We start from the raw sequence: 115,343 nt of genomic DNA, 5'->3' as shown, positions 1-115,343 counted from the left end.
CGTGCCGGCCGGCGCGACCGGCGTGGCGCTGGCGCGGCTCGACCGGCTGATCGCGGCGCATCGGCCGGCCTCGATCGTGTTTCTCGGTGATCTGCTGCACGCGCGCGAAGCGCATGCCGACGAGCTGCTGGGCGCGCTGCGTAGGTGGCGCGGGCGGCACGCGGCACTGCGGCTCGTGCTCGTCGAGGGCAATCATGACCGGCATGCCGGCGCGCTGCCGGCCGAGTTCGGCGTCGAGCCCGTGAGCGAGCCGTATCGGTTCGGGCCTTGGGCGCTTTGCCATCATCCGGGTGGGGTGGACGGCGCTTATGCGCTGGCGGGGCACGAGCATCCGGTGCTGCGGCTCGCGGCGGGCGCTGATCGCGTGCGCCTGCCGTGCTTCCGGTTCGGCGCGCGGGCCGGCGTGCTGCCGGCCTTCGGCGAATTCACCGGCGGCTTCGAGGTGGGCGCGGCGGCGCGGGCGGCGGGCGAGGCCGTGTACGTGGTGGCCGGCGACCGCGTGCTGGCCGTGCCGCGCTGAACGGCCGGCGGCGGCCGGCTGCCCTGGCTCCTCATACGGGACGTTCGCGACCGTTCAGGCTGGAGCCGGCCGGCACGCCGGGCACGGCGCGGAGCGGTCGTGCCGGCCGCTATCGATCAGGCCACGCGCGTTACGCCGCGCCGTCCGTCGAACGGCTCAGCGCTTCCCAGGCATCGATTTCCTCGGCCATCGACGCCAGCTTGCCGCGCACCAGCGCGAGCGCGTCGCTGCCGAGCAGCAGATGCGCGGGCGGCGTGTCGCTGTCGATCGCGGTCAGCATCGCGCGGGCGGCCTTCACCGGGTCGCCGAGCTGCTTGCCGCTCTTTTCCTCGCGCGCGGCGCGGATCGGATCGAACAGCGCGTCGTAGTCGGCAATCGTGCGCGGTGTGCGCACCATCGAGCGGCCCGCCCAGTCGGTGCGGAACGAGCCCGGCGCCACCGCCGTCACGGCGATGCCGAACGGCGCGACTTCCTTGCCGAGCACCTCGGAGATGCCTTCCAGCGCGAACTTGCTGCCGCAGTAATAGGCGATGCCCGGCATCGTGATGAAGCCGCCCATCGAGGTGATGTTGAGGATGTGCCCGCGCCGCCGGGCGCGCATGAACGGCAGCACGGCCTTCGTCATGGCCACCGCGCCGAACACGTTGACGTCGAACTGCCGGCGCATCTCGTCGAGCGACGATTCTTCCATGACGCCTTCGTGGCCGTAGCCGGCGTTGTTGACGAGCACGTCCACCGGGGCGACGTTCGCCTCGATGTCGGCCACCACGCCGTCGATCGCGTCGAAATCGGTCACGTCGAGCAGGCGGGCCACCGCGCGGGCCGGATCGAGCGCCTCGAACGCCTGCCGCGCCGCCTCGTTGCGCACCGTGCCGACCACGCGATGGCCGGCCGCGAGCGCCTCGCGCGCCAGCGCCTGGCCGAACCCGCTGCTGACGCCGGTAATGAGCAGAGTCTTGGGGGAGGACATGGCAACGACTCCTGGAAAATTGAATGAGCTTGCATGCTATTCTCCTGAGCCGAGCTTTTGCAGGCCCGTTATTCTGCTTTTCTTGCCTATTTCTATGAGGCCACCCGATCCACGATGAAACCGCCGAGCCCCGCCGCCGCCCGGCCCGGCGACCGGCAGCGCATGGTGACGCTGCTGCGCTCGCTCGCGCCCGCCGAAGGCTACAACCTGACGCCGCTGCCCGACGTGCGCGTGTTGCGCTCTGACCGCCCGCTCGCGCGCACGCCGGTGCTCTACGATCCCGGCATCGTGATCGTCTGCCAGGGCCGCAAGCGCGGCTATTTCGGCGATGAAGTCTATCTGTACGACGAGCAGCACTATCTGGCGGTGGCCGTGCCGGTGCCGTTCACGATGGAGACCGACGCCACGCCCGCGCGCCCGCTGCTCGCGCTGTATCTGCACCTCGATTTCCAGGTGGCGGCCGAGCTGATGATCCAGATCGATCGCCAGCCCGCGCCGGCGCGCGCCGAGGCGCCGCGCAGCATGATGTCGAGCCCGATGGACGCGCCGCTGCGCGCCACCGTGCTGCGCTTCCTGGAGGCGATGCAGCGGCCGCTCGATGCGGCGATCCTCGGCCCGTCGCTGGTGCGCGAGCTGTATTTCCGCGTGCTGACCGGCGCGCAGGGCGACGCGATGCGCGCCGCGCTGGCGATGCAGGGCCAGTTCGGCAAGATCGGCAAGGCGCTGCGCCGGATCCACGCCACCTACGCGCAGCCGCTCGACCTGTCGCTGCTGGCCGACGAGGCCGGCATGAGCGTGCCCACCTTCCACAGCCACTTCAAGGCCATCACGCAGACCTCGCCGATGCAGTACGTGAAGTCGACGCGCCTGCATCAGGCACGGCTGCTGATGGTGCGCCAGGACATGACGGCCGAGGCCGCCTGCCATGCCGTCGGCTACGCGAGCGCCTCGCAGTTCAACCGCGAATTCAAACGGCTGTTCGGCGCGACGCCGGCCGCCGAGACGAGGCGCATGCGCGAGAGTTTCGCGCTGCCGCCGCCGTTTGCCGGCTCCGAATACGTTTCATCGCATTGAGGCGCGCCGGGTTCATTCGCGGGGTCGTTCGCCGGTCCGGCCGGCCGATTCAGCCCGGTGTGTCGGCCTCGAAGAAGCCGAGATAGGCGGGCGCGTCGGCGGCCGGCGACGCATCGGCGAGCCGCGCCGACGCGTCGATCGACTGCAGCGTGGCGAGCGTCGCATGACGGTTCGTGATGAGGTGCCACGGGTAGGGCGAGGCGGGTTCGTGATGGTCGCTGTAGGCGGCGGCGAGCCGCGCCGCCTCGAGCGCGGCGGCGAGCTGGTCGCGCCCCGGCGAGTGGATCGCGAAGCCTTCGTTGGCGAGCGCGGTGGTGTCGTAGCCGAGCTGGGCGTAGAGATAGGCCTTGGCGAGCCGGTCGCGCGCATCGGCTTCGCGCGACTGCGCGATCAGTTCGGCCGTCTGCGCGTCCACCAGCTGGCCGCCGGCGATCAGCGGCGGGCGGTCCGGCGACCACGCTTCCGGCGGGCAGGCCTTCGAGGCGGGATCGAGCACCAGCGCCGGGCTGACCTCGGCCGGATAGATCCGGCACACGCGCGGGCGCAGCTCGTAGGCCCCGCAGGCCATGTCCGCGCGCAGATGCGGGCACGGCCCCGCGAACGACGCCACCAGCGTCACGGACACGCGCACCGGCAGCGTTCCGCAGTGCGCCGCGAACGAGCGGCGCCGCTTGTGCTGCGCCAGCGCGTTGTCGGGCGGCGGCTCCTCGGGCCACGGGATCGCGTCGCTGAACAGCTGCACCTCGCCGCCGCGCGCGAGCCAGATGATGGCTTCGTCGACGGACAGCGGCAGGCGCAGGTCGTGGCAGCAGCGGCCGCACATCGTGCATGAGAAATGAAGGGACATGGTGGGGCGCTCGGGCGGCAGAATGGGTCCGAACGGTCAGTTCGCTGCGCGGGCCGTGCCGGTTACAGCCATGCATGCGAAAAGTTGCCGGCGCGCCGCCGGCCGGCCACCGCCATCGGGCGATCGGCACCCGCCCGGATGCGCCCGCCCGCGCCCGGCGGCAGCCGCCTCAGGCCAACCCGGCGCGCTGCCGCCCGCTACCGCCGTTCCGCGCCCGCGCTCAAACCCGCTCCCCCGCCGCGTATTTCCCCGGCGACGTGCCGAGCGCCTTGCGAAACATCGTCACGAAGCTGCCCGCGCTCTCGTAGCCGAGCCCGTCGGCCACCTCCTGCACCGGCGTACCGGTGCTGAGCCACTTCACGGCCAGCATCAGGTGCAGCTGGCGGCGCCACTGGCCGAAGCTCATGCCGGTCTCGCGCGCGAGCAGGCGCGCCAGCGTGCGTTCGCTGAGCCCCACGCGTTTCGCCCAGGTGGCGATGGTGCCGCGTTCGGCCGGCTCGGCCATGATCGCGTCGACGATCCGGCGCAGCCGCGCGTCGGCCGGCATCGGCAGATGCAGCTTGTCGGTGGGCGCCGCCGCGAGTTCGTCGAGCAGCAGCGTGACGAGCCGCGATTCCACGCCGCCCTCGGCATAGAGCAGCGGCAGGCTGGCGGCGCGGATCACCAGCTCGCGCAACAGCGGCGTGGCGGACACCGCACAGCAGGCCGGCGGCAGGCCCGCGGCGGCGGCGCCGTCGATGAAGGCGACGTAGCACTCCACCGTGCCGGCGGTGGCCATCTTGTGCAGCACGCCGCCCGGCACCCAGATCGCGCTCTGCGGCGGCACCATCCAGAGGCTGCCCTCCACCTCGCCGGTCAGCACGCCGCGCAGCAGCAGCACGAACTGGCCTTTTTTATGGCGATGGAAGTGCATCTCCTGGCGGTCCGGATTCTGCCGGTCGAGATCGGCCATCACGATGCCGGAGGCGCCGAAGGTCACCACGGGACGCGGCACGAGATCGGGGTCGAGCCATTCGATGGGCTGCTGCAGGTCGGTCAGGACGGGCATGGTGGCGAGGCGGGCCGGTGGCGCGCCGGGGCGGCGAGCCCGAACGCAGGTTGGCAGGAAATCCGAATATTCTGGCAATCTTACCCAATGTGGCCAGCGCGATGAATCCCTACCATGCCGGAACGGCGGCAAGCGGACTTCCCCGCGCCGCATTTTCCGGAGTCGACGACACCATGGATTCACTGAGTACCGGCCGCGTGGCGCAAACCCTGCAACGGCTGTTCACGGAGGCGGAGCAGGCCGACCGGCCGCTGATGGAGTCGTTCATGCAGGCCGAGCAGCCCGAGCAGCTGATGGCCGAGATCATCGCCGAGCATTTCGCCGGCGAGGCGCGCGACCTGCGAGGCTTCTATCACGGCTACGCCGACAATTTCCTGAACGTGGCGCCCGAATACGGCCGCTTCCTCTACCAATGCGCGCGTGCGCGACAGGCCACGCGGATCGTCGAGTTCGGCACCTCGATGGGCATCTCCACGATCCACCTCGCCTCGGCGCTGCGCGACATGGGCGGCGGCCGGCTGATCGGCACCGAACTGGAGCCCGGCAAGGCGGCGCGCGCGCGGGCCAACCTCGAGGCGGCGGGGCTTGCCGATCTGGTCGAGATCCGGGTGGGCGACGCGCGCGAGACGCTGGCCGACCTCGACGGCGAGATCGACCTGGTGCTGCTCGACGGAGCGTTCAGCCTTTACCTGCCGGTGCTGAAGCTGCTCGAGCCGCACCTGAAAAGCGGCGCACTGGTGCTGGCCGAAAACGCCTTCGAGCATGACAACCCGTATCTGGCCTATGTCCGCGATCCCGCGAACGGCTACCTCTCGCAGCCGATCCCGATCAGCGAGGGGCGCGGTAACGAATTCAGCGTCGTCACGCGCTGAGCGGCGCGCGTCTGTCGGGATTTTCCGGGACGTAAGCGAAGTCGGCACGCCGTGCCGGATACGGGCGAGGCGCCGCCGTGTTACCGTGTTCCCACATCGTGCATGCCAGGTCGGTGTGCTGCTGTCGAGTAATTTGTAAGGAATACTGATCGGTATCGACGCGGCACGCCGATGCTGCCCGAACGCGAAACGATCGCGGCGAACGATAACGGTTTCCGGAACGGTTCGTGGCCGGCGAAGCGAGGGCGATTCGACGTGGCCGTTGCGCGTGACGGGCGGCATGCGCGGTGAGAGGGGCGGGTAGCACGCGGTTCGCATCACGCAGGGCCGGTGGCGGCATGATCCGGGCGGGCCGAGGGCCGGCGGATACGCGCGTGCCGGTCTCGTATCCAACCAGCCCGGCGCGGCCTCGGGCCGAGGCGCGGTGTCGGGCGTGAGACGAGACAGTCCGATGACAACGAACGACACAACGAACAACAGGGCAACGAACGACACGACGAAGCACGCCACGACCAGCAGGTCCGCATGGGGGCGCCTGCGCCGCGCCCCGATCATCGCCGCCATCGCCGCCGGCGTCATGACGGCCGCCGCGAGCGCCGATGCGCAGGCCCTGTCGATGCTGCGCGCGAGCGGCCGGCAGATCGTCGATGCGAGCGGAAAGAGCGTGGCGCTGCGCGGCGTGAACCTGGGCGGCTGGTTCGTGATGGAGAGCTACATGTCGCCGATGGACGCCGGCAGCCTGACCGACACCTACAGCGTGATGACGCAGCTCGACGCCTCGTATGGCGTGGCCGAGGAACGCGTGCTGATGAAGGCCTACCAGGACACCTGGATCCAGGCGCAGGACTTCGCCAACATCAAGGCGGGCGGCTTCAACACGGTGCGCGTGCCGCTCTGGTGGGGGCAGTTCTTCGACCTGACCAACCCCACCATTCCGGGCTGGCGCAGCGACGCGTTCGCGGAACTCGACCAGCTCGTCGCCAACGCGGCCGCGAACGGCATCTACGTGATCTTCGACATGCATGGCGTGATCGGCGGGCAGGGCACCGACCCCGACACCGGCCGCGCCAACGTCAACCAGTTCTGGAGCAACAGCGAGTACCAGTCCGACACCGCCTGGATGTGGTGGCAGATCGCGAACCACTTCAAGGGCAACGCGACCGTGGCCGGCTACGACCTGATCAACGAGCCGACCGGCGCGCCGGACACGGCGGCGGTATGGAGCGCGTATGCGAAGCTCTATACCAGCATCCGCAGCGCCGACCCCGATCACATGATCTTCATCGAGGGCACGTTCGGCAACTGGAACTGGGACATGCTGCCCCCGCCTTCACAGTACGGCTGGACCAACGTCGTCTACGAGATGCACGAGTACCAGTGGAACGCGAACGGCAACGCGTCGGTGATCGACGCGGGCGCGGACCGCCAGGCCACCGACTTCGCCAACCACGCCTCCTGGAACGTGCCTGGCTACATCGGCGAATTCAACGCGTTCCAGGGCGGCGCCGCCGCGTGGCAGCACAGCATCACGGCCTACGACAACGCCGGGCTGAGCTGGACCTCGTGGGCCTACAAGGCCGTGAACGGCGTGGCGCCGAACTACTGGGGCTGGTACGACCCGACCTACTGGCCGGCGCGGCCGAACGTGTCGACCGATTCGGCCTCGGAGATCCAGCGCAAGTGGCAGCTGTGGTCGACCAGCGCGACCTTCGCGAAGAACACGGCGATCAACCTGAAGCCGTCTTATTGACGGGCGCACCCCGCGGCGGGCGGCGGGACCGCCCGCCTGCGCGATGCCACGGCGCAATGGTATGCTGCCTCGCCGGAAATTCAACCGCCGAACATCGAGGGAAACATGAGCGCGTTCCTGCAAGGGCTTTTCAACGATCCTGAATTCGTGGCGCAGATCGAGGACGGTATCCGCGATCGGCTGATCGGTCAGGAAACCGATCTCGACCATCGCGACGTGAACTGGGATCCGCCTGCCACGATCACCGATGCGACCGTCACCGAACTCGACTTCACGCCGGGCGACTCGCCCGACAGCAGCATCGAGGTGACCGGGCGCGCCAACGTGACGGTCCATTACATCGACTCGAACGACGAGAACAGCGAGCACGAGATCACGCTCGACGGCGACGTGATGGCCACCATCTCGCTGGACCTGCCCGACGACGTGACCGACGACAGCGACGCCGAGGACTTCCTCGACGACGTGGAAGTGGACTGGGACGCCGACGACGTGACGTTCAGCCCCGACGTCGAGGGCGAGGAGCCGCCCGAGGATGACTACGACGACGAGGATGGCCCGCGCGGGAACGATGACGAGGACGAGCGGGACTGACGTGCCCCCGGGGTCGAAGCCGCAAGCCGGCGGCGGGTTAACCCTTTCTGGTTCGGGCCACGCCCGGCCCATAAGATGGGGCGGCAACCGAAGCGAACCCGCATCCGCTTGACGGAGAGAACGCCATGCCGACCTATGTCGTGTCCGCCGCCGAAGGCCGTTTCAGCCAGGAAGAGAAGGAGAGGATCGCGCGCGGCATCACGCAGGCGCATAGCGGTGCCACCGGCGCGCAAGGTTTCTTCGCGCAGGTGATCTTCCAGTGGATCGCGGCCGACGATCATTTCCTCGGTGGGCGCGTCCACGATGCGGACCCCATCTACGTCCACGGCACGATTCGCGCCGGACGCACGGCCGAACAGAAAAGCCGCCTGCTGGAGGACCTCGTCGAGGTCGTCGCCGGCGCGGCGAACACCGGCAGGCGCCACGTCTGGGTCTATCTCGCGGAGCTGCCGCCGGCCCAGATGGCCGAGTACGGCCGGGTGCTGCCGCAGCCGGGCGGCGAAGCCGGCTGGCTCGAGGCGCTGCCGGCCGAGGACCGCGACTCCCTGCTCGGCCTCGACAAGTAAGCCTCGACAAGTAAGCCGCGGCGCGGCCGGCATACCGGCAGCGCCGCGTGCCTCGTCAGCCCGCCACGCGCGACTTCGCGCGATACAGCCCGATCACGGACGAGAAATCCAGCCCGCCGCCGCCGTTCGCGCTGAGCGCCTGGTACAGCTGCTGCGCGAGCGCGCCGAGGTAGGCCGGCTGCCGGACCGACTTCGCCGCGTCGGTGGCGAGGCCGAGATCCTTCAGCATCAGGTCGGTGCCGAAGCCGCCGGTGTAGCCGCGCGAGGCCGGCGCGGTCTCGATCACGCCCGGGAACGGGTTGTAGGTGTCCGCGCTCCAGCAGCGCCCGGTCGAATGCGAGACGATTCCGCCCAGCACCTTCGGGTCGATGCCGAGCGCCTCGCCCAGCGCCATCGCCTCCGACACGCCGGCCATGGTGATGCCGAGGATCAGGTTGTTGCAGATCTTCGCCACCTGGCCCGTCGAGACCTCGCCGCAACGCACGACGTTGCTGCCCATCGCGCGCAGCAGCGGCTCGATGGTCTCGAACAGCGGTTGCGCGGCGCCGACCATGAAGGTCAGCGTGCCGGCCGCCGCGCCGCCCGTGCCGCCCGAGACGGGCGCATCCACGAAGCGGTTGCCGTGTGCCTCGGCAACCTCGGCCATGGCCTTCACCGTGGCCGGATCGATGGTGCTGCAATCGATCACGATCGCGCCCGGCGCGAGGCCGGCCAGCACGCCGTCGTCGCCCGTCAGCACGTGCCGCACGTGGGCGGCGGCCGGCAGCATCGTGATCACGCGCTCGGCGTCGTTCGCCGCGTCCTTCGGCGAACGCGCCACGCTCGCCCCGGCGTCGGCCAGCGTGCGCAGCGCGGCCGCGTCGAGGTCGAACACGCGCAGCGCGTGCCCCGCCTTCAGCAGGTTGAGCGCCATCGGCGCGCCCATGTTGCCGAGCCCGATGAATCCGATCTTCATGATGTGCTGTCCTCGTCGCGTGGCTCAGCGCAGGCTGATGGTGGTGTTCACGCCGTCGTTGACGGTCGCGTCGTCGAACCAGCGCGCCGTCACGGTCTTGGTCTGGGTGTAGAACTGCACCACCTGCTTGCCGTAGGGGCCGAGGTCGCCGAGCTTCGAGCCGCGCGAGCCGGTGAAGCTGAAGTACGGCACCGGCACCGGGATCGGGATGTTGATGCCGACCTGGCCGATGTCGATCTCGCTCTGGAACTTGCGCGCCGCCGCGCCGCTCTGCGTGAACAGCCCCACGCCGTTGCCGAACGGGTTCGCGTTGACGAGCGCGATCGCCTCGTCGAGCGTGGCCGCCGTCAGCACCACCAGCACCGGCCCGAAGATCTCCTGCGTGTAGATCGACATGTCGGTGGTGACGTCGCTGAAGATGGTCGGGCCGACGAAGTTGCCGTGCTCGTAGCCCGCCACCGTCACGTCGCGGCCGTCCAGCGCGAGCGTCGCGCCGGCCGCGATGCCTTCCTCGATCAGCGACAGCACGCGCGCCCTGGCGGCCTTCGAGACCAGCGGGCCGACGTCGGTGCCGGCCTCCACGCCCGCGTTCACCTTCAGCGTCCTGGCCTTGGCGACGAGATCCGGCAGCCACTCGCGCGCGGCGCCCACCAGCACCACCGCCGAGGTGGCCATGCAGCGCTGGCCGGCCGCGCCGAAGCCGGCGCCGGCCAGCGCGTTGAGGGTCTGCTCGCGGTTCGCGTCGGGCAGCACCACCGCGTGGTTCTTCGCACCCATCATCGACTGCACGCGCTTGCCGTGCTCGCTGCCGAGCCGGTACACGTGGGTGCCCACGGCGGTCGAGCCGACGAACGAGATCGCCTTGACGAGCGGATGCGTGCAGATCGCGTCCACCACCTGCTTGCCGCCGTGGACCACGTTGAGCACGCCCTTCGGCACGCCGGCCTCGATCGCGAGCTTGACCAGTTCCATGGTGGAGAGCGGATCCTGCTCGGACGGCTTCAGCACGAAGGTGTTGCCGCAGACCAGCGCCATCGGGAACATCCAGAGCGGGATCATGGCGGGGAAGTTGAACGGCGTGATGCCGGCGCACACGCCGAGCGGCTGGCGCAGCGTGTAGGTGTCGACGCTGCCGGCCACGTTCTCGGCGAACTCGCCGAGCTGGAGCGTGCCGATCGAGCAGGCATGCTCGACCACTTCGAGCCCGCGGAAGATGTCGCCCTCGGCGTCGGGCAGCGTCTTGCCCTGTTCGGCGGTCAGCACGGCCGCGATGCGGGTCTGGTTCGCGCGGATCAGCTCCTGGTACTTGAGCATGATGCGCATGCGCGCGCCGATCGGGGTGGTCTTCCACTTCGCGAACGCCGCGTGCGCGGCGCGGGCGGCCGCGTCGACCTCGTCGACGGTGGCGAACGGCACGCGCGCGAGCACCTCCTGCGTGGCGGGATTGACGATGTCGCGCCACTCGCTCGTGCTCGACTCGACGAATTCGCCGTCGATCAGCAGCGGAACCTTGGCAACGGTTGCTACGTTATCCTGAATGACTGCGTTCATGCTTGACTCTCTGGTTGAATTGGCGTGGCCCTGCACGCCGGATTGAATGAGGGGGAAGGCCGGCCCGCGCTTCCTGCGCGCCGGCCGGCGTCGCGGGTCAGGCCGCCTGGCGCGGTTCCCTGCCGTCGCGCAGGCACGCGGCACACAGCAGCGCGATGATGCCGAGCGCGACCATGTAGGCCACCACGTAGCGCGGTTGGCCGCCGCCCGCCGCCAGTAGCGCGGTGGCGATCATCGGCGCGATGCCGCCGCCGAGCACGCCGGCCATCTGGACCGACACCGAGATGCCGCTGTAGCGCACCTGTGCCGGGAACTGCGCGGCGAAGAACTGCGATTCCGGCGCGTAGAGGATCGGGAACACCACGCCCACGCCGAGCACCATCGCCCACCAGACCAGCATGGCGTGCCGCGTTTCCAGCATCGAGAAGAACGGCGCCGAGAACAGGCACATCACCACCAGGCCGATCATGAACAGCCGCTTCTGGCCGATGTAGTCGCTGAGGTAGCCGGCCAGCGGCATCGTGAACAGCGACAGCGCGGCGCCGGCCGTGATCGCGTGCAGGATCGCCGCCTTCGGGATCTTCAACTGGTTGGCCGCGTAGGACAGCGCGAACGCGACCACCAGATAGAACCAGGTGTTCTCGGCCGTGCGCGCGCCGATGATGGCGAGCAGCGCGCGGCGATGGTGGACGATCACGGCCGCCACCGGCGACTTCACGCGCGCGCCGTCCTGCTTCAGCTGTTCGAAGTCGGGCGATTCCGGCACGCGCGTGCGGATGTACCAGCCGATCATCAGTAGCGCGACGCTGGCGAGGAACGGCACGCGCCAGCCCCACGACAGCAGTGCCGGCTCGGGCAGGTTCGCGACCACCGCCATCGCGCTCGACGAGAGGATCAAGCCAAAGCCCACGCCGGTCTGCGGAAAGCTGCCGAACAGGCCCTTCTTGCCGGGCGGCGCATGTTCCACCGCCATCAGCGCGGCGCCGCCCCATTCGCCGCCCACCGCCATGCCCTGGATGAAGCGCATCGCCACCAGCAGCCCCGCGGCCCAGTAGCCGATACTCTGGAACGACGGGATCAGGCCGATCGCCATGCTCGGGATGCCCATCATCAGCAGCGTCGCCATCAGCATCGACTTGCGGCCGATGCGGTCGCCGAAGTGGCCGAACACGAGGCCGCCCATCGGCCGCCCGACGAAGCCCACGCCGTAGGTCGCGAACGCGGCCAGCGTGCCGAGCACGGGATCGAGCGTGGGGAAGAACACCTTGTTGAAGACGAGCGCGGCGGCGGTGCCGTAGAGGAAGAAGTCGTACCACTCGATGGTGGTGCCGGCCATGCTTGCCCAGCCGGCCACGACGTAGTCCCTGCGTGACTTGTGCGTGGCCCGCGGCATCGCGGCGGCCGATGATTGAAGGTCCATGTTGTCTCCGGTCTTGTTGTCCACTGAGGGGAATCCCCATGGCGCGCTGCTCTTGATCGCAACGTCACGCCGAGTATAGTTCTTTGATTTTCCACACGAAATAACGCTAAACGCCCATCCGTTATGCAAAAATCCACAAGCGAGGCACATCGGATCAACTGGGACGACCTGCGGTATTTCCTTGCGGTGGCGCGCTTGCAGACGGCGAGCGCCGCCGCGAAGCGGCTCGGCTGCGATCACACCACTGTGGCGCGCCGCGTGCGCGAACTGGAGGCGTCGCTCGATACCGTGCTGTTCGAGAAATCGCGCGCGGGGGGCTTCGCGCTGACGGCCGAGGGGCAGCGCCTGCTCGCCTATGCCGACCGGATCGAGAGCGCCGTGCAGTCGGCCAGCGAGCAGTTCAAGGGCAGCGCCGACCTGCTGTCGGGGCATGTGCGGATCGGCTCGACCGAAGGGTTCGGGTCGTTCTTCCTCGCGTCGCAGCTCGCGCATTTCTCGCACGCCCATCCGGAGATCTCGATCGACCTGCTGCCGGTGCCGCACTTCGTCAGCCTGTCCAAGCGCGAGGCCGACATCGCGATCCTGCTGGAGCGGCCCGAGCGCGGCCAGTACGTGCATACCAAGCTCTGCGATTACCGGCTGCGGCTGTACGGGACGCGCGAGTACCTGGCGCGGCACCCGGTGTCGGCGCGCCTGGCCGAATTGCGCGAGCACGTGTTCCTGAACTACGTGAACGATCTCGTGTTCAGCCCGGAGCTGCTGTATCTGGAGCGCGTGATCCCGGGCGCGCATTCGAACCTGTCGACCACCAGCATCGTCGCGCAGTATCACGCCGCGCTGCAGGGCACGGCGCTCGCGATCCTGCCGTGCTTCATGGCCGAGCCGGACCCGCGCCTCGTGGCCGTGCTGCCCGACGAGGTGTCGCTGATCCGGCATTTCTGGCTTTGCTGCCGCGAGGACATTCGCGGGCTGCGGCGCATCTCGGCGCTATGGAATTTCCTGCGCCGCGCCGCGGAGATCAATCAGGCGTTTCTGCTCGGGGATCACGCGCAGATGGGGTTCGAGGTGCTGTAGGGGGCGGGCCGCTCGCTGCCGCCCGGATCATCTGTCGGCCGCCGGCCGATTTGGCTGGCCCGAGAGGATGTTGTCTCGTGAATCTCTGAGCAGGCAGGACGACAACCTGGCCGCGATCGAGATGCTGGCGCGATCAATGTAGCGCTCATAGACAACCGAGACCGCCATCGTCGTGATCACGCACGCCAGAATCGAACTCGAGGCCGCCACGAGGTATGCAACGTGTCCGTGCAGCGAAGCGAAAATCCAGCATCCGAGGCTGCAGATGATCGGAACATGGATCAAATAGACCGAGAACGAGACTTTCCCCAGAAACCTGAAGGCACGTCCCGACAACATGGCCTGAAGCATTGTGCTTCGCAGCAGCGCCGCCACCAACGCAACGGCGCCCACGCACTTCGAGAGCACGACGTTGTCCAGTGTCATCCCGTTGATCTCGATTTTTCGCACCGCCAGCGCGTGGTAGAAATGCCCGTCGTTGAGGCCGCCGAGCATGAGGGCGGCAACGATCAGGCAAAAAATGATCGCGGGGTGCCAGGTCTTGCCTTTTTTGAACTCGGTAAGGATCAGGCCGAAAATCATGGCGGCGTAGTAGATCCCCGGCGTGCCCAGATTCGCCACGGCAATCAGCGCCGCGCCAAGGTAAATGGCTGTTCTCCAGCGTCGCAGCGGCTCGCACATGACGGCGAGCGCGATGCAGAGCAGCGCGCCATAGAATTCGAACGCCATCGTCCAAAGGCTGGAGTTGTACGTCGCGTGCCCGAGCAGAACGGCACCGATCACGGCCTCATGCAGGGCTGACAGGAAGTCGGCGGGCTGCTTGTAGAAATAGCCGAGCCATATCGATTTCGACAGCGGCGCGACTTCCTGATTGAACATGAACCCTGACTTGATCAGGACATAGGCGAGCATCACCGAGGCGAAGGCGGGGATCATCAGGCGCGGAAACCTTTTGACCGCGCTGGTTTTCCACCTGGCCGGGCTCAGAGTGAGGACGTAGCCGCTGAGCACGAAGAAAATCAGTACCGCGAAGCCGCCGTCAAAAAAAACATGCAGGACGGGCAGATTGTATAAAGGGAGGTCGGCGGCGGTGTGAACGTTGTCCGAGGTGCCGAAGGCGGCTGCCGGAAAGAAGGCACCGATCAGATGGCCGGCCATCACCGCCATCGCGCCCGCGCCGCGCAAGCCCTCGAGGAAATGGATTTTTTCTTTGCGTGGTGTTGGCATGGGGGTCGGGCGTGCCGCGAAAAGAGGTCGAATTTTAACTGACAACGGCGCGTGATACGCTTTTTCAGCGAACCGCCTTCGGGCGGCTTTTTCGTCGATGGGGTGCCATGGAAAGGGGGGCCATGGGAAGCCGTCCCGCATCCAGCGCAGCCACGCGCCTGACTCGCGCGTGTCTCGCGCGTGTCTCGCGCGAGGCCGGTGGCGACACGAATCGAGGCGCGCCGATCGATGCGCTGCCCAACCGCGCGGCCGGCTACCGCGATGCCGATCGACCCTTGACAGGAGCAGACAGGCAATGAAGGTCACCATCTACGGCGCCGGCGCGATCGGCGGCTGGATCGGCGCGCGGCTCGCGCTGGCGGGCCACGCGGTCTCGGTGGTCGCGCGCGGCGCCGCGTTCGACGCGCTGCGTCGCGACGGGCTCACGCTGATCGAGCAGGGCGCCACGCAGGCCGTGCCCGTCACCGCCAGCGACGACCCGGCCGCGCTCGGCCCGCAGGAACTGGTCGTGATCGCGGTGAAGGCGCCCGCGATGGCCGACGTGGCCGCGCGCGTCGGCCCGCTGATCGGCGAGCACACGGCGGTGCTGACGGCGATGAACGGCGTGCCGTGGTGGTTCTGCGCCGGGCTCGGCCCCGCGCTGGCCGACACGCGGCTCGTGTCGGTCGACCGCTCGGGGGCGATCGCGGCCGCGATTCCCGCCGCGAACACGATCGGCTGCGTGGTGCATGCGAGCTGCCAGCAGCCGGCGCCGGGCGTGGTGCGCCATCATCAGGGCCGGCGCCTGATCGTGGGCGAGGCGGCGGGCGAGCCGCGCGAGCGCACGCGGCACATCGCCGAGGCGCTGACGGCGGCCGGCTTCGAGGTCGAGCTGTCGCCGCGCATCCAGCGCGACATCTGGTTCAAGCTGTGGGGCAACATGACGATGAACCCGATCAGCGCGCTGACGGGCGCCACCACCGACCGCGTGCTCGACGACGAACTCGTGCGCGGCTTCGCGACTCGCGTGATGAACGAGGCCGCCGCGATCGGTCGCGAGATCGGCATTCCGGTCGAGCAGGACCCGCAGGAGCGCCATGCCGTCACCGCGAAGCTCGGCGCGATGCGCACCTCGATGCTGCAGGACGTGGAGGCGGGCAAGCCGGTGGAGATCGACGCGCTGGTGGCGAGCGTGCGCGAGCTGGGCGCGATCGTGAAGGTGCCGACGCCGTTTACCGATGCGCTGCTCGGGTTGATCCGCTTGCGGGCGCGGGTGCTGGGCTTGTATTGACGATCGATCGGGCGTGGGGCATCGGGTTCGGGCCGCGCCTGCGATCGGACCGCCAACGCGCTACACGTTGAACTGCCGCCCCACGTAATCGATATGCACGAACATCGCCTGCTGCGCCGCGTCCGGATCGCGGTCGCGGATCGCGCGATAGATGCCCTCGTGCTGATGCAGGCGATCGCGCGCCTGGATCGCGGCGTTCGCGTTGTTGACGGTGGCGTCGTAGGTATTGCTCGCGATGTGTTCGCGCAGCATCGTGATCACGCTCGCGTAGAACTGATCGAGCAGGCGGTTGTGCGAGGCGGCCGTGAGCGTGGCGTGGAACTCGCCGTCGGTGGCGGCTTCTTCATCGACGTCGGCGTCGCGCACGGCGGCCTGCATGCGTTCGAGGATCGCCTCGAACTTCTCCAGCTCGCGCTGCGACGAGCGCTGCGCCGCGAAGCGCGCCGCCGCGCATTCGAACACGAGCCGGAATTCCAGCGTCTCCGAGCGTAGCGGCGGCGTCTCGCTGATCAGCTGCAGCCACGGCGCGGCGAGCGCGGCCGGCTTCGCGCCGAGCAGGTAGACGCCGCTGCCGCGCCGCGTCTCCAGCAGCCCCTTGCTCGCGAGCCGCGCGATCGCCTCGCGGATGGTCGCGCGCGATACGCCGAACGCCTCGGCCAGCGCGCGCTCCGACGGCAGCCGCTCGTTGGCGCGCCACTGTCCCTCCGTGATGCCCGTCTCGATGCGCCTGACCGTGCTGGCCAGCGCGCTGGTGTTTCTCGTCCGACTTTCCACCATCCGCTCTCTTCCCGGCCCGCCCAAAAAAAGTGGCCTGACCAATTTGCGCCCGGCTTCGCGCCGGTCGCATGATGCGTGTGCCCGGCAAGCGCAAGCAAGGAACCACACGACTGGCGCGGCCCGGCAGCCCGACCCTACATACAGAGGAACCGACATGAGCCAAGCCACGCTCGCCATCAAGCTGCACGACAACGACGACGTGCTGATCGCCCGCGGCGCGATTGCCGCCGGAACGATTCTCGCCGAATTCGGCGATCTTGTCGCCGCCGCCGAGATTCCGCCCGCCCACAAGATCGCCTGCCGCGACGTGGCGCAGGGCGCGCCGGTGCGCCGCTACGGCCAGATCATCGGCTTCGCCACGCAGCCGATCCGCGCGGGCGAACACGTCCACGTCCACAACCTGTCGATCGGCGACTTCAATCGCGACTACGCGTTCGGCGAGGACCGCCGCGAGGTGGTGCCGGCCGCCGCGCCGCTCGCGTTCAACGGCTTTCGCCGCGCCGACGGCCGCGTGGCGACGCGCAACTACATCGGCGTGATCAGCACGGTGAACTGCTCGGCCACGGTCACCAAGCTGGTCTCGCAGCACTTCAGCGCGCCGGGCGCGCTCGACGCGTTCCCGAACGTGGACGGCATCGTGCCGATCACGCACAGCTTCGGCTGCTGCATCGATCACAACGGCGAAGGCATCCAGCAACTGCGCCGCACGATCGGCGGCTACGTCAGGCATCCGAACTTCGCCGGCGTGGTGATCATCGGCCTCGGCTGCGAGGCGAACCAGATGGGCGCGATGTTCGTGGCCGAAGGCGTGGAGCCGGGCCCGCTGCTGGTGCCGCTCGTGATGCAGGAGCAGGGCGGCACGCAGAAGACGGTGGACGCGGCGATCGCGGCCGTGCAGGCGATGCTGCCGATCGCGAACCAGGCGCAGCGCGAGCCGCTGCCGGTCTCGCACATCAGCATCGCGCTGCAGTGCGGCGGCTCGGACGGCTATTCGGGCATCACGGCCAACCCGGCGCTCGGCGCGGCGGTGGACCTGCTGGTGCGCCACGGCGGCACCGCGATCCTGACCGAGACACCCGAGATCTACGGCGCCGAGCATCTGCTCACGCGCCGCGCGGTGAGCCGCGAAGTGGGCGAGAAGATCGTCGAGCGGATCCACTGGTGGGAAGCCTACGCCGAGCGCGAGAAGGGCAGCATCGACAACAACCCGACACCGGGCAACAAGGCGGGCGGCCTCACCACGATCCTCGAGAAATCGCTCGGCGCGGTGGCCAAGAGCGGGTCGTCGCCGCTGATGGGCGTATACCGCTACGCGGAGCCGGTCGACACGAACGGCCTGGTGTTCATGGACGCGCCGGGCTACGACCCGATGGGCGCGACCGGCCAGATCGCGAGCGGCGCGAACCTGGTGGTGTTCACCACCGGCCGCGGCTCGTGCTTCGGCGCGAAGCCGGCGCCGTCGATCAAGGTCGCGACCAACTCGACGATGTACGCGCGCATGGTGGACGACATGGACATCAACTGCGGCGAGATCATGGAAGGCACGGCGACGGTCGAGCAGAAGGGCGAGGAGATCTTCCGCATGATCGTGGAGGTGGCCTCGGGCGGCAAGAGCAAGAGCGAGGCGCTCGGCGTGGGCAACGAGGAATTCGTGCCCTGGATGATCGGCGCGCAGATGTGACGGCGGCGGCGCGCGGCGGTGCCCGCGCGCCACGCATCGCAACGCGTTTCGAATCCGCGTCGCGCGTGTAGCGCGCGGCGTGGCGTCGGCTCGCCGGGCATCGGTGATGCATCGGCGGCGGTCCGACAACGTATCGTCGCCCCCGGCATTCGTGCGGGCGGCAACCCAGGCGGCAATACCAATACCGGCGAGGCGCGCCACGCGCCCGATCCGGCAGGAGACTCGACATGAACATCAAGAAGGCCATCGAACGCTTCCCCGGCGGCATGATGGTGATCCCCCTGCTCTGGGGCAGCATCCTCAATACTTTCGCGCCGAAGGTGCTCGGCATCGGCAGTTTCTCGACGCAGCTCGCGCACGGCGCGCTGCCGATCCTCGCGGTGTTCTTCGTCTGCATGGGCGCCGAGATCCAGCTGCGCACGGCGCCGCGCGCGCTCAAAAACGGCGCGGCGATCACGCTGGCCAAGCTCGTGAGCGGGGTGCTGATCGGCCTGCTGGTCAGCAAGCTGTGCGGCCCGCAGGGCTTCCTCGGGCTCTCGGGGATGTCCGTCATCGCGGCCGTCACGAACGCCAACATGGGCCTCTACGCGGCGCTCACGCGCCAGTTCGGCGACGAGGTCGATCGCGGCGCGCTGGCGGTGCTGTCGATCCTCGAAGGCCCGTTCGTGACGATGGTCGCGCTGGGGCTGTCCGGCCTCGCGCGGATCCCGGTGCTGGATCTGGTGGCCACCGTGCTGCCGATCGTGATCGGCATGGTACTCGGCAACCTCGACGAGGACATGCGCAGGTTCCTCAAGTCGGGCGGCGACCTGCTGATCCCGTTCTTCGCGTTCGGCCTGGGCGCGCAGATCAACCTGCACGCGATCCTCGGCGCGGGGCTGTCGGGCATCGTGCTCGGCCTCATCACGCTGGCCGCCGGCGCCTGCTTCAACGTGCTGGCCTCGCGGCTCGCGGGCGGCACCGGAGTGGGCGGCATGGCGGCCGCGACCACGGCCGGCAACGCCGTGGCCACGCCGACCGCGATCGCGGCCGTCGATCCGCGCCTCGGCTCGCTGGTGGCCGTGGCTACGCCGCAGATCGCGGCCTCGACGATCGTCACCTCGCTGCTCGCGCCGCTCGTGACGGCCGCGTATGCGCGCTGGCGGATGCGCCGGGTGCCGCGTTCAGCGGCGCACGAGGCGGCCGCGGTCGCGGCACGCGATGCAGGACACGGCAGCGCGCCGCATCGCGAGGCGGCACCGGCCGATGCCGGCGGCTGACACGCGGCATGCGCCCGTTCGTGACGCCTGAGAGACGCTCGCGTGAATCGTCACGGACTTCCCTCCGTCCGTCTGCACTTTTTGCACGGCTTGTCAAAACCGCCCACGCCGGCGCAGCGATCTGCAAGCGTGCAGCCGGCCCGCGTGGGCTTCGCGCCGGCAGCGTAGAGAACAGGCGCCGCCTGCCGCGGCGGGCGGCGGCCGGATCGGGCGGCGCGCTTGCCGCCGCCCGATCCCACGCCGCGTGCGATCGCGGCACGGCGCTTGCGGAACGTGGTGTCCCAGTCACTCCATGGAGCTCCTTCATGACGCTACCCGTTCGCCTCATCGCCACCACGGCCGCTGCCTCGATCACGTTGTTCGCCGCGCTCGGCACGACCGCGTCCGCGCAGACGCCGCCGTCCACGCCGCCCGACATGGCCCAGCAGGCGCGCGCCACGACCGCGCCGGGCGCACGCGGCGAGGATCCGCACTATCCGAACAAGACCGACATGTCGGCGGGCCGCACCGGCGGCGCGATGCAGCACGCGCCGATGCAGCCGCCGATGCATCGCAACGACGCCGCCAGCCCGAACGGCGCGCGCGGCAGCGGCATGAACGGCGGCGGCTGACGCGCCCGCCATCGCCGGGCATCGTCCTTCCCGGGCGGCCCGGTGCCATCGCCGTCCGCTCACCGGCGCGCGCGCGATGCCAGGCCCGGCGGCGCGCCCGCGTGCCGCCTCGGCTATCTCCCGGCCTGATATCCCTATCCCGATCTTTCGTTTGTCGTGTCCGGCGTTCAGTGCGAACGTGATGGAAACGGCTGCAGGAGACGAAAGACAATGGATCAACCCACGATCGTTCAACGCATCGGCGAATTCGCCCATGCCGCGCGTGCCGAGCATCTGTCCGCCGAGGCGCGCACGCGGTTCAGGCACAACGTCCTCGACAGCCTCGGCTGCGCGATGGCGGCGCTGCCGGGCCCGCCGTTCGCCGCGCTGCGCGAGCAGTTCGACGAATATCGCGGCGCCGGCGGCAGCTGCACGCTGATCGGCGGCGGCCGCGCCTCGCCCGATCAGGCGGCGCTCTACAACTCGGGCCTGGTGCGCTACGTCGATCTGCTCGACAGCTACATGTCGCCGGGCGGCCTCTGCCATCCGGGCGACAACGTCGGCACCGTGCTGGCCGCGGCCGAGCATGCCGGCGCGAGCGGTGAAGCGTTCCTGCTCGCGCTCGCGGTGGCTTACGAGATCCAGGCGCGCATCACGGCCGTGGTGCCGGTGATGGAGCAGGGCTTCAATCACGCGATCCAGCTGGCGATCTCGGCGGCGGCGGGCGCAGGCAAGCTGCTCGGCCTGACGGCGCAGCAGCTCGCGCACGCGATCGCGATCGCCGCGGTCGACAACGTCTCGCTCGCCTGCGTCCATGCCGAACCGGTTTCGCAATGGAAGGGCTTCTCGCCCGGCATCACCGGGATGCGCGCGATCTATGTCGCCTCGCTCGCGAAGCGCGGCTTCACGGGGCCGCTGCGTCTGTTCGAAGGACCGAACGGCCTCGAGCGCATGTTCGCGCAGCCGGTCGAGGTGGACTGGGCCGACCCGCGGCTCGACGTCGTCCACCAGACCGTGATGAAGAAATACTGCTCGCTGATCCACGGGCAGCCGGTGCTGGAAGCCACGCTGGCGCTGCGGCGCGCCCACGCGATTCGCGCGGAGGACGTGGAAGCCGTGGAATGCGAGATATTCCAGAGCGGCTACGAGATCGCGGGCGGCGGCGGGTTCGGCGCGAAGGACCGGCCGCGCACCAAGGAGCAGGCCGACTACAACCTCAAGTACCTGATCGCGGTGGCGCTGCTCGACGGCCGCGTGGGGCCGGCGCAGCTCGAACCCGAACGGATTCTCGCCGACGACGCGCAGCGCCTGCTCGCGCGCGTCACGGTGCGGCCCGATGCGACCTTCAGCGCCCGGTATCCACAGGCGCTCGACACGCGCGTAACGATCCGCTGCCGCGACGGCCGCACGCTGTCGAAGCAGCACGTCGGCTTCGAGGGCGGCCTCGACAACCCGCTCAGCTGGGCGCGCACCGTGGAGAAATTCCACTGGCTCGCCGAGCCCTATGCGGAACCGGACCTGCGCGACGAGATCATCGGCGTGGTCGGCGATCTCGAACACCGCCCGATCGCCGAGCTGATGCGGCTCATGGCGCGCGTGCATCGCGCGCCGACCTATCCGGCGACTCATCCCGGGATCCAGTGACGCCATCGTGCGTCGTCCATTCATCAGAATTGCAAACCAGTCAGGAGACGATCATGGCCCTCATCTCGTGCGACATGCGCACCGGCCGCACCGACGAGCAGAAACGCAAACTCGCGCAGGGGTTGATGCGCGTGGTCGGTGCGGCAACCGGCGAAACCCGCCACGATATCTTTCTGGTGATCCGCGAAGGCCGCGGCATCAATTTCGTCGAACACGGCGAGCATCTGCCCGATTATGTCGAGGGCGCGGCCAACGATCGCGCGCTGCTCGAACGACTCGAATAAGGCTGGATGCCGGCGCCATCATTGAAGGAAATCCGACCATGCCTTTTATCGAATGTCATATCAAGCAGGGCCTGACGCGCGAGCGCCGTGAGCAATTACTGCGCGAAATCATCGAGGTGACGCATGACGCGATCGGCTCGGACCCAAAGATCATCAACGTGATCATTCACGAACATCCGCCCGGGAATATCAGCGTATCGAGCCGTATCGACGGCGCGCAATACCACGGGAAATCCGGGGCCGGGCCGGCCTGAGTGCCGGCGGCGGGGCGGCCGGCATCACGCGCGGCATTCCCCACCGAATCCGCCGCCGGGCGAGCCTTCAAAGCCCGGCACCGTGTCCGCGCCGCAACGGCGCCGGCTTCGTATCGACATACACGACGTCGCACAACCCGCTTCGGACACCACGCGCCGCGATGGTTCCCGATATCGATTCGCATGTATGCACCAAATTGATAATCGATTCAAAAAAATAGCATTTTGTTGGTGCATTTCATGGTGGGTAATGCGATAAAAAAATGCATGGTCGGTGATTTTTAATAACAAAATAAATCACGTGCGAATCTGAACACGATTCGGTGGCAAATCTATTAATTCAATTCGAAAATTATCGAGCGGGTAATTTTCAATTGTGCTCAAATTCAGCCAGCTAATCCTTTCGTTCGAACCTGTGATGAATGACAACTTGTGTCTCGACTACGTGGAGCTGTTCGTCTCGGATGCCTGGAAATCGGCGTCCGAATGGATCGCCGCTTATGGATTCCGCCCGGCCGGGTGGCGCGTGCAGGGAGGTCTGGCCGGCACCGCCTATTCGCTGCTGTTGCGGCTGAACGGCGTCGCGCTGGTATTGACCTCGGCGCTCGACGCACGTCATCCCGCGCATGACTACGTGCATGCCCACGGCGACGGCGTGGCCAGCCTCGCGCTCGCCGTCGACGACGTCGATGCCTGCTACCGGCGCGCGGTGGCGGGCGGCGCGCGTGTGCTGACCGCGCCGTTCGTCGCGCAGGACGGCCGGCGCAGCGCCACGCTCGCCGCGTTCGGCGACCTCACGCACCAGTTGCACGAGCGCGCGCCGCGGCCCGGCATGCTGCCGTCCGGCTTCCAGCCGCTGCCGGACCAGCGCGACCCGTTCGGCGCGGCGCCGGGCGGCGGCCTGCGCGAGATCGATCATTTCGCGGTGTGCCTGCCGCACGGCGCGCTGCTGCCCACCGTGGGTTTCTACGAGAACGCGCTCGGCCTGCGCACGATCTTCGGCGAGCGCACCGAGGTGGGCTCGCAGGCGATGGATTCGCGCGTCGTGCAGAGCGACGGCGGCGGCCTGACGCTGACGCTGATCGAGCCGTCGGCCGGCACCGCCGGCGGCCAGATCGCCGACTTCCTCGAACGGCACGGCGGCGCCGGCATCCAGCACATCGCGTTTCTGACCGACGACATCGTCGAGGCGGTGGACGCGCTGCAGCGCGCCGGCGTGTCGTTCCTGCATACGCCGGGCGCCTACTACGACATGCTGCCGGCGCGCCTCTCGCTCGACGCCGACGAGGTGGCGGCGATGCGCCGGCTTCATATCCTCGCGGACCGCGACGACGACGGCCAGCTGCTGCAGATCTTCACCGAGACCACGCACGCGCGGCGCACGCTGTTCTTCGAGCTGATCGAGCGGCGCGCGGCGCGCACCTTCGGCAGCGGCAACATCGCGGCGCTCTATCGCGCGGTGGCGGCCGAAGCCGAGGCCACCAGCGCGACCGCCTCGTCCTGAGGCCCGCACTGCAGGACAGCCATTCCACGAGAGCCTTTCCACCCGCCATTCCGAGAGAATCCGTCATGTCCACCGTTCACGCCTTCGCGCTGTCCGAGGCCGACCGCGCCCTGCTGCCGACCGACGACGACGTCCGCTTCTACCAGCAGCACGGCTGGTGGCTGTCGAGCGCGCCGCTCTATACCGAGGAGGAGGTCGCCGCGTTCGAGGCCGCGGCCGAGCGCTATTACGCCGGCGAGCGCGACCGCGGGCTGCCGGTGGTGCCGCCGAAGATCGCCTACTGGCGCCCCGAGGACGGCGACGTGCAGCGCCACAACGACTACGTCCATTACGAGTTCGATGCGTTCCGCCGCCTGCTGACCAAGCCGCTGATCGGCGCGGTGGCCGCGCGCCTGGCTGGCGTCGACGACATCCGGCTGTTCCAGTCGACGCTGATCCGCAAGCCGCCGAAGCCCGACGAGCCGAGCAACGTGGTGCCGTGGCACTTCGATCGCCACTACTGGTCGAGCTGCTCGTCGGAGCAGATGCTGACCGCGTTCATCCCGTTCCATCATTGCGACGAGCGGATGGGCACCATCACCATGATCGACGGCAGCCACCGCTGGCGGGAGCTGCCGACCGACGACAGCGTGGTGCGCCACTTCGCGAAGCGCGATCGCGCGACGCTGGAGGAGATGCTGAGCCGCAACGCCGAGTTCAACGGCGACGTGGTGCGCAAGGTGCCGGTGGTGATCCCGCAGGGCCACGTGAACTTCCATCATTGCCGCATCTATCACGGCAGCGGCGCGAATCGCGGGGACCAGCCGCGCCGCGCGGTGTCGCTGCATCTGCAGGACGGCGCGAACCATTGGCGCGGCTACCCGCTCAGCGACGGCAGCGTCTACCAGTACAACCACGACGCCGTGGTGCGCCGCACCGGCACGGGCGAGCCCGACTACGCGGACCCTGACGTGTGCCCGGTGATCTGGTCGGGAGCGGCGGCATGAACGGCGCCGTGCGTATCGAGGCCGGCGAGATCCACGCGCGCGACCTGCATCCGTCGCTCGACGATGCGTCGCTGCTGTCGATGAACTTCCTCAACGAGGTCACGAACCGCTTTCCCGACGCGATCTCGTTCGCACCGGGACGCCCGACCGAGGTGGCGTTCGACGCGGCGCTGCTGCATCGCTATCTCGACCGCTATCGCGCCTGGTTGCGCGACGAGCGCGGGCTGGACGAGGCGCAGATCACGCGGCAGCTGTTCCAGTACGGCCGCACCAAGGGCGTGATCCACGAGCTGCTGGCGCGCCACCTGGCCGTCGACGAGGCGATCGAGGTGGACCCGGACAGCATCGTCGTCACGGTCGGCGCGCAGGAGGCGATGTTCCTCGCGCTGCGCGCGCTGACGGCCGGCCCGCGCGACGCGGTGCTGGCGATCTCGCCGACCTACGTGGGCCTGACGGGCGCCGCGCGGATGCTCGGCGTGCCTGTCTATCCGGTCTCGGCCGGCCGCGCCGGCATCGATTTCGACGATCTCGCCACCCAGCTGCACGCCGCGCGCGCGGCCGGCCATCGCCCGCGCGCGCTCTACATCGTGCCGGACTTCTCGAACCCGTCGGGCGTGTCGCTCGGCGTGGACGACCGCCACCGGCTGCTGCAGGCCGCCGCGCGCGAGAACTTCTGGCTGCTCGAGGACAACCCCTACGGCCTGTTCGGCGACCCCGACGCGCGCCGCCCGACACTGAAGGCGCTCGACACCGGGCGCCGCGTGCTCTATATCGAATCGCTCGCGAAGAGCGCGTTCCCCGGCGCGCGGATCGGCTTCGTGGTGGCGGACCAGACCGTGGTGGGCGCGAACGGCGCGCGCGGGCTGCTCGCCGACGAACTGTCGAAGCTCAAGAGCATGCTGACGGTCAATACCTCGCCGGTCGCGCAGGCGGTGGTGGCCGGCAAGCTGCTGGAGCACGACTGCAGCCTGCGCCGCGCCAACGAGCAGGAGATCGGCATCTATCGCGACAACCTGCGCGACCTGCTCGACGGCCTGCAGCGCCGCTTCGCGACGCACGACGGGATTCGCTGGAACACGCCGGGCGGCGGCTTCTTCGCGGTGGTGACGGTGCCGTTCGAGGCCGACGACGCGCTGCTCGAATACTCGGCGCGGCGTCACGGCGTGCTGTGGACGCCGATGCGCTATTTCCACGACGGCCCCGGCGGCGAGCGGCAGCTGCGGCTGTCGTGCAGCGCGCTCGATCGCGAACGCATCGAGGCGGGACTCGACCGGCTGCGGGCGCTGATCGAGGACGTGAGCGGACAGGGCGGGCGCGCCTGCGCGTAGTGCCGATGGCGGCAGCCGCGCTGCATGGCTTCGTTCGCCGCGCCCTTCGCCTGCGACCTTGTTCGACGCGCACCGCGCGACCGCGATCGCATCCGGCCGCCGGCGTGCCGCGTGTGCATCACCTCCACTCACCGCTTTACGATCGATTCCCCCATGCTGAAGAACCTTTCCCTGCTATCGCTCGTGGTCGCCGTCTGGGGCAGCACCTGGTTCGCGATCAAGCTGCAGGCCGAGGGCGGCGTACCCGTCGAGCAGTCGGTGTCGTACCGCTTCCTGCTCGCCGCGCTCTGCCTGCTCGCGTGGTGCGCCGCCACGCGCAAGCCGCTGCGTTTCGCGGCCGGCACGCACGGCCGCTTCGTGCTGCTCGGCCTGCTGCAGTACAGCCTGAACTTCGTGCTGTTCTATCGCGCCTCGTCGTACATGGTGTCGGGGCTGATGTCGGTGGTGTTCGCGCTCGCGGCCGGCTTCAATTTCGTCAACGCGAGGATCTTCCTGAAGCGGCCGATTCCGCCGCTGAACGCGGTGGCGGCGCTGACCGGCGTGATCGGCCTGGGCATTGCGTTCTGGCCGGAGATCCGCGGCAGCGCGCTCGACGGCACGATGGCCATGGGGCTCGCGCTGAGCGTCGCGGCCACGCTGTCGTTCTCGTTCGGCAACACGCTGGCGGCGAAGCTGCAGACGGCCAGCGTGCCGGTGCCGGTGGTGTCCGGCGCGATGTGGAGCATGTTGTACGGCAGCCTCTGGTCGCTGGGCTTCGCGCTCGTGCATGGCGCGCCGCTGCGCTTCGACTGGCATGCGAGCTACGTCGGCAGCCTGCTCTATCTGGCGGTGATGGGCTCGGCCGTCGCGTTCGTGTCCTACCTGACGCTGCTGGGCCGCATCGGCCCGGGCCGCGCCGCGTTCGCCACGCTGCTGTTCCCGCTCGTCGCGCTGGCGATCTCGGCGGCGTTCGAGCACTACAGCTGGAACGCCTGGCTCGTGGCCGGCGTGGCCGTGGTGCTGCTGTCGAACGCCGCGATGCTGGTCAAGCGTTGAGCGCTGAGCGCTGAGCGCTGAGCGCGCCGGCGCGCGGCCTCAGCCGCGCTCGAAGCCGCGCAGCAGCTCCCAGTCGGTCACGCGCCGGTCGTACTCGAGCTGCTCCCAGCGCGCGGCGTGGACGTAGTGGTCCACCACCTCGTGGCCCAGCGCCTCGCGCAGCCAGGTCGAGTTCGCGCTGACCTCGGCCGCCGCGCGCAGCGTCTTCGGGATCTCGGGCAGCTCGCCGTCGCGATAGGCGTCGCCGACGAACGGCGCGGGCAGCGGCAGCTGCTCGTCGATGCCGGCGAGGCCGGCCGCGATCAGCCCGGCGAACGCCAGATACGGGTTGAGGTCGGCGCCGCCGATCCGGCATTCCAGCCGCACGGCGTCCGAGCCCTCGCCGCACAGGCGGAAGCCGGCCGTGCGGTTGTCGCGGCTCCAGGCGGCCGTGGTCGGCGCGAAGGTGCCGGCCTGGAAGCGCTTGTACGAATTCACGTTCGGCGCGAGCAGCAGCGTGATGTCGCGCGAATACTTGAGCTGGCCGGCCACGTAGTGGCGCATCAGCGCCGACATGCCGTGCGGCTCGCGCGCGTCATGGAACAGCGAGCGCCCGTCGGCCGACCACAGCGAGGCGTGGATGTGGCTCGACGAGCCGGCCAGCTCGTAGCGCCACTTGGCCATGAACGTGATCGCCTTGCCGTGCTGCGCGGCGATCTCCTTGCTGGCGTGCTTGATCAGCGTGTGCTGGTCGGCCATCGCGAGCGGATCGGCGTAGCGCACGTTGATCTCGCCCTGGCCCGCGCTGCCTTCGCCCTTGGTGCATTCCACGGTGACGCCGGCGCCGTGCAGGCCGTTGCGGATCGGCCGCATCACGGCCTCCTGGCGCGTGGTGGAGAGCAGGTGATAGTCCTGGTTGTAGGTGCCGGAGAGGCGCGGCTCGCGGTACTGGCGCTGCGCGATCGCCTCGTAGCTTTCATCGAACAGGTAGAACTCCAGCTCCGAGGCGAACGCGGCGCGCATGCCGCGCTCGCTCAGGCGCCGCAACTGCTTCTGCAGGATCTGCCGCGGCGAATGCGCGACCGGCCGGCCATGCGGATCGAACACGTCGCAGATCACCAGCGCCGTCGCCTCCAGCCATGGCAGCCGCCGCAGCGTGGCGAGGTCGGGCTTGAGCAGGAAGTCGCCGTAGCCGTCGGCCCAGCTCGCGCTCGCGTAGCCGGGCACTGGCTGCATCTCGATGTCGTCGGCAAGCAGATAGTTGCAGGCATGCGTCTCCGCGTGGCCGTGGCGCACGAAATAGTCGGCATGGCAGCGCTTGCCCATCAGCCGCCCCTGCATGTCCACCAGGCAGACCAGCACCGTGTCGAGGGTGCCGGCGGCCACCGCCCGTTTCAGTTCGTCGAAATCCATGCTCATCCCGGTTATCCGTCGGTCGAGGGAAAGTCGCGCCGCGCGCTCAGCGGTCCAGGCCGATGCGGCTCGCATCGGCCGGCGTGGTCTGGAAGATCTGGCCGATCCAGTTGCCGAACAGCAGGTGTGCGTGGCTGCGCCACTGGTTGCGCGGCGGCAGCGTCTCGCTGTCGTCGGGGAAGTAGTGGCGCGGCAGGCCGATCGCGCGGCCCAGCGCGCGGTCGCGGAAGTATTCGTCGGCCAGCGTGTGCGAGTCGTACTCGATGTGGTTGAAGATGTGCAGCGCGTGGTGGCGCGGATCGTCGAGCAGGCACAAGCCGGTGTCGGGCGAATCGATCAGCACCGACACGCCGCTGTCGGCCGGAATGTCGGTGTCGCGCATCTCGGTCCAGCGCGACACGGGGATCGCGAAATCGTCGGCGAAGCCCTTCAGGTACGGCGAATCCTGCTTGAGGCTGCGATGCCGGAACACGCCGAACGCCTTCTCGTGCAGCGCGTGCTTCGGCATGCCGTGGAAGTGATGCATGGCCGCCTGCGCGCCCCAGCAGATGTTCAGGCTGCGGTGGACGTGGGTCTGGGTCCACGCGAAGATGCTGACGAGTTCGTCCCAGTAGCTGACGTCCTCGAACGGAATCGTCTCCACCGGCGCGCCGGTGATCACGAAGCCGTCGAACTTCTGCGCCTTCACGTCCATCCAGTCGTGATAGAACGACACCAGGTGATCGATCGGCGTGTGCTTCGGCGCATGGTTGGTGATCTTCACCAGCGTCAACTCGACCTGCAGCGGCGTGGCGCCGAGCAGGCGCGCGATCTGCAGCTCGGTGTCGAGCTTGTTCGGCATCAGGTTCAGCAGGCCGACGCGCAGCGGCCGGTGATAGCGGCCGACCGGGCTCTCGTCGTCCACCACCATGACGCCTTCCATCGCCAGCGCCGGCACCGCGGGCAGGCCTTTGGGAATCTTGATCGGCATGGGCTTGCAGCCTCCGTTGTGAATCACGCCTGCGCCGGCGGCGCCGCGTCAGTGGGTGGCGGCCTCGCCGCCGTGGCCGGCGAACGCGGCGGCCTTCGCCTCGGTGATGATCAGGTCCGCCGCCTTCTCGCCGACCATCATCACGGTCGCGTTGATGTTGACCGACACCATCGCCGGGAACACGGACGCATCGCAGACGCGCAGGCCCGCCACGCCCTTGACCTTGAGGTCGGGCGTGAGCACCGCGAGCGGATCGTTCGCGGCGCCGGCGCGGCAGGTGCCCGAGGCGTGGTAGTAGGTCTGGCAGTGCTCGCGGATGTAGGCGCGCAGCGCGGCCTCGTCGGCCACCTCCGGCCCCGGCGACAGCTCGCGCCGCAGCAGCCGGCCGAAGCTTGCGGTCTGGCCGAGCCGGCGGCAGAACCGCACGCTTTCGAGCAGCACCGATTCGTCGTAGCCGTCGGCGTCGGACAGGTAGTTCAGTTCGATCACGGGGGCCACGCCGATGTCGGGCGAGCTGATCCGCACGCTGCCCTCGCTGCGGCTGCGCGCGACGTTCGGTTCGAGCGCGATCACCGAGCGCTGCTTCGGCGCGGCCGGATCGTATTCGTCGCCGAAGCGGCCGTTGACCCAGCCCGAGGTCAGGCCGAGCTGCACCTGGCTCTCGGCCGCGCCCGCGCCCGCGCGGGTGGCCAGCATCGCGATCGCCTCATAGGGCGTGACGTCCCAGTCGGCCACCGGCTCGGCCGTCTCGAACACCACCGGCACCGAGTAATGGTCGATCAGGTGGCGGCCCACGCCGGGGCTGTCGTGGACCACGCCGATGCCGAGTGCACGCAGCTCGTCGGCCGCGCCGATGCCCGAGGTCAGCAGCAGCTGCGGCGACTGGATGCTGCCCGCGCTGACGATGATCTCGCGGCGCGCGGCGATGCGCCCGCGGCTCGTCAGGCAGGCGGTGGCCACGCGGTCGCGGAATTCGAGGCGGCTCACCAGCGTGTCGGTGAAGATCGTCAGGTTGGGCGGCAGCGCGTCGAGCGGATGCAGGTAGGCGACCGACGACGAGCTGCGCAGCCGCCCGCGCGCGTTCAGCGTCAGCATGCCGATGCCGGGCTCGACGCCGCGGCTGAAATCGACCTTCGGCAGGCCCAGTTCGACGCCGCCGGCGAGGAACGCGCGCGAGACGGGATGCTGTTCGGGGCGCCGCTCGATCGTCACGCGTTCGCGCAGCCGCTCGAAATACGGCGCCACGTCCGCGCCCGACCAGCCCGCGGCGCCGAGGTCGCGCCAGCTGTCGAAATCCTCGGCCGGCGGCACCAGGTAGGCGCAGTCGTTGTGGTTGCCGCAGCCGCCCAGCATCCGCGCGCGCGAGTAGGTGAGCCGGCGGCTCGTGGCGTGCGTGGGGCTCGCGAGGAAGCCCCAGTCGGTGCTCGCGTCGAGTTCGAACAGGCGCGAGATGTCCATCATCGCGGGCACGCCCTCGTCGGGCCGGCCCGCCTCGACCAGCAGCACCGTGCCGATGTTCGCGTCGGCCAGGCGCCGCGCGATGATCGCGCCCGCGCTGCCGCCGCCGACGATGACGTAGTCGAAGACCAGATTGCTCATGTGGTGGGTTCCGTGGAGTGAATCGCCGTGAGATGAGTGAGCGGAAGGGGCGCGGCTAGGGCAGCAGCACCAGCCCCAGCGCGACCAGCGCGTAGATCACGCCGGTGATGCGGTTCAGCGCCGGCTTGTTGTCGAAGGCCGTGCGCGCCTTGTGCGCGAGGAACATGTAGCCGCCGTAGATCGACAGCGAGATGATCACGGCCGCGACGCCGAGCGCGAGCGCCTGCCGCGAGTACGACGCGTTCGGGCTGATGAAGCTCGGATAGGTGAGCAGGCTCGCGAGCCAGCCCTTCGGATTGGTCAGCGAGACCAGCAGCGAATCGGTGAACATCTTTCGCGGGCTGGCGCTGCCGGCCTGTGCCTCGGCGCGCCCGGCCTTCGCGAAGAACGCGCCGAACGCGAGCCAGGCCAGATAGATCGCGCCGACCCAGCGCAGGTAGACGAGGATCCACGGATGCGCGTGGATCACGAAGCCGACGCCCGATAGCACCACGATGGCGTGGACGGCGGTGGCGAGGCCGAAGCCGAACGCGCCCGGGATCGCCGTGCGGATGCCGTGGCGGATCGCCTGCGCGACCGCGAACGCCACGTTCGGGCCGGGCACGGCAACGGCCGAGAAGAACGCCACCGAGAACAACGCCAGCAAATGAAAATCCATTGAGTCCGCCACAGTGATCCGGTGAGCCGGTGATCCGTCGATCGACATGAAAACGAGGTGCTGCGTGTGCTCAGCGGTGCCGCCGCCGCCAGGCATCGCAGGCCCGGCCGAACGCCGCGAACAGCCGCTGGCTGGTGGCGTCGCTGGCCGCGTGCCATTCCGGATGCCATTGCACGGCGAACTGGAACGCGGCCGGGTCCGGGTCCGGATACGACAGCGCCTCGATCACGCCGTCCTCGGCGCGCGCTTCCACGCGGATGCCGGGCGCCGGCTCGGCGATGCCCTGGTTGTGCAGCGAGTTCACGCGCAGCTCGCCGGTGCCGACGATCGACGCGAGCAGGCCGCCCGGCACGACGCGCGCCGCATGGACCGGCAGATATTGCTGGTCGCGCGGCAGCGTCGCGTTCTCGCGGTGGACCACGGCGCGGCTCACCTCGGCGAGGTCGTCGTGCAGCGTGCCGTGGCGGTACACGTTCATCTCCTGCAGGCCGCGGCAGATGCCGAGCACCGGCAGGCCGAGCGCGGTGGCGGCCGTCAGCGCGGCCAGCGAGAGCCGGTCGCGCGGGCGGTCGCGGCGGCCCGGGATCACGTCGTCGGCCGCGCGCGGCCAGGCTTGCCGGCTCTCGTCGAAGATCGCCGGATCGAGATTCGATTCGTCGCCGGTCAGCACCAGGCCGTCGAGCCGCAGCGCCACCTCGCGGAACTTCGCGAGCGTGGCCTCCCACGGCAGCTCGCCGTCGATGGTCGGCAGGATCACGCACTCGACGCCGGCGTGACGGTCGAGCGCGTCCAGATAGCGCCGCCGCAGCCACTCGCGGTGGACGCCGTCGTCGAGCAGCCGGTTCGCGGTGACGCCCACCACCGCGCGGCTCGCGGCGCGCGGCGCGTTCATTGCGGCTCCTGCGCGGCGAGCGGCGCGGCGGCGCCCTGGCCGGCCTGCCGTGCCGCGTAGAGGCGGCGGTTGCGTTCGAGCAGCTGGCCGATCACGCTCGGCTGCCCCTGCGGGCCGCGCACGAACAGCCCGCCCCACGACGCGGCGAGCTTCGCGTAGTCGGGGTCGCGCAGGCGGATCTGCTGCGCGCGCTTGAGCAGCCAGAACGGCACGCCCGGCGACAGGTGATGCTCGAGGTGGTATTCGTCGAGATTGACGCCCACCAGCAGCCGCTCGATCAGGTTGCCCTTGCGGTTGCGCGTGAGATGGACGTTGTCGACCTCGGTCTCGCACAGCGGCGAGTGCTCGGCGATCTCGATGAACCAGCCGAGGATCTGGAAGGTGGTGAGGTACGGCACGATCCAGAACAGCAGCAGCAGGTGCAGCGCGTGACCGGCCGCGAAGCCGGCGATCACCACCACCCAGAACGCCACGAAGCCGTAGGTGTCGATCATCGCGCCGCGCCGGTCGATCTCCTTGTTGTCGCGATCGGCGATCAGGAAGCGGTTGTGCCAGAGGTAGTTCAGGTAGCGCAGCGTGGCGCCGCCGAAGATCGCCTTCCAGACGATCGCGGCCGCGTATTCGCGCGGCTCGCGCACCTGGTAGACGCCCGACGCAAGGAAGAACTTCAGGTCGGGATCCTTCTCGGGGTCGCCCAGATGCGGATGGTGCAGGTGGACGTGCGAGACGCGGTAGGCCCAGTGGCGCTGGAACAGCGGATAGGCCGCGAACGTGATGCCGAGGACGTGGTTCCAGCGCGTGTTGCGCGCGAGGATGCGGTGCGCGGCGTCGTGCGAGACGGTGGTCAGCCCGCGCTGGTGCGCGCCGATGATCAGCACGGCGAGCGGATAGAGCCACCACGACAGATGCACCGTGGCGAACGCGCAGGCCAGCATGACCAGATAGTCCTTCAGCACGTAGAGCGCGCCGGTGAGGTTGTCGGGCCGCAGTTCGGCCAGCTCGCGCGTGATGTCGCGCGAGAACGGGAAGGTGTCGAAGCGCTGGTTGCGCAGCGGCCAGTTCCGGGAGGGGTTCATGGTCGAGGGTTCCTTGGCGGGTGGGGCGTCAGACGGCGGCGAGCCCGCGCTGCAGGTCGGCGATCACGTCGTCGACGTGCTCGATGCCGACGCAGAGACGGATCGAGCCGTCGAAGATGCCGGCCGCCTCGCGCTTGTCGCGCGGCACGGTGGTGTGCGTGGTCGAGACCGGATGCGTGACGAGCGTGCGCGCGTCGCCGACGTTCGAGACGTGGTACAGCAGCGCGATGTTCTGGATGAAGGCGCGGCCGGCGGCCTCGTTGTCCAGTTCGAACATGATCATCGCGCCGTGGCCGACGCGCCGGTCCACCAGTTCGTCGACGATCTCGCGTTCGCGGCCGGTGGCGAGGCCCGGGTACGACACGCGCCGCACCTTCGGATGCTTCGCGAGGAACGCGGCCACCTCGGCGGCGTTCTCGCAGTGCCGCTGCATGCGCAGGTGCAGCGTTTCGAGGCCCTGGATCAGCTGGAAGCTCGCGAACGGGCTGATCGCGGCGCCCGTGTCGCGCAGCCAGGTCATGCGCGCCTTCAGCAGGTAGGCGCTCGCGCCGAGGTCGCCGAGCCCGGCCAGCGCGTCGCGCCAGACGATGTCGCCGTGCGCCTCGTCCGGCCCGTTGAACAGCGGGAAGCGCGCGGCGTCGTCGAAGCCGGCGTGGCCGTTGTCGACGATCAGGCCGCCGAGCGTGGTGCCGTGGCCGCACAGGTACTTGGTGGCCGAGTAGGTGGTGATGGCCGCCCCGAGCGCGCCGGGGCGCGTCACCAGCGGCGTGGTGGTGTTGTCGACCACCAGCGGCACGCCGTGGCGCCGGCCGATCTCGGCCAGCTGCGGGACCGGCAGCGGAATCAGGCACGGGTTCGAGAAGGTCTCGCCGAACAGCGCGATGGTGCGGTCGTCGATCTGCGATTCGAACGACGACGGTTCGCGCGGGTCGGCCGAACGCGCCTCGATGCCGAGCCGCTTGAAGGTGTTGAACAGCAGGTTCCAGGAGTTGCCGTACAGATATTTGGACGCCACCACGTTGTCGCCGGGCCGGCCGCTCGACAGGTTGGCCAGTGCGAGGAAGGTGGCGGCCTGGCCCGAGGCCACCGCGAGCGAGTCGCCGGCGCCGTCCACCGCCGCGTAGCGCTTCTCCAGCACGCGCGTGGTGGGGTTGATGATGCGCGTGTAGGTGAAGCCGTCTTCCTTCACGTTGTAGATGTCGGCGATCTTCGCCAGGTCACCGTCGAGTTCGTAGGCCGTGGACTGGTAGATCGGCACCGACACGGCCTTGGTGACGGGATCGTGCCGGTAGCCGGCGTGCAGGAGCGCGGTGTCTCGCGACAGTTCGGCGTGCTGGGGAATGCGTGACATGTCACAGGGCCTCTTTGACGAATTCGGCTTCGGGATGAAGGTGCGCTTTCCGCGCGGGTTCGGCCGCGGCGAAGAAGTCGCGAAACGCGGTGGACAGCAGCCGGATCCAGGCCGGCCGGATCGAGCCGATGCAGCCGATCCGGAAGCTGCGCGTGGGCAGGTGCAGCTTCGAGTAGATGTAGAGGTTGTAGTTGGCCAGGTGCGCGTAGAGCGCGTCGAAATCCTGCTGCGTGTCGATCACGCCCTCGGCCCGCAGCGTCAGGCATACCGGCGAACGCACCTGCGCGTCGAGCAGCGGCGTGGCGTAGCGCTCGGTGGCGCGCACGATCTCGTCGCGCACCGCCGCATAGCGTTCGCCACGCCGCGGCACGCCCTCGCGGGCCAGCACTTCGAGCGCCTTCGCGCAGGCCTGGATCACGTGGGTGGGCGGCGTGGAGCGCCACTCGTCGGTCTGCTCGAAGCTGCGCCACTGGTCGCGCACGTCGAGCACGAACGAATTGACCGGCTCGGCGCGGCGCGTCAGCAGCTCGCGCGTGGCGAACACGAAGGCCACGCCGGGCGGCCCCTCGATGCACTTGTTGCTCGAGGTCACCAGCACGTCGAATGCGGTGCGCCGCGCGCTGATGTCGGTGGCGCCGAACGAACTCATCGCGTCGACGAGGCTGAGCACACCATGCCGCCGGGCCAGCGCCACCAGCGCGTCGAGCGGATTGAGCACGCCGGTGGTGGTCTCGCAATGCACGAAGCAGAGGTGGGTGATCGCCGGGTCCTTCACGAGCTGCGCGGCGACATCGGCGACCGACAGCGGCTGGTCGCTCGGGGTGGTCATGCTCACGGCCTGCACGCCGCGCAGCCGCAGGATCTTCAGGATGCGTTCGCCGTAGATGCCGTTGATGCAGACGAGCGGCCGGTCGCCGGCCGCCACGAACGAGGCGAGCGCGGCCTCCATGCCGTAGGAGCCGCTGCCCTGGATCGGCACCACCGAATGCGTGCCGGCGCCGTCGATCAGGTCGAGCAGCCGCTCGCGCACCGAGGCCGTGATGTGCTTGAAGCTGGCGTCGCGCGAGCCCATGTCGAACTGCATCTGCGCCTTGACTTCGTCACTCAGGGCCAGCGGGCCCGGGGTCATAAGAAAATGATGCTGTCCCGACATATCACACTCCGTGATTGAGACGTTGACATGCAGATGCGCGGTGCCCGCCGGCGTGAATGCCGTGCCGGCGGGTCGGTTTTGCGAGGCACGGGGCGGATTATAGGGGCGTCCGATTCACCCGATTTAGTATCAATTCAGGAATGCAAATGAGAATTGTGAAATCGGAAAAATAACAAAATGAATGGCGCTCATGGATAGCGGGTGGCGGGGCGATGAGCCTTGTGTGGCAAGGGTTTGGGTGGATTCGTTACAGTGCCGGCCAAGTTTCGGAATATCTGCTGCAACGTAGGTTTCAGATAATTCCGGGGTTGGCGGGATTTGAAAATCGTGAAATGGATTGTTCAATGAATCGCTGGTTTCGGTGTCCGGCGTTTCAATATGAACGAGTCATGCCGGGCGGTACGACGAAGCGCGGAATCGTGGGCGCGGGAAGGTAGCCGGGGCGTGTCGGGCATGCGATCGCGTCGATACGCGGGTCTCATATCGTAGGGAATCCAAATCAAATGGAAACTGGCGGCTCGATGCACGGCGAACGACGCACCTGCGCGGAACCCGATGCGGCCCCGACGTCCACGAGCGTGATCACGCACGCAATGCGACCGATCGATTTCACGGACCCGCTGCACGGTTCGTCCTTGCAACGGTCCGGCCGAAATTTCCGGCCAGGCCGCCTTGCATCCATTCCCGGGAGAACCCCATGCGATATCCATTGCAGCACGCCCACGACGGCGCCGCGGCGCCGCGCGCCGACAGGGAGGTGTGAACCATGAGCCAGGACGCACTCGATCCGCTGCTGCGGCAGTTCGCGGAGAAGCGGCTGGGACGGCCGCTCGAACCGGGCGAGGAAAAGGCGCTGCTCGAACGGCTGCCGAGCCGTGGCGCCGCCGCGGCCGCGCCGGCCGCCGCCGCGAACTCGCCGCTGCCGCGCCTGAAAACGCGGCGGGAGGCGCGCGAGCAGGTCAAGCACTTCCTGCAGCTGAACCAGCAGAAGGCCTACGAGAAGATGCGCGGCATTCTGCAGACCATCGACACGCAGAACGAGACGACGCTCGACATGCTGGCATCGGAGCAGCAGAAGGTGGCCGGCGTGCTCGACGCGCAGGAGTCGGCCGAGGGCGCCGAGGCCGCCGGCGCGGCCGAGATCCAGGACAGCACGCGCCAGGCGCTGACCCTGATCGGCGAACAGCTGACGGGCCTGATCCGGCAGGAAATCGAAGCCTGCTTCCGGCAGTACTTCGATTCGCTCGCGGCGCGGCTCGACGCGCTGGACGCCCGGCTGCACAGCTTCGGCGTGGTCCTGACCGAGTTGCCGGCGGTGATCGAAGCGACCGAAGCGATCGCATCGACCGAAGCCATCGAAGCGACCGAAGCGACCGAAGCGACCGCATCGACCAGAGCGGATGCAACGCATGCCGCCACCGACGTTCACGGCGCCTCCGATGATGCGTCCATGGATTAGCACGCGGGTCATGCGGCTGACGCCAGATGGCGGAACCCGGCCGGCCCCGCGTGCGACTTCTCAACAACGTGAAGCAAGGAGCAAAAAATGGCTGATACGTGTCAAGTGTGCCAGGTCAATCCCGCGATTACCGATGCGGTCACACAGGTCAACGTCAAGGTGGTCGGGGAAGCGCCGGCAATGGCGATGGGCTCGCTGTACCAGGCCCAAAGCCATTCGCTGAGCATCCTGTTCGAGAACGCGGTGCAGCAGCAGTCGCAGGCTGCGATCCAGTCGCAGACGTCGACGAACGTGGGGACGATGCAGCTCTACACGATCGGGCCGGAAAGCGCGGGCGCGGCCGCCACCGAAATCGGCGCGAACGGGATCATCTCCGTGCTGGCCGACGTGATCGCGCTCGGCAAGGCGATGGGCGGCGCCTAACACGCCGCCGCACCGCCGTGATCGGGCGGCGGCGCGGGCGGCACGCGCCGCTCGCGTTACCGCCTGGCCGCGGCGCCGCAACACGGCCGCCGGCACCTGACGTGAGGGGCCGCGCGGCGTTCCGGAACAACCGACAGGACGTGCCGCGCCGATTCGATACGGCGCCCGTCCGCGAACCAGGAGAAACACCATGGCAGCAGGTGACCCCATCATCCCGGCCACGCCGGACCCGTGCAGCTGCAAGGCATGCGCGGTCAATTCCGCGATCACCGACGCGGTCACGCAGACCAACGTCAAGGTGGTCGGCGAAGCGCCGGCGATGGCGACGGGCTCGCTGTACCAGGCCCAAAGCCATTCGCTGAGCGTGCTGTTCGAGAACGCGGTGCAGCAGCAGTCGCAGTCGGCGGTGCAGCTGCCGACCTCGACCAACGTCGGCACGATGCAGCTCTACACGCTCGGGTCGGCCAGCGCCGGCGCCGCCGCGACGGAGATCGGCTCGAACGGCGTGCTGGCCGTGCTGGCCGACGTGCTCGCGCTCGGCAAGGCGCTCGCCTGACGCTTGACCCGGCGTCGACGCCGGGCGGCGGCCCCGATCCCGGTGGCTGCCGCCCGGCGCCCGGCGCCGCGCCGATGCCCGCGGCGGCGAGCGCCCGCGACGCATCGACGGTGCCGCGCGTCGCGCGCCGCCAACCGACCCATTCATGCTTTCGCCGCGCCCGTGCCGCGACGGCGACCCAATCAGGAGCAACGACATGCCGGAACACGTCTCTGCCGCGATCACCGATGCCGTCACGCAGGCCAACGTCAAGGTGGTGGGCGAAGCGCCCGCCGTGGCGCTGGGCACGCTCATGCAGTCGAACAGCCATGCGTCCTCGATCATGCTGCACAACGCCGTGCAGATGCAGGCGAACCAGGCGATGTCCAACCTCGCGGCCACGACCGTCGGCGTCATGCAGCTCTACGCCGGCTCGCCGGTGGGCGCGGCCGGCGCGGCGCGCGCCTCGAGCGACAACGTTTCATCGCAACTGGCCGCCGTCGCGCAGCTGATGAGCGCGATCAGCCACTGGCGCGGCTGAGCTTCACCGCGCGCCGCCGCGTCGGCGCGCCGTTCCCCCGTGCCGCCGCACGATTCACGTGCGGGCCGGCGCGTCAATTGGCATCGACGATATACCGGAGCAGATCCGGTTTCTCGATCGTCACGCCGTGCTCATGAAGCCGGATCAGGCCGTCGCGCTGCATCTTCTGCAGGCTGCTGTTCAAACGCGGCCGGCTGGCGTTGAGCATCGCGGCGAGGATGCTCTGGTTCTCCGGCAGCGGCACCTCGAGATCTCCCTCCTGCACGCGGTTCAACAGATGGCGCGCGACCCTGGCGTCGAGCCGGTACAGGCACGCCGACTCGACGAAGTCGCTCAGCTGCTGGATGTGCCGGCACAGCTGCTCGTGGATGCGCGCCATCAGGTCCGCGTTGGCGCGAAGCGGCGCGAAATACTGGCGATGCAGCAGCGAAATGCGGCAGTCCGGGCTCAGTTGGGCCGTGAAGCTGCGCCGGGGCGCGCGAATCAGCGCGCTCTCGTCGACGAGTTCGCCCGGCATCGAGTGGCCGAGGATGATCTCGCGCCCGCCCGGTTCGTGCAGGGTCTTGTAGATGCGGCCGCGATGCACGAACGCGATGAAGTCGCCGGGATCGCCCTTGAAGAAAAGCAAACGGTTGCCGTGCTCGGGCCAGTGCGTGGCATGCCGCTCGATATGGATGAGCAGGCTTTCGGGAAGTCCGTGGAGTATCGATATGTCGCGCAGCGTTTGAACGTCAGCGAGGGCAGGCATGTTTTCCGTGCAAGGTTGTTTGACGATGCAGCCACCTAGCGAAAAACGCTGCCTTTGGCACGGCGTGAAAAATGAATAATGAAAATGGCGAAATAGCCGGCGAGCAGCCCGCGCCGGGCGGCACTTCCATGGCAAAGGCGCCTGCCCGGGCAACCTGGGTCGCCGCGTGCCGGCGCGCGAACGCCTCGCGGCGGCAGTCGTTCTCGGTCATCGCAATGCCGTGGTTCACATCCGGCGGCGCGCCTGAAACGGCGAACGGATCATGCCGGGATTAAAAAGTTACGTAATGGTAGTCAATAAAATTTACAGAAAACGAATATCGAAATGAGTTTGTTACGCGGGTAACAGCCGATTGGCGGCATCGAATCGATTCTGTGTTTCCCAATAAAAAACGGAACGCACGGGATGACCACTTCGAACCAGCACGCTGCTCCGCCACCCGAGACCCCGGCCCAGCAGCTCGATCGCACCTGGCGGGAAATGCAGGGGAAACTGCGGCGCCGCGCGCGCCTGTTGTGCAAGGGTGATATTCACCGTGCCGACGAACTGCTGTCCGACACCGCACTGAAGGTCCACATCTATCTGCAGCGCACGCCCGAGCGCGTCCGCAACCTGTCCGGCTTTCTGTTCCTCGCGCTGAACCACGCGTTCCTCGACGGCGCGCGACGCCGCCTGCGCGAAAGCGGCCTGCTCGAATTCGACCCGGGCTGGGACGACGATCACGCCGTCGAGCTGGCCGGCCATACGCCGTCGGCGGAGCAGCAGCTGTTGCTCAGGCAGCAGCTGCTGCGTCTCGAGCAGGCGCTGTCCGCGCTGCCGCCGCATCAGCAGCAGCTATTCACGCTGAAGTTCGAGGAGGAGCGGCCCTATCTGCACATCGCGGCCACGCTCGGCATCAACGAGCCGCTCGCGAGAAAGCGCGTCGAGCTGCTGCGCAAGAAGTTGCGCGACGAACTCGCCTGAGCGCGTTCACGAACACGGGCAGGCCGCGTTCCTAACGGCATACGCGGCGTCGCTCGGCCTGCCGGCCCGCCCGTTTTTTCCATCGCATGTCGGAGCCGAGATCTCAGGAGGCCTCGTGGCAGACAAAGTCAATGAGCAGGTAACCGATGCGGTGACGCAGACCAACGTCAACGTCGTCGCGGGATCCCCCGCCCAGGCATTGGGCACGCTTTACCAGATGTTCAGCCAGGCGGTCGGCATTTCGGCGCAGAACATGACGCAGCAGCAGGCGGCGTTGAACCAGATTTCCAACGCCGTGGTGTCGAAGGCGGTGGCCATGATCCTGTCGGTCGAGGCGTCGCCGAAGGGCGCATCGGGCGGCACCACGCCCGGTGGCAAGGACGGCAAGTAGACGGGTTCCACGCACCCGCACGCGATGACTCTGGGGATACCTGAACCATGAACATGAAAGGTCTTTTGGGCGGACGCACCGATGGCGCGCCGCCGACGCCGCCGAAAGCGGCAAACCCGGCGAACGCGTCAACCGACGCCGCCGAAGCCATGACGCCGGCCGAGGTCGTGCCGTCCGCCGCGGCGCAGAAGGGCGGCGGGCGCGGCTGGCCGGCGAACCGGCTGCGCAGGTTCACCGATGCGCTGAAGGCGCCCCCGATGACGGCGGCGGCCGGCGGCGGTTCCGCGCTGCAGACCGTGCAGGCGATCAACGCGGAAGCGGCGTCCTACGCGACGACGCAGATCGCCGTCGGCCCGAACATGATGATCTCGCAGGCGGGCGGCGTGGTCGCGCAGGCGGCGGCCAACTACTTCGAGGCCACCACCTCGCTCGCGATCGCGGGCAAGAGCGTGCTGATGAAGGACCTCGCGCAGAAGACCGTCGACGAGGACGTGCCCGGCATGGCGATGGACGCGGTGGGGCTGCTGTTGACGGACCTGTTCGTCGCGACCGCGGCGATCGTCGCCGGCGCCGCCGAGGCGATCGAAGGCGAGGCCGCCGGCATCGCGCTCGACAAGATCGACGAGAGCCTGCAGAAGTACCAGGCGCTGCTGGACAAGAAGGGCACGTAGCGCGCGGCGCGCGCCGCCGAATTGCGAGCATGATGGCCGGAGAGATAATGAGTACACCTATTGACATAGAAGCCTATACCGTATGCTTCAGCGGGACCGCCTGTACGCGCGACGAGGGGGAGGTGACCCGCATCGGCAGCGACAAGCGGATCTACTGCCCCGAGACCGGCTACATCCCGGTGCGGATCCACAACGAGATCTCGGGCGACCTGTTCAGCACCGCGTCGAGCGTCGTCGTGCGCGGCGTCGGCAACAACGACTGGGCGCAGTTGCGCAGCTTCTGCGAGCCGCTGACGGTCGACGGGCCGCTCGAGGTGCCGCCCGACCTGCTGCGCGAAGCGCGCAAGTACGCCTCGGTGGACAACCAGCATTCCAACATCGACGCGGCGCATGCGTGGAGCGCGACCGCGCTCGCGCTGCACGGCGCCAATCTCGCCGTCGACAGTGGTGCGCGGCGCTTCAATTTCATCGGCCATAGCCGCGGCGCCGTCGAGTCGATCATGGCCGCGTGGTTCCTCTACGCGTATGGCCCTCGCGAGATACCCGTCAATATCTTCGCGATCGATCCGGTTCCGGGGCCGGGCAACTGGTACGGGATCCTGACCCAGCTGCCGCCCAACGTCGAGCACTACGTGGGCGTCTATGCGTGGGACCACCTGGACAAGTGGTTCACGGCAGTGGTGCCGCGCCCGAACGGCCCGATGACGGGCCGCGCCGATGAGGTGCGGCTCGGCAAGAGCTGGGACACGCTCGCGGACCACTACCAGCTTCGCGACCCGCTGGTAGCCGACATCCATGCGGCGCAACCGGAGCGATACGAGCTGTACGCGTGCCGCGGCCGGCACAGCACGGTCGCCGGCAATACCACCCGCGACGGCCAGTACGATCCGGCCAGGCTCGGCCGGCACGTCGCGCCGGTGCCGAAGCTCGTCTACAAGATGGCGCGCGCCTATCTGGCCGAGTGGGGGACGCGGTTCCCGGCCGGCAGCGAGGTGGGCGAGCGTGTCGAAGCCCTGCGCCGGCAGATCCATACCGACCACACGGAATTCGACGCGATGGGCGGCGGCGCGATTCGCACCCATCGCGGGCGGCTGGTGTCGGCCACCAGCGGCCGGGCGTTCTGGAAAACCTCCTACTTCGAAGACGTGGTCGGCGATCCGCCTTACTCGCTCTCTTATCCGGTCACGCCGGAACGAACCGGCGCCGGCTGGGTGGACTGGAAGTTCCTGTAGCCCGCCGCCGGGCTTGCCGCGCCGCGCGGCGGCCCCGACCCGGCCACCCCTTTCCCTCGACGAGATCGACACGATGAGCAAGATCGACGACGTGCAGAACCAGATCACGCAGCACCCCGGGTATTTCAGCCATATCAGCGAGCCGAACTACGTGAGGATCCTCGATACGCCCGGCACCTGGGGCGAGGCGTTCGGCCCGGAGGTCATGCCGCGCGCGCACGAGCGGCAGGCGGACTTCGAACGCGCCATCAACGAGATCGTCCAGAAGTCGCGCTATCGCTGCGATCTGGCGTCGCTGAACAGCCCGGACCCCGACTGGAGCCGCGTGGTGCTCGGCGCGATGGATACGGCGCTGAGCCAGCGCATGGGGCGCACCCGGCCGACGCAGTTCCGCTTCCTGTTCGGGCAGACGCCGCTCTATCCGGCCTCGCTGCCGCCCGTCTACACGGCGTTCAGGGCCGCGCTGCTGCGGCTGGTGCGAAGCCGCCGGGCGAACTGGGAGCAGGTGCCGGAAATCTGGCTCGGGCGTTTTTTCCGGCTCAGGTCGGGCATCGTGTCGTCGCTGAAGGCGCAGCTGTTCCCGCCGGAATTCATCTCGGACGACGATACGAAGATGACCTGGAACCACGCGAAGATCATCGCGATGGACGGCAGCGAGGCGCTGGTGGGCGGACACAACCTGAACATGGACTTGTTCCGGAGCTATCCGCCGGTCCACGACGTGTCGGTGATCGTGCATGGCGCCGCGGCGGAGGGGGCGCAGCTGTTCCTGAACCAGATGTGGGCGTGCGGCCCGGACCTGCTGACGCGCGAGACGCTCGACGTCGCGACCATGGCATGGCGGCACGACAACGGCAATCGTCACAAACTGGCCGATCCGCTTGGCGAGGCGGACGTCAGAGCCTATGTGAGGGAACGCCAGGACGCGCTGATCAGGCTGCACGAGTCCGGCGAGCAGGACGGCCCCGCCGACGCGCCGCCGGCGGACGAGGAGGGCGCCGACAGCGGCGACCCGCAGACGCTGATCGATCTCGCCGAACCGGTGTTTCCCGAGCGCGTCGTCGATACGCGCTATGCCGGGTTTCACGAGTACCGGCGCTCGTCCCGCATGCTCGCGGTCGGCAAGTACTGGACGGGACCAAACATGGAGAGCGATTACAAGAAGGCCTCCGAGGTCATGAAGAAGACGCTGATCGAGGGCGCCGAGCACACGATCCTGATGTCGCAGATGGACCTGATCAGCGCGTGGAAGAAGAAGTGGTCGGACCACGTCGTGTGCCAATGGCTGATGGCCGCGCTGCTCGCGAAGCCGGAGCTGCAGGTGCGGGTGGTGGTGTCGCCGCAGGACGGCGGCGCCGGAGAGGAGGGCGATCAGTATTCGTTCGGCTCCGGCGCGCGGCGCACGTTCGACCTGATCGAGTACTACATGACACACCACGCCGAGACCGACCGCCTGCTGTCCGATCCGGAACTCGCGCGCGCGAGGGAGGCGTTGAAGAGGCTGCACGTCGCGCCGTTCTACTACACGGACCGCGTGCCGCAGACGCGGACGGCCGAGGGCCTGACCTATGCATGGCCGGACCTGTCGCCGGAAGGCTATACCGCCACGCTGAAGCGGCCGCCGCTGGCCGACAGCCCGCCGAGCGAGGGCATCATCGGCAGCGCCGCGTTCTCGGTGTTCAACGCGAGCGGTTACTACTATGACAAAGTCGCGTCGGCGCCCGGCAATCACGCGAAGATCATGATCGTCGACGACGAGATCTACGTGGTCGGCTCCGACAACCTGTATCCGGGCTCGCTGTCCGAGTTCAACTACCTGATCGAGGGCGAGGCGGCCGTGCGCGAGATGCTCGCATCGTACTGGGACAAGCTGTGGCAGTACGCCGGCCCGCACGCCGTCAGCGCATCGGTCGTGCCGCCCGACGTGATCGCCGGCAGGGCGGCAGGCGCCCGTGGCGGCGCGCCGCGCAGCGGCCGGCATTGAATCGATGCCGGTGCCGCCCCTGCGCACGGCAGCGTTGTCTGGCGGATCGATTCAGCCCCGCGCGCGGTGCCCCGGCATGCATCGACACGACCCGCCGGCCCGTCGGGCCGGATGCGGGAGGTGAGCGGCGGGGCCGCGCCGGTTCGTTTTCCCGAACCCGTCGCGCCCTGCCAACGGCAGTCCCATCGAATCACGCGAGGAAACCATGGCCTATGTCATCACGAAAGTAGAAGGTACCGCGCCGCTGAAGGTCAGCGAGCGCAGGTGGGGAGATGCCACGCAAATCGATTTCGGCGCGATGACGAGCTGCATCTCGCTCGTCGAGCAGACGCCGGGCAAGCCGACCCTGGTGCGCGCCATCCATCTGTCGATCGTCGACGAGCGCGACACGCCGATCTTCGATCCGGCGTCGAACGTGAGCGCGGAGATCAGCCGGATCATGGAGCCGAACGGCAACCTGCGCGCCTGCATCGGGTGCATCGACGTCTGGGAGAGCAACGGGGCGGATTTGAAGAACTTCTTCCGCAATCTGATGACCACCCTTGGCATCAAGACCGAGGTGCGGCTGGACGACAGTCAATTGCAGGTGCGGCTCGAGAAAGGCGTGCTCCAGTATCGGCAGGACGGCGGCAACTGGATCAAAGTGGGCTGACGCGCAGGCCGCATGACCCGCCGGCACCGGCGCCCGTCGCATCGTCGGGCGCCGGTGCGGTATCGGGTGGTGGTGGCCCGGAGGTGACGGCTGCCCGGTTTCGCCCGATCGCATCGATCGAGCCATTTCTTGAAACGGCATGCGATTCCGCCACGTCACCGGCACCGCCACGTCACCGGCACCGCCACGTCACCGGCAGGTCGTGCTGCGGCCGAAGCCGGCTCCCCCAACGCGATCCCCGCCGCCACGACCTGACGTTTGCGCCGCCTGCCCGGCGACACTAAACGAAAATAATTTTTTTGCCAACGTCATAGGGTTGTCTTGTTTGATGAGTCATTCCGTTATCAGCGGAGACTGGCAGATTCGCATTCCGGCTTGACGGGGTCATATTGCACTTCGAATTGTCGCCGGTAAATCGTTTGCGCCCCCGAATGAAATCCATTCGACGGCGGCCGGAAAACCGGCGCCGCCGCGCGTGGGCAAATCAATCCGACCGGCTCGTGCGGCGCCGCGGCGCGCCGGTCGCAGCGGTGCGGCAGCGGCCGGCCGCCTGGCTGTCCGGCCCGCCAGTCGCGGCGCAGCGCCGTTTCCGCCGATCCGGCGGCGCGCCGTTGCCGTCGTAAACCCGCGGTCCCGGCAAAAGCCGCATGCAACCCTAAAGTTGCCTCGCGGACAACCGTTAATACCACTTCGCCCGGATGCCGGATGAGGGTGCCGTATTAAATGCGGGTATACCTATGGTACCGAATCGACGGGATGGACTTTTCAATCGGATTGATTTACATATCCACCTTCATATTTCCAAACATTTCTTCACGAAACGTCTTTTCACTTCGGGAAATACTAATTACGATTATGCCCGCGCAGGATGCTCGGCGCCGTGCGAACGGCGGCTGTCTACGGGGAGCATTGAAGCGCGCAGGCGGGCCGGATCGGGCCCGACCTGGCCGTATCGACAGGGATGTGCCGCCGTACCGCCCGACAATAAACGGCCCCGCCGCGACGTCCGCCCAGCGCACGCCGCCGCAGGCCAATCGACCAGCTTCGGAGTGCGTATGAACCAGAGTTCCCGTCTCAACATGCTCGGCTCGTCCGACGCCATGGAGGCGGTCAGACGCCAGATCGAGAAGATCGCGGGCGTCGACGTGCCGGTAACCGTGCTTGGCGAGACCGGCACGGGCAAGGAGCTCGCGGTGCGGGCCATCCATTACCTCAGCGGGCGCCGGCAGGCGCCGTTCGTTCCCGTCAATTGCGGCGCGCTGCCGGAGGCGCTCGTCGAAAGCGAGCTGTTCGGCCATGAACGCGGCGCGTTCACCGACGCCAAGCTCGTCAGCGACGGGCTGATCGGCGAGGCCGAGGGCGGCACGCTGTTCCTCGACGAAATCGATGCGCTGGGCCTGAAGGCGCAGGCCGCGCTGCTGCGTTTCCTGCAGGACGGCAGCTACCGGCGCGTGGGCGGCACCAGGATCCGCTTTGCCGACGTGCGCGTGGTGGTGGCCAGCAACGCCGATCTCGCCGCGCTGGCCGAGACGCGGCAGTTCCGGCGCGACCTGCTGTACCGCCTCGACGTGGTGATGCTGCGGATTCCGCCCGTGCGCGAGCGCGGCGGCGACGTGGTCGAGCTGGCCGAGGCGTTCCTCGACCGGCTGCGCACGCGCTACGCGAAACCCGCGATGCGTCTTCACGAGGCCTCGTACCCGCATCTGCGCGGCCACGCGTGGCCGGGCAACGTGCGCGAACTCGAGAACGCCGTGCATCGCGCCGTCCTGTTGAGCGAGGACGGCTTCGTGCGGCTCGGCAGCGCGGCCTGCGAGCCCGACGCGGACAGCGCCGCGCCGGCCGGCGCGCGCCCGTTCAAGACCGAGCGCGCGGCGGCGATCGCCAGCTTCGAGGTCGATTACCTGCGGCGGCTGCTGACCGAGGCGAACGGCAATCTCTCGCAGGCCGCGCGGCTCGCGGGCGAGGAGCGTAGCGCGTTCGGCAAGCTGGTGCGCAAGCACGGCCTCGTGCGCGATCGTTCGAACTGAGTCGGGCGTGGCGATTGAGGTAAGCTTTCGGCTTTACGAATTCTCGACGGCAAGGTGTGCTTCATGAATGACGCGTTGGTCCAGCACGTCGCCGCCCAAATCGCGCAGTATCTGCAGATGAATCCCGCCGCGGCCGATACGGTCGAAGGCATTCACCATTTCTGGGTCGGCGCGCAATCCGCGCAGCAGTCGCTCGAGGTCACGCAGGCGGCGCTCGAATGTCTGCTCGCGCGCGGCGAGGTGGCACGCGTGCCGATCGGCAACCGCCTGCTGTGGCGCGCGCCGCGCGACGGCGCGTAACGAGGCGCGGCGGCGGCGCGGCGGCCCGCGCCGGGCCGCCCGTGGGGCTCAGCGCCCGAGGCGCCCCTGCAGCGGGTGGGCGTGCTGCCAGCCCGCTTCGCCGTAGCTGTCGACGAAACAGACCTTGAGCTGCGCCATGCCGAGGCTCGTGAAATACAGCCACACGTCGGCCTCCTGCTTGTCGCGCGTGATGAACCAGCGCGCGTCGCCATGCGCGAGCCCCCAGCTGCCGACGCGGTGGACGAGCAGGTCGGCGGTGCTGCGGTCGGACAGGTTGACGCGAAAATGCGCCTCGCCCATGTTGCTGGTCTGATAGATGCGTGCCATCGGTGATTTGCTCCGGACCGGACCAGGCCGGTTGAAAAAAGTGGTTTGCCCAGGTGCCGCGTGAGCGGCGCGAGGCGGGAGGCGGCTTGGGCCGCCGTGTGTCGCGCGGGCTGCCCGCGCGTTCGAATCTTGACGGGGCCGTGATGCGAAAAGACAAGCCATTCTCACCCACGTTGCGCCTGCGTGGCGACGCGCAGCGCGTCGAGGTGATCGTGCCGAACGGCACGACGCGCCCCGTGCTCGGCACGCTCGCGCCCGGCGACGACGACCGGCGCACTGCCACCATCGAGCATGCCGGCGGCGCGGGCCGCTCGCCGCGCCAGCAGCCGCTCGCCTCGATCGAACTGGAACTGCCGCGCCGCGCGCAGACCATCCTCACGCAACGGCTGCCGCGCGAGGTGCGCGAGCGCCTGGACGGCGACGGCGCGGGGCGCCATGCGTCGGCGCGCAACGGCGAGAGCGGCGATGCCGGCAGCGAGACGCTGATCGTGCCGGAGCCGGGCGAGGGCGGCTGACCGCGCTGCCCGAGGCGACGGACGCCGGCTACGCCGAGGCGTGCCGACGGTGCGGCCTATTCGTAGAGATGCGGGCGATTGCTCTTGTAGAACTCGTGCTCCATCGTACCCGGCGTCTCCGCAGCGTGCAGATGGACGGCGATGCCCCGCAGCGGCGTGGCGAGCACGCCGAGCGTGGCCGCGGCCAGCGCACGCGGATCGAGATTCCAGGCGGCATGACCGGCGCTTCGCATGAAGCCCGCCGTCTCCATGAAGGTGGCCGCCGTGGTGCTGGACATGCGCTTTTGTGCCACCGCATCCATCGCGTCCTTCATGGCGTCGCGCGCGAACGGCGCGAGCGGCACCTTCGCCCTCAGCAACCCGTCGTTCGCGGTCTTCACCGCGTCCCCATATGGCGAATCGTGATGCGCGATCTGCTTGCCGAACTCGGTGCGCTGCGCTTCGGCGTCGGGATGGTTGAAGGCGGACAGGAGGAAGCCGCCGATCGGGGGGCCAAGCGTCATTGCCTTGCGTCGAAAGCCCATGCGATATCTCCTTGTGAGCGTGGATGAAACGTGATGAAGCGGGATGCCGCTCGCGGCATCGCCGTGGCGGTGACAACGGCGCGGGACGCGCGCTCAGGGTTTGTGGGCCGCTACGTATTGCGCCCGCAGCGCCTTCGTCCCGTCGCGGGTCAACGTGTGGAAATCCGTGGTGCCCGCCCGGGCAGTCCAGAACGGCTGGGTGGAGGCGGTGCCGCGGCGGATCGCGTCCAGTTCGGCCGTGAACGCATCCTTGCTCGCCCACTTCTGCTGCACCTCGGCCAGCTCGGCAGTGTGATTCGATTTCGTCAGCTTGGCGGTGACGTAAGCGCGCTTCAGCTGCTGGTGTTGCAGCGGGTCGCTCGCCTTGTCGACGGTGCTCCAGTCGGTCCCGCTCGTGTGCTGGGCTTCCCACCATTTGCCCGCCTCCGGCAGCGTCGCGCCGCCGGTCCGGATCTGCTCGAGCTTGCCCGCGAACGCCGCTCTCGCCATCTCCGGCGGCGCGAGATATTGCGCGATGGCATGCCGGTCCAGCTTGCGCGCGATGTACTCGTCGCGCAGCTGCTCGCGGGCCTGCGCCTGCACGGGGTCGCCCAGCGGGGTCAGCGCGGTGCCCTTGCCTTGCCACCAGTCGCCCTGGGCGACGGCGGTCCGGGTGCCGTCGTGGATGGCCTTCAGCTTGGTGTCGAAGCGCAGGCCCGCCTCGCGCAGCGCCTTGGCGTGCGATTGATAGATGCTGCCGCGCATTCCCAGATGCTGCTTGAGCACCGCGTCGGCGCTGGTGTCGCCGGCGTCGAGCTTGTCGCGCAGGACGCTCGCGCCCTGCTTCGGGCTCATTTTGGTGTTGCCCAGCTGCGGATACGCATTCAGCATGTCGCTGCCGAAACTGGAAATCGAGGACGTGCCGGTGTTTTGCATGCGCCACTTGCCGGCCATCGTCGTCGCGCGCATGCCCGAACCCACCAGCCCGAGGCCGAGACCGCGCGCGCCGGTGATGTCTTCCACGAACGATCCCATCGTCAGCCCGCCGAAGTACTTCGCCTGGCCGGCTTCGCTGTTCCGGGCCGTGGCGCGCGTGGGTACGTAGGTGTCCTCCGCGAGATACTTCATCGCGCGGCCCTCGATCGTGGCGCGCTCCAGCGAGAGGGTGGCCGGAATCGCCTTGCTGCGCTTGTTCTGGTCGAAGTACGACGTTTCGCCCATCGGCTGCAGCATGCCCTGCACCCATGACTTGGTGGGTTTGCTGGCGTCGTAGGTCTTGTTGCTCGGCTTGTTCGACTGTTGCACCGAAGTCGAATAGGTGCCGTGGATGTCGACAACGTGATCGGCGCCGTTGACCGCATACGGTACGTTCAACTGTGTATACACGCTCTCGGTGCGGGTGCCGGCGGCCAGTGCCTGGATCCCGTCGGTAAACGAGGCGCCACGCTGCGGCGGCGGCAGGGGCGGCGGCGGCACGGGGTCGTGGGCCGGCGCGTAGAAGACTTTCTTGCCCGGCGGAATCATGCCGGTGAACGGATTGGTTCGTTTCATCGCTGCACCTCCGGTAACGGAACGGTCATGCGCGGGGCGGGCGGACGTCGCGCGATCCGGGCGCGTGCGCTCACGAGGCGCTGCTCGTCAGCGGCACCGCGGCCCGCACGTCCAGATCGAGCCGGTCGGTCAGCGCGTGCAGCTCGCTCGCGATGCGCGCCGGAGAATCCGGCTCGCCGATCCGGTAGAACAGCTGGTTGCCGTTGGGCGGCACGGCGCGAATGCCGGTATCGACGAAGCCGATCTTCTCCAGCGCCCGGCGCGACGCGGCGTTGGTGTCGTAGACCGTGGCGTAGCAGGTGCGCATGCCACCGTGCCGATGCGCGGCGGCCAGCAGCAGCGCCGCCGCGCTGGAGCCGAAGCCGTGGCCCTGGAAATCGCGGCCGATCCAGTAGTAGAAGAACCCGATGTCGCGGCATTGCGTGAGGCCGACGTTGCCGATGAAGCCCCACGAGCGGTGCATCACGGCGAACTGCCGGTCGCCCTGCGCGTAGCTGGCGTCGAGCCAGCGGTGCCACGCGGCGGCGTCGTCGAAGCGCGGCAGGCAGCACCAATCGGCGATCGCGGGATCGTAGTACTGCCAGCTGAAATCGGCGAGATGCTGGTGGCCGAGCGGTTCGAGATAGAGCGGCTCGTCGTCGTGCGCGATGCCGTGCATCGGCAGCGAGCCGCGGCGCCAGTCGCGCCAGGCGAGCAGGTCGCGATAGGTGGCCGCGTGATGGTGCTGGCCCGGGTCGGCGAACTGCACCGTCACGGCGAAGTCGAGCGCCGCGTCGATGTCGCCCGCCAGGTGGCAGGCGCGGCCGAGTAGGGCGAGCACGGCGGGGTCGCGCCGCTGTTCCGGCGTGAGCGACGCGCCCACCGCGAGCGCGAGCGGCCAGTAGGCCCAGGTGGCGGCCAGCGTCAGCAGGGCCCGCTTCGCCGCCGCGTCGAACGCCTCGTGATGCTGTTCCCAGCAGCGGCGCAGGCCGATCAGCCAGCTCACGCGGTCCGGCGGCGCGAGCGTCGCCGCGTGATCGAGCAGCGAAGGCAGCCGCGCGAGCAGGGCCGAGGCGTGCCAGTCGGCTTCGGTCAACGCCTGCAGCGCGGCGTCCAGGATCAATGGCTCGATCCGGTCGGCCGCGACGTGGCGAGGCGTGTCGATTTCCAACGCGAGTGTCTGCATGATCGCGATTCCCTCCGTGATCGCCGGGTGACGAGGCGCGGGTTGCCAGCTCGCTCAGGTCAGCGATTTGCCCTTGGTGAACGTGGCGTTGGCGGGCGCCTTGCCGTAGATCTTTTCGTAGTGCGCCATGACGTCGGCGTCGGGCATCTTCATGATCTGCCGGTAAGGCTCGTTGGCCTGATCCGCCGCCTTGCGTTGCGAGGCGATGGCTTCGAATTCGCCCTGGATCATCGATTTGGTGTCGTAAGGGTCCAGCGTGTCGGCGATCTGCTTGTCGTGTCCGTGCCGCACTTCGTGGGTGAGATCGCTCACCGGCGTAAGGCTGCCTTGCAGGATGGTGACCTGGTGTTGCCTCGGCTGATAGGTATTGGTGTTGCCGAATTGAATCCGCAGCTCATCGAGCTTCGGGTATTGCTTTTCGAACGTCTCGTGGCGCGTGAGCAACTCGTTCAGCTCGGCGGACTTGGCGCGCGCGTTCTCGACGTGCTGCCTGAGCGCCGCTGTTTCGTAGTGGATGTCGCGCTGCGGCACCTGGAGCAGCGAGCCGAGCTTCTTCGTGCCGCTCCTGAACGTGTTCTTGGCGAGCGGGCTGAGTTTTTCGACGGTTCTGCCGAAGTGGAACATGGGTGACTCCTTTCCAGGTGAGGGCGAAGCGGCCGTGTGAGCCGCACGTGAGCAAATCGTTGCGAACTCAGGACGGATTGTTCGGCTGCGCGTTCTCGATCCCCACCATCTCGAAGATGTTGAGCTGCCCGCCCAGCCGCAGGAACAGCTCCTGATACAGCTCGGCCGTGTTCATGCGGCCCCACAGCGTGGCGCGCCGCACCAGATACGGCACGGGGCTGTGCGGCTCCATGCGGATCAGGAATTCGGCGATTTCCTCCAGCCGTGCATAGGCGTCGGCGCGATCGCGGATCGCGGCGGCCAGGGCCGGCGCCTCGGCCGTGCCGTTCGCGGCCGGTGCGTCGGTCGCGGCGGTTGCACCGGTTTCCTCGCCGGCCGCCCCGGCGTTGGCTTCGGGCGATGCTTCCATCGCCGGCGGCTCGATCTGCACGCCCTGCTTGTGCAGCTCGCCGTCCACGAGCGAGCGGATCGATTCGAGCAGCTCCACCGTCTTGTGCAGGCTCGGCGCGTCGCCTTCGAAGCGCGGATCGAGCGCCGCGCCCAGTTCCGCGATCGCCCGCAGCGCATCGGACAGGCGCGCGCGCAGTTCCAGGAAGTCGGCGGCCGAGGTGGCGCCCAGCGCCTCCTGCAGCTGTGCGAGCGTGGCGCCCTCGGCCGGCAGGTCGGTGCGGCCGCCGGCGCGCGCGCGCTCGTGATAGTGCGCGCGCTCCCAGTCGGCCCAGCAGTAGACCTTGCCGTCCTCGAGCCGGATCAGCGGCGCGAGCCGCAGCGCCGCCAGGTTCTTGTCGGAAATCGAGCGGATGATGTTGGCGCGATGCTCGTAGTCGCCCTGGCTCGGGAACGGATGGATGTGATCCCAGTAGCGCGAGACCATCTCGCGCACCAGCACCAGCGTGGGCGCGATGCCGCCGAGGCCGTACTGCTTGAGCTGCGCCTCGTAGAGCCAGGCCAGCAGCTGCATGTCCTTGCTCTGATACATCAGCATGTCGGCGATCAGGTGGCTGACCTTGAGCCAGTCGGCGCGCTTCAGGTCGCGCTGCCAGGCGCCCATCGGCAGGGTGGGATCGTCGTGGCGGCGCTCCTGGGCGATCTGCGCGTAGTTGCGGCTTTCCCGCGCCGGCCGCCCGCACGGGTCGTGCCCGTCGAGCGGCGCGAGCAGCGCGTCGAAATCGATGCGCAGGGTCTCCTGGAAATGTCGGCGGGCGTCGGCGAGCAGTGAGGGCGTGGTCGTCATGGCGTTCATTGAGGGGCGGAAATCGGGAATGCCGCCGGCAGTTTCAGCGGCGTCGGAGTCTTCGCGTTCACGTTCGACACGCGAATGCCGAGGAACACGTGCGCGGTGTCGGTGACGGGGCTGCCGGCCGGCTTCGCCTGCAGTACCGGTACGTCGAACTGCAGCAGCGCGCGCGACGCGTCGCGCGGGTCGGTGGCCGGCTCCGAATCGGGGCGATGGCGCTCGATCATGCGCAGCAGCGCCCAGTTGCCGGTGGCCGCGAACGACGCGGTGTTGCCGTCCACCTGCAGGTCGGGCGCGGTGACGGCCAGCGACGGCCGCCACAGCGACAGGCCGGCCCACGACAGGTCGAGCACCAGCGGCTGCCCGAACTGCCAGTCCATGGCGCTGCCGCCGTTCGGGAACGACACGCCCTTGGCGCCCGACACCAGGTTCATCTCGCTGATCTGGTTGCTGCCGTTCGCGCCGGGCTTCAGCGCGCGGAAGTTCACGTTCAGGCTGACGAGCGGGGCATCGCCGCCGGTGGTGTTCGCGCTGCCCGCGCCGGCCGCGTCGCCCGGCGTGGCCGCCGGCACCACGTTGCCCTGCAGGAACGCGTCCACCTGATCGAGCTGCGCCAGGAACTGCCGCACGTTCTTCCAGTACGGATCCTTGAGGCCCGCCACCTGCTTCTCGAGCGTGGCGCGCCGGCTCTCGTAGTCGGTGAAGAAGCTCGTCACGGCGTTCAGGCTCGCGTCGTCGGCGTCGAGCGTGCCGAACGGATAGCGGCCGGCCAGCTCGCGGTTGAAGCGGCTCGCCACCGGCTGGTAGGCGTTCTGCGCCTGCGCATAGCGCTCGCCCTTGCAGCGCATCTGCACGCTCTGCATCAGCTGGCCGCGATGGTTCGAGAACAGGTCGTTGCCGAGCGCGGGCGACGGGTACGCGGCCAGCTGCTCGCCGCAGTTGCTGTTCTGCAGCGCCGGCAGCACCTTCAGGAACAGGTTGTCGAGCACGGCCGGCTGCGAGTTCGGATCCTTGCCCTGCGTGTAGCGCTTGATCTCGCTCGCCGTGTTGTTCCAGTAGGCCGCGTTCGCGGTGTTCGCGCTCGTGTTCGAGGCCGACGGCTCGGCCTGCCCGAGGTAGTTGAGGAACGGCTGCGCGTAGCCGACCAGCACCTGCACGCGGCTGACCTGGCGCGCCAGCATGTCGGTCACCACCGGCGTGCTGCCGAGATCGAAGAAGTACGCGTCCGGATCCTGCGAGGCGGGCAGGTAGGTCGGCTGGTAGAGCTGGCTCTGGTCGGCCAGCAGCGAGATGCGGCCGAGCTGGCTGTTGGCGTACTGGTGCGCGCACTGCGTGAGCTGCGTGGCGCTGCCGTCCATGCCGAGCGCGCGGAACTGCTTCTCGACGTTCAGCACCAGCGGCGAGAGGGTCGCGAAGTTGCCGCTGTCGGCGCTCTGCTGCGCCTCGGTGCTGGTGTCGGTGCCGCTGGTGGCGAGGCCGGCGGCGGCCTGCGCCTGCGCGAGGTTGTTGTTCATCGCCAGTTCGAGCTGGTAGCGGGCCAGCTGGCGATAGAGCGCGTCGGGCTGGCCGCCCTTCAGCGTCGGCTGGGCGAGGAACTTCTGGTAGTCGGCCGCGTACTGGTTCGCGTCCTTCAGCAGGCCCGGGCTCCAGTTGGCGAGGTTGCCGGTGCAGCTGAACGCGGTGAGCGGGTTGATCGACATGTAGTCGAGGCTGCTCAATGCGTTCAGGCCGGTCAGCTCGCCCTGCATCGACGGGTTCAGCGCGATCTGGCCGTTGAGGTTGACGAACAGCGGGCCGTAGCCGGGCAGCGACAGGCTGTTGAGCGTCTGCATCGCGAGCGGGTACTGATGCGCGGCGTCGAACTGCGCGCCGACCTGCGCCTGCAGGTAGGACGGATAGCCGTAGTCGGTGACGAGCGGCTTGAGGCTCGCCACCAGCTGGTTCTGCACGGTCAGGATCGGGTTGTCGGTGGCGCTGGAGCCGAGCCACGCGGTGCGGATCCAGTTCAGCCAGTGCGTGAACTGCTGCACGTGCGGCAGGATCGGCTGCTTCTTCGCCTGCAATTGATCGAGCAGCGGCAGGCCGGCCTGCAGTTCCGACTGCAGCAGGCTGCCGGCCTGCGCGGCCAGCGCGGCGATGTGGTTGCCGACGTTCTGCTTCAGTTGCGGCGGGGTGGCGATGGTGCCGCTGAAATCCTGGTCGGTGAGGGCCGCGAGCGTGGCCGGCAGCAGGCCGGGGCGGCTGCGCACGTAGGGCGGCACCGGGGTGCGGTAGGCGTATTCGACCAGATCGAAGAAGCCCGGCAGCGGCACGCGGTCCTTTGCGTAGGGCGTCTTGCCGAGCAGGCGCTGGAAGCGGCTCGCGTTGTGCTCGTACTGGTCCACGCGCTGCACGAAGCCGTTCAGCTGGCCGAGCGCCTGCGTGTAGTCGAGCCCGGCGGTGATGCCGCGGGTGGCTTCGGCGCCGAGTTCGTCGGCGCGCTGCGAGAGCTGGCACGCGAGACCCGGCAGGATCACCTTGCGGAACGCGGTGTCGATCACGCGCCGCGCGCTCTGGCTGCTCAGGCGTGAATCGACCAGCGACACCGGCAGCAGCCAGCTGCTCGCGTCGGCGTCGATCTGCGCGACCTGCTCGACCAGCTGGTAGACGGGTGCCTGCGCGATGCAGCCGGCGCCGGGCGCGGGCGGCTGCAGTTGTTGCATCCGTTCGAGCGCCTGCACCACGCGGTCGATCTGCGCGTCGATCATCCAGACCCGCACCGCGAACGCGATCAACAGCAGCGAGAAGCCGATCACGCCGAACCACTGCACGCGGCGGATCAGCAGGTTGCGCGACCAGACGCCGGCCCGCGTCGGGCGCGCCAGGTGTTTCTCGGCGAGCACCTTGTCGATCATCAGGTCGCGCACGAACGCCACGTCGTGGCGCGGGCCGTCGCGATGCTCGACCTGGTCGCCGTGGTCCGCCACGGTGCCGGTGAAATAGACGCCGCGCAGGAAGAACGTAGTCTCCCAGGCCGAGACCTGGAACACCGTGGCGAGCCATTGCTCGAACGGCGCCTGCAGCTGCGCGAAGCGCAGCGGGTAGAGGAACATCGGATCGGCGTCGTGTTCGGCGATCCGCTCGCAATGCGCGGCGGTTTCCACCTGCAGCGCCTGCAGCTGCGCGCCGATCGCGTCGAACACGGTGGCGCCCCACTGCGCGGGCGGCGTCTCGAGCGACTGGCTCGGCGCCGACCAGCCCACCATCTCGGTGTGCCGCTGCGGCGCCTGCGAGCGCCAGAACGCGCTGAAGCCCTCGACGTGATCGCAGGCGGTCACCACCACATAGACGGGCAGCGCGAATTCGAGCCGCTCCTCGATGGTGCGCAGCTGCTGGCGCGCGTTCTGCGCGACCGCCATCAGCCGGGCCGGATCGCGCTGCAGGAAGGTGGTGGCCGAGACCGCCAGCACGATGCCGTCGAGCGCGCGCTCGGGGCGCAGCGCGTCGAGCTGGTCGAGGAATTTCTGCCAGCGGCGCAGGTCAGCGTCGTCGGAGGTGCCGTCGCCGAGCGCGACGGTGGCGGCCGACTCGGGCCACTTGCCGTCGGGATCGAGCACCAGGCCCTGGTCGAGCGCGTACCAGCTGGCGCCCTCGAGTTCGAGCTGCTTCTGGCGTTCGTCGAGCGGCTGCGTATGCTGCGGGCCGACCGATTCGAGCAGGCTGGTCTTGCCGGCGCAGGCCTGGCCGAGCATCAGCAGCCACGGCGTGCCGTAGCGCCATTCGCGGCCGGTGCGCAGGTAGTCGATGGCGAGCGTGGCGCGCTCGATCCAGCCCTTCACGCGGTTACCGGCGGCCGGTTCGCAGCCGCACAGCGGCGGCACGGCCGGCGCCTTGACGAGCGGCTTGAGCTTGGCCCACAGCTTGCCGGCCAGCTTCACCAGCACCAGCAGCGCGAGCACGGCGGCCGCCGCCATCAGCACGAGCTTGAGCGTGCCGGCGTCGGGAGCCCAGCCGGTCTGCGCCTTCAGCCAGGCGATCGATTTCTGTAATGCGTCCACGAATTGCGCTCCTGCCTGACTCTCTAGCTATTCAAGTAATGTTCGAACGGGTGCATCAGGACGAACCACGCCACCACCGACAGCAGCAGGTAGCCGATCAGCCCGTAGAGCCCGAGATTGCGCCACGGCGTGAGCGGCGCGAGCCGCTCGTCGCGGCGGCCCGTGAGCGGATACGCGTAGGCCTCGGCGAAGGCCGGCTGGTCGTCGTCGAGCTTGCCGCCGGCCGCGAACACGACCTGGTAGAGCTGTCCGCGGATCTTCTCCAGATGCGGCTGCGCCTGACGCGCGCGATAGCGGCCCTTGAAGCCGAGTTCCATCGCGAGCAGGAACACCGAGGCGAGTTCGGCCTGCAGCGGCGTGCGCGGCGTCTCCTGCACGAGCTGCTCGGCCATCGTGAAGAAGCGCGAGCCGGCGTTGCTGGAATCGAACACCGATTGCTCGAGCAGCACCGACAGCCACGCGTCGCGGCCCGGCCAGTCGAGTTCGAAGATCAGCACCTCGTCGGCCAGCGCGGCCATCAGGTAGCGGGCCTGGCGCTCGGCCTGGCCGGCCGCGGTGCCGGTGTCGTCGGCGTAGCGGCGCGCCTGGCGCTGCAGCAGCGCGAGCAGCCGCGCGTTGACGCGCTTGGCGAACTCGCTGCCGGTAACGGGCTGGGGCGAGTCGTCGCCGGCCAGATAGGCGGCCAGCCAGCCGCCTGCCTGCGCCGCCTTGATCGCCGCCAGCTCCTGATAGAAGTCGGCGAAGCGCGCCACCAGATCGGGATGATCGCGGCCCGGCTGCGGCCAGCTCGGGGCGTCACGCATCGCGGCCTCCCGGCGGGGTGGACGACGCCGGCCGCGTCGGCGGCGCGTACTGCGCGGCCGGCGCCGGCGGCGCGGCGGGCGCGGCCGGCATGCCCGGCACCACCGGCGTGACCGTGACGGTCGAGGTCACCGCGGCGGCCGGCGCGACCGCGACCGCGGCCGGCATCCCGGTCACGGCCGGCGCCATCGCGACGGCCGTCGCCACCGGCGTGGCCGGGGCGCTCGGGGCCGCCGGGGCCCATTCCACCTCGGGCGCCATCGGCGCGGGCGCGGGGGCGGGCGCGGGCGCCGGAGACGGCGCCGCGGCCGCCCGCGCGCCGTGCTTCTGCTTTTGCTTCTGGCGATAGAGCGTGATCGCGGCCGGCAGCGCGTCGTTCTTGCGGCCCACCACCTGCAGCAGCGCGCCGTCGCCGAACGCGTGCTGCGCGCCCTGGTCGTCGAGCTCGAGCGGCTGGTTCTTCACGGCGAACAGGCAGGCCTGCGAGCGCAGCTTCTCGCGCTCGATCTCGTGCGGCTGCAGCGCGCGCACCGAGGCGCCGGCCACGCGCGCGCGGCGCAGCAGCGGCATCACCGAGGCGTCGGCGATCACCGCCTCGTTGAGCCAGGCCAGCAGTTGCGCGGCGGTCTGGCCTTCGCGCGGCTCGACCTCGATGATCAGCTCGTGGCCCATGCCGCCCGGCACACGGCGCTCGAAGCAGGCGTCGAGCAGGCCCGGGTCGTGCTGGTCGGTGCGCAGGAACGGCAGCGTCTCGTAGCGCGTGTCGACGGTGTCGATGCGGCTCTGCACGAAATCCATCGCCTGCTGGAATTGCGGCAGGCAGTCGTCGTGCTGGTACGGCTTCATCAGCAGCGGCAGCGGATTGGCACCGATCGCCGACACCGAGCCGACGATGCCGGCGAGCGCCTGGTACAGCGCTTCCGGATGCGTGCGACCGTCCAGCAGCGTCGAGAACGGCGGCAGGCAGGCGCCGATCGCGCGCGCGGCCGACAGGTGCTGGCGCCGTTCGTTGCCGGCGCTGTCGTCGGCGTCGCCGCCCTTGCCCGGCTCGCCGAGCTGCGCGAGCTTGTCCCACAGGCGGTCGTGGAAGTCGTGCAGGCCGCGCCACAGGTTCGAGGCGCCGAGGCAGTCGGCGGCGTCGACGTGCAGCATCGGCGGGTGATAGGGGGTGATCTGCAGCTGCTGGTTCTCGCCGCGCACGAATTCGAGCAGCGGCACCGCGCTGTGCGGCGCGGGCGAGGTCACGCCGAGGTAGAGATGGAAGCGCACCTGCAGGCGCGGCAGCGTGAGCGCGCTGTCGCCGGTGTTCTCGTCCACGCTCGGCTCGTCGAGCACCGAGTTGTAGCGGCGCTCCTGGCTGTCCTGCACGGCCGCGTGCGAGCCGCGCGGATTGACCCAGCACCAGACCTTCACGGGCGCCTGGCCGCTCCTGCAGGCCGCGCCGACGTCGATCTCGACGTTGCCGGGCGGGTTGCGCGGCAGGCCGCCGGGGAACGCCACCAGCAGGCCGTCGGGCAGGATGCATTCGAGTTCGCCGATGCTGAGGATTTCCTTGACCATCTCGAAGCGCAGCTTCAGCACGCCCCAGAAATGCGGCGCCACGGCCTGCAGGCGATGGCGCAGGTGGGCGTGCCAGTAGCGGTCGTTCTGCTGCAGATGCTGCGGCGAGAGCATCATGCCTTCCGACCACTGGACGGCGTCGGGGAGGGGGGCGGTCTGTGTCATGGCCTGATCGTTCCGGGGCTCGTGTCTGGGCTGGCTGGCGTCACTGCGACTGGTAGGTGACCGTCGTCGGCGTGAGCCAGATCGTTACGTTCTTGTAGGGCGTGATGTTGCCCTTGGGCTGGCCGGCGGCGGTCAGGTAGTTGGCGTACACGTAGACGCCGATCGCCTTGCCGTGGCGCTTGGGCAGCTTCGCCGTGGCCAGCGTGGCGGGCGGCACCTGCAGGCTGACCACGTCGATCGCGGTGGCGAGCCCGGCGGTCAGCGCGTCCTTCTTCTGGAACCAGTCGGGGCCGGTGGCGGGCAGCAGCCCGGTGACGTTGCTGTCGTAGACGAACACCACGTCGAGCTGGGTGGCGGCGTTCTGGTTGGCGTTGACCTCGGCCACCACCTTGATCTGCGAGACCGCGGCGGACTTCGAGAAGCCGAGCCAGCTGCAGGCGGCCAGCAGGCAGCAGGCGCCGAGCACGGCGAGGCGCGCGAGCGTGCGGGCGCCGTGCGAACGGAGGGACCGGGCGCCGTGCGGACGGAGGGAGCGGAATGGACGGTTCATGGTCAGGCCAGCAGGAGGACGCGGAATTGCGCCGGCACGATCGACATGCCGACGGTGTTGAACGGCATGCCGTTCATGCCGACCAGCGAGGTCATGTGGGTGGCGAAGGCAGGACCGAACATCACCTTGAGGCTGCCGGTCAGGTAGGTGTCGGGGCCCATGAAGACGTTCGAGACGATGCCGCCCAGCACGCCGGGCTCGTCGCCGATGCTGATGGTGCCTTCGGTCAGCAGGTTCTCCGCGAAGCCGCCGCCGATCATCACGTTGAACACCGACGGGATGTGCATCGACGAGTACGTGATGTTGACGTAGGGAATCGGGACCGGCACGAGAGCCGGCGTCTTGCAGACGTCGGGAATCGTCGACATCGACATCGCGTCAAGGCTGTTGGTGGCGAACATGAGGGCTCCGGTATATGGGCTGGCGGGTGGGGGCGCGCGGCGCGTCAGCCCATGCTGATGCGTTCGCCGTCCACCTTGACGTCTTCCTCGGCGGTGACGATCGCCTGCTGGCCGTGCAGGCGCAGCAGCTCGCTCACCTCCAGCAGGTAGCGATCGGCGCGGCCGACGAACTGCCCGACGTTCTCGACGAGGCTGTCCTGCGCGGTGGTGAACAGGTTGCGCGCGGCGAGGTTCAGCGTGCCGGTGGCGGCGCTGACCTCGACGTCGGCCAGCGAGTTCAGCGCGATCGACTCGGTGGCGGCCAGTTCGATGCGGGCCTGCTCCACGCGCAGCGTCTCGGCGCCGGGCACGCTCAGCTGCACCTGTTTCGCGTCGGCGCGGTGCAGCACGTGCAGGATGTAGCTCGCGTCGTTCTGGCAGGTGGCCACGAGCACGTGGTCGCCCACCTCGGGGCGGATCAGGCAGCTGAGCGCCTGGTAGGCCACGCGGCCGTCGTCGAGCAGGTAGGCGTGCTGCTCCAGCGCCACGATCACCCTGGCCTCGACCAGATGCAGCGGCAGCGGGGGTGGAAGTTTGCTGGTGGTCCGGGGGGAACCCATCATTCGTTCTCCAGGGCAAGGGTACGGGCTTCGAGCTTGAGGCGCGCGGGATTGGTGCGGCCGACCTGGCGCAGGCTGGCGCCGCGGAACCGCGCGTCGGCGAGCGTCGCGTTGTGCAATTGGGCGTGGTCGAGATTGGCGTCGGAAAAATCGACCTGGCCGCCGGTGATGTGTTCGAGTCGCGCGTGGGCGAGATCGGCGCCCTGGAACGACACGTTGCGGTGGCGGCTCTTGTTCCAGACGCTGGTCGTCAGTTGTGCGCCGTCGAGCCGGCAATCCTCGAGCTGCGCCTGCTGGAAGATCGCGCCGTCGAGCTTCGCGTCGGACAGGTCCACGGCTTCGAGCCGCGCCTGATAGAGCATCGCGTTCGGCGCCTCGACGTTGCTGAGGTTGGCCTGCGCGAGATGCGCCTGATAGAAGTTCGAGCGCGTGAGGTCGGCGCCGGCCAGGTCGACCTGCACCAGCTCGGCGGCCGTCAGCGTGCAGCGCCGCAGCCGCAGCCCGCTCATCACCTGGCCGTGGAAGTTCGCGTTCGAGAACGTCACGCCGTCGGCTTTCAGGCCGCGCAGTTCCACCTCGCGCCAGTCGGCCGGGCTGATCACGCACTGCTCGAGCGTCGCGTCGGCCACGCTGGCGCCGTCGAAGCGGTCGTTGATCAGCGTGCAGCGCGTGAGCGCGCCGGCGTCGAAGCGCGCGCCGTGCAGCGTGCAGTTCACGAGCGAGCTGACCTGCAGCTGCGCGTGCGACCAGTCGCTGTCGGTGAGGTCGCAGTCGACCCAGCACGCGTGCGCCATGTTGCGGCCGTTCAGGCGCGCCCGCGTGAGGTCGCACTTGATGAAGTTCACGTGGTCGAGGTCGGCGTTGCCGAAATCGGCGCCGCGCAGATCGCAGTTGATGAACTTGGCGCGCGCGAGATTGGCGTCGGCGAACGAGGCGTTCGAGAAATCGACTTCGCTGAAGGTCGCGCGGCCCAGTTCGCGGCGGCGCGCGTCGAGCCCGTGCAGCTCGCGCCGCGCGACGGGCTTGCCCAACTCGATCGCGAGCGCGATGTCGTCCCAGATGGTGGTCATGCGGGGCTCCCGTTGGCAATGCCTTCCGGCGGAATCGAGCCGGTGCGCTCGCACTGCACGAACGCGGCGTCGCCGAGCCGCGCGCCGGTGAAGTCGGCCTTGCGGCAGCGGCACTGGAAGAATTCGGCGCGCGCCGCCTCGGTCATGCGCAGCTGGCTGGCGTGGAAGCCGCACAGCGAGAACAGGCTCGCCACCAGGCGCGCGCCGCGCAGGTCGGCCTGCCCGAAGTCGCAGCGCAGGAAGCGGGCCGCCTCCATGTCGACGTGCGAGAGATCGGCGCCGTGAAAGCCGCAGTTGCGCGCCGTCGCGCCGGTCAGCGCGGCGTCGCGCCAGTTGGTCTTGCCGCCGGCCTGCACGCCGTCGAGCCGGGCGCGATCCCAGCGGCTCGCCTGCAGGTCGCTCAGGTTGAAGACGGCCTTCGTCAGCTTCGCGCGCGCGAAGCTCGCGCGCTGCAGCTGCGCGCGCATGAACACCGTCTTCTCGAGCGTCGCGTCTTCCCAGCGGCTGTCGTCGGCCTCGATGTCGAACAGCGTGGCCTTGCTCGCGTCGGCGCCGTCGAACGCGGCGCCGGGGCAGGCGAGCCGCAGGCCCAGCAGGCGGCGCAGGCGGGTGCGGCGCAGGTTGGCCTGCGGCCACTGCGCGTCGAGCGCCTGCGCGTGCGCCAGCTCCGCGCCCTCGAACGAGATCGCGCGGCCGCTGCTGGCGCAGAGATTCGCGCGCGTGAGATCGGCGCCCGAGAAATCGGCGCGATCGAGGCGCGCGCCCACCAGCACCGCGCCCTGCAGGTTGGCGCCGACGAATTTCGCGTCGCTCAAGTCGGCGCCGTCGAACATCGTCTCGCGCAGGTCCGCGCCCGAGAAGTCGACGCCGGCCAGATCGGCGCCGGCCAGGTCGCGCCCGGCGAGCGGCACGCCCGCCGCATGCCATTGCCGGACCCGCTCGCCGAGCGCGCGCGCGGTCTCGGGCAAATAGGGCAGCGCGGCGACCGTGACCTTCGGCGCCGAGCGACGCGCCTGGCGGCGCAGCGACGGGATCTTCGCGATCGCGGCGCACGATTTGTCATGGCGCGCCTGCTGCTTCGGATCGGCGTCGTCGGGCGGCGCCGGCAGCCTGGCCAGCATGCCCTCGACCCGCGGATCGCGGCCGGTCTCGCCCGGCGGCAGCAGGTCGTAGGCCGGCAGGGCCGCGCGTTCGAGCGCGTCGGCCAGCTGCTTCGCGGCATCGACCGGCGCCGGCGTATGGGCCGGCAGGCGCGCCAGCGCTTCCTTGCCGCGTTGCTCGGCCTCGGCCACCAGCGCCTTGGCGCGCGTCATGACTTCGGTCAGGTCGAAGTCGCCCTCGGCCACCGTCTGCGAGGTCATGATGCCGAGCGCCGGCAGTTTGGCGCGGGCGACCTGGTGGCCGGCCGGCGGCGGCGTGCCGCGTCGCGCCCAGTGCTGCGCGTCGAGCAGGTCGAGGCGCCGCTGGCTGCGCGCGAGCACGGCCTGTTCGGCGCGTTCCTGCTCGGCCGCGCGGCGCGCCTGGTCGGCCGCCGAGCGCTCGGGCGCGAGCTGGCTGTCGTTGAACACGTGCATGCGGCCCGCCTCCGGATCGAGGCGCAGCTGCATCACGTCGCGATAGTGGCCGACGCTCTTCGGGCTGTCGCGGTATTCGTAGCCGACCATCAGCGTGCCGACGTCGAGCGCGTCGCTGTCGTCGATCTCGATCGTGCCGTGGTGGATCACGATGCCGAGATCGTGATCGGGCACGAACCAGACCGTGTCCATCGCGAGCGGCACCTCGCGCATCGCCTCGGGCGTCTCGCCGAGCTGGGTCACGAACGCGCGCGCGGCCAGGTCCGGCAGCGTGCCCGTCAGCTCGGCGTGCTGCGGGTGCAGGTTGCGCAGCAGGTAGCGTTCGCCGCCGCGCAGCGGCGCCTTCAGCCACTGGTCGGGCGGCGCCATGTTGAAGACGCTCCAGTCGAGGTCGCGCGCGAAGCCGGGCGCGTCGTGGCGGCGCCAGCCGCGGCCGTAGCTGCCGAGCTTGTCGCGCCGCGCGCGGTTGGCGAGCGGGATCGGGCCGAAGCCGGCCGCCACGCTGGCGCGCCAGCCGGCGTTGGCGGTGCCGGCCGCGTAGGCCACGTTCGGCATCGGGCCGCGGCTCTTGCCGAACCACGATTCGCGGCTGCCGCAGCCGGCCGGGTTGACCGGATTGCGCGGGCCGCCGAACGCGCGCGCGTAGGTGATCGGCATCGCGAGGAACGGCTTGGGCCGGCCGACGCGGCGCCCGCCCAGCGCGCCGATGCGCCATTCGCGTTCGCCGCACACGGCCAGGCACTTGCCGACGGCGGGCTGGCCGGCGGTGTCGTCCACGCGCAGCAGCACGTCCACGCCGGTGGCCGCCTGCTTGCCGGGCGCGTGGGCCGAGCCGAGCAGCAGCACCTCGGCGCCCTGGCGCGGCATCACTTCATCGAGCGGCTGCCCGGCCGGCAGGCTCGCGACCACGTGCGGCCATTGCGTGCTTTCGGCGAGGAAGCGCTCGTTCGGCGCGCCGAGCCGGAAGAAGCCGAGCACCGCCACCGACAGCCGGTGCTGGCCGAGATGGGTGTAGGGCTTGTGGAGCACGCCGAGTGATTGGGGTTTGATGATTTTCATCGCGGCTCACATGAAGATGATGGTGGCTTCGATCATGTAGATGCGCGTGACGATGTTGTCGACGTGCGGCGTCTCATCGTTGTTCGAGACGCGCGCGCCGGGGCCGGCCGTCTCCACCTCGGTGAGTTCGGCGTTGGTGACGATGTTCGAGGTGGCGCCCGTGGTCTCGATGCGGGTGGCGTTGCCGGATGTTTCCGTGATGGTGGCCTCGCCGTTCGTGGTGTCGTCCGACGCGACGCCGTTCACCGTCATGGTGGTCTTGCCGGCGTAGGTCGTCTCGTCGGTTGCCCAGCTGGCGACGGTGACGCGATTGACGATGCCCTGCGTGGTCGATTCCTCGACGTCGCCGGCTATCGTGGTGCGGTTCGTGTGGCCGATCGTGCTGGTTTCGATGATGTTGCCCGAGACCGAGGTGCGGACCGTGTCGCCGACCGTGCTCGTCTCGGTGACGTCGCCCGAGATCGAGACGCGGACCGTATTGCCGGTGGTGCTGGTCTCGTCGATATTGCCCGTGGTCGAGACGCGCGTGACGTTGCCCGACACGCTGTTCTCGATCAGGTTGCCGCTCTGGCTGGTGCGCGTGGTGTTGAGGCTCGTGATGTTTTCCACCGCGTCGCCGGTCACGCTCGTCGTGAACACCTGGCCCGTGTACGAGATGGTGGTCGACACGCCGATGTTGCTGTTGGTGGTCGACACGCCGATGTTGCTGTTCGTGGTCGAGGCGCCGATCGTCGTGGTCGAGGTGTTGGTGAGATTGATGCCGACCGAGGTGGCGTTGTCGATATCCGAATAGTTGTGGCTGATGCTGCCGATCTGGCGGCTGTAGGTCGAGCCGAGCGACTCCGAGGCGCTCAGGATGTCGTCGGCCACCACGCCGCCGTACAGCTCGACGGAACTCGAACTCGCGCCGACGGCCCGCGAATTGGCGACGCTGAAGTTGTAGCTGGAGCCCTGCGTGAAGCTGACGTTGTCGAAGCGGTCGGTGTGGTAGGCGTCCGAGACGATCTGGGTGGACTGCCTCAGGTCCGGGTGCGAGTTCGCGCCGTAGCTGATGCTCTGGTTGTCGCCGTAGTTGGTCGAATAGTTGTTGCCGACGTGCGTGTTCGACAGCCAGTCTCCCTTCACGACCAGCTCGCTGCCGTTGGTCTGGATCACGTTCTGGATTTCCGGCAGCTCCGATTCGTCCTGCGCGCGCGCGACCACCACCACCGAGCCGACCGTGGGCGCCGTCTGCATCGACGCCGAGAGCTTGACCCAGACCGGCGCGGCGTCGGGCGCCGCGGTCGAGAAGCGCACGTACACGCCGACCTGCTCGTACGAGGTGTTGTTCAGCGCGTCGCCGAAGCTGCTCTGCCCGATGCGGAACGAGTCCCGCGAGCCGAAATCGACCGCGCCGGCCGCATCGGGTGCCTCGCTCGCCACCACCTTGGCCAGCACGCTGCCCTGCTGGGTCGCCTGGATCGAGTAGGGGGTGATCAGGTACGACGCGTCGCCGGCCTGGAACTGGTTGCGGTAGGTGCCGTCGGCGCTCGCCTGATGCTGGATCGCGGTCAGCACGAACGCGCCGTTGTCGAGAAACGGCTCGTGCGGGTTGGTGGGCCCGTCGCCGCTCGTCAGCGTGAAGCGGTGCCCGACGCGGAACGTGGCGCAGTTGCTGGCGCCCGACAGCTCGTTGCGGCTGCCGTCGAGCGTGCTGCGCGTCTTGGCCGACAGATGCTGCACCTCTTCCTTGCTGCCGCCGTACTGGTAGCTCTTGTAGAGATTGAACGGCAGCGGGTTGGCGTCCTGCAGGTCGTTGGCATAGAACGAATTGAACTCGACCACCGGGTTGCCGAGCCAGGCGCCGTCCTGCTGCGTGAGCACGCCCTGCACGCCGGTGCTGGCCATCGACTTCTTCATGCTGAACTCGGTGACCACGTCCTCCTGCTCCAGGCCGAGCGAGGTCGCGTCGGAGTAGGTATAGCGCAGCGGCCGGCCGCCCGGCACGGCCTCCGGATAGTGGGCCAGGTTCGAGAACACCAGCGCGTGGCCGTTGCCGGTGTGGACGAAGTAGAAATACAGCAGCGCCTTGCCCATCAGCCGCTTGAGGAATTCCAGGTCGGTCTCGCCGGCTTGCATCCAGTCCTGGCGGCGGATCACGGCGAGGTTGTGCTGGGCGTGCTGGAACGGCAGGTAGGCGATGTGGTGCGCGTCGAGCAGCTGCGCGATCATCTCCCACACGGTGCGGCGGTGGAAGACGCGGTAGTTGTTGGTCAGGCTCAGGCGATGCAGCGCCGGCTTCATCGTGATCGCGTAGCTGCCGCGGTTCTTCACCGCGAAGCTGGTGACGATGCCGTTGAACAGCGAGAGCCGCGCGCCCGGCACCGGGTTGCCCTCGATCGCGGCGCGGAACTCCATGGCGCTCGCGCCGGGCTCGCGGCGCTTGCCGATGCCCACCGTGATCGCGCGGCCGATCAGTTCGTCGAAGCGGAACGTGACCGGGGCGGGGGTGCGGCCGTCCGAATTGGCGACCAGTTCGAGCTGGAACTCGAACGGCTCGGACACGTTTTCCTGGCCCTGGAAGCTCTCGAGGCGGAACGTCTCGGCACCGAGGATCGTGTCGCGGGTGACGAACACGGCGCAGTGCAGGTAGACGTCGGGCTCGGGCGCGCCGAGCGGGTTGACGGAAAACGCGCGGGTGGCGGCGGTGAGGGTGTCGCTCATGCGGCGCCTCCGGAATGGCGCGTCGTGATCAGGAAGCTGACCGGACGCGTGGCATGGCGATGCGCGGGCGTGCCCGCGAGCCAGGCGCTCTGGCCGAGCCGCATCGAGCTGGTGTCGGCGCCGCGCGCGGGCTGCGGCAGCGGAGTGGGCGGCACGCTCGGGTCGGCCACGTGCAGCACGATCTCGACGTCGGCGAGGCGATCGACGAGCAGCTTCACGAGGCCGCTCAGCATCGCGTAGCCGGGCTGCGTCGGGGGCAGCGTGACGGGCGCGGCGGCCGAGCCCACCGCGGCGAGCGCGCCGATCGCGCCGAGCGAGTCCAGCGGCACGGCGCCCGCACCGGCGGCCGGCACCGGCGCCGGCGGCAGCAGCCGGCACATCGCCGCGTAATCGACCACGCCGATCTCGAGGCGCAGGCGTGCCTGCTGGTCCCACACGCGGCGGCCCACCACGCAGGTCTGGCCGAGCCGATGGTTGCTGCGGCCGAGCGCGCAGCGATCGCGTTCGTCCAGCTCGTGCCAGGCGCCGACGTTCTCGGTCAGCCTGACCTTCGCGCCGAGCGCGAGCCCGAGCACCTCCACCAGCGTGGCGGGCTGCTTGCGGCGGTTGGCGAGCAGCCCGGCGATGCCGAGCCAGGCGCGCTTGGGCAGCGGCACCTGGGCCGCCAGCTTCGCGTCGTCGAGGCCGACCAGCGCGGCGAGCCGCTGCGCCATCGCGGTCTGCCCCGGCGGCGCGTCGTCGAGGCCCGGCGTCAGCTCGCGCTTGAGCTGGAAGCGCAGCACGTTGGCGCGCTGGTTGAAGATGTCGAAGAAGTCGGCCATCGCCGTGGCGCGCAGCGCGGCCAGCTCGCGCGCCCACTCGGTGAACGGCTCGGGCAGCGGCCCCGTCACGCTCGCCACGCAGAAGTTCGCGGTGCTGATCTCGAAGCCCTGCTCGCGGGCCTCGTCGGCAACCGCGGGCGCGGCGTCGCTCGCCGGATCGTTCGCCGATTCGTCCACCCGGGCCGGCAGCGGCGTGACGCTCGCGAACTCGCTGGCCGGGAACGCGGCCGACAGGTCGCCACGGAACCGCAGGCGCCGCCCGATCGGCAGGCGCTGGTTGGTATCGCGCAGCATCAGGCGCATCAACTGGAATACGTTGAAGTCCTCGTGCCGCCGGAGCATGTACTCCCTTACAGTGCGATAGCGGTGCCGGCCAATGCTAGCCATTGCTTCGGGCTCCCTTTGAGGTTACGCGTTTCGAGCGCGACTTCGACCAGATGATTGACGCTCGCATAGCCGCGCAGGAACTGGCGCAGCACCGAGCAGAACAGCACCACGCTGCCCGCGCCGATGTCGATCGGCTCCATCACCACCGTCAGCTCCGAGCCGCGCACGAAGCCGCGCCAGCCGTCGCGGCCGACGTGGCGCATGATGCTGCGGCTGCGCAGCTCGGTGATCGCATCGATCTGCTTCCAGCCGCTCTCGCGGTGCGGGCCGACGTGCAGCCGCAGGATGTCCTTCAGCGCGCCGAGCGCGAGCGTGCCGCCGTCGAGCGAGAGATGGTTCAGCGACAGCTGCGAGATCAGCGACCACGGACGATGGCCGATCTGCGCGGGCGTGTGATGCGGCGAGGGCTTGGTCAGCGCGGTGATCCGCCTGACCGGGCCGCCGCCCTCCAGATGCAGCGGGCTGCCCGACATCAGCCGCTCGGGCAGGCGCCGGTTGGTGCAGAGCGCGGTGCCGCCCACCACCTCGTCGTTCGGGTGTTCCAGGTTGAACTGCTCGTCGAGGAACGACACGTAGGTTTCGCTGCCCGCCACGTTCGGCGCGGTGGCCGGCAGGCGGCGGCACAGGTAGAAATAGTCCTGCCCGTCGAGCTGGCCGAAGTTGTCCATCGCGAAGTACGGGGCGATGGTGCGCGGCTTGCCTTCGCTCGAGATCGATTCGAGTTCGCGAATCGAATGGATCTCGCAGTAGCGATGGTTCTTGAGGTCGCCCGTGACGCGGTATTCGTATTCGTTGTGGCCGAGCGCGATCGGCTCGATGCGCTGCGTGAACAGGTTGATCAGCGGCACGCAGTTCATCAGCAGCGAATCGGCCGAGAAATGCAGCTTCGGCTCGAACGGCATGTCGAGCACCAGCAGCAGGTCGAAATAGTCACCGACACCGTCGAAGTCGAGCTCGTCGAGCCGACCGACTTCGAAGAAGCCGAACTTCTCCGGAAACGCGAAATATTCCTGCAGCAGCCGGTAGCCCGGATGCGTATGCGGGTTGGCGTTGAGCACCGCCTCGTCGGGCTCCATGCCGAGCCAGCGCAGCGCCTCGGGCGGCAGCTGGCGGGGCCGCTGGCCGGCGGCGGGCGGCAGCACGTAGATGCCTTCGAGGTGCAGCGCGATCATTTCGTAGAGCGCCACGGCGTCGGGCTGCGCGTCGTTGATGTAGAAGCGCAGGCGCGCCGGGCCTCGGCCCTTGGCCTGCAGCGTGCCGACGCCGTCGGGGCGCACGCGGATCCGCAGCACCGAGCGCGACGACGAGGTGCTGCCGAGGAACGCGTATTCGAGCGCCGATTCGAGCGCGACCGTGTCGAGCCGCAGCGGCAGCAGCGGGGTGTCGTAGCAGGTCTGGAAGCGGCACTCGGTGTTCTGTCCGAGATGGTTGGTGGTCAGCGCGGTGACGGTGCGGCCGCGCGGCAGCAGTTGCTCCTTCGAGAAATCGGTGCCGTCCGGCTTGACGTCGATCCGGGCGATCAGCATCGACGGGATCGGGGCTTCCAGGTGCGGATACAGGAACGCGAGCATCGTGTCGGGCAGGCGCGTCTTGTCCTGTTCGACCTGATGGCGCAGGCGCCCGGTGAGGAACGCGAACGACTGCAGCAGCAGCTCGACCTGCGGGTCGCTCGCCTCGCGCGCGTTGAGCCCGAGCGTGCGGGCCAGCTCGCGATGCTTCTCGCTGAACTGGACCGACTCGGTGCGCAGCGCGGCCAGTTCCTCGCGGAAGCAGTCGCTGAGCGTGACGGTGGCAGGTTGCATCCGGACCTCAGTGGGAGGGCAGCTCGAAGTGGAACACGTCCACTCCGTTGCTTTGGTCGAGCGTGCCGTAGATCGCCAGGCGATACGGCCGCAGCGTCTCGCTGCTCGCTTCGATCCGCACCCTGGGCGACTTCAGGCGCGGTTCGTAGCGGGCAACGAGGCGGGCAAGGCGTTGCGCGTACAGCTCGAGTTGAGGCTTGCTGTCCAGTGCGATGTCGACCACGCTCGGCGAGCCGAAGTCGAGCAGGTCCAGGTCGCCGCCCACGCGCGTGGTGCGCGCGCTGACGAGACGCTGGATCTGCGCGGCGACGGCGGCGCGCAGATCGAATGTCTGCGAGCCGTCGAACGACGGAGGTTCCGCCAGGCGCTCGAACAGGAACTGCATGCCTTCTCCTTGCCGGTTCGGCGATGGATTGCCGATGAGTACGCGCAACGTGCAGCGTCAGACGAGCGACGAGAACGAACCGCCGATCGGCATGTTCTTCGCGAGGCTCCACCCGGTGGTCTTCACGCCCTTCGCCGTCATGTTGTTCAGCTGCTGCGTGTAGGTCCAGATCACTTCGGTGAAGTTGAGCTTGAACTGCTCGGTCGGCATGTCGTTCGGATGCGTCTGCAACTGGATCTCGCTGATGATGGCGTCCTTCAGCTGGATCTTGATGATGTTCATCGTCTTGCCGCCCGACTCGCGCGCGATGTAGATCGTGCTCGGCGCGCCCGCGCCGCTGCCCAGCAGCTTGGCGCCGAGGCAGTAGTCGTAGAGCTTCACCGAGGTCTGGTCGACGTACTTGACCAGCGTGAACTCGGTGATGATGGGCCGGCCCGAGGTCCGCGCGTTGTTGCTGACGTCGGTGGTGACCTGCTGCTTCATGCCCTGGTGCAGCGACACGATCTCGATGCACAGCCCGGTCGGGCCGTCGGCCATCCAGGCCGAATTGTCGATCTCGCTGCCCTCCTGGTTCATGATGCTTTGATCACCCGGCTGGAAGAGAATCAGATCCATGACCAACTCCTAGAAATAGTGAAAAGATGAGAAAAGTTATTTCGGCAGGTTGGCCACGAGCCGGATCGAGGTGGTCAGCTCTTCGAGCTGGAAGTGCGGCTTGAGCAGCACGGTGGCGCGGTACGAACCCGGCTCGCCCGGCACTTCCGTGACGATCACCTTCGCTTCGCGCAGCGGGTAGGCCGCCTTGGCGTCCTGCGAGGCGTTGTCGTCGAGCAGCACGTAGTTCGAGATCCACGAATTGAGGAAGTCCTCCACGTTGCCGCGCGTCATGAAGCTGCCGATCTTTTCGCGCATGATCACCTTGATGTAGTGCGCGAAACGCGAAGCGGCCAGCATGTACGGCAGCAGCGCGGAGATGCGGGCATTGGCGTTGGCCGAGTCCGAGAAGTACTTCTTCGGCTGGTTGGTGGTCTGGCCGCCGAAGAACGCCGCCTTGCCGGTGCCCTTGCAGTGGCAGAGCGTGATGAAGCCGAGGTCGTTCAGTTCCTTCTCGCGACGGTCGGTGATCGACACTTCGGTCGGGCAGAGCAGCTCGACGCTGCCGTGTTCCGAGGTGAACGTGTAGATCGGCAGGTTCTCGACCAGGCCGCCGCCTTCCACGCCGCGGATCGCCGCGGTCCAGCTGTACAGCGCGAACGCGTTGGTGATGCGCTCGGCCAGCAGGTAGGCCGGGTTGCCCCACAGGAAGTGCTTCGGTTCCGGCTCGGGGTAGCTCTGGATCTCGTTGGTCTTCTTGACGTAGAACGTCTCGTCGATGCCGGCCGGGCCGACGTGCTCGTCGAAGTTCAGGCCGTCGCAGGGCGTGGTGTTGCGCTTGGTCGGCGTGCCGTAGGGCAGGCGCAGCAGCGCGCGCGGCAGGGCCAGCGTGACGTAGCGCGAATCCTCGAGTTCGCGGAACTCGCGCCATTTCTCGGCGGTCACGCCTTCGAAGATCTTCTTCAGGTCGCGCGGCTTGTCGAGCTGGTCGAAGCCGCTCAGGCCGAACAGGTCGGCCGAGGCCTGCGCGAGGAACGGCGCGTGCGCGGCGGCCGCGACTTCGGCCATCTTGGTCAGGAAGTCGATGTCGGCGTCGACGTTGCCGATCGCGTAGTCGCCCACCAGCAGGCTGTACGGATTGCCGCCGAAGGTGCCGTACTCGGCTTCGTAGATCATCTTGAAGAGGGCGCTCTGGTCGAACTCGACCGCCTTCATCATGTCGTCGCAGAGTTCCTTCTTGGTGGCGTTGAACACGCGCAGCTTCAGCATCGTGCTGGTCTCGGTGTTCATCACGAGATGGTTCAGGCCGCGCCAGGTGGCTTCCATCTTCGTGAACGAGTCGCAGTGCATGATGCTCGACAGCGCGCTGCTCAGCTGCTCGTCGATCAGCGAGACCAGCGTGTCGATCACCGCGATCGCGCCGCGTGCGCGCACGCTCTCGATCTGGTCGGCGGAGGTGCGCGGGCCCTGGCGCACGAGCGGGGCGGGCGGCGCGGCCGGATCGACCGTGGTCGGCGTGAGCGCGCCGACGTAGTAGAGGTTGAACTGCTCGATGAACACGTCGAACATCTCGCCGTTCGACGGCTTGGTCACGGTCGAGGTCTTGTCGTCCTTCGGATCGAGCGCGACCAGCGCGGCGCGGGCCTTGGTGACCGTTTCGGCGTCGGCCTTCAGCGCGGGAACGGCGTCCTGCGCCGCCGTCTTGCCGTCGGCCGAGGCGGCCACGGCGGCCGTGCCCGGCTTGATGTCGCTGCCCGAGATCACCGAGGTGAGCGGGTCGCCGATCGAGCCCGACGCTTCCGCGCGCGCCTGCAGGTCGCGGATCTTGCCGCGCTTGTCGTAGATGTCCTTCAGCGCCGGCAGCGCCTTGATCACCTGCAGCGGCTCGAACGCCTCGATCTTCGAGAAGACCAGTTCGTTGTTGCCGTCGGCCTTGAGCAGGCTGGCGATCGCCGCGTCGTCCTTCTTCAGCGCGTCGAAGGTCGTGCGCGGCGCGATCTTCGCCATCACGTCGTTGAAGTTGTCGCGGTCGATCTCGACCATCGAGCGCTCCTTGAGCGCCGGATAGTTCGCCGCGTCGACGCGTTCGCCCTGCAGGTCGGCCAGGATGCCGACGATGAACGGCAGCTCCTTCTTCTCCATGGCTCCGCCGGTTTCCACGTCATACGTGATCTTGACCCGGGGGGGGCGGATACGCAGGAGCTTCTTCTGCACGCTTTCACTCATGATCTCACCTCGCGTTGTTGACTCTTATGAAACGTTCGATTGGTCCGGCGATGAGCATGCTCAGCGCGCCGTGATTGCACGACACCGCCCCGGCGCCCCGCATGACGTCGCGTGGCGCCGGGGACGGCGATCGATTCGATTGTTCGCGGCGGCCCGGCTTCCCCGTGCATCTAGGCCGGGCGAGGGCGAACCGTTTCGCGGCTTGGATAACGCAATGGCCGTGCCATGCGAGGGGGCCGCGGGCAAGGCCATGATTTGGCGGGAGGTTTTGTTTTCGGGCGGCGAAGCGATGGGTGCGAATCCACCCAGCCGGAAAACGCGTCAAGCCGGGCGCGGGGGCTTGCCGGGCCTGGGTGCGCGGTGCATGCGGGCGGCCTGGGGCGCGGCGGTGGGGGTGGGTGGCGGGATACCCAGGGGCCGGCGCACGTCCCCGTTGTGATCGGCGTGAACCGTGCGTAAGATCGGCCCCGCGTCGTTGCGCAACCGAACGGATCCCTCAGTGCGAGCCGTCTTCGTTTTCGAAAGGAAATTCAGGTGAGCTTGCCAAAGAAGCCGAACACGGGCGGTGCCGCGTCGTCATCGTCCGCTTCGTCGACGCCGCCGCCGTCACACTCGTTCGCGGCGCCGCCGTCGCCGCCATCGGCCCCGTCGTCGCCCTCGTTGGCCCCGCCGTCGCCGGTACTGAGTCCGCAGCTGCCGGTCACGCCGGCCACCACGCCGCCGCTGTCGCCCGTCATGAGCCGGAACGACATGGGGCTGCGGCCGCAGGATGCGCCGCTGCAGGCGTTCCGCGATTCGCACCGTGGGGTCGCGCCGCACAGCGGGGCGCTGTTCCAGGATCAGTATCGGAGAAAGCCGGCGAGCGGCTATCCGGGACAGAGCTTTGCGCACGATGCGTTGCGCGAGTCCGCCAGCTCGTTTGCGGCGCAGTCCACCGCCGCGGCGCCGCTCACCGATCTCGAAGCCACGATGCACATGACGGCCGCGCAGCTGCACGTCACGGCCCCCGGCCCCGAACTGCGGGCCGCCCTGACGCACGGCTATTCGATCCTGAACAGCATCGGCAGCCTGAAGAACGACAGCGAGAGACTCGCGTTCGCGGACAACCTCCACGAGCGGCGCGAGCAAGTCAAGGCCAACCTCGCGGCCGCGGCCGATCACCTGCCCATGCACAGCCGCAAGCGCATCGCGCTGGCGTCGCCGCAGCGCGAGACCATGGCGCGCGGCGGCGACTACCTGAGCCCGCCGACGAGCCCGCGGCGGCTCCTGTTCGACACGACCGACGGCGCGGCCGGCGCGTTGTCGCCGGTCGAGCAGCGGAACCTCGCGCGGCGCATGCTGACGCCGCTGATGGAGCCGTTGTGGACACCCGCGGCGCGTGCCGCCGGCGCGGCGCCGGCGGCGTTTCATGGCAGCGACATCCGCGAGGCGAGGGATCTGTTCACCGCGCAGGCGAACCACACGCCCGAGATCGGACAGGCGGCCACGGCGCGGTACGAGGCGGGCGGCACTCCCACCGAGACGCAGGTGCGCGTGGACGCGGTGCCGTCCGCCGCGTTTTTCAGTACCAAGAGCAAGAAAAGGAAACGCGGGGCCGACGCGGAGGACGAGGTACGCGGGGCCGGCGCGCACGAGATCGTGCCGACCGATCGGCTCGAGGACATCGCCGGGCTGCCCGCTCATGCGAGACCAGCCATGGCGCACGCGCAGGCGGACGCGCGCACCAACACCGCCTTGACGATGTTCCGGAGCACGACGCCGGCGGCTTCGTCATCGTCGTCGAGCGCGGCGGCCGCGGCGTCGAGTTCCGTCGCGGGGCCGCCGTCGGGCGGATCGGGTTCGGGCTCGGGGCATTGAGGGCCGGCGTGGCGTCATCGGCAGCGCCGGCGTGAGCGTGCATGCCATCTCGCCGGGCCGGGGTTCGGCGCCGCGCCCGACGCGATGACCGGCCGGGGCTGGCCGGGCGGCGCCGAGGCGGCGTACCGGCTCGGTGTCGAGGGCGACGCGTGCCGCGCCGGAACGAAGCACCTCACGCGTCGAGCGCCCGCCCCACCGCGTCCACCACATCATCCCAACGACCGGCGTCGGCCTGCCGGAACAGCCGCGCCGTGGGATACCACGGGCTGTCCGCGCGCTCGCGCAGCCAGCGCGACTCGGCGGGCCGCGGCAGCAGCACCCACACCGGCCGCCCCAGCGCGCCGGCGAGATGCGCGACGGCCGAATCCATCGCGATCACGAGATCGAGCGCGGGCAGCAGCGCGGCCAGATCGGCCAGCGAGATCAGTTCGTCGTCGACGCGGCGCAGCGGCGTGGCGGCCAGCGCGGCTTCGTCGTCCTTATCGTCAGGCATCTGCAGCGCGATCCACTCGATATCGCGCGTGAACCACGGCTGCAGCCGCGCCAGCGCGATCGTGTGCGCGCCGGCGTCGTGATGGCCGGGGTTGCCGCGCCAGGCCAGGCCGACGCGGCGCCGCGTCGGCGCGCCGAGCCGCGCGGCCCACTGCTGCGCGCGCGCCGGCTCGGCGTGCAGGTAGGGCGTCTCGCCGGGGATCGTCGCCAGCTCGGTGCGCAGCGCGTGCGGCAGGCTCGGCAGCGGGCAATGGCAGTCGAAGTCGGGCAGCACGTCGCCGCGCGCGACCACCTGCGCGACGCCGGCCAGCGACTCCATCAACTCGCGCAGCGGCGGCGGCACTTCCAGCACCACGCGCGCGCCGCGTGCCGCGACGAGCGGCGCGTAGCGGCACAGCTGCAGCGTTTCATCGGGATCGAGTTCGGCATGCAGCAGGATCGTGCGGCCGTCGAGTGGCGTGTCGCCGTGCCAGGCCGGCTGCGTGAACACGCGCGCCTCGCGCGCGCGGCGCGGGTCGTTGAGACGCCATTCGTAGTCGGCCCAGCCGCGCGTGAAGTCGCCGTCGGCCAGCAGCAGCGCCGCGCGCGCCAGATGCGCGTCGGCCTGCACCGGGTTCACGCGCAGCGCGTGATCGTAGGCGGCGAGCGCGTCGACGGCGCGGCCCAGCTCCTGGCGCAGGCGGCCCAGTTCGAGCCAGCCCGTGGCCTGCCCGGGCCGCAGCGCCACCACGCGCTCGGCCGCGGCGAGCGCCTCGTCGTGACGGCCCAGCTCGCGCAGCACGCCGGCGCGGCCGGCCCAGGCGTCGACGAACTTCGCGTCGCGCGCGTGGACGGCGTCGCAGACGGCCAGCGCCTCGTCGCGGCGGCCCAGCGCGCGCAGCGCGGCGGCGCGGTTGCAGAGGATATCGAGCGCGTCGGGTTCGATCGCGAGCGCCGCGTCGTAGCCGGCCAGCGCCTCGGCATGGCGCCCGGCGCGCAGCAGCGCGTTGGCGCGGCCGGCGAGCGCCGGCAGGTGCGTGGGATCGGCGGCGAGCACGCGCTCGCAGCGCGCGAGCGCCTCGTCGTGGCGGCCCAGCGCTTCGAGCGCGGCGGCGCTGCCGTACAGCGCGTCGAGCCGCGACGGGTCCGCCGCGATCGCCTCGTTCAGCGCCGCGAGCGCCTCGCCCGGACGGTCCAGGTCGAGCAGCGCGTGGCCGCGCATCGCGAGGATCACGGCCACGCCGGGGCGCAGTTCGCCCGCGCGCTCGAAGGCCTGCAGCGCTTCGCCGTGGCGCGCGAGGTCGCGCAGCGCGAGGCCGCGGTTGAACCAGGCCTCGCAGGAATTCGGATCGACCATCAGCGCGCGGTCGTAGGTGTCGAGCGCCTCGTCGTGGCGGCGCAGCGCGCGCAGTGCGCCGCCGCGGTTGCAGAGCGCATCGATCACGAGCGGCGAGACCGCCAGCGCGCGATCGTAGGCGGCCAGCGCGGCGTCGTAGCGGCGCAGTTCGAGCAGCGTGTTGGCCTGGCGCACCAGCGTCATCAGGTCGTTCGGATCGAGGCGCAGCGCCGCCGCGAAATGCTCGAGCGCTTCCTCGAGGCGGCCTTGCGCGCCGATCACGCCGCCGAGGTCGGATTGCGCGCGCACCTGCGAGGGCAGCACCGTCAGCGCCTGTCGCAGCAGCGCCTCGGCCTCGGCCGCGTCGCCGCGCTGGAACTGCAGCACGCCGAACAGGTGGAGCGCCTCCGGATGCGCCGGGTCCTGGTCGAGCACGGCGCGGTAGTCGCGCGCGGCATCGCCGAAGCGGCCCGTTTCGTGCGCGTTCTTGGCCCGCTTCAGGTCCGTCGCCACCGTCGACGGCGCCGCCGTGCGCGCCACCGATGCCTGCCCCGCCATGTTGTTCCCCAATTCGCCCGACACATGCCCTCCCGTTGACCGATATTCGATTGCCGCCGCGGCGCGCGAGGCGGCCGGCCGTTGCCGCGCCGCTCGCTCGCGATCCGGACGAGCGTAGCGGAGCGCCCGTAACAGCGCCATGACGAAAGCTACGGACCATTTACGCCGACGCGCGCGCGGCCGAGCTTCGCGGCAGCCCTCGGCGGTGCCGGCGGCGGGGTGCGCGTCACGCGGCCGGCCGGGCTGCTGCCGTCGCCACTGGCTGATCACTGGCCGATCGGAATGGTCCGCGAGTATTCCACCGGCGGCGAGCCGATCGTCACCGTGAAGCGCAGGCCGCGCGGCAGCGGCGTGCCGAGCGTCGCGAGGCTGCTGATGCCGTGCTGCGCGAGAAAGTGCGCGTAGACGTCCTCGACCGCGACCTGGCTGCCGGTCCAGCCGGTGGGCGGCACCCACACCGACAGCTGCATCGAGCGCGCGTCCTGCGTGACCACCACGCCCGCGTACTTGTCCATCTCGCGCAGCGTCGCGTCGAGTTCGGTCAGCGAGCCGAGCGGCTGCGAGGCGCTGCGCATCAGCGTATGGCCCTTCAACTGGTAGCGCACCACCTGCACCGAGGTCGGCCCGCTGCCGATCCCGACGTGGCGCACCAGCACCAGCTCGTTCGGCTTGATCCGCAGCGGCGGCCCGAACACTTCGTCGGCCGTCACCAGGTTGAGCAGGTCGAACTGCAGCTGCGAGAAGTAGCGGCCGAGCAGGCGCGTCTGGGACAGGTTCGCGGCGATCGTGTCGCGGCCGCGGATCGTCGAATCGAGCCCGCGCCACGACAGCAGCGCGATCACGGCGATCAGCGCGATCGCCACCAGCATCTCGATCAGCGTGAAGCCGCGCGCGCGCGGCCGGCCGGGGCGTCCGGCGCGCCGCTCAGTTGCCGCGCGCTTCATTCTGGACCACGGAGACGACCTCCGCGAGCACGTTGCGGCTCGAGGCCGAGGCGTAGACGCTGACCGACACCTGTCGCAGGCGCGGCATCGACAGCGCCACCACCGTCTGGCGGCAGACGAATGCATAGGGGCCTTGCGGACAGGCGAAGCTGGTGCGGCCGACGGGCGGCCAGACGGCGGTGACCTTCAGCGTGCCGAGCGCGTTGTCGGCGCTCCAGAGCGCGAGCAGACGCATGCGCGCCGTGTCGGTGTCGGTAGCGAGCGAGCCGATCGCGCGCATCACCGCGCCGAGCGCGATCGCGACGATCGCCAGCGCGATCAGCACCTCGATCAGCGTGAAACCCCGTGGCGCCGGTCGCGCGGCGCGTCTGTCGTTGGCTCGAAGGCTCATTCCGGACATCGTTGGTTGGTCGGCCGCGGCCGGCGTTGCCGCCGTGTCACGTCTCCGGTATCGAAACGAGGCCGCGTGTGCCGCATCGGGCCGCAGTCGGTCGAAACGTGAGGCACGAGACGAGACGCGCGGCGGCAGGGCCGGCGCACGCGCTTGCACCTTAAGCAAGCGGCATGGCAGCCGCGTGTCGAAAGCTACGAACCTTTCCGGCGCGGCACGCGGCTCGGGGAAACCCGGGGTACCGGCCGGAATGCCCGCCGGGCACGGCAAACCGGTGCCGGCACCGGCCGCGCGGGGCGCGCCGGCGCGGGCCGGTCAAATGTTCCGTAACTTTCGTCATACCGGTGTTACGGGTCGTCCGCTAGCCTCATCGGCGCGGCGCTCGGCGTTCCGCGCGTTCGCTGGACAGGCCGGTCGGTCTGGCCGCGAACGAAAAACCCGCGAAGCGGGCACGGCGTGGCTCGCCGCTGCCGCCGCGAGTGCGTCCGACACGCCGGGCAACCAGACATATCGCAGAGAGAACAGGGGCCACACGATGATATCGAAGGGGGAAGGGACCACGTTCGCCAGCCCGGCCGGCGGGCCGGGCCAGACCGGACTCGGTTCGCCCGATGCCGCCGTGCTCGAACGGCTGCTCACGCGTGCGCGCCGCGCACACCACGAGGGCGCGCTGCAGCAGGCGGAACAGGCTTATGAGGAACTGCTCGCGCTCGATGCCGAGCATCCCGAGGCGCTGCATCTGCTGGGTGCGGTGCGTTTCCAGCAAGGACGGCTCGACGAGGCCGAGCCGCTGATGCGGCGTTCGGTGGAGCGCCGGCCGGTGGCGCTCGCGCTCGCCAACTATTCGGCGGTGCTGGCCGGGCTCGGCCGTGAGGAGGAGGCGCTGAGCCGCCTCGACGAGGCGCTCGCGCTGCAGCCGGGCCACCAGCGCGCGCTGTTCCAGCGCGCCGGGCTGCTGGCCCAGCTGGGCCGGCACGACGATGCCTGCGAGAACTACGACCGCCTGCTCGAACAGGTGCCGAACTTCGCCGACGGCTACGTGCGGCGCAGCGAGGCGCGCCAGGCGCTCGGCCGGCTGGAAGACGCGCTGCGCGACTGCGATCGCGCGCTGCAGCTGGCCGGCCGCACCTTCGACGCGCAGCGTGCGCGCGGGCTGGTGCTGCGTTCGCTGGGGCGCTTCCGCGACGCGGTCGACAGCTACGGCCACGCGCTCGCGCTGGCGCCGGGCCATGTCGAGACGCTGTTCCTGCGCGGGGTCGCCTGGCTCGACCTGCAGGAGCCGGCGCGCGCGCTCGCCGATTTCAACTCGGCGGTGGCCGCCCATCCCGGTTTCGTGGACGCGCTGTTCAACAGCACCATCGCGCTCGGCCAGCTCGGCCGCCACGCCGAGGTGCTGGCGCGCTGCGACCGCGTGCTCGAACTCGATCCGCGCCATGCGCTGGCGCTCGCGCAGCGCGGCAACGCCGCGGCGCAGCTTGGGCGGATCGCCGATGCGCTCGACAGCTATGCGCGCTCGCTCGAGGTCGCGCCGGATGCTGTCGACGTGCTCTGCAATCAAGCGAGGATGTTGACCGCCGTAGGCCGCTATGATGAGGCGCGCGTCTCTTGCGATCGCGTGCTCGCGATCGATACCGATCATGTGCCGGCGCGCTTCGTGCGCGGCCGCGCGCTGCTCGAGGCACACCACTACGACATCGCGCTCGACGACCTCGGCGTGGTGATCGCCGCCACGCCCGACGACAAGCTCGCGCATTTCCATCGCGCCAACGCGCTGCGCGCGCTGCGCCGTCACGATGAGGCGATCCAGGCCTATGCCGATGCGATCGCGATCGATCCCGAGTTCGTGCAGGCGCACACCACGCGCTCGTTCCTGTGCCTCGCGACCGGCGATTTCGAAACCGGCTGGGACGCCTACGAATGGCGCTGGCGCGATACCCAGCTCGACTCGAGCCGCCGCACGTTCGCGCAGCCGCGCTGGAAACGCGGCATGCCGCTCGACGGCCGGACGATCCTGCTCTACGCGGAGCAGGGTCTCGGCGACACGCTGCAGTTCTGCCGCTACGCGCCGCTCGTGAAGGCGCTCGGCGCGCGTGTCGTGCTCGAGGTGCAGTCCGAACTGGTGGCGCTGCTCGGCTCGCTCGATGGTGTCGATGCGCTGGTCGCGAAGGATGCGCCGCTGCCGCCGTTCGACCTGCATTGCCCGCTGATGAGCCTGCCGCTCGAATTCCGCACCGATCTCGGCTCGATCCCGGCCGCGCCGTCCTACCTGCGCGCCGATCCGGTGCGCGTGGCGCGCTGGCGCGAGCGCTTCGGCGGCGCGGCGAAGCCGCGAATCGGCGTGGTCTGGTCCGGCAACCCGCTGCACCTGAACGACCACAACCGCTCGATCCAGCTCGCCGACCTGCTGCCGCTGGTGGATGATCGCCACACCTGGATCAGCCTGCAGAAGGTCGTGCGCGACGAGGATCGCGCGGTGCTCGACGCGAGCGCGATCCACTTCGTCGGCGACGAGCTGACCGATTTCGCCGAGACCGCCGCGCTGATCGAGACGATGGACTGTGTGATCAGCGTGGACACCTCGGTGGCCCACCTGGCGGGCGCGCTTGGCCGGCCGCTGGTGGTGCTGCTGCCGTACACGCCCGACTTCCGCTGGATGCTCGATCGCGACGACAGCCCGTGGTATCCGGGCGCGCGTTTGTTCCGGCAATCGGCCGGCGGCCAGTGGTCCAGCGTGATCGAGCGGCTCGCGGCGGCGCTGCCGGCCATCGCGGGCGGGAGCGAGCGGTGAGCCGGACGGTCCCGCAGGCGGCGCCCGCCGGCGCGTCGGCGCCGCTGCGCGCGGCGCTCGACGACGCGCTGCGCAACGCGCGCGGCTGCTTCGAGCGGCGCGACTTCGCGGGCGCGAGGCGCCTCTACGAAGGCGTGCTCGCGATGGCGCCGAACCACGTCGAGGCGATGCATCTGCTCGGCGTCGTGCTGCTGCACCTGCACGACCCGGCGCGCGCGGAGCCGCTGCTGGCGCGCTCGCTGCAGCTCGGCCTGAGCATGCCGTGGGCCGTCGCGAACCACGCGACGGCGCTGGCCGGGATTGGCCGCCACGACGAGGCGCTCGTGCTCGCCGAGCGCGCGCTGGCTGCGGAGCCGGCCAATTCGACCGCGCACGCCGCGCGCGGCGACGCGTTGGCCGGACTCGCGCGTTACCAGGACGCCGCGGCCGCCTACGAGCGCACGCTCGCGCGCGAGCCCGGCAACGCGCGCGCCTGGCAGCGCCGCGCCGACGCGCTGCGGCGCAGCGGCCGGCCCGCCGATGCGCTGATCAGCATCGGCCAGGCACTGCATCTGATGCCGAACGACGCGATCGCCCACGTGATCCGCGGCGACGCGCTGCGCGCGCTCGGCCGTCCCGCCGAGGCGCTGCACAGCTATCAGCTCGCGGTGGTGGTGCGCGGCAAGGCCCCTGATCTGGTCCATGCCTGCGGGATGGCGATGATCGAGAGCGGTCGTCCCGCCGAAGCGCTCGTCTGGCTCGACGAGGGGCTCGCGCGCGCGCCGGACGACGCGATGCTGCTGTTCGCGAGCTGCATCGCGCTCGACCTGATGCACGCCCACGCCGATCTGCTCGCGCGCTGCGACCGGCTGCTCGCGCTGAGCCGCGACAGCGGGCCGGCCTGGCTCGGCCGCGGCAACGCGCTGCTCGGGCTCGAACGCCACGAGGAGGCCGAGCAGGCCTATGCCGAGGCGCTGGCGCGGCTGCCCGACAGCGTCGACGCGCTGCGCAACCGCGCGGCCGCGCTGCGCGCGCTGGCCCGTCCCGCCGAGGCGCTCGATCATTTCGATCGCGCGCTCGCGCTGACCGGCCCGCAGCCCGAATTGCTGTACCAGCGCGCGCTGACGCTGCAGCTGCTGGGCCGCTACGACGATGCGCTCGCGAGCCACGCCGCCGGCGCCGAGGCTCCGGCCGACACTGCGCGCGCGCTGTTCACGCGTGCGCTGACGCGGCAGCACATGGGCCGCCACGACGCGGCGCTGGCCGACCTGCTGCTCGCGCGCGAGCGCGACCCCTACCTCGGCGAGGCGCTGCGCACCGAGGCGTTCTGCCGGCTGATGACAGGCGACTACGCGCTTGGCTGGGAACGCCACGAGGCGCGCTGGCAGGCCGCCGACACGCTGCGCGACCGGCGCTACGCCGAGCGGCCGGCCTGGACCGGCGAGGAATCGCTCGCGGGCCGCAGCATCCTGCTGCACGCCGAGCAGGGCTACGGCGACGTGCTGCAGTTCCGCCGCTACGCGAGCCTCGTGAGCGAGCTGGGCGCCACCGTCTACGTCGAGGTGCCGGCGCCGCTCGTCGAGCTGCTCGGCACGCTGCGCGGCGTGAGCCGTGTGGTCGACGACGGCCAGACCTTGCCGGGCTTCGATTTCCAGTGCCCGATGATGAGCCTGCCCTACGCGTTTCGCACCACCACCGAGACCGTGCCGGCCGCCGTGCCGTACCTGCGGGCCGACTCCGCGCGACGCGCGGCCTGGGCGGCGCGGCTCGATGCCGTGGCCGCGCCGTGCCGGCCGCGCGTGGGCCTCGCCTGGTCGGGCAATCCGCGCCATTCCAACGACGCGAACCGCTCGATTCCGTTCGCGATGCTCGCGCCCTGGATCGCCGCGTCGGGCGCCAGCTTCGTGAGCTTGCAGCAGACGGTGCGCCCGCGCGACGCCGAGGCGTTCGCGGCCAGCGGCGTCGCGTCGTTCGGCGAGGCGCTCGAGAGCTTTGCCGACACCGCCGCACTGGTCGAATCGCTCGATCTCGTGATCAGCGTCGACACCTCGATCGCGCATCTGGCCGGCGCGCTAGGCCGGCCGCTCTGGGTGCTGCTGCCGCGCGTGCCCGACTGGCGCTGGCTGCTCGATCGCGACGACAGCCCGTGGTATCCGACCGCGACGCTGTTCCGGCAGGACCGGCCCGGCGACTGGCCGGCCGTGATCGAGCGCGTCGCCGCGGCGCTGACGGGCCATGCGTGGCCGGTGGCCGGCAGCGTTTGAGTGGCTGCGGCGAGGCGGCGGGCGGCCTCGCGCAATAGATGACGGCGCCAGGAAAGGGTGAAAACCCGAATAAAACCCCCGAAAAAGGGGCAAAACAATACAAAAGCGGGGCACGAACCCGTGACTGTGACAAAAGCTACGGACCTTTTCCGCCCGCCCGGAATGGTCCGTAGCACCCGCCATGTCCGCGCCATGCGCGCTTCGTATCGTCGTTCGATTCCGGTCTTGCGCCCGCGGGGACTGCGGACAGGCCGGGTCAGGGATCGGCGCCTCGCGCGCCACGCACAAAATTTACTGGGTTCGGGGTGAGGTATGGCAGCAAATGCACGCGCAGCACGACAACAAGACCGGACGGATTCGCGAGCCGTCCTCAAATCGGACCTGCGTCCGGTTTGCCGCGCCGTCGCGCTGCTGGTAGCCGCGGGCGTCACGGCCAGCGCGCATGCCGCCGGCATCGTCAACCTCGGCGCGGCCACGCCGCGCGCCTCGGGCAGCGCGGCCGGCCTGGCCGGCATCGGCGCCACCACCAACCTCGGGATCTCGCCGGCTGCGGCGCTGCAGGCCAGCCAGCCCTCGATCCGCAATCTCGGCAATACCGCGCAGGCCATCGCCGCGCAGATCGCCGCCCAGAACGCGGCGGCTGCCGCCGCCGCGAACTCGCTGTCGAACGTGCCGAACGGTCTGGCCGTGGGTGGCCTGCAGGTCGCGCCGGGCGCCTCGTCCAGCACCAGCAACCCGCTGCTGTGGGTCAACGCGAACGCGCCGACGCAGAGCGTGGACGGCAGCGGCCACGTGACGGTGGACGTCCAGCAGACCGCGCAGAACGCCGTGCTGACCTGGCAGACCATGAACGTCGGCCGCCAGACCACGCTCAACTTCGACCAGTCGGGCGGCACCCAGAGCAACGGCGCGAACAACTGGGCCGTGCTGAACCGCATCGTCGATCCGAGCGGCGCGCCGAGCCAGATCCTCGGCAACATCACCGCGCAGGGTGCGGTCTACGTCATCAACCGCAACGGCATCCTGTTCGGCGCCGGTTCGCAGATCAACGTCCACTCGCTGGTGGCGTCGTCGCTCGATCTGCTGAATATGAACGACTACAACCAGACGGTGCTGAACGGCAAGACCGTGGTGGCCGACAGCACGCTCGGCCAGGACGCGGCCGGGATCGTCGCCAGCAACCTGCAGTTCCTCGGCTCGGCGGCCGGCACCACCGGCGGGCTCGCGCCGGGCGAGGCAGGCAGCACCGGCAACACGACCGGCGCTACCAATCTGCCGACCGAGGTGCTGGGCCTCGGCAACCAGATCAACCTGACCTCGGCCAGCCAGTACCAGTCGTCGGGCGACGTGACGATCCAGCAGGGCGCCTCGATCACCACCCATACCAACGGCACGGCCAGCGACGGCGGCTTCGTGATGATCGCCGCGCCGAACGTGACGAACGCCGGCAGCATCACGGCCACCGACGGCCAGGTGGTGCTGGCCGCCGGCGTGGGCGTGAGCCTGCGGCCGAACCCGAACGCACCGCAGATCCTGCTGCCGGAGCTGAGCGGTGCGATTTCGCTGATCGATCCGGCCACCGGCGCCGCGTCCGACATCACGCCGGTCGGCTCGCTGGTCAATACCGGCATCGTCCAGGCCTCGCGCGGCAACGTCACGCTGCTGGGCGGCACGGTCAACCAGAACGGCGTGGTGGGCGTGACCACGAGCGTGAACACGCCGGGCACGATCACGATCTCGACGGTCGACGAATACGCGGCCAACAACGCGCTCGGCGCGGCCTACCAGGGGCAGTCGCAGATCACGATCGGCAGCTCCGGCGCCCTCGGCGACGCCACGCATCGCTCCGGCCTGTTGACGTTCGGCCCCGATTCCGTCACCACCGTGCTGGCGGACACCAACGGCCAGACGGCCACCTCGGCGCCAGGCACGACGTTTACGCCGGGCAGCATCACCATGACGGCGGGCTCGGTCTGGTTCCAGGGCGGTTCGCTGATCGAGGCGCCGGGCTCGACCGTGTCGGTCGCGGCGCTGGTGCCGCAGGTCACGAGCTACAACGCGAGCCTGACCGACGTCGCCGTGCCGGGACGGATCTATCTCGACAACAACGCGACGATCGACGTATCGGGCCTCGCCAACGTCGAGCTGCCGATCTCGAGCATCCTGCTGACGATTCCGCGGATCGGCCAGAACGAACTGGCCGATTCGCCGCTGCTGCGCGACGGCTTCCTGTTCGGCCAGACCGACATCGTGGTGGACAGCACGCTGACCGGCACGCGCAGCGACGGCGTGCAGTGGGTCGGCAGCCCGATCCTGAACCTGGCCGGCTACGCGAGCCTGATCCAGCGCACCGTCAGCCAACTGCTGACCAACGGCGGCACCATCGTGCTGTCGGGCAACGAGGTGATGACCGCGTCCGGTTCGTCGATCAACCTGAATGGCGGTTACGTCCATTACGACGGCGGCATGGTCAACACGACGCGCCTCGTCGACGCGAACGGCGCGATCGTGCCGATCGGCCAGGCAAACCCGAACGACATCTACGTCGGGATTGCCGGCGAGTTCACCGAAAGCCATCCGCGCTGGGGCGTGACCAAGACCTGGTACAACACGCTGCAGTCGGGCGGTGTCTACGAATCGGACTTCATCGTCGGCGGCAACGCGGGCACGCTCGACATCTACGCGGCGTCGGCCGCGGTGCTCGACGGCAGCATCAGCGCGCAGGCGTTCGGCGGCTCGAAGCAGACGCTGGGCGACAGCCTGCCGGATGGCGGCACGTTCAACCTCGGTGCCGACGCGGCACTGAGCCAGTCGATCATCAGCCGCGCCTGGAATAGTTCGCCGAACGCGGGGTCGGGTGTGTCCGGCCTGGTGATCCTGCAGGACCAGGCGCCGCTGCTCGCCGATCTCTCGCCGAATTTCTCGGCCTCCACGGCGCTCGATTCCACCGCGCTCGGTTCGCTGTCCGGCACCGATCCGAATAATGTGCTCGCGACCACGGTCGTGCCGACCTCGACGCTGACCAACGGCGGCTTCTCGAACCTGAATGTGACCGAGGACAAGGTCGCCGGGAAGGGCTTCGTCGTCGCCGAAGGTTCGCAGCTGAAGCTGCAGCCGGGCGGCTCGATCACGCTGAACAACCAGTCGTCGGTGGGCGGCGCAAGCGTGCTTGGCAACCTGATCGTGCCGGGTGGTTCGATCTCGATCACGACCGGCGGCGATATCGTCGTCGGGCCGCAGGCGACGCTCAGCGTCGCCGGCCAGTGGGTCAACAACGACGTGCAGGCCTCGCCCGACACGGTGACCGGCAGCAGTGAGTACATCAATGGCGGCAGCATCACGCTGGCGTCGCGCCAGGGTTCGATTATCGATAGCACGAGCAACACTTCCGTGGACACGTCGGGATCGATCATCCTGCAGTCGGGCAGCCTGATCGACGTGTCGGGTGGCGGGATGATGCAGGCGAACGGGCAGTTGCTGATGCACAACGGTGTTCCCGAGGGGCAGGGTGGCAGCCTTACCCTCGAGACCTACTTCGCGACGCAGATTCAACAGTTCGGGCACACGACGGACGGCGGCCTGCCCTTGCCGAGTCTGGAGCCCACCAACGGCCGGATCGCGATGAACGGCACGATCCTGAGCAAGGGGTTCTCGGGCGGCGGTACGCTGACCTTGCAGGCGCTGGGCTTTCAGATTGGAGGAGACCCGGCTGCGGCGCCGGCGTGGAGCACGGTGCTGCCGGAAAGCTTCTTCTCGCAACAGGGCTTCGGCAAGTATGTGCTGAATGCGTTCTATAACAGCACGATCGCGCCTGGCGCGACGGTCGCGCTGACCCAGCAGAACCTGATTCCCAATGCGGCGGCACTGCAGCACGCGGTCAGCGGCGCCGATCTGCTCGGCTCCGGCCTGACGACGTCCGGCACGCTCGATGCCTATCACCGGCAGCCGACCGACCTGGTGCTGACGGCCGGCAACTACACGGAGTGGCAGACCAGCGGCCTCAGCCCCACGATTCCGTCCTACGCCGACGTCACGGGCGCCGTGACCGTCTCGGCGGGCGCCTCGATCATCGCCGATGCCGGCGCGAGCGTCGGGCTCGGTTCGCCGAAGCAGGTGACGGTGCTCGGCTCGATCGTGGCGCCGGGCGGCTCGATCACGCTGAGTTCGGATACCAACGCGACCGGGTCGTTTGCCCAGACCGGCGAATTCGTCGGCAATACGGTGGCGAGCAACAGCCGTTCGGTCTGGCTCGGCCCGGATGCCGTGCTCGACGTATCGGGCGTGGCGCTGACCAACCCGCTCGCGGCGCCGGCCAAGGTGGGCTTGTCCACGATCCAGCCCGATACCGGCAAGGTGCTGCCAGGCGGTTCCGTGACGCTGTCGAGCGACAACGGTTATGTCGTCGCGCAGGCCGGATCGATCATCAACGTATCGGGGGCCGCCGCGCAATTCGACGAGCCTCAGGCGGCAGGCGGTTACGCGTCGCAGAGCGTCTGGAGCGACGCGGGCTCGATCACGCTGGGTGCCGGCTACGGCCTGTTCGCCGACGCGACGCTGAGCGCTCATGGCGGCGCCGCGCAGGCGGCCGGTGGCACGCTGACGATCCTGCCGGAGCAGAGCAATACTGGAGCCGGTGCCACCGCGCTCGTGATTCGCCAGAGCGGCGAGCTGACGCCGGTCGGGCTCGCCGCGGGACAAAGCTTCGCGACGGCGATCGATCCGACCACCGGCGTGGCGATCGGCAGCACGCCGAACGGCGTGATCCTGTTCGCCGCGGACCGCCTCGACGGTTCGGGCATCGCGAATCTGGTGCTGGGCAACGGCGCGAAAGCGACGACGGCAGCGTCGGCGCCGCCGATCGTGTTTGCCGGCGACGTGACGCTGTCGCTGCCGGGATCGGTGACGCTGAATACGGATCGTATCGCCGCGCTCAACATGGGGCAGCTCTCGACGCTGCTGTCGACACCGGCGCTGCCGCTCGGCAGTAGCACCGTGCTGACCACGATGCTCGGTCAATCGACGCAGACGCCGATCGGCACCACGGTCGACATCAATGCACCGTATGTGGCGTTGATGGGGCCGCCCGCGAATACGAACGCGCCCCCGTTCACGCCGGTCGCCGCGCTGTCCGACGCCACGCTGAACGTCAATGCCTCGTTCATCGATCTGTCCAACCAGATCCAGCTGAACCGCTTCGGCCAGGCGAATTTCACCAGCAGCGGCGACATCCGGCTCAGCTCGACGAAGGTGGCCAGCAGCGGCGGCGGCCTGGCCCCGGGCGTGCTCTATTCGCCGGGCAACCTGACGTTCAAGGCGGCGGATCTCTATCCGGCCACCGGCAGTACCTACATCATCGATGCCACCGGTCCGATCAACGCGTCCACCGGCCAGCCCGCGCCGACCACGGTCACCTTCGCCTCGAACGGCACCTCGGGCACGCCGCTGTCGGCGGGCGGCTCGCTGCTCGTCGATGCGACCGACATCGTGCAGGGCGGCACCGTGCGCGTGCCGTCGGGCACGCTCGTGCTCGGCGTCGGCGATCCGACCGACACGGCGACCCAGACGCTGTTCGGCGGTCTCACGAAGCTGGTGGCGACCGATTCGGTCCGGCTCACGAGCGGCAGCGTGACCTCGGTGTCCAACGACGGCCTGGTGATTCCGTACGGCACCACGGTCGACGGCGTGGAGTATCAGTTCAACCCGCTGGCCGGCGTGGCCGGGAGCGACCTGGCCGCGCCGCCGGCGAAGTACATCGGCATCAACGCCAGCAACGTGTCGCTCGATCCGGGCGCGAAGATCGACCTGTCGGGCGGCGGCGACCTGCAGGCCGTCGAGTGGGTGCCGGGCACCGGCGGCACGCGCGACGTACTCTCGCAGTATTCGATCAGCTATGCGAACTCGTCGACGGGCACCGCGGTGCCGGTCAACGTCGGGGGCACGAACGTCTACGCGATCGTGCCGGGCACGCAATCGTCGGTGGCCACCTACGATCCCGTCTACGCGCAATCGACCCAGCCGTCGGGCAGCGGCACCACCATCGCCTCGCTCGGCGTCGGCCAGGCGGGCACCGGCGACGTGGTCGGCAAGTCGGTCTACCTGTCCGGCGTGCCGGGCCTGCCGGCGGGCTACTACACGCTGCTGCCGGCCAAGTATGCGACGCTGCCGGGCGCGTTCCGCGTGACGGTATCGAGCGCCTCGGGCACCGCGGTTCCGGGCGCGACGCAGACGCTGGCCGACGGCACCGTGGTCACCACCGGCTATTTCGCCAACTCGGTGACGGGCAGCCAGAGCGCCACGCCGACCGTGTTCAACGTGCAGTCGAACGCGGTCTGGGAACAGTATTCGCAATACACGCTGACGAGCGCGAACAGCTTCTTCGCCTCGCAGGCGGCCAGCAAGGGCAACGTCACGCCGCCGTCGCCGGTCGACGGCGGCCAGCTGGTGCTGGCGGCCACCAAGACGCTCGCGCTCGGCGCCACGCTGAACGCGGCGGCCGGCCCCGGCGGCGCGCCGGCCGAGGTCGACATCGCCTCGCAGGACATCCAGATCACCGGCAACGGCAGCAGCGGGCTGGCCGGCTATCTGCAGATCGACGCCAACGCGCTCGATTCGCTGACCGCGGGCAGCCTGCTGATCGGCGGCACGCGCACCGCCACCACCAGCGGCGTGACGATCACGCCGCTCGCGAACAGCGTGGTGGTGTCGAACGACGCCGCGTCGTCGCTGACCGGCCCGGAAATCATGCTCGTCACGAAGACGGACGCGAGCGGCACCGATCCGAACGCATCGACCGGGCTGCAGGTCGACGCCGGAGCGTCGATCGTCGCGACCGGCAGCTACCCGGCCGCGAAGGACGTGCCGATCACGATCGCCGGCGACGGCGCGCTGCTGCGCGTGTCGAACGGCGCCTCGGTCGCGCTGACCCGCACCGGCCTGACCGGCACGGGCCTGCTGACGGTGGGCGCGGGCGCGACGCTGGCGGGTGGCCAGGCGCTGCTGATCGATTCGTCGGGCAACCTGAAGATCGACCCGACCGCGGCGCTGTCGGGCCGCGCCATCACGGTCGACGGCTCGGCGATCACGTTCACGAACGGCACCGGCAGCGCGATCGCCGACCTGCCGGGCTTCGTGATCAGCCCGGCCGGCCTCGCGCAGTTCGCGAACGCCGATCAGGTGACGCTGCGCAGCTACGGCGCAATGGCGTTCCTCGGCGACGTCGATGCCACGTTCGGCAACAGCGTGGACCTGAGCGCGGGCACCTTCACGAGCGACGGCGGCAACGTCACGCTGAACGCGCCGCAGATCGCGTTCACGAACGAAGCCGGCACGCCGATCGCCAACCCGACGTCCGGCAGCGGGACGCTGACGGTCAACGCCGGCGAGATCGACCTCGGCACCGGCACCAAGACGCAGAGCGGCTTCGGCGCCATCAACATGACGGCGACCAACGGCATCGTCGGACAGAACACCGGCACCTTCGATCTCGGCGCGGCGGCCGTCACGCTGAACGCGCCGGTGTACCTGGCCGATACCAGCTCGGACGCCACGCTCAAGACCACCGGCACGCTGACGCTGAACCCGGGCGCCGGCACCGCGCTCACGCGCACGGCGCTCGGCGGCGCGATCGACTTCATCGGCGGCACGCTGAACGACAACGGCGCGCTGATCTCGGCACCGGCCGGCAACGTGAGCCTCGAGGCCACCAGCGGCAACCTGACGATCGGCAACGGTTCGACGATCAGCGCGGCAGGCTTCTCGAAGGCGTTCTTCGACGTGACGGCCTACGTGCCGGCCGGCAACATCTCGCTGGTCGCCGATACCGGCACGGTGGACGTGCAGAGCGGCTCGACGCTCGACTTCTCGGGCGCGAGCGGCGGCGGTGCCGCCGGCTCGCTGACGCTGTCGGCGCCGGACCAGATCGTCAATCTGAACGGCACGCTCAAGGGCGGCGCGGCGGCCGGTTATGCGGGCGGCTCGCTGTCGCTGAACAGCGGCGGCGCGGTGAACCTTGATGCGCTCGCCACCACGCTGGCCGCGAGCGGCATCAACAATGCGGTCACGATCCGCACCAACACGGGCAATCTGGATCTGTCGACGGGCAACACGCTGACGGCGAACTTCGTGTCGCTGAACGCCGATGGCGGCGCGGGCAACAGCTCGGACGCGAACAACGGCAACGTCAACATCTCCGGCACGATCGACGCGTCGGGCGCCGCGGGCGGCGAGATCGACCTGTACGGCCACAGCGGCGTGAACCTTGAAGGGAGACTGGTCGCGCGCGCCACGGATCCGACCCAGCGCGGCGGCACGGTGGTGATCGGCACGAACGGCGTGTTCGATCCCAATGCGGCCACGCCGTACAACGCGACCTACGGCTACGAGAACATCGACCCGTCGCAGGCTGGCGTGATCACGTTGGGCTCCAAGGCGCAGATCGACGTATCGGGCGGCGTGTCCGGCGGCACGGTCACGTTCCGCGCGCCGCTGCTGTCGAACGGCACGGTCAACCTGACGGTGCCGGGCGGTTTCGACGTGGCCGACGGCGGAGGCATTTACGGATCGCGTTCGACCTCGCTCGAGGCCTATGCGGTGTGGAGCACGACCGACGCGACCACGGGTGCGCAGCATTTCGACGGCATCGTCGATCCGGCGGGCTGGTACAACGCGCAAGGCAATCTGCTGGCCGGGACCTTTACCGCGCAAGACTCGGCGGGCACGCAGTTCACCTTCGCACCCGATGCGACCGGGAATGGCGGCGGTACGGTCACCAATACGACGACCGGGGTATCGACGGTGCTCGATCGAGGTCAGCTGGAGAACGGTGATTCGGCCATCGGCTTTGCCGGACTGTCGGGCATGTACTTCGCGCCGGCCAGCGCGAATGCGACGCATGAGACGTTCTACGGCTATCTGAACGGTGATTCCACGGCTGCCACTGCGGGCACGCTGATGGGTTTCGTCCGTAAGGGGCTGGTTGGCGTCGTGAATCCTCTGGTCGCTGCGGGTGTCGCGGACGCCGTCATTACGCCGGGTATCGAGTTGGACAATCCGGGCGCGGCGACCAACGGCGGCAATATCTCGGTGCTGACGAACTGGAATCTCGGTGCGGGGAATTCACAGACGGATCCGATGTACCGGTTCAATGGTCAGGCTCCGGTCGTGACCCTGCGCGCTGCCAATAACGTCGATGTCAAGGCCAGCTTGTCGGATGGCTTTTATCAGATTGCCAATCCGCTGGGCGGTGGCGTCATCCAGGTGCCGGCGTTGTCGAGCTTCAGCGCTGTATCCACGGTCTTCAATTCGGCAACCGGATCCCTGGGTTCCCGCTTCGGCGCTGCCTACGGCCTGCGCTACTGGGTAAGCTCCGGACTGGCGTCCGCGCCAGGCCAGCCGGTGGGAGGGACGGCCGATCAAATCGCGGAATACTATGCGTTGTATTCGGCTTATGAAAATTATCTGACCTCCTCGGCGAAGGATCAGGCAACGCAGATCGGGCAAAACGCAGCCTTCGACATCGTCGAATATCTCAATGTGTTCCGTGCTAGTGGCGCGTTCCAGTCCGGGCAGCCGACCGCGCCGATCGCGCCGACCGCGGTCCAGCAGGCGGCCGATCCGTCGTCGTACCTGATTTATCTGCACGATTACCAGAATTATGTTGCGGCACTGACGAAGTTCTTCGTCTCGAATCCGACGAAGCTGCCGACGGTCGTGGCGCTCGCCGCCCCGGCAGTGCAACCGCTTACCGTGATCGGTTCATCGACGATAGCCTTGCCGAGCGTGGTCGACAACACGCCGTCTCCGACGGCCACGTCCACCAATCCGCTGCCGTTGCTGGCGGCGTCGCTGGTCGGTGGTGCCAGCACGTCGTTCCGTATCGTCTCCGGATCGGATGTAAGCAGCACGAACCCGCTTGGATTACTGCCCGCACCGCAGGCCGGCACGTCAAGCAACCTGGGCAGCGTGATACTCGAAGGCCACACCAGCTACATCGATACCAACGGCCAGCAGTTGCTTGCGCCGACCATGATCCGCACGGGGACCGGTGCGATCGACATTGCTGCATCGGGCGATATCACGCTGTACAACACCTTGCCGGCGTCGCCCGATGATGTGCCGGCGCAGCTCGTGCCGGGTGTCATCTATACGGCGGGCGCGCCGGCAGCGAATGCCCCCACGCCCGGAAACACGATTTCGATCGCCCGATCGACGCAGGTTGGGGCCAACAGTTTCCAGGACATTCTGGTCACGCCGACCGTCAACCCGGATTCCGCCGGCGACATCACGCTCCACGCGCAGGGCGACATCGTCGGTGCGGAACAGCTGACGGATCAGACCGGGCTCGTGACCGGGAAGACCGGCACGGACATCAGTCAGTTCTGGTGGCAGTGGATGGAGGTCGGCAATCCGACCGGCACGGTGGGTGCCACCAGCCCGGTCCAGCAGACTGTGCAGACCTCGATCAACTTCGGCGGATTCGATCAGGGGATCATGAGTGTCGGCGGCAATGTTGCCGTCACGGCTGGGGGGAACATCGCCAATCTCTCCGTGTCGTTGCCGACTACCTGGTGGCTCACCAACACGAACACCAATAATCCGACGGTCAATACGGTGGGCGGCGGCAATCTGACCGTGAAGGCGGGGGGCGACATCCTTAGCGGCGCGTATTTTGTCTCCAAGGGCACCGGGACGATCAGCGCTGGCGGCCGAATCGCTTCGGATTTCGCAATCGCGGCGCAACATGTGGGGCAAGCCCCGGTAAACGTGTCGACCATTCTGGCGCTGCAGAATGCAGCCATCGACGTAACGGCGCGACAGGGTGTCGATCTTGGTCAGATCGTGAATCCGTCTTATATCCAGGGGGGGCATACGACGGCCTACGGCATATTGACGGATGCGCAGTCGTATTCGACGGATTCCCGCGTGAGCGTGACGTCGACGACCGGCGATGTCGCGATCGGAACCATGACCAATCTGCAATTTATCGGGGGAGGCGGTGCGCAAAGCTTGACCGCGGGCACGAACGACATGTCGTTCGTGCTGCCCGCGACCGTGAATCTGACCGCGATCGACGGTGGTATCACGATAGCGTCGAGCGGAGAACTGTTCCCGTCTCCATCGGGCAATCTCGATCTGATCGCGGATCAATCGATCTCGATTTCCAGCGCCATCACGGCCAACAACCAGTTTGGCAGCGGTAACGTATTCGGCATGCTCGATAGCGATCCGGCCGCCATGCCGTCCGCTGTCAATCCATTTGCCAATGTACCGCTGCTGACCGATACGACGCTGGCCACGCACGCTTCCAGCGCCCTGCACGGGGATGACTCGACCCCGGCGCGCATCTACAGCTTGAACGGTTCCATCACGGATGGTGTTCCGGCCGCGACCGACGGATCCAACATCTATCAGAACGTCGTGACGATCGGGATCGACAAGCCGGCATTGATTCAAGCTGGCACCGATATCGTCAATCTGGCGTACCTCGGACAGAATCTGCGTACCTCCGATATCACGCGTATCGTGGCGGGCAGGGATATCTACGACACGCCGCTGCCGGCGAACCAGGCGCAGGCGGTGCTGCCCGCCATCGTGCTGGGTGGTCCAGGGACGCTGGATGTCGAGGCTGGCCGCAACATCGGGCCGCTGGCGAACATCAACCAGGCCGTGTCGGTGAATTCATACAACGGCGTGGCCAGTGCCGGGATCGAGACGGTTGGCAACGCCAACAACCCGTACCTGCCGCATGAGGGCGCGGCCATCAACGTGTTGTTTGGCGTGGGGCCAGGTGTCGATCTCGCGACGTTCTCGGCCACCTATATCGACCCGACCAGCGCGGCCGCGATCAACGCCGGCACGACTTCCGCGCTCATTACGTTTGTCGGCCAGTACGAGGCGGGGCAGGTCGTCGATACCGGTCTGCTCAAGGATCAGCCGAAGCCGAAGTCGATGACGGCGGCCGAGGCATGGGCCACCTTCAAGACCCTGCCGGCCTACGTGCAGCAATTGTTCGCGGAACAGGTGATGTTTGGCGTGCTGACGAAGGTGGGTGAAGGCTACAACGATCCGACCAGTCCGTTCTACCAGAAGTACGCAGCCGGCTTCGATGCGATCAACACGTTGTTCCCGGCATCGTTCGGCTACACGGCGAACAATCTGACGGGTGGCACCAACGGTGCGAATCAACTGATCAATACCGGCGATCTCGACATCCGCAACACGACGATCCAGACGCAACAAGGCGGCGGCGTGTCGATTCTCGGGCCGGGGGGGCAGGCGCTCGTCGGCAGCACTACCGCGCCGCCGGAGCTGATTGGCAGCAAGGGCAAGGTCATCGCAGGCCCCGGCTCGATGGGTATCCTGACGCTCGAGCAGGGCGATGTGAATATCTTCATCGATCGCAGCCTGCTACTCGCACAGAGCCGGATCTTCACCGAGCAGGGCGGTGACATGACGATCTGGAGCTCGAACGGCGATATCAACGCCGGCAAGGGCTCGAAATCGTCGGCCGACGTGCCGGCGCCGCAATACGTCTGCGATGCGAACCACTACTGTACGGTGGACGCGCGCGGCGAGGTGACGGGGGCCGGTATCGCCACGCTGCAGACCATTCCGGGCGTGCCACTCGGCACCATCAACCTGGTCGCGCCGCGCGGCACCGTCGATGCCGGCGATGCCGGGATTCGTGCCGGCAACATCAACGTGGCCGCGCTGCACGTGCTGAACGCCGACAACATCCAGGTGAGCGGCAAGTCGACCGGGATTCCGGTATCGCAGACGGTGAACACCGGCGCGTTGAGCGCGGCCAGCTCGGCCGCCTCGGCCGCGAGCCAGATGGCGCAGGATCTCGCCAAGGGCAACGCCTCGGGCGGCGCCGCGCGCCGCTGGACGATCTCGGTGCAGGTGGAGGGTTTCGGCGATTCGGACGATGACCAGAAGAAGCGCAAGCGCGGCAGCCAGGTCAGCTACGATCCGTCGAATTCGGTGTCGGTGGTCGGCTTCGGGCAGAGCGGTCCGGCCCAGCGCGCGGCCTTGACCGACGACGAGCGTGCGCGTCTCGGCCAGATCTGAACGCGTGCGATTTGAGCGAGCCCGCCGGCGAGTTGCCGGCGGGTTTTTTTATGGCGGCGGCAGTTGCGGGTTCAGGCGGGACAACGCGCCGGAACGTCAGCGCCCGACCACCGAACCCGTGCAGACGTTGCTGTTGTTGATGTCCAGGTTGAAGTTGTTGTTGGCGGACAGGAAGTCGTTCTGGATTTCGGCCACATAGGCCGCCGGCACCGTGTCGAAGCCGTTGCCATGAATGACCGAGGCGTAACCCGGGTTCGTGTAGTGCGAGGCGAGGAAGATCGCCACGGCAAGGGCGACATTCGGGTCTTTGTAGCACTGGCTGAGGATGACCTGGCTCGTGCCTGAAATCGGATAGCCCTCCGGCGGGTTGCCGGAAGCCGGGACCCAGTTCAGTTGATTGCGTGCCGCCGGGCCTGTCGGTGCGTCGACCGTGCCGAGGGCCATCGTTGCGTTCGTGTAGGTCGGTGCATAGAACCGGCCGTCTAGCGAATTCACGAGGCTGGCCACTTGCAGTTGGGCCGCGCCCGTCGACGTCGTGACGTAGCTGGACGGAGCCAGGAACGTGTTCGTGTAGGCCGGGCTCAGGTAGGCGACCGTCGCGCCGCTGGCGCTCGTGATCGCGGTATGCACGCCATTGTCTCCGTTCGCGCCGACGAAATTCGAGGGCAGCGGCGCGCCATGGAACGAATCGGTGAACATCAGTGAATCGACGAACCGCACGTTCGAATTGCCGGCCGTGCCGATCGTGCAAACTTGCGACAGGTGTCGTGTCAGCAATTCCGTCGTGCCACTGCCGTCCATGCGATACACGACGGTGATCGGTGCGGTGTACGGATACTGCGAGCCCGTTTCCGGATTCGTGACCTGGTTCCAGTTCGTCAGCTTGCCCGAGAAGATGCCACACAGGTCGCTGTCGTTCAGCGCGATGCTGTGCGCCTGGCCTGGCGTCGTTTGCGGCGTCGTCGTGCTGGTGATCGGTTGGACGTTTCTGGCGATCGGGATCGTAATGGCCGTCACGACGTACGGGATCTGGATCAGCGGGCCGCTCGAACCGGCGAGCGTATAGCCCGAGATTTGCGAAGACAGCAGGGCAGCATCACTGTTCACGAAGTCGACCGCGCCCGTCACACCAGAGCCGAAGAACGCCGGCTGGTTGTTCAGGAAGGCGTTTTGACCTGCGCCCGAACCAACCGGGAAGTACGTGAACACGCCGAAGTCCGTGCTGAAGTTGGCGATTTCGGCTTGGATTGCCGGCGCGATGAGCGACGAGCCGCCGATTTGGAGGACCGGGCCAGTTGCCATGGCAGCCGTTGCGCCCAGGCTCGCCGCGACAGCGGCCAATGCCAGGCAGACCTTGCGTTTGCTGGATTTCATGTGAATCTTTCCTGACAAAAAAAGTGAGGTTTTTGAAATGAGGCGGGATTTGATATTTCCCGTGAGACGAGGCTCGTATATTTTTAACTGGTGAGTATGTTGTTTTTATGGTGCGCCAGTTTTTTTGATTTCAATCGGATCGGATTAAATCGAGGAAGGTTGGTCGACAAGACGGCGATGAGCAACATGAAGATAACTTGCATGCGACATATTCCCAAAGCACGTCGGTCACCCAAATTTTTGAGCAAATCGGGAGCAATGAGATGGGCGGCTGTTGGAATGGATGCGCTCGATAGAGCGAGCGTGAGATGGCTCATGAATCGACTCCGCGCCACCTGGCGGCGTCGATAAAAACAATGCGCCCGGGATGGTTCCCGGGCGCAAAAAAGCACGACAGTGAGCCCTCGAGATATCCGGGGCGTGATTCGTGCCGCGGCGTCAGGCGCCGAGGATGATTTTCGCCGGTTCAGCGACCCACGACAGAACCCGAGCAGACGTTGCTGTTGCCGATGTTCAGTTGGAACTGGTTGCCCGAGCCGATGAAGTTATCCATGATCGCGCTCCGGTACGACGCGGGAACCATATCGAAGCCGTTACCGTGAATGAACTGTACAAATCCCGAGTTCGTGTAATGCGTGGCCAGGAACACCGCTATGGCCAGCGTGACATTCGGATCCTTGTAGCACTGGCTGACGATGACCTGGCTCGTGCCTGAAACCGGATAGCCCGCCGTCGGGGTGCCGGAAGCCGGGACCCAGTTCAGCGGGTTGGAGGCTTGCTGACCTGCCGGCGCGACAACCCCCCCGAGGGCCGTCGTCGCGTTCGTGTAGGTCGGTGCGTAGAACTGGCCGTCGTTCGCGTTCAGGAGGCTGGCCACCTGCAATTGGGCGGCACCGGCTGACGTCGTGACGATGCTGGACGGTGCCAGGAACGTGTTCGTGTACGCCGGGCTCAGGTAGGCAACCGTCGCGCCGCTGGCATTCGTGATCGCGGTACGCACACCGTTGTCGCTGCTCGTGCCGACGAAGTTCGACGGCAGGGACGCACCGTGGAACGAATCGGTGAACGTCATCGAGTCGACGAACGCCACGTTCGAGTTGCTGCTGGTCGAGCAGACTTGCGACAGGTGGCGGGTCAGCAGTTCGGTCGTGCCGCTGCTGTCCGAGCGGTACAGCACGGTGATCCGCGCGCTGGTCGAGTACAGCGAGCCCGTTTCCGGATTCGTGACCTGGTTCCAGTTCGTCAGCTTGCCCGAGAACACGCCGCACAGGTCGTTGTCGTTCAGCGAGACGCTGTGCGCCTGACCCGGCGTCGTTTGCGGGGTGGTCGTGCTGATGATCGTCTGGCCGTTGTTGACGACCGGGATCGCGATGGCCGTCACGATGTACGGGATCTCGATCAGCGGGCCGCTCGAACCGGCGAGCGTGTAGCCCGAGATTTGCGAAGACAGCAGGGCGGCATCGCTGATCGCGAAGTCGACCGTACCCGTCACGCCGGCGCCGAAGAACGTCGGCTGGTTGTTCAGGAAGGCGTTTTGACCGGCGCCCGAGCCGACCGAGAAGTACGTGAACGCGCCGAGATCCGTGCTGAAGTTGGCGATTTCGTTATTGAGCAGCGGTGCGACGAGTGTCGAGCCGCCGATTTGAACGGTCGGGCCGGCGGCGATGGCGGCAGTCGTGCCCAGGCTCGCGACGACAGCGGCCAATGCCAGGCAGATCTTGCGTTTGCTGGACTGCATGTGAATCCTTACTGAAGTTGAAATGAGACGGGTTGCGCGGAGGGCGGACGATGCTTTTCGTGTGACACCAGCTAGTTTTTAACTGATGAATAGGTTATTTTCATGGCGTTGAATGTCATTTTGTTATTGTCAGACCGACCTCGGATAGGGACGATTGATCAGGGGTGTTGATGCCAGTTCAATGCCGTCCGCAGGCAAGGGCTGCATTTGCCACGTCCGTGATTCGCGTTGATAGACCAACGACACCGTATCGAAACCGTTACCGTGGATGAATGGTGATCGGTGCGGTGGCGGGCGATGCGCCGATGTCCTGGGCGGACAACCGGGGCGAGCGGTAGTCTGAAGGATATCAAAAACAAAAATCGCGCCCCGGGTTGCCCCGGGGCGCGGTGCGCACTCCCGCATCGGAATCGACGGCTGCTTTCGCCGGCCTTAGCGACCAATACCCACGCAGACGCTGCTGTTGTTGATGTCCAGATTGAAGCCGCTGGCGTTCGACAGGAAGTCGTTCTCGATTTGGGTCAAGTAGGCCGCCGGCACCGTGTCGAAGCCGTTGCCATGAACGATCGCGGCGTAGCTCGAGTTCGTGTAGTGCGAGGCGAGGAAGACCACCATTGCAACTGCGACATTCGGGTCTAGGTAGCACTGGCTGACGATGATCTGGCTCGTGCCTGAGACCGGGTAGCCGGTCGTCGGGTTGCCAGCAGCCGGAACCCAGTTCGCCGGCGTAGCGGCTCGCGGCCTCGTGGTCGGCGGCGTGATCGTGCCGAGCGCCGTGGTCGCGTTCGGGTAGGCCGGTGCGTAGTACCGGCCGTCGTTTGCGTTCAGCAGGCTGGCCACCTGCAGTTGGGCGGCACCGGCTGACGTCGTGACCGAACTGGTCGGAGCCAGGAACGTGTTCGTGTACGCCGGGCTCAGGTAGGCAACCGTCGCGCTGCTGGCGTTCGTGATCGCGGCACGCACACCGCTGCTGCTGCCCGCGCCGAGGAAGTTCGACGGCACGGCCATGCCTGGGAACGAATCGATGAACGTCATCGAATCGACGAACGCCACGTTCGAGTTACCGCCCGTGCCAGTCGTGCAGACCTGCGACAGGTGGCGGGTCAGCAGTTCGTTTGTGCCGCTGCCGTCCGTGCGGTACACCACCGTGATCGGTCGGCTGGTCGGGTAGAGCGTGCCCGTTTCCGGATTCGTGACCTGGTTCCAGTTCGTGAGCTTGCCCGAGAAGATGCCGCACAGGTCGCTGTCGTTCAGCGCGATGCTGTGCAACTGACCCGGCGTGGTTTGCGGGGTCGCGGTGCTGGTGATCGTCTGGCCGTTGTTGACGACCGGGATCGTGATGGCGGTGACGATGTACGGGATCTGGATCAGCGGGCCGCTCGTAGAGGACGCCCCGGACGGCAGGGCGGCATCGCTGTTCGCGAAGTCGACCGTACCGCCCAGGCCAGGGGCGAGGAGCGCCGGCAGGTTGTTCAGGAAGGCGTTTTGACCGGCGGCCGAATCGGCCGAGTAGTACGTGAACGCGCCGACCGACGTGCCGAAGTTGGCGATTTCGGCCCAGATTGCCGGCGCGACGAGCGACGAGCCACCGCCTTGAATGACTGGGCCGGCAGCCATGGCGGCGATGGCGCCAAAGTTTGACGTGACGAAGGCAAGCGCCAGTGCGATGCGGCGTTTTTCGATTTTCATGTGTATATCCCCCAATTAAATCTGATATCGGAAAGTGCTTGATGAGGCGATGAATGCAACTGTCGTTGCAAGAGGAAATGTAGTGGTTAATTAGGGGGGGTGGATATTGATTGTTTTTATAGATAAATGAAGCTCGACTTAATTTTATAATAATTGATATGTTGGTTCTTTGTGAAAGCAATGAAGATGTGCGTGGCGAGGGATTTTTCCCATCCACGATTGGTTTTCCAATGGCAGTGGTGTGCAGGAAGGATTGATGCCGGATGGCGGGAGGAGCGGTATCGATGCTGTTACCGAGAGTAATCGTGGCGGGAGGGCGGGTGCGTACCGGGCGACGGATAATGCGAACATGCCTTGCGCGATGCACGAGTCCTGAAAAATTGCTTGTCAGTCAAATAAGCAGGGTGATCGGGATCTCGTTGGTGCGGGTGATTTGCTTTTGCGGTGGATTATGCGAAATCCTGATTTCAGGATCCGGTGTCGTGAAGATGCCTTCAATGTGTGCTGCTTGCTTCGCAGTTCGGAGTTTATTGATCGGGGAAATTGTTCGCAGGGCCGGTTGATTTCGCGAACCGACGAAGAGCGCCGCGCCCGGCGATGTCCCGGGCGCGGAGGATTGGGCGGCGCGGCGTGGATGCTGCTCGCGCTTACGTCATCGGCCGATCACGGTTCCCGAACACACGGTGCTGTTGCCGAGATTCAGATTGAAATTGAGTGAGTTGTTCAAGAACATCGACTGGATCGCGGATAGATAGGCCGCGGGCACGGTATCGAAGCCGTTCCCGTGAACCAGCGCCGCAAACGCGGCGCTCGAGTAATGAGCATTGAGGAAAACCTCGAGAGCCTGGGTGACCGCCGGATTCTGGTAGCACTGGCTAACGATGATTTGACTGGTGCCGGAGACCGGATAACCCGACGTCGGGTTGCCGGTGTTCGGTACCCAGTTCAGCGGATTGGCCGCCTGTGCGCGCGTGCCTGGCGGCAGGATGGGGCCTACCGCCCTCGTCGCATTGGCGTAGGCCGGCGCGTAATAGACGCCATCATGCGCGTTCAGGAGGCTGGCCAGAGGCAATTGAGCCGCGCCGCCAGATGTCACGACGGAACTCGTAGGGGCGATGTACGTGTTCGTGTAAGCCGGACCCAGGTAGGCGACAGCTGCGCCGGCCGCGCTCGTCAATTGGGTGCGAACGCCTTTTTCGAGGTAGGCGCTGACGAAATTCGAGGGCGGTCCGGACGGGAATGAATCGAGGAACGTCGTTGAATCGATGAACGAGACGTTCGAGTTACCGCCCGCACCGGTCGTGCAAACCTGCGCCAGGTGACGCATCAGCAGTTCCGTCGTGCCGGCACCGTCCACACGATAGATGACCGTGATCGGCGCATTCGCGGGGTAGGTCGTTCCAATTTCCGGGTTGACGACCTGATTCCAGTTCGTGAGCTTGCCCGAGAAGATACCGCACAGGTCGTTGTCGTTCAGCGCGATGCTGTGCGCCTGGTTCGGTGCGGTTTGCGGTGTCGTCGTGCTCGTCACGAACGGTGCGTTGACGACAGGGATCGTGATCGCCGTCACGAGATAGGGGATCTGGATCAGCGGGCCGTTCGTCGTCCCGGCAAGCGCGTTGTAGTAGGAGATTTGCGATGCCAGCAGGGCGGCGTCGCTGTTGGCGAAATCGACAGTACCCGTCACGGTCACGCCGAAGAAGGTCGGCTGGTTGAGAAGGAAGGCGCTCTCGCCGGCCGAGGAACCGACCGAGAAATACGTGATGGATCCAAGACTCGTGCTGAACTGGGCGATTTCCGCATCGATCAGTGGAGTAACAAGCGACGCGCCGCCGCCCTGGATGATCGGAGCGGCCGCCATCGCGGTCGTTGTACTCAGGCCTGCTGCGACGAGAGACAGAGCCTGGCATATCTTGCGTTTGCAGAATTTCATGTGAGATTCCCGAATCAAGATTGAAAGGCGGCTGCCGGTAACGTACTCGTGGGATATCCCGAGGCGGGTGAGCTGGCAAGAGGGCGGCGGGGCGCGCGAATCGGCGCATCGGGCCGGTTGCCGGGATCATTGGCAGGCGCCAAAAAAACTGCGCCTCGGGTTACCCCGAGGCGCAGTTCATATTACGGCGTCAGATATCGACGACGGGTTGCGACGGTCTTAACGACCAACGACCGAGCCCGTGCAGACGCTGCCGTTGCCGATGTTCAGGTTCCAGCCGCTGTTGTTGCCCAGGAAGTCGTTCTGGATCGCGGTCAGGTACGAAGCCGGCACGGTGTCAAAGCCATTGCCATGGATGATCGTGGCGTTGCCCGAGTTCGTGTAGTGCGTGTTCAGGAAGATCGCCACGGCTTGCGTGACGTTCGGATCCTGGTAGCACTGGCTGACGATGATCTGGCTCGTGCCCGAGACCGGGTAGCCAGCAGCCGGGTTGCCGGCGGCCGGGACCCAGCTCGTTTGCGTGGAGGCATCCGGCTTCGTGCTCGGCGGCGTGACCGAACCCAGTGCAGCCGTCGCGCTCGTGTAGTCCGGCGCGTAGTACGTGCCGTTACGCGCATTCAGCAGGCTGGCGACTTGCAGTTGAGCAGCGCCGGCCGGCGTCGTCACCGAGCTCGACGGAGCCAGGGTCGTGTTCGTGTAGTCCGGGCTCAGGTAGGCAACCGCTGCGCTGCTGGTGGTCGTCAGGACGGCGCGAACACCACCGCTGCCGCTCGCGGAAACGAAGGTGCCGGTCGTCGGAGCCGTACCGCCGAACGAATCCAGGAACGCTTGCGAATCGACGAACGACACGTTCGAGTTGCCGCTCGCGCCGGTCGTGCAAACCTGCGACAGGTGGCGGGTCAGCAGTTCCGTCGTGCCGCTGTTGTCCGAACGGTACACCACCGTGATCGGGGCGCTGTTCGGATAGAGCGTGTTCGTTTCCGGGTTCGTCACTTGGTTCCAGTTCGTGAGCTTGCCCGAGAAGATGCCGCACAGGTCGTTGTCGTTCAGCGCGATGCTGTGCGACTGGCCCGGCGTCGTTTGCGGGGTCGCCGTGCTGGTGATCGTTTGACCGTTGTTGACGATCGGGATCGCGATGGCCGTGACGATGTACGGGATCTGGATCAGCGGGCCGCTCGTACCGGCGAGCGTGTAGCCCGAGACTTGCGCGGCCGACAGGGCGGCATCGCTGTTCGCGAAGTCAACCGTGCCCGTCACGCCAGCGCCGAAGAACGTCGGCTGGTTATTCAGGAATGCGTTTTGACCTGCGCCCGAACCGACCGAGAAGTACGTGAACGCGCCGACCGACGTGCTGAAGTTGGCGATTTCGGCTTGGATCGTCGGATTGACGAGCGACGAGCCGCCACCTTGGATGACCGGACCGGCAGCCATGGCAGCCGTTGCACCGAGACCCGTAACGACGAGGGCCAGAACTTGACAGATCTTGCGCTTGCTGGACTTCATTCGAATTCCCCTGACGAAGATAAATGGATACTGCTCGCTGTTGCTTGCGGCCAGACGTTGGTGCCGCGAGAGAACTGTAGTGTGAAATTCGGAAAACGAGTGTGAATTTTTAATAGCAGAAGGTACGTAACATTTTTGTCCGGTGTTTCAATTCCGGAATCGGGTGCGATTCATGTTTAGCCAGTGTGACGAAAACAAGAAGAGCCTCTCGCCCAGGCGCCGCGCCGCCGCCGGCCGCGCCATGCAGGGCACCGTAGAACCCAATACCAGCAAGGCTTCGCGCGTTTCTACCCGATCGACAAGTCAATCGTATGGCAGAAGTTGCGCAGCATTTTCGACGCTCTTAACTCGCCCCGCATTCACCTCTTCAATTGTCATTCACTACGCCGTAGCGTAAATCATGTTCCATAAAAAAATGAATCGGTAATATCGATATATTTATTCGCCGTGTCATTCGTTTTTTACTTGATGAAGGCCAATATCGATGTCATGGGCGATTGCCTCCGGATTGAAGATGACGCGCCAAAAGGTAGCCCAACATTCGTCACAAATTTGCGCCGGTTCGCTGCTTAGTCTTGCCCGGCGATTCCGCTGGCGAGCCATCGCTGGCGGTCCCGACCAACAGATATCGACACGGCTTGCGGGGTGTGTTGCGGCAGGTAGGGCCCGGGTGCGCGACGCGCGGGTTCGCGGCCGCCCGCGTTCCGTCCGGCAACGAATCCCAGATGACACGCACACGCTCCCGAACCGTCCGTCTTTCCGTCCGTTGTGCCACCCTCGCGATCGGCCTTGCCGTCGCCTCGCTCGCGCATGCGCAGGTGCTGCTGAACTTCAACAACGTCGATGTCAGCCAGGTCGCGAAGGCGATCGGCGCGGCCACTGATACGACGATCATCGTCGACCCGCGCGTGAAAGGGCAGATCAATCTGGTCTCGGACAATCCGGTCAGCAAGGAGCGCGCGCTCAAGAGCCTCGAGGCCTCGCTGCGCATGCAGGGCTTCGCGATGGTGCGTGACCACGGCGTGCTGAAGGTGGTGCCGGAAGTGGACGCGAAGCTGCAGGGCGGCCCGACCTACGTGGGCAACACGCCGAGCGCGAGCGGGGACCACGTGATCACGCAGGTGTTCCGGCTGCGCAACGAATCGGCCACGGCGCTGCTGCCGGTGATCAAGCCGCTGATCAGCCCGAACAACGCGGTGGGCGCCTATCCGAACGACAACGCGATCGTGGTGACGGACTACGCGGACAACGTGCGCCGCATCGCGGAGATCATCAACGGCATCGACGGCGGCACGGCACGCCGCGTGGCGGTGGTGCCGCTCGAACACGAAAGCGCGGTCGATCTCGCGCCGATCGTGCAGAAGATGCTGGACCCGAGCTCGACGGGCGGCACGGACGCGACGCTGAAGGTGTCGGTCAGCGCGAACCCGCGCCTGAACGCGATCCTGCTGCGCGCGACCGACGCGGGCCGCATCGCGGACGCGAAGGCGCTGATCGCGCAGCTCGACGCGCCCACCCGCGTGCCAGGCAACATGCACGTGGTGCGGCTGGAAAACGCCAACGCGACGGAGCTGGCGCGCGTGCTGCGCGGCATGCTGGGCCTCGCGACCGACAGCGGTTCGAGTTCGGACAAGTCCTCGCTGAAGGGTGACGGCGAACTGTCGGGCAGCGGCTCGGGCGGCGCAGGTGGGATAGGCAGCAACAGCAGCGGCTCGAGCGGCCTCGGCAGCAGTTCGTCGAGCAGTTCGTCTTCCACCGGCACCTCGGGCCTGCCGCCGCTGCCGGGCTCGTCGGGCTCGGGCGGCAGCGGCGACGCCTCGTCGGGCCGCAACGGTGGCCTGCTCGCGAACGCGGGCGGCGGCAACTCGGACGCGGCGAGCGGCGCGATCCAGGCGGACCCGGCCACCAACTCGCTGGTGATCACGGCGCCGGAGCCGGTCTACCGCAACCTGCGCAACGTGATCGACCAGCTCGACGTGCGCCGCGAGCAGGTCTATCTGGAAGCGATGATCGTCGAACTGAGCGCGACCTCGGCGGCGAACCTCGGCGTGCAGTGGCAGGGCGCGATCCAGTCCGGCAACGGCAACAACACGCTCTACGGCGGCACGAACTTCGGCACCAGCACGAGCCAGAGCATCGTGGACCTGACGGCGAACGGCCAGAACCTGGGCCAGTCGCTGTCGAGCGCGACGGCCACCACGCTGCTCAACAACGGCGTGAACATCGGCCTGCTGCACAACTTCGGCAAGTTCTTCGGGCTGGGCGCGCTGGTGCAGGCGCTCGCCTCGGTCAGCAATGCCTCGATCCTGTCGTCGCCGAACCTGATCACGCTCGACAACGAGGAAGCGCGCATCGTGGTGGGCGCGAACGTGCCGGTGCAGACCGGCTCGTACTCGACGGCGGCGGTGTCCACCACCGGCGTGAGCGCGTTCAACACGTTCGACCGCAAGGACGTGGGCATCGTGCTGCACGTGCGTCCGCAGATTACCAAGGGCGGCGTGATCAAGCTGCAGATCTATTCGGAGGATTCGTCGGTCGATTCCACCTCGATCAACAACCCGGGCGGCGTGACGATCATCAAGCGCTCGGTGCAGTCGACCGTGCTCAGCGACGACGGCGAGATCGTCGTGCTCGGCGGCCTGATCCAGGACAACTACGCGGACGGCAACAACAAGGTGCCCTGGCTCGGCGACCTGCCGCTGATCGGCTCGCTGTTCCGCGCCGAGAACAAGAGCCGCACGAAGACCAACGTGATGGTGTTCCTGCGCCCGGTGATCCTGCGCGACGGCCAGACCACGGCGAGCGTGTCGAACCAGCGCTACGACACGCTGCAGCACCAGATGGACGGCTCGAAGTCGGATAACCGGATCGAGCGCGACCTCGACGTGCCGGCGCTGCCGCAGCGGATGCCGGGGCCGTCGCAGGGCGTGCCGGCCGCCGAGGGCATCTTCGATACCGAGTCGCTGACGCGCCGCAAGCCGGCGCCGCTCGCGGCCGGTTCGGCCGCGGCGGTCACGCCGCCGGCCGCGCCCGCGATGCCGGGCGATCTGCACGTGACCGAACCGACGCCGGCCGCGATGGCACCGACCATGCCGGTGGCGCCGGCCGGCGCGAACGCCGATCCGGCGAGGGCCAACCCATGACCCCCGACACGCTCGCGACCCCAGCCGCGCCGGCCGCCGGCTCGCGCGGCGCGACGCCGGCGCGGCCGCTGCCGAAGCTGCCCTACGGCTTCGCGCGCGACGGCCAGATCCTGATCGTTGGCGATCCGGCCGAGCCGAATCCCGACGCGGTCGAGGTCTGGGTCGGCACGCGCACGCCGCCGAGCGCGATCGCGGAGGTGGCGCGGCGGATGGGCCGGATCTCGCTCGTCCATATGCCCGACGAGGCGCTCTCGCAGGCGATCCATGCCGCCTATGCGCGCCAGGAAGGCGGCGCGGCGCAGGTGGTGGGCGAGGTCGAGGGCGAGGTGGACCTGTCGCGGCTGATGCAGGACCTGCCCGAGGTGGAGGACCTGCTCGAATCGGAGGACGACGCGCCGATCATCCGCATGATCAACGCGCTGCTGACGCAGGCCGCGCGCGAGCAAGCCTCGGACATTCACATCGAGCCGTTCGAGAACGCCTCGGTGGTGCGCTTCCGCGTGGACGGCACGCTGCGTGACGTGGTGCGCCCGAACAAGGCGCTGCATGGTGCGTTGATCTCGCGGATCAAGATCATGGCGCAGCTCGACATCGCCGAAAAACGCCTGCCGCAGGACGGCCGCATCACGCTGCGCGTCGGCGGCCGGCCGGTGGACGTGCGCGTCTCGACGCTGCCGACCGGGCACGGCGAGCGTGCCGTGCTGCGTCTGCTGGAAAAGGACGCGAAGCGCCTGAACCTCGAGGCGCTCGGCATGGGTCGCGAGACGCTGGTGCAATTCGACAGCCTGATCGCGCGCCCGCACGGCATCGTGCTGGTCACGGGGCCGACCGGCTCGGGCAAGACCACCACGCTCTATGCCTCGATGTCACGGCTCGACACGGCAACGACCAACATCATGACGGTCGAGGATCCGATCGAATACGACCTGTCCGGCATTGGCCAGACCCAGGTCAACGAGAAGATCGGCATGAGCTTCGCGCGCGCGCTGCGCTCGATCCTGCGCCAGGATCCGGACGTGATCATGATCGGCGAAATCCGCGACCTCGAGACCGCGCAGATCGCCGTGCAGGCCTCGCTGACGGGCCACCTGGTGCTGGCCACGCTGCACACCAACGACGCCTCCTCGGCCGTCACGCGTCTGACCGACATGGGCGTGGAGCCGTACCTGCTCGCCTCGTCGCTGCTCGGCGTGCTCGCGCAGCGGCTGGTGCGCCAGCTGTGCCCCGCCTGCAAGGCACCGCGCGAGGAAGGCGGCCACACCGTCTATCACCCGGTCGGCTGCGAGAAATGCGGTCACTCGGGCTACACGGGCCGGCGCGGCGTGTACGAGCTGCTGGTGGTGGACGAGACGATCCGCACGAAGATCCACAACAACGCGCCCGATTCGGAAATCCTGAGCGCCGGCCGCGCGAACGGCATGCTCACGCTGCGCGACGACGCCGAGCGCTGGCTCGCGCAGGGCGCCACCTCGCTGGAAGAAGTGATGCGCGTTACCGGAGGACACTGACATGTCGGCATTCCGTTACGAAGCGATCGATCAGTCGGGCCGCACGCTCAAGGGCGTGCTGGAAGCGGACAGCGCGCGCGCCGGGCGCGGCCAGCTGCGCGGCCAGGGCCTCACGCCGCTGGTGGTCGAGCCGGCGGCGCAGCGCCGCGACGGCCAGCGCCGCCAGCGCCTCGCGCTGGGCCGCAAGCTCTCGCAGCGCGAACAGGCGATCCTCACGCGCCAGCTGGCGAGCCTGCTGACGGCCGGGCTGCCGCTCAGCGAATCGCTGTCGGTGCTGAGCGAGCAGGCCGAGCGCGAATACGTGCGCGAGCTGATGGCGTCGATCCGCGGCGAGGTGGTGGGCGGCCATACCTTCGCGAACGCGCTCACGCAGCATCCGGCCGATTTCCCCGAGATCTATCGCGCGCTGGTGGCGGCCGGCGAACACACCGGCAAGCTCGGCATCGTGCTGTCGCGCCTGGCCGACTACATCGAGCAGAGCAACGCGCTGAAGCAGAAGATCGTGCTGGCCTTCACCTATCCGGCGGTCGTCACGATGATCGCGTTCGGCATCGTCACGTTCCTGCTCAGCTATGTGGTGCCGCAGGTCGCGAACGTGTTCACCAGCACCAAGCAGGAGCTGCCGACGCTGACGATCGTGATGCTCGCGCTGTCGAACTTCGTGCGGCACTGGTGGTGGGCCTCGCTCGCCGCGATCGCGTTGGTGGTGTTCCTGATCGGCAAGATCCTGGCGCGGCCGAAGCCGCGGCTCGCGTTCGACGCGTGGTCGCTGGGCGCGCCGCTGCTGGGCAAGATCGTGCGCGGCTACAACACGGTGCGCTTCGCCAGCACGCTCGGCATCCTCAGCGCGGCCGGCGTGCCGATCCTGCGCGCGCTGCAGGCGGCCGGCGAGACGCTGTCGAACCGCGCGATGCGCGCCAACATCGACGACGCGATCGTGCGCGTGCGCGAGGGCAGTTCGCTGTCGCGCGCGCTGAACCACGTGAAGACGTTCCCGCCGGTGCTGATCCACCTGATCCGCTCGGGCGAGGCCACCGGCGACGTGACCACCATGCTCGACCGCGCGGCCGAAGGCGAATCGCGCGAACTCGAACGCAAGACGATGTTCCTGACGAGCCTGCTGGAGCCGCTGCTGATCCTCGCGATGGGCGGCGTGGTGCTGGTGATCGTGCTGGCGGTGATGATGCCGATCATCGAACTGAACAACATGGTGCAGTGATGCGCGGCGGGTGGGCCGAGCCGCTCGGCGGCTCGGGATGCAGTGGCGAGAGGAACCGCGGTGCTCAGCGCACGAAGGCGTTCGGGTTGGTCGCGGCGGGCAGCGTGATCTCGCGTTGCAGGCCGTCGCGGTCGATCACGATCGAGCGCGCGCGCACCTCGGCGAGCTTGCCGGCCTGGCCGAGCGCGCCGCCGATGCGCACCACGCGCGGCGGCTCGCTGCCGATCCCGACGATCGCGGCGCCGTGGCTGCCGTCGAACGACAGGATGCCGAGCAGCTGCAGCGCGCGCATCGCGTCGTCGCCGGCCTTCGAGCCGAACAGCTGCGAGCCGGCCGCGGTATCGAACGGCGCGGGCTGGGCCGGCGCGGCGGGGGCCGGCGGCTCGGGCGCGCGCAGCACGCGCGCGGACCACAGCGCGATCGCGGCGAACGCCGCGGCGGCGGCCAGCGTGGCGACGGCGGGGCCGAGCGCGGCGAGCGTGACGGGTTGTTGAGCATGACGAAGCAATTCGGCGGCTTTCATGGCGATCGTGGCAAGCGCTGGCGCGGCTGCGATTGAAGTTGAACTACCTCCATTCTTTGACACGAGAGTGAACTGATGATGACGAGATCGACCCGCAAGGCAAGACGGCAACAGCGCGGCTTCACGCTGATCGAAATCATGGTGGTGATCGCGATCCTCGGCATTCTGGCCGCGCTGATCGTCCCGAAGATCATGAGCCGCCCCGACGAGGCGCGCCGCGTGGCGGCCAAGCAGGACATCGGCTCGATCATGCAGTCGCTGAACCTCTACCGGCTCGACAACGGCCGCTATCCGACCCAGGAGCAGGGGCTCGGCGCGCTGGTGCAGCAGCCGACCGTGGACCCGGTGCCGAACAACTGGAAGGACGGCGGCTATCTGGAGCGGCTGCCGAACGACCCGTGGGGCAACGCCTATCAATATCTGACGCCGGGCACGCACGGCGCGATCGACGTGTTCAGCTACGGCGCGGACGGCAAGGCGGGCGGGGAGGGCAACGATGCCGACATCGGCTCCTGGCAGTAAGCGCATCGTCGCCGTGCCGCTGGCCATCGCAGAGTCGGCCGTGGCATCGATCACGGCATCGCCGGCCGGCGGCGCCCCGGCCGCCCCGCCGCCGGCCGGTCGCAGCCGCCAATGCCCGCTGCCCGCGCGCCGTCGCTTCCCGCGTCCGCTGCGCGTCGTGCGCCGCGAGCAGGCGTTCACGCTGATCGAGATGCTGGTGGTGCTGCTGATCGCGGGCCTGCTGATCGCGGCCGTCACGCTCGCGCCGTCGCGCAACCGCCGCACCGAACTCTCGGAGGAGGCGCAGCGGCTCGCGAGCTTGCTGGAGTCGGCCGGCGACGAGGCGCAGGTGCGCTCGCTGCCGATCGCCTGGCAGCCGGTGAACGGCGGCTATCGCTTCATGCAGCGCACCGAGAACGGCGACTGGCGCACGCTCGGCGACGACCTGTTCCGGCCGCGCCGCTGGGGCACCGAGGTGACGGGCGTGGCGATCCGCTACAGCGACGGCGGCAAGTCGCTCTCGCGCGTGGTGATCGGCGACGAGAGCATCGACTCGCCGGTCACGATCACGCTGTCGTCCGAATCGACCCGGCTCGAGGTCGTCTCGACCGGCATCGGCAATTTCATCGTGCGGCGGCCATGACGCGCCGTCCGCCCATCCTGTTCATGCATAACCGAAATTTCGGAAGCCTTCGATGTCGAGCCTGATCGTCCTGTTGCCGCCGCTCGACGCCCTCGATGCCGCGAGCTGGCGCGACGCGCCCTTGCCCTATGCGCGCTTCGACCGCCAGGGGCGCCTCGAACGCGCGGGCGTGGCCGCCGCCGGCGCCTGGCCCGCGGCCGGCGCGACGGTGCTGGTGCTGGCCGCGCGCGACACGCTGCTGCTCGACGTGACGCTGCCGCCCGTGACCGGCGCGAAACTGCGGCGCATCCTGCCGAACGCGGTCGAGGAACACCTGATCGACGATCCGCAGCGCTGCCACGTGGCGGTCGGCCCGGCCTTGGCCGGGGAGGCGCAGCGGCAGGTCGCGGTGGTCGATCGCGAGCGCTTCGGCGCGCTGCTCGACGCGTTCGCGGCGGGCGGCCATCGACGCCTGCGCGCGGTGCCGCTGATCCACTGCATGCCGCCGGGTGCGGCGGCCGAACTGGCGCCGGCACCAGCCGATGACGCGGCACGCAGCGAGCCCAGCCTGAGCGACACGGCGCCGGCCGCCCTGGATGCCGGCTCGGCACCCCCGGCGGCTTCGTCCGATGATGCAACTAACCGTCAGCCCGAAACACCTCCGCCGGTGGCCGACGTGCTGATCGTCTCGCGCGTGCCGCACCGTGGCGCGGCCGACGACGGCGAGCAGGACCCGGATGGCCCGGGCTGGCTCGACGTGGCGGTGAAGCAGGGCCGTTCGGGCTTCGGCTTCGAGACGCATGCGTCGGCGCTCGACGGCTCGATCGCGAGCCTCGCGAGCCGCCAGCCCGTCACGGTCCACGCGCTGGCCGTGACGCCGGTCGGCGAGCCGGCCGGCGCCGCCGTGGTCGCGACCGCCGCCACCACCACGGCCACCGCCGTGGCGGCCGCGGCCGTGGTGACCGTGAGCGACGCGGAAACCGAGACCGTCGTGAGTACGATGACCGCCGTTGCCGCGCCGTCCGCCAGCGCGTTCCCGCTCGCGGCCCGCACGATGTCGTGGGAGACGCTCGCGCGCGGCGCGCTCGGCTGCCCGTTCGATCTGTGCCAGTTCGAGTTCGCGCCGGGCGCGCGCGGCGGCGGCGCCTCGGCGGCCGGCCTGCGGCCGTGGCGGTTCGCGA

General features: G+C 68.4%; 89 protein-coding genes (2 of these 89 only partly in view). 41 read left to right on the top strand and 48 right to left on the bottom strand.

All coding sequences use genetic code 11. The features are described 5' to 3' along the window. Positions 1-520, top strand: partial view of a ligase-associated DNA damage response endonuclease PdeM gene (gene pdeM / locus BpN12_RS09720; RefSeq protein ID WP_246792281.1) — the 3' portion only. The gene continues 155 nt to the left of window position 1, outside the view; only the last 520 of its 675 coding nucleotides appear in the window; its start codon lies beyond the left edge, outside the window; the stop codon is at positions 518-520. A 130-nt stretch (positions 521-650) separates the two neighbouring features. On the opposite strand, the gene BpN12_RS09715 is transcribed toward pdeM, so the two are convergent. Beyond that, positions 651-1,490: an oxidoreductase gene (locus BpN12_RS09715; protein WP_246792279.1), complete on the bottom strand. Its 840-nt coding sequence runs from the start codon at positions 1,488-1,490 to the stop codon at positions 651-653. A gap of 162 nt (positions 1,491-1,652) precedes the next feature. Here BpN12_RS09715 and BpN12_RS09710 point away from each other — a divergent pair, with 162 nt between their 5' ends. After that, positions 1,653-2,564, top strand: coding sequence for an AraC family transcriptional regulator (locus BpN12_RS09710; RefSeq protein ID WP_246794675.1), 912 nt, complete (start codon positions 1,653-1,655; stop codon positions 2,562-2,564). A gap of 49 nt (positions 2,565-2,613) precedes the next feature. On the opposite strand, the gene BpN12_RS09705 is transcribed toward BpN12_RS09710, so the two are convergent. After that, positions 2,614-3,411: a YkgJ family cysteine cluster protein gene (locus BpN12_RS09705; RefSeq protein WP_246792278.1), complete on the bottom strand. Its 798-nt coding sequence runs from the start codon at positions 3,409-3,411 to the stop codon at positions 2,614-2,616. A gap of 220 nt (positions 3,412-3,631) precedes the next feature. After that, positions 3,632-4,459 (bottom strand): AraC family transcriptional regulator, encoded by an 828-nt coding sequence (locus BpN12_RS09700; RefSeq protein WP_246792277.1) that lies wholly within the window; start codon positions 4,457-4,459, stop codon positions 3,632-3,634. Positions 4,460-4,632: 173 nt separating this feature from the next. Here BpN12_RS09700 and BpN12_RS09695 point away from each other — a divergent pair, with 173 nt between their 5' ends. The 4 genes from BpN12_RS09695 to BpN12_RS09680 all read left to right on the top strand — a co-directional run bounded on the left by BpN12_RS09695 (position 4,633) and on the right by BpN12_RS09680 (position 8,241). Continuing rightward, entirely contained in the window at positions 4,633-5,331 is a 699-nt protein-coding gene (locus tag BpN12_RS09695) for an O-methyltransferase (RefSeq protein ID WP_246792276.1), read from the top strand. Positions 5,332-5,782: 451 nt separating this feature from the next. After that, entirely contained in the window at positions 5,783-7,081 is a 1,299-nt protein-coding gene (locus tag BpN12_RS09690; protein WP_246792275.1) for a glycoside hydrolase family 5 protein, read from the top strand. Positions 7,082-7,186: 105 nt separating this feature from the next. Next, a complete protein-coding gene (locus tag BpN12_RS09685) occupies positions 7,187-7,675 on the top strand; it encodes a hypothetical protein (RefSeq protein ID WP_246792274.1) in 489 nt (162 codons plus the stop codon). Between the two features lie 125 nt (positions 7,676-7,800). Further along, complete coding sequence (locus tag BpN12_RS09680; RefSeq protein ID WP_246792273.1) at positions 7,801-8,241, top strand: tautomerase family protein; 441 nt, start codon at positions 7,801-7,803, stop codon at positions 8,239-8,241. Positions 8,242-8,296: 55 nt separating this feature from the next. Here the strand turns inward: BpN12_RS09680 and mmsB are convergent, their stop codons facing one another. The 3 genes from mmsB to BpN12_RS09665 all read right to left on the bottom strand — a co-directional run bounded on the left by mmsB (position 8,297) and on the right by BpN12_RS09665 (position 12,167). Beyond that, entirely contained in the window at positions 8,297-9,196 is a 900-nt protein-coding gene (gene mmsB / locus BpN12_RS09675) for a 3-hydroxyisobutyrate dehydrogenase (protein WP_246792272.1), read from the bottom strand. 24 nt (positions 9,197-9,220) lie between these two features. Beyond that, entirely contained in the window at positions 9,221-10,747 is a 1,527-nt protein-coding gene (locus BpN12_RS09670; RefSeq protein WP_246792270.1) for a CoA-acylating methylmalonate-semialdehyde dehydrogenase, read from the bottom strand. A gap of 97 nt (positions 10,748-10,844) precedes the next feature. After that, the gene (locus BpN12_RS09665) at positions 10,845-12,167 is read right to left on the bottom strand and encodes an MFS transporter (RefSeq protein ID WP_246792268.1); all 1,323 of its coding nucleotides are present in this window, start codon (positions 12,165-12,167) and stop codon (positions 10,845-10,847) included. Positions 12,168-12,290: 123 nt separating this feature from the next. On the opposite strand from BpN12_RS09665, the gene BpN12_RS09660 reads away from it, so the two are divergent. Further along, positions 12,291-13,241: a LysR family transcriptional regulator gene (locus BpN12_RS09660; protein WP_246792267.1), complete on the top strand. Its 951-nt coding sequence runs from the start codon at positions 12,291-12,293 to the stop codon at positions 13,239-13,241. Positions 13,242-13,268: 27 nt separating this feature from the next. On the opposite strand, the gene BpN12_RS09655 is transcribed toward BpN12_RS09660, so the two are convergent. Further along, the gene (locus BpN12_RS09655) at positions 13,269-14,609 is read right to left on the bottom strand and encodes an acyltransferase family protein (protein ID WP_246792265.1); all 1,341 of its coding nucleotides are present in this window, start codon (positions 14,607-14,609) and stop codon (positions 13,269-13,271) included. Between the two features lie 154 nt (positions 14,610-14,763). Here BpN12_RS09655 and BpN12_RS09650 point away from each other — a divergent pair, with 154 nt between their 5' ends. After that, positions 14,764-15,738, top strand: coding sequence for a 2-dehydropantoate 2-reductase (locus tag BpN12_RS09650; RefSeq protein ID WP_246792263.1), 975 nt, complete (start codon positions 14,764-14,766; stop codon positions 15,736-15,738). Between the two features lie 60 nt (positions 15,739-15,798). Here BpN12_RS09650 and BpN12_RS09645 read toward each other — a convergent pair whose 3' ends face one another. After that, positions 15,799-16,515: a FadR/GntR family transcriptional regulator gene (locus BpN12_RS09645; RefSeq protein WP_246792261.1), complete on the bottom strand. Its 717-nt coding sequence runs from the start codon at positions 16,513-16,515 to the stop codon at positions 15,799-15,801. Positions 16,516-16,669: 154 nt separating this feature from the next. Here BpN12_RS09645 and BpN12_RS09640 point away from each other — a divergent pair, with 154 nt between their 5' ends. The 10 genes from BpN12_RS09640 to BpN12_RS09595 all read left to right on the top strand — a co-directional run bounded on the left by BpN12_RS09640 (position 16,670) and on the right by BpN12_RS09595 (position 27,080). Then, positions 16,670-18,196 (top strand): UxaA family hydrolase, encoded by a 1,527-nt coding sequence (locus BpN12_RS09640; RefSeq protein ID WP_246792259.1) that lies wholly within the window; start codon positions 16,670-16,672, stop codon positions 18,194-18,196. Between the two features lie 227 nt (positions 18,197-18,423). Next, positions 18,424-19,455 (top strand): 2-keto-3-deoxygluconate permease, encoded by a 1,032-nt coding sequence (locus BpN12_RS09635; protein ID WP_246792258.1) that lies wholly within the window; start codon positions 18,424-18,426, stop codon positions 19,453-19,455. A 305-nt stretch (positions 19,456-19,760) separates the two neighbouring features. Then, a complete protein-coding gene (locus BpN12_RS09630; protein ID WP_246792257.1) occupies positions 19,761-20,066 on the top strand; it encodes a hypothetical protein in 306 nt (101 codons plus the stop codon). Between the two features lie 210 nt (positions 20,067-20,276). Next, complete coding sequence (locus tag BpN12_RS09625; protein WP_246792256.1) at positions 20,277-21,689, top strand: MmgE/PrpD family protein; 1,413 nt, start codon at positions 20,277-20,279, stop codon at positions 21,687-21,689. Between the two features lie 53 nt (positions 21,690-21,742). Next, entirely contained in the window at positions 21,743-21,973 is a 231-nt protein-coding gene (locus BpN12_RS09620; protein WP_246792255.1) for a tautomerase family protein, read from the top strand. A gap of 38 nt (positions 21,974-22,011) precedes the next feature. Then, a complete protein-coding gene (locus BpN12_RS09615; RefSeq protein ID WP_246792252.1) occupies positions 22,012-22,227 on the top strand; it encodes a tautomerase family protein in 216 nt (71 codons plus the stop codon). Between the two features lie 418 nt (positions 22,228-22,645). Further along, on the top strand, positions 22,646-23,731 hold the full coding sequence (hppD, locus tag BpN12_RS09610; protein WP_246792251.1) for a 4-hydroxyphenylpyruvate dioxygenase: 1,086 nt from the start codon (positions 22,646-22,648) through the stop codon (positions 23,729-23,731). Positions 23,732-23,796: 65 nt separating this feature from the next. Then, positions 23,797-24,717, top strand: coding sequence for a phytanoyl-CoA dioxygenase family protein (locus BpN12_RS09605; protein WP_246792250.1), 921 nt, complete (start codon positions 23,797-23,799; stop codon positions 24,715-24,717). After that, positions 24,714-26,045, top strand: a complete 1,332-nt coding sequence (locus tag BpN12_RS09600) for an aminotransferase-like domain-containing protein (RefSeq protein WP_246792249.1) — start codon at positions 24,714-24,716, stop codon at positions 26,043-26,045. The genes BpN12_RS09605 and BpN12_RS09600 overlap by 4 nt, the downstream gene beginning before the upstream one ends. A 153-nt stretch (positions 26,046-26,198) precedes the next feature. Further along, on the top strand, positions 26,199-27,080 hold the full coding sequence (locus BpN12_RS09595) for a DMT family transporter (RefSeq protein ID WP_246792248.1): 882 nt from the start codon (positions 26,199-26,201) through the stop codon (positions 27,078-27,080). A 39-nt stretch (positions 27,081-27,119) separates the two neighbouring features. On the opposite strand, the gene BpN12_RS09590 is transcribed toward BpN12_RS09595, so the two are convergent. The 8 genes from BpN12_RS09590 to BpN12_RS09555 form a co-directional block, all read right to left on the bottom strand. Next, the gene (locus tag BpN12_RS09590; RefSeq protein ID WP_246792247.1) at positions 27,120-28,478 is read right to left on the bottom strand and encodes a glutamine synthetase family protein; all 1,359 of its coding nucleotides are present in this window, start codon (positions 28,476-28,478) and stop codon (positions 27,120-27,122) included. 40 nt (positions 28,479-28,518) lie between these two features. Beyond that, positions 28,519-29,442, bottom strand: a complete 924-nt coding sequence (locus BpN12_RS09585) for a homoserine O-succinyltransferase (protein ID WP_246792246.1) — start codon at positions 29,440-29,442, stop codon at positions 28,519-28,521. 48 nt (positions 29,443-29,490) lie between these two features. Next, positions 29,491-31,041, bottom strand: coding sequence for a GMC family oxidoreductase (locus BpN12_RS09580; RefSeq protein ID WP_246792245.1), 1,551 nt, complete (start codon positions 31,039-31,041; stop codon positions 29,491-29,493). 55 nt (positions 31,042-31,096) lie between these two features. Then, a complete protein-coding gene (locus tag BpN12_RS09575) occupies positions 31,097-31,699 on the bottom strand; it encodes a LysE family translocator (RefSeq protein WP_246792244.1) in 603 nt (200 codons plus the stop codon). Positions 31,700-31,769: 70 nt separating this feature from the next. Next, positions 31,770-32,591, bottom strand: a complete 822-nt coding sequence (locus tag BpN12_RS09570) for a gamma-glutamyl-gamma-aminobutyrate hydrolase family protein (protein ID WP_246792242.1) — start codon at positions 32,589-32,591, stop codon at positions 31,770-31,772. Then, the gene (locus BpN12_RS09565; RefSeq protein ID WP_246792241.1) at positions 32,588-33,667 is read right to left on the bottom strand and encodes a fatty acid desaturase family protein; all 1,080 of its coding nucleotides are present in this window, start codon (positions 33,665-33,667) and stop codon (positions 32,588-32,590) included. Before BpN12_RS09565 ends, BpN12_RS09570 begins: the two co-directional genes overlap by 4 nt. A gap of 28 nt (positions 33,668-33,695) precedes the next feature. Then, the gene (locus tag BpN12_RS09560) at positions 33,696-35,018 is read right to left on the bottom strand and encodes an O-acetylhomoserine aminocarboxypropyltransferase/cysteine synthase family protein (protein ID WP_246792240.1); all 1,323 of its coding nucleotides are present in this window, start codon (positions 35,016-35,018) and stop codon (positions 33,696-33,698) included. Position 35,019: 1 nt separating this feature from the next. Beyond that, positions 35,020-36,171, bottom strand: coding sequence for a 2-aminoethylphosphonate--pyruvate transaminase (locus BpN12_RS09555; RefSeq protein WP_280529110.1), 1,152 nt, complete (start codon positions 36,169-36,171; stop codon positions 35,020-35,022). 766 nt (positions 36,172-36,937) lie between these two features. Between BpN12_RS09555 and BpN12_RS09550 the strand changes: the two genes are divergently transcribed. The 4 genes from BpN12_RS09550 (at position 36,938) to BpN12_RS09535 (ending at position 39,129) form a co-directional block, all read left to right on the top strand. Continuing rightward, the gene (locus BpN12_RS09550; protein WP_246792238.1) at positions 36,938-37,630 is read left to right on the top strand and encodes a hypothetical protein; all 693 of its coding nucleotides are present in this window, start codon (positions 36,938-36,940) and stop codon (positions 37,628-37,630) included. A gap of 87 nt (positions 37,631-37,717) precedes the next feature. After that, entirely contained in the window at positions 37,718-38,053 is a 336-nt protein-coding gene (locus tag BpN12_RS09545; RefSeq protein WP_246792236.1) for a RebB family R body protein, read from the top strand. A 190-nt stretch (positions 38,054-38,243) separates the two neighbouring features. Beyond that, entirely contained in the window at positions 38,244-38,609 is a 366-nt protein-coding gene (locus BpN12_RS09540) for a RebB family R body protein (RefSeq protein ID WP_246792234.1), read from the top strand. A gap of 196 nt (positions 38,610-38,805) precedes the next feature. Next, positions 38,806-39,129, top strand: a complete 324-nt coding sequence (locus BpN12_RS09535; RefSeq protein ID WP_246792232.1) for a RebB family R body protein — start codon at positions 38,806-38,808, stop codon at positions 39,127-39,129. 73 nt (positions 39,130-39,202) lie between these two features. On the opposite strand, the gene BpN12_RS09530 is transcribed toward BpN12_RS09535, so the two are convergent. Next, positions 39,203-40,030, bottom strand: a complete 828-nt coding sequence (locus BpN12_RS09530; RefSeq protein WP_246792231.1) for a Crp/Fnr family transcriptional regulator — start codon at positions 40,028-40,030, stop codon at positions 39,203-39,205. A gap of 252 nt (positions 40,031-40,282) precedes the next feature. Here BpN12_RS09530 and BpN12_RS09525 point away from each other — a divergent pair, with 252 nt between their 5' ends. The 8 genes from BpN12_RS09525 to BpN12_RS09490 all read left to right on the top strand — a co-directional run bounded on the left by BpN12_RS09525 (position 40,283) and on the right by BpN12_RS09490 (position 48,097). After that, positions 40,283-40,840, top strand: coding sequence for an RNA polymerase sigma factor (locus BpN12_RS09525; protein ID WP_246792230.1), 558 nt, complete (start codon positions 40,283-40,285; stop codon positions 40,838-40,840). Positions 40,841-40,955: 115 nt separating this feature from the next. Next, positions 40,956-41,231, top strand: a complete 276-nt coding sequence (locus BpN12_RS09520) for a RebB family R body protein (RefSeq protein ID WP_246792228.1) — start codon at positions 40,956-40,958, stop codon at positions 41,229-41,231. Between the two features lie 53 nt (positions 41,232-41,284). Then, a complete protein-coding gene (locus BpN12_RS09515; RefSeq protein ID WP_246792227.1) occupies positions 41,285-41,902 on the top strand; it encodes a hypothetical protein in 618 nt (205 codons plus the stop codon). Between the two features lie 122 nt (positions 41,903-42,024). Beyond that, on the top strand, positions 42,025-43,134 hold the full coding sequence (locus BpN12_RS09510) for a hypothetical protein (RefSeq protein ID WP_246792226.1): 1,110 nt from the start codon (positions 42,025-42,027) through the stop codon (positions 43,132-43,134). A gap of 73 nt (positions 43,135-43,207) precedes the next feature. Beyond that, entirely contained in the window at positions 43,208-45,118 is a 1,911-nt protein-coding gene (locus tag BpN12_RS09505; RefSeq protein ID WP_246792225.1) for a phospholipase D-like domain-containing protein, read from the top strand. Between the two features lie 205 nt (positions 45,119-45,323). Beyond that, positions 45,324-45,770: a hypothetical protein gene (locus BpN12_RS09500; RefSeq protein WP_246792224.1), complete on the top strand. Its 447-nt coding sequence runs from the start codon at positions 45,324-45,326 to the stop codon at positions 45,768-45,770. Positions 45,771-46,825: 1,055 nt separating this feature from the next. Continuing rightward, the gene (locus BpN12_RS09495) at positions 46,826-47,797 is read left to right on the top strand and encodes a sigma 54-interacting transcriptional regulator (RefSeq protein WP_246792223.1); all 972 of its coding nucleotides are present in this window, start codon (positions 46,826-46,828) and stop codon (positions 47,795-47,797) included. A 63-nt stretch (positions 47,798-47,860) separates the two neighbouring features. Then, entirely contained in the window at positions 47,861-48,097 is a 237-nt protein-coding gene (locus tag BpN12_RS09490) for a hypothetical protein (protein ID WP_198252854.1), read from the top strand. Positions 48,098-48,145: 48 nt separating this feature from the next. On the opposite strand, the gene BpN12_RS09485 is transcribed toward BpN12_RS09490, so the two are convergent. Next, positions 48,146-48,424 (bottom strand): 7(1) septoil knot domain-containing protein, encoded by a 279-nt coding sequence (locus BpN12_RS09485; protein ID WP_246792222.1) that lies wholly within the window; start codon positions 48,422-48,424, stop codon positions 48,146-48,148. Between the two features lie 143 nt (positions 48,425-48,567). Between BpN12_RS09485 and BpN12_RS09480 the strand changes: the two genes are divergently transcribed. Then, positions 48,568-48,939 (top strand): hypothetical protein, encoded by a 372-nt coding sequence (locus tag BpN12_RS09480; protein ID WP_246792221.1) that lies wholly within the window; start codon positions 48,568-48,570, stop codon positions 48,937-48,939. A gap of 56 nt (positions 48,940-48,995) precedes the next feature. On the opposite strand, the gene BpN12_RS09475 is transcribed toward BpN12_RS09480, so the two are convergent. The 20 genes from BpN12_RS09475 to BpN12_RS09380 form a co-directional block, all read right to left on the bottom strand. Then, positions 48,996-49,442 (bottom strand): hypothetical protein, encoded by a 447-nt coding sequence (locus BpN12_RS09475; RefSeq protein ID WP_246792220.1) that lies wholly within the window; start codon positions 49,440-49,442, stop codon positions 48,996-48,998. Positions 49,443-49,556: 114 nt separating this feature from the next. After that, positions 49,557-50,993, bottom strand: a complete 1,437-nt coding sequence (locus BpN12_RS09470) for a hypothetical protein (protein WP_246792219.1) — start codon at positions 50,991-50,993, stop codon at positions 49,557-49,559. 70 nt (positions 50,994-51,063) lie between these two features. Continuing rightward, a complete protein-coding gene (locus BpN12_RS09465) occupies positions 51,064-52,158 on the bottom strand; it encodes a GNAT family N-acetyltransferase (protein ID WP_246792218.1) in 1,095 nt (364 codons plus the stop codon). Positions 52,159-52,212: 54 nt separating this feature from the next. Beyond that, positions 52,213-52,782: a hypothetical protein gene (locus BpN12_RS09460; protein WP_246792217.1), complete on the bottom strand. Its 570-nt coding sequence runs from the start codon at positions 52,780-52,782 to the stop codon at positions 52,213-52,215. A gap of 67 nt (positions 52,783-52,849) precedes the next feature. Beyond that, positions 52,850-54,016 (bottom strand): type VI secretion system protein TssA, encoded by a 1,167-nt coding sequence (gene tssA, locus BpN12_RS09455; RefSeq protein ID WP_246792216.1) that lies wholly within the window; start codon positions 54,014-54,016, stop codon positions 52,850-52,852. 5 nt (positions 54,017-54,021) lie between these two features. Continuing rightward, positions 54,022-58,056 (bottom strand): type VI secretion system protein, encoded by a 4,035-nt coding sequence (locus tag BpN12_RS09450; RefSeq protein WP_246792215.1) that lies wholly within the window; start codon positions 58,054-58,056, stop codon positions 54,022-54,024. 23 nt (positions 58,057-58,079) lie between these two features. Continuing rightward, a complete protein-coding gene (locus BpN12_RS09445; protein ID WP_246792214.1) occupies positions 58,080-58,859 on the bottom strand; it encodes a DotU family type IV/VI secretion system protein in 780 nt (259 codons plus the stop codon). After that, positions 58,852-60,582, bottom strand: coding sequence for a type VI secretion system baseplate subunit TssK (tssK, locus tag BpN12_RS09440; RefSeq protein WP_246792211.1), 1,731 nt, complete (start codon positions 60,580-60,582; stop codon positions 58,852-58,854). Before tssK ends, BpN12_RS09445 begins: the two co-directional genes overlap by 8 nt. A gap of 40 nt (positions 60,583-60,622) precedes the next feature. Continuing rightward, a complete protein-coding gene (locus BpN12_RS09435; RefSeq protein ID WP_246792210.1) occupies positions 60,623-61,132 on the bottom strand; it encodes a hypothetical protein in 510 nt (169 codons plus the stop codon). Positions 61,133-61,134: 2 nt separating this feature from the next. Continuing rightward, positions 61,135-61,533, bottom strand: a complete 399-nt coding sequence (locus BpN12_RS09430) for a DUF4150 domain-containing protein (protein WP_198252864.1) — start codon at positions 61,531-61,533, stop codon at positions 61,135-61,137. 44 nt (positions 61,534-61,577) lie between these two features. Continuing rightward, positions 61,578-62,135, bottom strand: a complete 558-nt coding sequence (locus BpN12_RS09425; RefSeq protein ID WP_246792209.1) for a DUF3540 domain-containing protein — start codon at positions 62,133-62,135, stop codon at positions 61,578-61,580. Continuing rightward, complete coding sequence (locus BpN12_RS09420) at positions 62,132-63,202, bottom strand: pentapeptide repeat-containing protein (protein WP_246792207.1); 1,071 nt, start codon at positions 63,200-63,202, stop codon at positions 62,132-62,134. The genes BpN12_RS09425 and BpN12_RS09420 overlap by 4 nt, the downstream gene beginning before the upstream one ends. After that, positions 63,199-65,835, bottom strand: coding sequence for a DUF2169 domain-containing protein (locus BpN12_RS09415; protein ID WP_246792205.1), 2,637 nt, complete (start codon positions 65,833-65,835; stop codon positions 63,199-63,201). The genes BpN12_RS09420 and BpN12_RS09415 overlap by 4 nt, the downstream gene beginning before the upstream one ends. Before the next feature lie 6 nt (positions 65,836-65,841). Continuing rightward, positions 65,842-68,538, bottom strand: a complete 2,697-nt coding sequence (locus BpN12_RS09410; RefSeq protein WP_246792204.1) for a contractile injection system protein, VgrG/Pvc8 family — start codon at positions 68,536-68,538, stop codon at positions 65,842-65,844. After that, positions 68,535-69,746 carry a type VI secretion system baseplate subunit TssG gene (tssG, locus tag BpN12_RS09405; RefSeq protein ID WP_246792203.1) on the bottom strand — a complete coding sequence of 404 codons (1,212 nt, stop codon included), beginning with the start codon at positions 69,744-69,746 and terminating at the stop codon, positions 68,535-68,537. The genes BpN12_RS09410 and tssG overlap by 4 nt, the downstream gene beginning before the upstream one ends. After that, positions 69,710-71,548: a type VI secretion system baseplate subunit TssF gene (gene tssF, locus BpN12_RS09400; RefSeq protein ID WP_246792202.1), complete on the bottom strand. Its 1,839-nt coding sequence runs from the start codon at positions 71,546-71,548 to the stop codon at positions 69,710-69,712. Before tssF ends, tssG begins: the two co-directional genes overlap by 37 nt. Before the next feature lie 7 nt (positions 71,549-71,555). Beyond that, positions 71,556-71,933: a type VI secretion system baseplate subunit TssE gene (tssE, locus tag BpN12_RS09395; protein WP_042628382.1), complete on the bottom strand. Its 378-nt coding sequence runs from the start codon at positions 71,931-71,933 to the stop codon at positions 71,556-71,558. Positions 71,934-71,990: 57 nt separating this feature from the next. Then, positions 71,991-72,548: an Hcp family type VI secretion system effector gene (locus BpN12_RS09390; protein ID WP_042628381.1), complete on the bottom strand. Its 558-nt coding sequence runs from the start codon at positions 72,546-72,548 to the stop codon at positions 71,991-71,993. A 36-nt stretch (positions 72,549-72,584) separates the two neighbouring features. Next, positions 72,585-74,753: a type VI secretion system contractile sheath large subunit gene (tssC, locus tag BpN12_RS09385; protein ID WP_246792201.1), complete on the bottom strand. Its 2,169-nt coding sequence runs from the start codon at positions 74,751-74,753 to the stop codon at positions 72,585-72,587. A gap of 530 nt (positions 74,754-75,283) precedes the next feature. Further along, positions 75,284-75,490, bottom strand: a complete 207-nt coding sequence (locus tag BpN12_RS09380; protein ID WP_246792200.1) for a hypothetical protein — start codon at positions 75,488-75,490, stop codon at positions 75,284-75,286. Between BpN12_RS09380 and BpN12_RS09375 the strand changes: the two genes are divergently transcribed. After that, positions 75,489-76,610 carry a hypothetical protein gene (locus tag BpN12_RS09375; RefSeq protein WP_246792199.1) on the top strand — a complete coding sequence of 374 codons (1,122 nt, stop codon included), beginning with the start codon at positions 75,489-75,491 and terminating at the stop codon, positions 76,608-76,610. The two genes, BpN12_RS09380 and BpN12_RS09375, sit on opposite strands and share 2 nt — an antisense overlap. Positions 76,611-76,782: 172 nt before the next feature. Here BpN12_RS09375 and BpN12_RS09370 read toward each other — a convergent pair whose 3' ends face one another. From BpN12_RS09370 to gspI, 3 genes are all read right to left on the bottom strand, one after another. After that, positions 76,783-78,975, bottom strand: coding sequence for a tetratricopeptide repeat protein (locus tag BpN12_RS09370; RefSeq protein WP_246792197.1), 2,193 nt, complete (start codon positions 78,973-78,975; stop codon positions 76,783-76,785). Between the two features lie 266 nt (positions 78,976-79,241). After that, positions 79,242-79,919: a PulJ/GspJ family protein gene (locus tag BpN12_RS09365; protein ID WP_246792196.1), complete on the bottom strand. Its 678-nt coding sequence runs from the start codon at positions 79,917-79,919 to the stop codon at positions 79,242-79,244. Further along, positions 79,900-80,310, bottom strand: coding sequence for a type II secretion system minor pseudopilin GspI (gspI, locus tag BpN12_RS09360; protein ID WP_246792194.1), 411 nt, complete (start codon positions 80,308-80,310; stop codon positions 79,900-79,902). Before gspI ends, BpN12_RS09365 begins: the two co-directional genes overlap by 20 nt. 535 nt (positions 80,311-80,845) lie before the next feature. Between gspI and BpN12_RS09355 the strand changes: the two genes are divergently transcribed. From BpN12_RS09355 to BpN12_RS09345, 3 genes are all read left to right on the top strand, one after another. Further along, complete coding sequence (locus tag BpN12_RS09355) at positions 80,846-83,098, top strand: tetratricopeptide repeat protein (RefSeq protein ID WP_246792193.1); 2,253 nt, start codon at positions 80,846-80,848, stop codon at positions 83,096-83,098. Next, positions 83,095-85,341 carry a tetratricopeptide repeat protein gene (locus tag BpN12_RS09350; protein ID WP_246792192.1) on the top strand — a complete coding sequence of 749 codons (2,247 nt, stop codon included), beginning with the start codon at positions 83,095-83,097 and terminating at the stop codon, positions 85,339-85,341. Before BpN12_RS09355 ends, BpN12_RS09350 begins: the two co-directional genes overlap by 4 nt. Before the next feature lie 312 nt (positions 85,342-85,653). Then, positions 85,654-98,409: a filamentous haemagglutinin family protein gene (locus BpN12_RS09345; protein ID WP_246792191.1), complete on the top strand. Its 12,756-nt coding sequence runs from the start codon at positions 85,654-85,656 to the stop codon at positions 98,407-98,409. 96 nt (positions 98,410-98,505) lie between these two features. Here BpN12_RS09345 and BpN12_RS09340 read toward each other — a convergent pair whose 3' ends face one another. The 6 genes from BpN12_RS09340 to BpN12_RS09315 all read right to left on the bottom strand — a co-directional run bounded on the left by BpN12_RS09340 (position 98,506) and on the right by BpN12_RS09315 (position 106,646). Continuing rightward, entirely contained in the window at positions 98,506-99,783 is a 1,278-nt protein-coding gene (locus tag BpN12_RS09340) for a substrate-binding domain-containing protein (RefSeq protein WP_246792190.1), read from the bottom strand. Positions 99,784-99,866: 83 nt separating this feature from the next. Beyond that, positions 99,867-100,100 carry a hypothetical protein gene (locus tag BpN12_RS09335; RefSeq protein ID WP_246792189.1) on the bottom strand — a complete coding sequence of 78 codons (234 nt, stop codon included), beginning with the start codon at positions 100,098-100,100 and terminating at the stop codon, positions 99,867-99,869. A gap of 149 nt (positions 100,101-100,249) precedes the next feature. Beyond that, entirely contained in the window at positions 100,250-101,521 is a 1,272-nt protein-coding gene (locus BpN12_RS09330) for a PstS family phosphate ABC transporter substrate-binding protein (RefSeq protein ID WP_246792188.1), read from the bottom strand. Positions 101,522-101,953: 432 nt separating this feature from the next. Next, complete coding sequence (locus BpN12_RS09325; protein ID WP_246792187.1) at positions 101,954-103,210, bottom strand: substrate-binding domain-containing protein; 1,257 nt, start codon at positions 103,208-103,210, stop codon at positions 101,954-101,956. A 652-nt stretch (positions 103,211-103,862) separates the two neighbouring features. After that, on the bottom strand, positions 103,863-105,143 hold the full coding sequence (locus BpN12_RS09320; RefSeq protein WP_246792185.1) for a substrate-binding domain-containing protein: 1,281 nt from the start codon (positions 105,141-105,143) through the stop codon (positions 103,863-103,865). A gap of 219 nt (positions 105,144-105,362) precedes the next feature. Continuing rightward, a complete protein-coding gene (locus BpN12_RS09315) occupies positions 105,363-106,646 on the bottom strand; it encodes a substrate-binding domain-containing protein (protein WP_246792183.1) in 1,284 nt (427 codons plus the stop codon). A 725-nt stretch (positions 106,647-107,371) separates the two neighbouring features. On the opposite strand from BpN12_RS09315, the gene gspD reads away from it, so the two are divergent. From gspD to gspF, 3 genes are read left to right on the top strand one after another with little or no spacing between them, the layout of a single operon-like run. Then, positions 107,372-109,789, top strand: coding sequence for a type II secretion system secretin GspD (gspD, locus tag BpN12_RS09310; RefSeq protein WP_246792181.1), 2,418 nt, complete (start codon positions 107,372-107,374; stop codon positions 109,787-109,789). Further along, a complete protein-coding gene (gspE, locus tag BpN12_RS09305) occupies positions 109,786-111,297 on the top strand; it encodes a type II secretion system ATPase GspE (protein WP_246792178.1) in 1,512 nt (503 codons plus the stop codon). Before gspD ends, gspE begins: the two co-directional genes overlap by 4 nt. A 1-nt stretch (position 111,298) precedes the next feature. Then, positions 111,299-112,516: a type II secretion system inner membrane protein GspF gene (gene gspF / locus BpN12_RS09300; RefSeq protein ID WP_246792176.1), complete on the top strand. Its 1,218-nt coding sequence runs from the start codon at positions 111,299-111,301 to the stop codon at positions 112,514-112,516. A gap of 64 nt (positions 112,517-112,580) precedes the next feature. Here the strand turns inward: gspF and BpN12_RS09295 are convergent, their stop codons facing one another. Next, positions 112,581-113,039: a general secretion pathway protein GspC gene (locus tag BpN12_RS09295; protein ID WP_246792174.1), complete on the bottom strand. Its 459-nt coding sequence runs from the start codon at positions 113,037-113,039 to the stop codon at positions 112,581-112,583. Between the two features lie 75 nt (positions 113,040-113,114). Between BpN12_RS09295 and gspG the strand changes: the two genes are divergently transcribed. The 3 genes from gspG to gspL form a co-directional block, all read left to right on the top strand. After that, positions 113,115-113,561 (top strand): type II secretion system major pseudopilin GspG, encoded by a 447-nt coding sequence (gene gspG, locus BpN12_RS09290; protein WP_246792172.1) that lies wholly within the window; start codon positions 113,115-113,117, stop codon positions 113,559-113,561. 190 nt (positions 113,562-113,751) lie between these two features. Beyond that, positions 113,752-114,183 carry a GspH/FimT family pseudopilin gene (locus BpN12_RS09285; RefSeq protein ID WP_246794674.1) on the top strand — a complete coding sequence of 144 codons (432 nt, stop codon included), beginning with the start codon at positions 113,752-113,754 and terminating at the stop codon, positions 114,181-114,183. Positions 114,184-114,235: 52 nt separating this feature from the next. Then, positions 114,236-115,343 carry the 5' portion of a type II secretion system protein GspL gene (gene gspL / locus BpN12_RS09280; RefSeq protein ID WP_246792171.1) on the top strand. It continues 437 nt past the right edge of the window, so only the first 1,108 of its 1,545 coding nucleotides appear in the window; the start codon lies at positions 114,236-114,238; its stop codon lies beyond the right edge, outside the window.

This window comes from Burkholderia perseverans, from assembly GCF_022870505.1.
In the GTDB taxonomy this organism is placed as follows: Bacteria; Pseudomonadota; Gammaproteobacteria; order Burkholderiales; family Burkholderiaceae; genus Burkholderia; species Burkholderia plantarii.
Note: the sequence above shows the minus strand (reverse complement) of the source record. Positions and strands in the feature narration are given on the sequence as shown.

Excerpts from the sequence above, each read along its gene's own strand:
- BpN12_RS09715 (WP_246792279.1), bottom strand. The coding sequence starts at position 1,490 with ATGTCCTCCCCCAAGACTCTGCTCATTACCGGCGTCAGCAGCGGGTTC.
- BpN12_RS09710 (WP_246794675.1), top strand. The coding sequence starts at position 1,653 with ATGGTGACGCTGCTGCGCTCGCTCGCGCCCGCCGAAGGCTACAACCTG.
- BpN12_RS09705 (WP_246792278.1), bottom strand. The coding sequence starts at position 3,411 with ATGTCCCTTCATTTCTCATGCACGATGTGCGGCCGCTGCTGCCACGAC.
- BpN12_RS09700 (WP_246792277.1), bottom strand. The coding sequence starts at position 4,459 with ATGCCCGTCCTGACCGACCTGCAGCAGCCCATCGAATGGCTCGACCCC.
- BpN12_RS09695 (WP_246792276.1), top strand. The coding sequence starts at position 4,633 with ATGGATTCACTGAGTACCGGCCGCGTGGCGCAAACCCTGCAACGGCTG.
- BpN12_RS09690 (WP_246792275.1), top strand. The coding sequence starts at position 5,783 with ATGACAACGAACGACACAACGAACAACAGGGCAACGAACGACACGACG.
- BpN12_RS09685 (WP_246792274.1), top strand. The coding sequence starts at position 7,187 with ATGAGCGCGTTCCTGCAAGGGCTTTTCAACGATCCTGAATTCGTGGCG.
- BpN12_RS09680 (WP_246792273.1), top strand. The coding sequence starts at position 7,801 with ATGCCGACCTATGTCGTGTCCGCCGCCGAAGGCCGTTTCAGCCAGGAA.
- mmsB (WP_246792272.1), bottom strand. The coding sequence starts at position 9,196 with ATGAAGATCGGATTCATCGGGCTCGGCAACATGGGCGCGCCGATGGCG.
- BpN12_RS09670 (WP_246792270.1), bottom strand. The coding sequence starts at position 10,747 with ATGAACGCAGTCATTCAGGATAACGTAGCAACCGTTGCCAAGGTTCCG.
- BpN12_RS09665 (WP_246792268.1), bottom strand. The coding sequence starts at position 12,167 with ATGGACCTTCAATCATCGGCCGCCGCGATGCCGCGGGCCACGCACAAG.
- BpN12_RS09660 (WP_246792267.1), top strand. The coding sequence starts at position 12,291 with ATGCAAAAATCCACAAGCGAGGCACATCGGATCAACTGGGACGACCTG.
- BpN12_RS09655 (WP_246792265.1), bottom strand. The coding sequence starts at position 14,609 with ATGCGGGACGGCTTCCCATGGCCCCCCTTTCCATGGCACCCCATCGAC.
- BpN12_RS09650 (WP_246792263.1), top strand. The coding sequence starts at position 14,764 with ATGAAGGTCACCATCTACGGCGCCGGCGCGATCGGCGGCTGGATCGGC.
- BpN12_RS09645 (WP_246792261.1), bottom strand. The coding sequence starts at position 16,515 with ATGGTGGAAAGTCGGACGAGAAACACCAGCGCGCTGGCCAGCACGGTC.
- BpN12_RS09640 (WP_246792259.1), top strand. The coding sequence starts at position 16,670 with ATGAGCCAAGCCACGCTCGCCATCAAGCTGCACGACAACGACGACGTG.
- BpN12_RS09635 (WP_246792258.1), top strand. The coding sequence starts at position 18,424 with ATGAACATCAAGAAGGCCATCGAACGCTTCCCCGGCGGCATGATGGTG.
- BpN12_RS09630 (WP_246792257.1), top strand. The coding sequence starts at position 19,761 with ATGACGCTACCCGTTCGCCTCATCGCCACCACGGCCGCTGCCTCGATC.
- BpN12_RS09625 (WP_246792256.1), top strand. The coding sequence starts at position 20,277 with ATGGATCAACCCACGATCGTTCAACGCATCGGCGAATTCGCCCATGCC.
- BpN12_RS09620 (WP_246792255.1), top strand. The coding sequence starts at position 21,743 with ATGGCCCTCATCTCGTGCGACATGCGCACCGGCCGCACCGACGAGCAG.
- BpN12_RS09615 (WP_246792252.1), top strand. The coding sequence starts at position 22,012 with ATGCCTTTTATCGAATGTCATATCAAGCAGGGCCTGACGCGCGAGCGC.
- hppD (WP_246792251.1), top strand. The coding sequence starts at position 22,646 with ATGAATGACAACTTGTGTCTCGACTACGTGGAGCTGTTCGTCTCGGAT.
- BpN12_RS09605 (WP_246792250.1), top strand. The coding sequence starts at position 23,797 with ATGTCCACCGTTCACGCCTTCGCGCTGTCCGAGGCCGACCGCGCCCTG.
- BpN12_RS09600 (WP_246792249.1), top strand. The coding sequence starts at position 24,714 with ATGAACGGCGCCGTGCGTATCGAGGCCGGCGAGATCCACGCGCGCGAC.
- BpN12_RS09595 (WP_246792248.1), top strand. The coding sequence starts at position 26,199 with ATGCTGAAGAACCTTTCCCTGCTATCGCTCGTGGTCGCCGTCTGGGGC.
- BpN12_RS09590 (WP_246792247.1), bottom strand. The coding sequence starts at position 28,478 with ATGAGCATGGATTTCGACGAACTGAAACGGGCGGTGGCCGCCGGCACC.
- BpN12_RS09585 (WP_246792246.1), bottom strand. The coding sequence starts at position 29,442 with ATGCCGATCAAGATTCCCAAAGGCCTGCCCGCGGTGCCGGCGCTGGCG.
- BpN12_RS09580 (WP_246792245.1), bottom strand. The coding sequence starts at position 31,041 with ATGAGCAATCTGGTCTTCGACTACGTCATCGTCGGCGGCGGCAGCGCG.
- BpN12_RS09575 (WP_246792244.1), bottom strand. The coding sequence starts at position 31,699 with ATGGATTTTCATTTGCTGGCGTTGTTCTCGGTGGCGTTCTTCTCGGCC.
- BpN12_RS09570 (WP_246792242.1), bottom strand. The coding sequence starts at position 32,591 with ATGAACGCGCCGCGCGCCGCGAGCCGCGCGGTGGTGGGCGTCACCGCG.
- BpN12_RS09565 (WP_246792241.1), bottom strand. The coding sequence starts at position 33,667 with ATGAACCCCTCCCGGAACTGGCCGCTGCGCAACCAGCGCTTCGACACC.
- BpN12_RS09560 (WP_246792240.1), bottom strand. The coding sequence starts at position 35,018 with ATGTCACGCATTCCCCAGCACGCCGAACTGTCGCGAGACACCGCGCTC.
- BpN12_RS09555 (WP_280529110.1), bottom strand. The coding sequence starts at position 36,171 with ATGTCGGGACAGCATCATTTTCTTATGACCCCGGGCCCGCTGGCCCTG.
- BpN12_RS09550 (WP_246792238.1), top strand. The coding sequence starts at position 36,938 with ATGAGCCAGGACGCACTCGATCCGCTGCTGCGGCAGTTCGCGGAGAAG.
- BpN12_RS09545 (WP_246792236.1), top strand. The coding sequence starts at position 37,718 with ATGGCTGATACGTGTCAAGTGTGCCAGGTCAATCCCGCGATTACCGAT.
- BpN12_RS09540 (WP_246792234.1), top strand. The coding sequence starts at position 38,244 with ATGGCAGCAGGTGACCCCATCATCCCGGCCACGCCGGACCCGTGCAGC.
- BpN12_RS09535 (WP_246792232.1), top strand. The coding sequence starts at position 38,806 with ATGCCGGAACACGTCTCTGCCGCGATCACCGATGCCGTCACGCAGGCC.
- BpN12_RS09525 (WP_246792230.1), top strand. The coding sequence starts at position 40,283 with ATGACCACTTCGAACCAGCACGCTGCTCCGCCACCCGAGACCCCGGCC.
- BpN12_RS09515 (WP_246792227.1), top strand. The coding sequence starts at position 41,285 with ATGAAAGGTCTTTTGGGCGGACGCACCGATGGCGCGCCGCCGACGCCG.
- BpN12_RS09505 (WP_246792225.1), top strand. The coding sequence starts at position 43,208 with ATGAGCAAGATCGACGACGTGCAGAACCAGATCACGCAGCACCCCGGG.
- BpN12_RS09500 (WP_246792224.1), top strand. The coding sequence starts at position 45,324 with ATGGCCTATGTCATCACGAAAGTAGAAGGTACCGCGCCGCTGAAGGTC.
- BpN12_RS09495 (WP_246792223.1), top strand. The coding sequence starts at position 46,826 with ATGAACCAGAGTTCCCGTCTCAACATGCTCGGCTCGTCCGACGCCATG.
- BpN12_RS09490 (WP_198252854.1), top strand. The coding sequence starts at position 47,861 with ATGAATGACGCGTTGGTCCAGCACGTCGCCGCCCAAATCGCGCAGTAT.
- BpN12_RS09485 (WP_246792222.1), bottom strand. The coding sequence starts at position 48,424 with ATGGCACGCATCTATCAGACCAGCAACATGGGCGAGGCGCATTTTCGC.
- BpN12_RS09480 (WP_246792221.1), top strand. The coding sequence starts at position 48,568 with ATGCGAAAAGACAAGCCATTCTCACCCACGTTGCGCCTGCGTGGCGAC.
- BpN12_RS09475 (WP_246792220.1), bottom strand. The coding sequence starts at position 49,442 with ATGACGCTTGGCCCCCCGATCGGCGGCTTCCTCCTGTCCGCCTTCAAC.
- BpN12_RS09470 (WP_246792219.1), bottom strand. The coding sequence starts at position 50,993 with ATGAAACGAACCAATCCGTTCACCGGCATGATTCCGCCGGGCAAGAAA.
- BpN12_RS09465 (WP_246792218.1), bottom strand. The coding sequence starts at position 52,158 with ATGCAGACACTCGCGTTGGAAATCGACACGCCTCGCCACGTCGCGGCC.
- BpN12_RS09460 (WP_246792217.1), bottom strand. The coding sequence starts at position 52,782 with ATGTTCCACTTCGGCAGAACCGTCGAAAAACTCAGCCCGCTCGCCAAG.
- tssA (WP_246792216.1), bottom strand. The coding sequence starts at position 54,016 with ATGACGACCACGCCCTCACTGCTCGCCGACGCCCGCCGACATTTCCAG.
- BpN12_RS09445 (WP_246792214.1), bottom strand. The coding sequence starts at position 58,859 with ATGCGTGACGCCCCGAGCTGGCCGCAGCCGGGCCGCGATCATCCCGAT.
- tssK (WP_246792211.1), bottom strand. The coding sequence starts at position 60,582 with ATGACACAGACCGCCCCCCTCCCCGACGCCGTCCAGTGGTCGGAAGGC.
- BpN12_RS09435 (WP_246792210.1), bottom strand. The coding sequence starts at position 61,132 with ATGAACCGTCCATTCCGCTCCCTCCGTCCGCACGGCGCCCGGTCCCTC.
- BpN12_RS09430 (WP_198252864.1), bottom strand. The coding sequence starts at position 61,533 with ATGTTCGCCACCAACAGCCTTGACGCGATGTCGATGTCGACGATTCCC.
- BpN12_RS09425 (WP_246792209.1), bottom strand. The coding sequence starts at position 62,135 with ATGATGGGTTCCCCCCGGACCACCAGCAAACTTCCACCCCCGCTGCCG.
- BpN12_RS09420 (WP_246792207.1), bottom strand. The coding sequence starts at position 63,202 with ATGACCACCATCTGGGACGACATCGCGCTCGCGATCGAGTTGGGCAAG.
- BpN12_RS09415 (WP_246792205.1), bottom strand. The coding sequence starts at position 65,835 with ATGAAAATCATCAAACCCCAATCACTCGGCGTGCTCCACAAGCCCTAC.
- BpN12_RS09410 (WP_246792204.1), bottom strand. The coding sequence starts at position 68,538 with ATGAGCGACACCCTCACCGCCGCCACCCGCGCGTTTTCCGTCAACCCG.
- tssG (WP_246792203.1), bottom strand. The coding sequence starts at position 69,746 with ATGGCTAGCATTGGCCGGCACCGCTATCGCACTGTAAGGGAGTACATG.
- tssF (WP_246792202.1), bottom strand. The coding sequence starts at position 71,548 with ATGCAACCTGCCACCGTCACGCTCAGCGACTGCTTCCGCGAGGAACTG.
- tssE (WP_042628382.1), bottom strand. The coding sequence starts at position 71,933 with ATGCAGTTCCTGTTCGAGCGCCTGGCGGAACCTCCGTCGTTCGACGGC.
- BpN12_RS09390 (WP_042628381.1), bottom strand. The coding sequence starts at position 72,548 with ATGGATCTGATTCTCTTCCAGCCGGGTGATCAAAGCATCATGAACCAG.
- tssC (WP_246792201.1), bottom strand. The coding sequence starts at position 74,753 with ATGAGTGAAAGCGTGCAGAAGAAGCTCCTGCGTATCCGCCCCCCCCGG.
- BpN12_RS09375 (WP_246792199.1), top strand. The coding sequence starts at position 75,489 with ATGAGCCGGAACGACATGGGGCTGCGGCCGCAGGATGCGCCGCTGCAG.
- BpN12_RS09380 (WP_246792200.1), bottom strand. The coding sequence starts at position 75,490 with ATGACGGGCGACAGCGGCGGCGTGGTGGCCGGCGTGACCGGCAGCTGC.
- BpN12_RS09370 (WP_246792197.1), bottom strand. The coding sequence starts at position 78,975 with ATGGCGGGGCAGGCATCGGTGGCGCGCACGGCGGCGCCGTCGACGGTG.
- BpN12_RS09365 (WP_246792196.1), bottom strand. The coding sequence starts at position 79,919 with ATGAAGCGCGCGGCAACTGAGCGGCGCGCCGGACGCCCCGGCCGGCCG.
- gspI (WP_246792194.1), bottom strand. The coding sequence starts at position 80,310 with ATGAGCCTTCGAGCCAACGACAGACGCGCCGCGCGACCGGCGCCACGG.
- BpN12_RS09355 (WP_246792193.1), top strand. The coding sequence starts at position 80,846 with ATGATATCGAAGGGGGAAGGGACCACGTTCGCCAGCCCGGCCGGCGGG.
- BpN12_RS09345 (WP_246792191.1), top strand. The coding sequence starts at position 85,654 with ATGGCAGCAAATGCACGCGCAGCACGACAACAAGACCGGACGGATTCG.
- BpN12_RS09340 (WP_246792190.1), bottom strand. The coding sequence starts at position 99,783 with ATGAAATCCAGCAAACGCAAGGTCTGCCTGGCATTGGCCGCTGTCGCG.
- BpN12_RS09335 (WP_246792189.1), bottom strand. The coding sequence starts at position 100,100 with ATGAGCCATCTCACGCTCGCTCTATCGAGCGCATCCATTCCAACAGCC.
- BpN12_RS09330 (WP_246792188.1), bottom strand. The coding sequence starts at position 101,521 with ATGCAGTCCAGCAAACGCAAGATCTGCCTGGCATTGGCCGCTGTCGTC.
- BpN12_RS09325 (WP_246792187.1), bottom strand. The coding sequence starts at position 103,210 with ATGAAAATCGAAAAACGCCGCATCGCACTGGCGCTTGCCTTCGTCACG.
- BpN12_RS09320 (WP_246792185.1), bottom strand. The coding sequence starts at position 105,143 with ATGAAATTCTGCAAACGCAAGATATGCCAGGCTCTGTCTCTCGTCGCA.
- BpN12_RS09315 (WP_246792183.1), bottom strand. The coding sequence starts at position 106,646 with ATGAAGTCCAGCAAGCGCAAGATCTGTCAAGTTCTGGCCCTCGTCGTT.
- gspD (WP_246792181.1), top strand. The coding sequence starts at position 107,372 with ATGACACGCACACGCTCCCGAACCGTCCGTCTTTCCGTCCGTTGTGCC.
- gspE (WP_246792178.1), top strand. The coding sequence starts at position 109,786 with ATGACCCCCGACACGCTCGCGACCCCAGCCGCGCCGGCCGCCGGCTCG.
- gspF (WP_246792176.1), top strand. The coding sequence starts at position 111,299 with ATGTCGGCATTCCGTTACGAAGCGATCGATCAGTCGGGCCGCACGCTC.
- BpN12_RS09295 (WP_246792174.1), bottom strand. The coding sequence starts at position 113,039 with ATGAAAGCCGCCGAATTGCTTCGTCATGCTCAACAACCCGTCACGCTC.
- gspG (WP_246792172.1), top strand. The coding sequence starts at position 113,115 with ATGATGACGAGATCGACCCGCAAGGCAAGACGGCAACAGCGCGGCTTC.
- BpN12_RS09285 (WP_246794674.1), top strand. The coding sequence starts at position 113,752 with ATGCTGGTGGTGCTGCTGATCGCGGGCCTGCTGATCGCGGCCGTCACG.